Source organism: Arhodomonas sp. AD133 (assembly GCF_051195215.1).
In the GTDB taxonomy this organism is placed as follows: domain Bacteria; phylum Pseudomonadota; class Gammaproteobacteria; order Nitrococcales; family Nitrococcaceae; genus Arhodomonas.
In genome coordinates, this window is the sequence record NZ_JBNAZM010000010.1 from 1 (window position 1) to 111172 (window position 111172).

The window sequence follows — 111172 nt, forward strand, 5'->3', positions numbered from 1 at the left end:
ATCAGGCCCAAACTCCGGCCGCCTGATGGCGCTCTCACCATCGCCCGTTCAGGCTCATCTCTGGATTGGAAAGGACTACCGCATTGGCGAGCTTGTACACCCTGCCGTATGCTCTCAGGCCATCGTTGAAACGGAGGCGAACGGCGTGCGTGAGCTGGTGCTCGGCGGAACGAAATCGGGCAAGAGCCTGTATGCCGAGTCACAGGCACAGGCGAGCGGTGGTGAGGTAGTGTACGTCGCGACCGCACGTGCGAACGACGCGGAGATGGCTGAACGCATCGCCGCCCACCGGGCGCGGCGACCGTCCCATTGGCACACCGTGGAGGCGGGGGATGACCTCGCCGGCGTGCTGCTCGGGGCGGCGGCCGACGACCGCTGTGTGCTCGTGGACTGCCTTACCCTGTGGCTCACCGCGCTCATCGAACGGCCCCGGCACTGGGCACAGGCACGGGAGGATCTGCTCACCGCGTTGCCCGGCCTGCCCGGACGTATCGTTCTGGTCAGCAACGAAGTGGGCGAGGGCGTGGTGCCGCTCGGCGAGCTCACCCGGCGCTTCGTGGACGAGGCGGGCCGTCTGCATCAGGCAATAGCCGCCCGCTGCGAGCGCGTAACGCTGGTCACCGCGGGCCTCCCTTTGACTCTCAAGGAGACGACATGACGCACAGCATCCCTGTGCCGGACGAAGACGCCGCTCAACGGGCACGTGCCCGCCAGGCGCAACTCACCAAGCCACCAGGGGCACTCGGCGAGTTGGAGACGCTCGCGGTGCGGCTCGCCGGTTTGCAGGGGGCGGAGCGCCCGCAGGTCGATCCGGTGCACATCGCGGTCTTCGCCGCCGACCATGGCGTGACGGCGCAGGGGGTTTCCGCGTTTCCGCCGGCGGTGACCGTACAGATGGTCGCCAATTTCGCTGCCGGTGGTGCGGCGATCAATGTGCAGGCGCACCACCTCGGGGCGCGCTTGCAGGTGGTCGACGTGGGCACTGCCACCGATTATGAGGTGCCCGACGGCGTCCGTCTCGCGCGCGCCGGCCGTGGGACCGCGGATTTCACGCATGAGCCCGCGATGTCCGCGGAAGGCTTCGCTCGTGCCGATGCGACCGGGCGGGAGATCGCGCAGGCGGCGGCGGATGAAGGAATGGGCCTGTTCATCGGCGGCGAAATGGGCATAGGCAATACCACGGCCGCTTCGGCGGTGGCCTGCGCGCTGCTCGATGCGGACCCGGAGACCCTGGTGGGGCCGGGCACGGGCCTCGACACGGAAGGCGTCGCCCGCAAGATGGCGGCGGTACGCGCCGGTCTCGACCGCCACACCGCTGCTATCGACGGGCCGGACGAGGCGCTGCGCCGCTTGGGTGGGTTCGAGCTCGTGGCATTGGCCGCGGCAATGGAGGCGGCTGCGGCACGACGGGTGCCCGTACTCGTCGACGGCTTCATCGTCAGTGTCGCGGCGCTGGCGGCGGTCCGGCGCCGCCCGGCGCTGGCGCAGTGGCTGATTTTCGCGCATACGTCCGCGGAGCCCGGCCATGGGCAGGTGCTGGCGGCGCTGCATGCACGGCCGCTGATCAGCCTCGGGCTGCGTCTTGGCGAAGGCAGTGGCGCAGCGACTGCGGTGCCGTTGCTGCGGCTCGCCTGTGCGTTGCACAACGATATGGCTACCTTCGAAGAGGCGGCCGTCGCCAACCGAGGGGGGTGAGGAGGCCCATGCAGCGTATCGATACGGGGCGCGCCCGATTCGTGGATTTCATTCGCCACGGCGTGCCCGTGGGTGGCCGACGCTATCGTGGCCATCGCGACGATCCGCTCTCGGAGCAGGGCTGGCACGAAATGTGGGCGGCCGTGGGCGATGACCCTCCATCATGGTCGCTAATCGTCACCTCGCCGCTTCGGCGCTGTGCCGAGTTCGCCACCGAGCTGGGCGGCTGCTTGGATGTACCGGTGATCACCGAAACGGGGTTCAAGGAAATCAGCTTCGGCGCCTGGGAAGGACGTACGGTGGACGCGATCCTCGCCGAGTCCCCGGAGGAGATCAGCGCATACTGGCATGATCCCGTGGCCAATACACCACCTCGAGGAGAGTCGTTGCCCGATTTCCGCGATCGTGTGGTCGCTGCTTGGGAACGGTTGCTCGAGCGACAAGCGCGGCATGTGCTGGTGGTCGGTCACGGCGGGCTCATCCGGACGCTGGTCGGTCATGTCCTCGGCATGCCGTTGCCCTCGGTGTTGCGGCTGGAGGTGCCCAACGCGGGTATCACCCGTTTGCGGGTGCAGTCGGACGTCAACGGCCGCCCCGCACCGAGCCTGGTGTTCCACGCCCGGCAGGGGCTTTGATGAAGGCGCTGATCACTGCGCTCGCTTTTCTGACCCGCTTGCCCGTCCCGGCTGTGGCGCCCGACGCCCATACCGTCGGGCGCTCACTGCTGTGGTATCCGTTGGTGGGCGCCGGGCTCGGCGCTATCGCGGCGCTCGTTGGCTGGGGGGCCGGGGGGTTGCTGGGCGCGGCGCTGGCGGTGACGGCCTTGGTGCTGCTGTCGGGGGCGCTGCATCTCGATGGCCTGGCCGATACCGCCGATGCCTGGGTAGGCGGTCTGGGGGACGCCGAACGAACGCTCGCCATCATGAAGGATCCCAGCGCCGGTCCGGTGGGCGTGGCTGCCGTCGTGGTGGTGTTGCTGCTGGAACTGGCGGCGGCCGAGACCGTGCTGCGCCAGACGGTTCCCACCGCGCTGGTGGTGGCGGCCATGCTGGGCCGCGCTGCTGCCCCGGCACTGTTTCTGACGACGCCCTACGTCCGTCCGGGCGGTCTCGGCGACGCGATGGCCCGCCACCGCCCTGGCGCGGCGGTCTACGCGGTCCTTCTCGCCACGGCCGCGGCGTCCGTGTTGCTACTCGGGCTCACGGGTCTCGCGGCACTGGTAGCTGCCGCGGTGACCGTTGCCGTCGCCCGCTCGCTGTTTCTGCGGCGCATAGGCGGTATCACGGGTGACACCGTAGGCGCGACCATGGTCGCGACCCAGACACTGTCGCTAGTCGCCGCGGCTTTGACGCTTCGCTGAGCAGAAAGTGAGAAGCTGAAAGCAACAAGTGGAACGGGACAGGATTGCGGGCGCTGGTGGGTTATTGCGGTTTCGGGTTCCGGATTTCGGATTCCGGGTTTGGTATCCCGGGCCAGCGCGCGTCGTGTACGGCAAGGCGATAGCCGCGCGAAACTTGGAACTTCCGACTCGTCAATTGGAACGGCTCACACGAAGACCCAGAGCAGCACTGCACCCAGCACCAGCCGATAGGCGACGAACGGGGTCATGCCTATGCGCTCCAGCAGGGCCAGGAAAGCGCCGATGCAGGCGTAGGCGGCGATAGCGGAGATCGCGGCACCGAGCAGGAGCATGTCCCACGCCGCTGGCGCCGGGGAGAGTGCGAGTTGCATGGCTTTCCAGCCACCGGCCAGGGCGATGGTGGGAATGGCCAGCAGGAACGAGAAGCGCGCGGCAGCGGTGGGGGCGAGCCCGAGGAACAGTCCGGCCGTCATGGTAATGCCGGAGCGGGACGTTCCGGGGATGATGGCAAGAATCTGTGCCAGTCCGATCCACAGCGCGTCGCCCAGGCCAGCCGTTGACTCATCGCGGCGTCCTCGCCAGCCGCGGTGCGCCACCCATAGCAGTATTCCGAACCCGATGTTCGCGGCGGCGATTACCAGCGGTTCACGCAGGTATGCTTCGGCGGAATCCCCCAGGAGCAGCCCGGCGGCGACGATGGGGATCGTCGCGATCACCAGCAGCATCGCCAGCTTCCCGTCGCCCTGGAAGTGCCGGCGTCGGATGCTCGCGAGGGCGTCCGCGCTCAGTCGCACGAGTGTGCCCCGGAAGTAGGTGAGAACGGCGAGCAGAGTGCCCACATGGACGGCGACGTCGAACGCGAGCCCCTGATCGGGCCAGTCGCTGAGTACAGGCACGAGGATCAGATGGGCGGAGCTGGAGATGGGCAGGAATTCCGTGAGGCCTTGGAGAAGTCCCAGGCAAACGGCGTGAAGCCAGTCCATGTGCGCTCCTATGCCGATGGCGGATGGTGTGGATCGCGGCTGAGCTGATAGAGCAGCACAGGCGTGTCGATGCCTCGGATGCGGCGCTGTTCGCCGGCGCCGAAGGCGAGGCCCCGCTCGTCGTCCAAATGGCGTCTTACCGCTTCGGAGACCAGCGCGTGCCCGGCTCCCGCTGCGCCACAGACGCGCGCGGCGATATTAACCGGCGCGCCAATGGCCGTATAGTCGAGATGATCGCCCGTGCCGATATTCCCCACGGTAACCTCGCCAGCATGCACGCCGATACTTACCGGAACCTCTTCGCCAGCGGCGTGTTCGCCGCGTGCGGCGACGGTTTCGAGAATCTCGATGGCGCAGTTGCAGGCCTGGCGCGCCATGCTCGGCCGGTCGAACACGGCCATCAGGCCATCACCACCGAAGGTGTCCACATAGCCGCCGTGCCGGTAGACCGTACCGACCTGGAGGCTGAGGTGACGGTTGACCGTGTCGAAGAGCTGCTCCGGCGGGATGGCGTGGGACAGGGCGGTGAAGCCGCGAATGTCCGTGAATAGGATACAGGCGTTGATCAGCACGGGCTCGCTGCTGCTTCGCGGATGGCGTGCATGCCCCTCAATCAGGCTGCGCAGTCGCGGCGAGACGTAGCGCGCGAGCTCGCTGCGGATGCGTTCGAGCTCACGTCGATAGCGCGCTTTGCTCACCAGTCCGCCGAGCCGGGCCAGCACCACGAGTGGCTCCAGGGGACGTGGCAGGAAATCGTCGCAGCCGGCGGTGAAAGCGCTGCGCAGCAGCCGTGGCTCCGGGCGCTCGGTAAGCAGGAGGATGGGGGTCATGCGATAGAGGCGATCACGGCGCAGCTCGGTGACCAGTGGCAGCAGTGTGTCGGGGGTCTCGGCACACGCCGCGATGACCACGGCATCGGGTTCGCGCGCCGTGAGCCAGTCGCGCGCGGTGACCGCTTCTCCCACCGTAACGGTTCGATAGCCGCCGGCCTCGAGAATACCGGTGAGCTCGGTGGCCGCCTCGTCGCCCACTACCAGGACCAGCCCGGCCTCGTTAGCGGGAGTGCGACGGGTCGCTGCGCTCATGAATGACGCCTGTGGACGTTGAGACGGCCGCTCTGGTCGGCGAACCCGAACCCGCTGAGCGGGTCGGTCAGACCGCGGCCGACGGCAAGGACCTTGAAGCGCTCACCCATTTCGCCGGGCATGAGCAGCGGCTTGGCCTGCTGGGTGGCGGCCGCTGCCGCCTGCGGATCCCGGTTCATCTCGGCCTCCAGAAGCCCGGGGAGCCCGGCGCCCATGAGGAAATTCGCCTGGGTGGTGAAGCCCTGGAGCGCCAGTCCGGCGTTCGTGGCGGCGCGTGCCGCGGCGGTGAAGTCCACTGACGCCGTGATGTCCTGCAGGCCCGGCCACCAGAGAGCGTCGTCATGGGCCCGGTGCCGGTAGTGGCAGAGCAGTGTCCCCATAGCGCGCTGGCGGTGGTAGTACTCGCGGCGGGGATAGCCATAGTCGATGAGCAGCGCCGTGCCGGCATCCAGGCAGTCGGCGAGCGTCTGCAGCCAGCCCGCCAGCGCCGGGCAGTATTCGGAGACATAGCCTGGCGGCAAGGGCGCGTCGAGATCGGCTTCGATTTCCCTTATTGCCATGGTCAGGGTGTCATCCGCGGGAATCAGCCGATACTGGAATTTCTCGCCATCGTGGGCGACGGCCAACTCGTGGATGCCGTCCTCGGTGATCTGGAAACGTCGTACCGGCAGTGCGTCCATGACCTCGTTGGCGAGTACCATGCCGCGAAACGGTTCGTCGGGCAGCTGGTCCAGCCACTCTACGCGCTCGCGTATGTCGGCGGGGAGCTCGGCGATAGCGGTCGCTTGCTCCTGGCGTAACGTGGCGCTCACTTCCAGGATCCGGTAGCGCTGTGGCAGGCGTTGTAATGCTGCCAGCTCGGTGAGCACGTCAGCGGCCATGCGACCGGTGCCAGCACCGAACTCGAGGACATCGCCACCGCCGAGCCGGGTCAGGACCTCCGCGCACTGGTGAGCCAGTGTGCGCGAGAACAGTGTCGAGGCGAGCGGCGCAGTAATGTAGTCGCCGCCGCTGCCGAAGCGTGCCTGTCCGGCGCTGTAGTAGCCGAGCCCTGGTTCGTAGAGCGCCATGGCCATGTATCGGTCGAAGCGCAGGGTGCCGCCCGCCGCGTCTGCGGCGGCGCGGATGCGCGTGGCCAGCGCGGCGCTATGGCGTCTGGCATCGGCGTCGGGGGTGGGGGCGTCCTGGGGCATGTGGGCTCAGTCCAGTTCGATGCGGCGCATGGGCTGGCCGCTGGCGTCGAACGCGGCCCACAACTCGGCATATGGCCGGCCGAGGGTCGGGTGGGGCTCGTCACCGGCGATGTCGGCAAGTGGGCGCAGAACGAATGCACAGTCGACGATCTCGGAACGCGGCAGCCGCACGCGACCGTCGTCGTAGGCGGTGTCTCCCCAGGTGAGGAGGTCCAGATCGAGGGTGCGGGGGCTTATCCCACCATGGCCGCCACGCTCGCGGCCGTGGGCGTCTTCCAGGGCCTTGAACTCGGCGGTGAGCGTGGCGGGGTCAAGGTGCGTGTCGAAGCCGACGACGAGATTGAGAAAATCGGCGCCGTCGAAGCCTACTGCACCAGTCTCGTAAATCGGTGACACCGTGAGGGGGGCGTAACGCGCTCGCAGCGCCACGAGTGCCGAGCGTACGTTGTACTCGCGCTCGACGTTGCTGCCGATGCTGACATAGACGCGGGTCATGGCCGTGGCGCCTCTCCCCGCTCGATACGCACGCCCACGCCGCGGGTACCCGCAACCGCGCCGGGTTTGGTGAGCGTCAGACGCACGCCGGCGACCGGGAACCGGTCGCGTATACGCGTCGCGAGATGTTCGGCGAGTGCCTCCAGCAGGCGGAAGTCAGCGTCCGCAGCGCACTCGCGCAGGCAGTCTGCGACCTCGGCGTAGCTGATGGCGTCGCTGAGCGCATCGCTGGCGGCGGCCGGTGTGGTGTCCACAGCGAGCGCCACGTCAGCGCGCAGGCGCTGGTCGATGTGTCGCTCCCAGTGCCAGGCGCCGATACGCGCAGTGAGCTCCAGGCCTTCTATGAAGACGGTGTCCATGGTGCGGGTCCTGGCGATGACCGCGTCATGATACCGGCGGCCAGGCGGCGTGACCAATTGCCGCCCCGTGATGGTGCATCGTGTCCGTGGCCGCAGGGGGCTGCAAGAGCGATCTCCACGGCGGTAAAGTCGTGCGTCACTCGAGTGCTGGGATGTCTGGTAGCCGCCATGATCGAAGCCGTTTCCATAATACTCGCCTACCTGTTGGGCTCGCTGTCGTCGGCGATCCTGGTGTGCCGGCTCATGGGACTGCCGGACCCCCGGGGCGAGGGCTCCGGGAATCCGGGCGCCACCAATGTCCTGCGGGTGGGGGGGCGTGTCGCCGGGGCGCTGACCCTGGCCGGTGACTTCCTAAAGGGCACGGTGGCCGTGTGCCTTGCCCTGCTCGTTGGTCTTGCGCCTGCAGCGCTTGGAGCGGTGGGCGTGGCGGCGTTTCTGGGTCACCTCTATCCGGTGTTTTTCGGCTTCAAGGGGGGCAAGGGCGTGGCCACGGGGCTGGGCGTGCTGCTTGGCTGGTCGTGGTCGGTGCTAGTGGTCACGGTGGGGACGTGGTTGCTGGTGGCCGCGGTGACCCGCATCTCGTCGCTGTCCGCGTTGGTGGCATTCCTGTTGGCGCCTGTTTACCTCTGGGGGTTCACGGGCGAGCCGGCACTGGCGGTCGCAATGGCTGTCATGACCGCCGTCACCTATTGGCGACACCGGGGAAATATCCGGCGGTTGCTGGCGGGTGAGGAGGCGCGTATCGGCCAGAAGGAGTGAGTCTCACTCCGAGGGCGGCTGCTGCAGACGGCGCTGTAGCCACCGAAGCACACGGCGAACCCTGGGCGAGGCGAGCTCATGCGCGTGTTCGAAGTCGGCCCAGCGATACTCCTGATGCTCGGGGCGGCCGAGCTCGGGATTGATCCCCATGACGACGCGCTGCTGAGTGGTTTCGGCGACGTAGTAACGCGCTACTTTGCCTTGCGCGTAGGGGCCGGTTTCGAAGTAGTCGAGACCCCAGCGGAAATCCAGCTCGGTGATGCCTGTTTCTTCGGCCACTTCGCGGCGGGCGCCTTCCAGGGGCGTTTCGCCTTTCTCCACCTGCCCCTTGGGAAAGTCCCAGTACTGATAGGCGCGGAGCAGCAGCAGGCGCCATGCGGTGTCGTCGTGGCGTACGACAGCGACTCCGGCGGAGAGCACGCGTACGCGACCGCGCCGCCGGCCGCGGCGACGTCGTGTCGGCTGCCCGTCAGATCCCATGGTATGCAGGGCTCAGTGCGTGCACCGCCTCGACCATGGCCGCCGCGTGTTCCGGTGGGATCTGGGGGTGAATGCCGTGGCCCAGGTTGAAGATGTGTCCGCTTCCCTGGCCGTACTCCGCGAGTACGCGTGCAACCTGTTCGCGGATTACCGTCGGCCGGGCATACAGGATGCTGGGGTCGAGGTTGCCTTGCAGGGCGACGCGTTCGCCCACGCGCCGGCGGGCTTCACCCAGATCGATGGTCCAGTCCAGGCCCAGGGCGTCGGCTCCGCATTCGGCCATTCGCTCGAGCCAGAGGCCGCCGCCTTTGGTGAAGAAGGTCACCGGTACGTGACGGCCTTCGCGTTCCCGCACGAGGCCTTCGATGACCCGCTGCGCGTAGGCCAGGGAAAACTCCCGGTAGGCGTCATGGGCGAGGGCGCCGCCCCAGGTATCGAAGATCATCAGGGCCTGGGCGCCGGCCGCGCTCTGGGCGTTGAGGTAGTCGGTCACTGCGTCGGCGACCTTGGCGAGAAGGCGGTGCAGCGCGGCCGGGTCATCGTAGGCGAGTGCCTTGATATGCCGGAAGTCGCGGCTGCCGGCGCCTTCGACCATGTAGGTGGCGAGCGTCCAGGGGCTGCCGCTGAAGCCGATGAGCGGTACACGACCGGCGAGCTCGCGGCGGATCACGGCAACGGCGTCGGTGACGTAGGCGAGCTCGGTGCCCACGTCCGGTACCGGGAGGGCGTCGATGGCCGTGGCGTCGCGTACCGGGCGTTGGAAACGCGGGCCTTCGCCGGGCTCGAAGTACAGTCCGAGGCCCATGGCGTCGGGCACGGTCAGGATGTCCGAGAAGAGAATGGCGGCGTCCAGCGGGAAGCGCTCCAGCGGTTGGAGCGTCACTTCGCAGGCGAGGTCGGCGTCGCGGCAGAGGTTCATGAAGCTGCCGGCCTGCTCTCGCACGCGCCGGTATTCGGGCAGGTAGCGCCCCGCCTGACGCATCATCCACACCGGAGTGCGGTCCACGGGTTGGCGGGCCAGGGCCCGCAGGAGTCGATCGTTGTCGAGTTCGCTCACGATGGGCGTCCGAGCCGGGAGTGTTTTGGTCGGCAGTGTATCACGGTCGAACGCCGTGGCCGGGACCTTTCCTGTATGCGCGATGTTGTTCCGGATCACAAATGCGATGCACTTCTGATCCGGAACGCTAACACTCGCCCGGCCAGCGGATGGTAACGCGGCGTCGGCCCCAGGCACGGGCCGCTGCGACATCCCTGCCCATGTATATATCGATCTTGCGGTGCCAGCGAGAGGGCATGCGGTCGAGTACGCGATAGGTGCCTGACAGGCCTTCTATACGAACTGCAGTACCGCGGTCGAGTCCCTTGGGAATGAGATCGGGGGAGACAGCGATGATGCGCATGCCGGGCTCGAGACGGTCGCCCCAGGCGCCGAGGTTGGGGCGGTCGTCCGTTTGGCCGGGAGTGGAATTGTAGGCGGTCGCGGTGACCGTCTGGCGGCACGCTGCCTGCTCGTGGCCGTTGGCGGTGGCACAGCCGGCGAGGACCGCGGCCGCTATCAGGACACCGGCGAACCGCGGACGCCGCCAACGGGGGTGGGTCGGGCGCTGGGCGCCCGACGTTGGCTCAAACCCCGAGATAGGCCAGGATACCCTTCGCGGCTTCACGGCCTTCCCACACGGCGGTAACCACCAGGTCGGAGCCGCGGACCATGTCGCCTCCGGCGAAGACGTTGGGGTTGCGGGTCTGGTACGGGTACCGGCCGTCCTTGTCGACGACCACGCGGTCGCGATCGTCGACCTCGATCTTGTTGCTGTCGAACCACTCCGCCGGACTCGGACGGAATCCAAAGGCGATGAGCACCCGATCGGCGGGGATGACTTCCTCGGTGCCGGGGACCGGTTCCGGACGGCGGCGGCCACGGTCGTCGGGCGCGCCGAGCTGGGTTTCGATCACCTTCACGCCTTCGACGCGGCCGTCGCCAACGATCTCCACCGGCTGGCGGTTCCACATGAACTTAACGCCTTCTTCCTTGGCGTTGTAGACCTCGCGCCGGGAGCCGGGCATGTTGGATTCGTCCCGGCGGTAGGCGCAGGTCACGCTCTTCGCGCCCTGGCGCAGGGCGGTGCGGTTACAGTCCATGGCGGTGTCGCCGCCGCCTAATACCACGACTCGCTTGCCGCGCATGTCGACGTAGTCCGAGCGGTCCTGCTCGAAGCCCATGAGGCGGTTGATGTTGGAGACGAGGTAGGGAAGCGCTTCGTAGACGCCGTCCTTGTCCTCGCCGGGGAAGCCGCCGCGCATGAACGTGTAAGTCCCCATGCCGAGGAAGACCGCATCGTATTCGTGCTCGAGCTCCTCGTAGCTGACATCGCGGCCCACCTCGATACCGAGTCGGAATTCGACGCCCATGCCTTCCATGATCTGGCGGCGGGTGGCAATGACGTCCTTCTCCAGCTTGAACGGCGGTATGCCGAAAGTGAGCAGGCCGCCGATCTCCGGGTACTTGTCGTAGACCACGGCGTCGACACCGTTGCGCACCAGGATGTCCGCGGCGCCCAGGCCCGCCGGGCCGGCGCCGATGACGGCGACGCGTTTGCCGGTCTTCACCACACCCGATAGGTCCGGCCGCCAGCCCTGCTTGAACGCCTCGTCGGTGATGTAACGTTCCACAGAGCCGATGGTGACCGCGCCGAAGCCGTCATTGAGGGTGCACGCGCCCTCGCAGAGACGATCCTGGGGGCAGACGCGGCCGCAGACCTCGGGCAGGGAGTTCGTCTTGTGGGATAGCTCCGCCGCCTCGAACAGATTGCCTTCGGCGACGAGTTTCAACCAGTTCGGAATGTAATTGTGAACCGGGCACTTCCATTCGCAGTAGGGGTTGCCGCATTCGACGCAGCGGTCCGCCTGCTGTGAGGCGGTCTCCGAGGTGAAATCCCCGTAGATCTCCTTGAACTCGGCCTTGCGGACAGAGGCTGGCTTCTTGTCCGGGTCCTGGCGGGGGACCTCGACGAACTGAAAGTTGTTACCCATAGTCTGTTTCGTCTCTGGGCGCGTGTGGGCGGGAGGCTGAACCTCGCGCCGGCCCGCGCTCAAGTTGGCGATAGTGCCCCGCTTCTGCGCGAAGCGGAACGCGGAGGTTCGTGGCGGCGGTCGGGGAAGGGGCCACGCACTCGCGAATACGCCGTGAACGCATCCGTGTGGGCTCGTCGGCGGCGTCCCTGCCGCTCATCGTCCGCGATTGCGTGTCCCGGCCCCCGGTGACCGCCTCGGGCCTTGCGCTCAGGCGGCGCGGCGCAGCGTGTCGAGCACCTCGTGGATGTCCGCTGCCTTGGGCTTCACCAGCCAGAACCGGCCCACGTAGTCGCGGAAATTCTCGACGATCTCACGGCCCCATTCCGAACCGGTCTCCTCGACGTATTCCGCGATCATGTCCCGCAGGTAGTGGCGGTGCGCCTCCATGGCCTCCGAGCGGATGCGGTGAATGTCAATGAGCTCGTGGTTGTAGCGATCCACGAAGCGGTTCTCCAGATCCAGCACGAATGCGAAGCCGCCGGTCATGCCGGCGCCGAAGTTGAGGCCGGTATCGCCGAGTACGCAGACGACGCCGCCGGTCATGTATTCGCAACCGTGGTCGCCTACACCTTCCACCACCGCGTGGGCGCCGGAGTTGCGCACGGCGAAGCGCTCGCCCGCGGTGCCCGCCGCGAACAGCCGGCCTCCGGTGGCGCCGTAGAGGCAGGTGTTGCCGATGATCGCGCTTTCCTGGCTCTTGAACGCGCTGCCAGCCGGCGGGTGGACGACGAGCTTGCCGCCGGCCATGCCCTTACCGACGTAGTCGTTGGCGTCCCCGGCGAGGTGCATGTGCAGGCCTCCGGCGTTCCACACGCCGAAGCTCTGGCCGGCGGTGCCGGTGAGTCGCAGCACGATCGGATGATCGGCCATACCGAGCGTGCCGTGGCGCTTGGCGATCTCGCCGGAGAGACGTGCGCCGATGGAGCGGTTGTCGTTTCGCACTGCGTAGTGGAATTCGCCGCCGCGTTTCGCCTCGATGGCCGGGAGAGTGTCGCGGACCATTTCCTCGGCGAGCTCGCCCTTGTCGAAGGGCTCGTTGTGAGGTTCGAGGCAATACTGCGGCTTGTCTTCCGCAACTCCACCGTCGGAGAGTATGGGTGCGAGGTCGAGCCGCGCCTGGCGCGCGGTTTCGGGCTCTCGCTGCTCGAGGAGGTCGAGCCGGCCGATGAGCTCCTGCAGCGAACGAACGCCGAGGCTCGCAAGGCGCTCGCGGACTTCCCTCGCGACAAAGATGAAGTAGTTCGCGATGCGCTCGGGCGTGCCCACGAAGTGTTTCAGGCGCAAGACCTTCTGCTGGGTGGCCACACCCGTGGGGCAGTTGTTCAAGTGGCATATGCGCAGGTACTTGCACCCCATGGCCACCATGGGCGCGGTACCGAAGCCGAAGCTCTCGGCGCCGAGGATGGCGGCCTTGATGACATCGAGGCCGGTCTTCAGGCCGCCGTCGGTCTGCAGCCGGACCTTGTCGCGCAGATCGTTGGCGCGCAGGGTCTGATGCGTTTCGGTAAGGCCGAGCTCCCAGGGTGTGCCCGCGTACTTCACCGACGTGAGCGGGCTCGCGCCGGTGCCGCCATCGTAGCCGGCGATGGTGATGAGGTCGGCATAGGCCTTGGCCACACCCGCTGCGACGGTACCCACGCCGGGTTCGGCGACGAGCTTCACCGAGACCAGCGCCTGCGGGTTGACCTGTTTGAGGTCGAAGATGAGCTGCGCCAGATCCTCGATGGAGTAGATGTCATGGTGCGGCGGCGGTGATATCAACGCGACCCCGGGCTTGGAGTAGCGCAGCCGCGCGATCATGTTGTTGACCTTGTGCCCCGGCAGTTGCCCGCCCTCGCCGGGCTTGGCGCCCTGGGCGACCTTGATCTGCAGGACCTCGGCGTTGACCAGATAGTGTGGGGTTACGCCGAATCGTCCGGAGGCAACCTGCTTGATCTTGGACATGCGCTCGGTGCCGTAGCGCGCCGGGTCCTCGCCGCCTTCGCCGGAGTTGGAGCGGCCACCCAGGCGATTCATGGCGATGGCGAGGGCCTCGTGCGCCTCCGGGGAGAGCGCGCCCAGTGACATTCCGGCGGAGTCGAATCGCTTGAGAATCTCGGTCTCGGATTCGACCTCGTCCAGCGGAATCGCCTCCTGGCCGCCTTTCAGCCGCAGCATGTCGCGGAAAGTGGCCACAGGGCGCTGGTTTACGGTCTCGGAGAACTCTCGGTAGCGCTCGTATTCACCGGTGTAGACGGCCTCCTGGAGGGTGCGTACCACGTCCGGGTTGAAAGCGTGGTACTCGCCGCCGTGGACGAACTTGAGCAGCCCGCCCTGGTCGAGGGGCACACTCGCCCGCCAGGCGCGCTCGTGGAGCGCGCGCTGGTCGCTTTCGAGATCGGCGAAGTTCGCGCCCTGGATGCGGCTCACGCTGCCCGGGAAGCAGCGATCCACGACCTCGTCGGCGAAGCCCACGATCTCGAAGAGCTGGGCGCCGCGGTAGCTGGTGATGGTGGAGATCCCCATTTTGGAGAGGATCTTGTAGAGGCCCTTGTTGACGCCCTTGCGGTAGTTCCGCAGCAGATCGGCGAGCGGTGCGCCCTTGATCTGGCCGCTGTGCACCATGTCCTGAATGACATCGTAGGCCATGTAGGGATACACCGCAGTGGCGCCGTAGCCAATGAGCACCGCGCACTCGTGGGAGTTGCGGGCCGTCCCGGTCTCCACCACCAGGTTGGCGTCGCAACGCAGCCCACGGTGGACCAGGTGATAGTGAACGGCGCCGGTGGCGAGCAGTGCGTGCACCGGAATGCGGTCGTTGCCGAGCTGGCGGTCGGAGAGCACCAGTACGACGTGGCCGTCCCGCACGGCCGCCTCGGCCTCGGCACAAATGCGCTCGAGCGCGGAGGCCAGGTCCCCGCCGATGTCGTGGTTGAGCTCGATGACCGCGTGACGGTATTCCTCGCCGGTCTGCGCGAGCAGAGCCGAGAATTTCTCGTCCGAGAGCACCGGCGAGTCCACGACCAGCCGCCGGGCGTGGGCCTCGGATTCCTCGAAGAGATTCTTCTCGCGACCGAAGCAGGTCTCCAGCGACATCACGATCTGCTCGCGCAGTGGGTCGATGGCCGGGTTGGTGACCTGGGCGAACTGCTGGCGGAAGTTGTCGTAGAGCGCGCGCACCTTCTTCGAGAGCACCGGCATGGGCGTATCGTCGCCCATGGAGCCGACGGCCTCCTGGCCGCCTTCGGCCAGCGTCCGCAGGACCATGTCCCGCTCTTCGAAGGTGACGTTGAACTGCTTCTGGTAGACGGCGAGGCTCTGGCCGGAGAGACCCTGGCGCTCACCGTTGCCGTTAAGTTGCGACTTCAGGTTGCGCGCGTGTTGCTGTAGCCACTTCTTGTAGGGCTTGCGGGACTTCAGGCGCTTGTCGATGTCCTCGGGCAGCAGCAGCTCGCCAGTTTCCGTGTCGGCGGCGAGCATCTCGCCGGGACGCAGGCGGCCCTTGGCGAGAACATCTTCCGGGCTGTAGTCCCAGACGCCGACTTCGGAAGCCAGGGTTATATGGCGGTCATTAGTGACCACCCAGCGCGCCGGGCGCAGGCCGTTGCGGTCGAGGGCACAGGCGGCGTGGCGGCCGTCGGTGAGCACGATGCCGGCCGGCCCGTCCCAGGGCTCGATGTGCTGGGAGTGGTACTCGTAGAACGCGCGCAGGTCGGCGTCCATGGTGTCCACGTTCTGCCATGCCGGCGGCATGAGCAGGCGCAGCGCGCGGAAGATGTCCATGCCCCCGGTGATGAGCACGTCCAGCATGTTGTCGAGGCTGGAGGAGTCGGAGCCTTCCAGGTTGACCAGTGGCTGGATGGCCTCGATGTCCGGCAGCAACGGCGTCTCGAACTTGTAGGCGCGCGCCATCGCCCAGTTGCGGTTGCCCTGGATCGTGTTGATCTCGCCGTTGTGGGCGAGGTACCGGAAGGGCTGCGCGAGACGCCATTGCGGCAGCGTGTTGGTGGAGAAACGCTGGTGGAAGACCACCATGGCGGTTTCCAGGCGCGGGTCTTCCAGATCCCGGTAGAATGTCGGCAGATACGCCGGCATTACCAGGCCTTTGTAGGAGAGCACCCGGCCCGAGAGGCTCGGGACGTAGAAGTCCTCGTCGTCGGCAAGAGCCTTCTCGGCGGCACGACGGGCGAAGAACAGCCGCCGTTCGAACTCCAGCTCGTCAATGCCGTCCGGCGCGTTCACGAACAACTGCTCGATGCGCGGCAGCGTTGCCAGCGCCTGTTCGCCACAGGCGGAGGCGTCCGTGGGGACTTCGCGCCAGCCGGCGGCGGTGAGATCGTGTTCGGCAAGCGCGCTCGTTACGGTGTCGCGGGCGTGCGCGGCCCGTGCGTCGTCCTCGGGAGCGAGGAAAACGCAGCCGGCGGCAAAGCGCTCGGCGAGCTCGATGCCCGCCTCCTGCGCGACTGCGCGCAGGAAACCCTCGGGGAGCTTCATCAACAGGCCACAGCCGTCACCGCTTTTGCCGTCGGCGGCCACCGCGCCACGGTGTGTCAGCCGGGCGAGCGCGCCGATCGCGGTTTCCACCAGCCAGTGGCTGGGCTCTCCATCCATGTGGGCGATCAGCCCGAAACCGCAGTTGTCTTTCTCGAATTCCGGGCGATACAGGGTCGCCTTCGTAAAGTCGTGATAGCTCACGGGAGATTGCCTCTGCGTGTTGGGGACGAGGGGGGACGCCGACCCGGCGTGCCCATGCCTGATTGTGGCGGGCTCGATGGGGGCGTGCCCCGCGTTGTCTCCGCGCCGGCGATTGTGCTTGTGGCGACGCCGGCGCCCGTCCGCGATCATCTCAACTCGAGGATCGCTCTCCCGGGCGGGGAACCTCGGAAAATGTTTTGATCATCAGTGCCTTCCAGCACTTTGTCCGGGCTCCCTGCCCATGCCCGATCTGCGGGCAAATGGCTGGGCATGATAGCCAAGGTCAGCGGGCGAGGTAAAGGGTACAACATCGGGCCAGTGCCCCGGAATGTGAGTCCGCCAGCGCGGTTCCCTCAAGCGAGACGCGTTGGATCGTGGAGGCGTTCGTGCTCGGCGATGGCATAGCGGTCGGTCATGCCGGCGATGTAGTCGGCGACGGCACGGGCGCGGCCGCGTTCGCCTCGTTCCGCTTCGAGCGCCTGTGCGCGGCCATGTGCCTGCGGGGGGAGCAGCCTGGGGTCGTGGAACAGGATCTCGAAGAGCTCGACGACGACGCGTTTGGCCTTCGTCGTCATGCGGTGGACGCGATAGTGGCGGTAGAGATTGTGGAAGAGAAAGTGCTTGAGCCCGCGGTGGGCGTGGGCCATGTCGTCGCTGAAAGCGATGAGCGGGGCGTTGCGGGCGCGCACGGCACTGACGTTCTCCGGTTGCTCGATACTCAGGCGTTCACGGCCGGTTCGTACGAGGTCGTCGACTTGCGCGCTGATAAGCTCGCGAACCGTCTGGTAGATCGTGCGCCGGGGCTCCAGCCGGGGATGCGCGTGCCGGACCTCCGCCAGTAGCTCGCCAACGATCGGTACGTCGACGAGGGCGTCGAGCTCGAGCAGACCAGCGCGCAGGCCGTCATCCACGTCGTGACTGTTGTAGGCGATTTCGTCGGCGAGGTTCGTTAGTTGTGCCTCTAGCGATGGTTGCGTGCCGTCGATGAAACGCTGGCCCAAATTACCGAGGCGGCGGGCATGCCGCGGTGCGCAGCGCTTGAGGATGCCTTCGCGGGTCTCGAAAGTCAGGTTGAGGCCGTCGAATTCCGCGTAGCGCTGTTCCAGCGTGTCCACGACCCGCAGCGATTGCAGGTTGTGCTCGAATCCCCCGTGCTCGCGCAGACAGTCGTTGAGCGCTTCCTGGCCCGCGTGGCCGAATGGGGTGTGGCCGAGGTCGTGAGCGAGGGCCAGGGCCTCGACGAGATCCTCGTTTAGCTGGAGGGCTCGGGCGATCGTGCGAGCGATTTGGGCGACTTCCAGGGAGTGGGTGAGCCGCGTGCGGAAAAGATCGCCCTCGTGGTTCAGGAACACCTGCGTCTTGTATTCGAGGCGCCGGAACGCGCCGGAATGGATGATCCGGTCGCGGTCGCGCTGAAACTCGCTGCGCCACGACGGTGGCGCTTCGGGCACCCGGCGTCCGCGTGTTTCCCGCACGGCCCAGGGGGCGAGGTGCTGCCAGCGAAGATCGTCGACCATAGTGGGGCGCGCCTCCGTCGTCCTCCCATCGTGCTGCGGTAACTTCGGTCAGTCTCCGTGGCGGCGCAATCGCTGCGCGTCCCGCCCGCGGGAATGCGGCTCCGGCGCCTAAGCGGCGTCGAGGTAGTGCGCCAGGGTAGTCTCCAAGCTCGCTTCCGCGAAGTTATCCGTCACCACGGCGTTGCCGATGCCTTCGAGAAGCACCAGGCGTAGCCGCCCTTGTTTTGCCTTCTTGTCGACGGCCATCAGGCTTCGGAAACGTTCCGGTGGGATGGCGGGCGGCCTCGTTGGCAGGCCGGTGGCCTCCAGCAGTCCGCGGATTCTCTCGAACGCAGTTTGCGCCATCCAGCCCTGCCGTACGGACATCCACGCCGCCATGCACATGCCCGCGGCGACGGCCTCACCGTGGAGCCACTCGCTGTAGCCGGTAGCGGTTTCGATCGCGTGGCCGAACGTGTGGCCAAGGTTGAGCAGCGCGCGCTGACCCGATTCGCGTTCGTCGGCGGCGACCACACGGGCCTTGTCGCGGCAGGACTGCTCGATGACATGGGCAAGGGCTTCGGGGTTGCGCGCGAGCACGTCGTCGAGATGACGTTCGAGCCACTGAAAGAACGCGTAGTCCTGAATGACGCCGTACTTCACCACTTCGGCCAGGCCCGCACGAAATTCACGGTCGGGCAGGGTGTCGAGGGTGCGCGTGTCCGCGAGCACGAGCCGTGGTTGGTGGAAGGCGCCGATCATGTTCTTGCCCTGTGGGTGGTTCACGCCGGTCTTCCCGCCCACCGAGGAGTCCACCATCGCCAGCAGCGTCGTGGGTACCTGGATGTAGCTCACGCCGCGCTGATAGGTGGCCGCCGCGAAGCCGGTGATGTCGCCGATCACGCCGCCGCCTAGTGCGATCAGGGTGCAGCTGCGGTCGAAGCGCGCCTCGATCAGGTGGTCGTAGATGCGTTCGAGGGTCGCCACGCTCTTGAAACGCTCACCGTCCGGCAGAGTCAGTGTCTCGACGTGCCGCTCGCCCAGGGCATGGAGGAGCCTGTCCAGGTGGAGTGGGGCGACGGTCTCGTTGGTGACTACCAGGACCTGGTCGCCGGCGAGGTGGCGAGGAAGCAGATCGGAGCTCAGGACGTCCGCACCGATGGCGATGGAGTAGCTCCGTTCTGATAGGTCGACTTGGACGGTCCGGGAGACAGGGTTCTCGGTCACGGCGCGATCTCTTCCAGCTTGCGTAGGATCTCGTCAACGACAGCATCCATGGCGTCGTCGTCGGTGTCCACTGTCAGGTCGGCAGTGGCCTCATACAGGGCTGCACGCTCATCCATGAGGGATCGCAGCCGGCCCTTCGGATCGTCGGTGCGCAGCAGCGGCCGGTCGCTGTCGCGTACCCGGGCGAACTGGGTGTCGAGACTTACTCGCAGGTAGACCACTTGACCGCGACTGCCCAGCAGTCGACGGTTGGATTCGGATACGACAGCACCGCCGCCAGTTGCCAGCACGGTGCCCGGACGTTGCGAGAGCTCGGTGAGCAGTTTCGCTTCCCGCTCGCGAAAGCCCGACTCGCCTTCGACGTCGAAGATCCGCGGGATGTCCACGCCTGTACGCGCCTCGAGCTCGTCGTCGCAGTCGATGAATTCCCGCTCCAGTCGCCGTGCCAGTCGCCGGCCGATCGTGCTCTTGCCGGCGCCCATGGGGCCGATGAGAAAGATGGGTGTGTCTTGCCTGTGCATGGGCGTCAAGGATGTGGGTTGTTAAGGCAGGCTGCAACTGTTGGAGCAACACCGGTTGGTGCTGGCAGCGCTGACGGGGCCCATAACGAAAAAGGGGCGCCATGCGCCCCTTCGTGATCGCGATTGTGTCGTTTCAATTAGCGTAGCGAGAGCGACTCTTCGAGAATCTTCGGCGTGACGAAGATCAGCAGCTCGCGGTTGTTGTCGACGGTGGTGCGCTTGCGGAACAGGTGACCCAGCACGGGCAGTTCACCGAAGAACGGGACCCGTGTGACGTCATTGCGCTTGTTACGCTCATACACGCCGCCGAGCACGACCGTCTCACCGTTGTCCACCAGCACTTGAGTGCCCACCGCCTGGGTGTCAATCGCCGGGCCCGCGTCGGTATCCTCGCCGCGGCTGTCCTTCGACACTTCCAGATCCAGAAGGACGCGGTCGTCCGGCGTAATTTGCGGTGTGACGGTCAGCCCGAGAACGGCCTCCTTGAACTGAACGCTCGTGCCTTGCTCGGAGACCGTCTCGTACGGAATCTCCTCGCCTTGCTTAATGAATGCCTCGCGCTGATTGGCGGTGATCACTTTCGGCGAGGAAATGATTTCCCCTCGGCCTTCGTTCTCCATGGCGGAAAGCTCCAGCTGGAGCAGGTAGCTTCCGATTTTGCCAACCGCCAAGCCCAATTGACCGGCAGCGCCGGCGGCAGGCAGGTCGACGATAAGCCCTTCGTTACCGCTGTCCGCCTCAACCTCGAAGGCGGTGGTGCCGCCAAAGTTGGTATCCCCGGGCTTCGTGCCACCGATGACGATGCCCTGATCGCCAAGTTCGCCCTGGCGGCTATAACCGAACTGTACGCCGAGCTCATTAGTGAAGTTGTCGTCGGCGATGACGACCCGGGACTCGATTAGAACCTGCCTAACCGGGATGTCCAGTGTCGAAACCAGCTCTCTAATGGCCGTCAGGTTGGTGGCCGTATCCTGAACGATCAGCGTGTTCGTACGTTCGTCAATGGAGACGCTGCCCCGGTCGGAGAGGAGTGACTGACTGTTCTCCCCTTCGCCGCCACGAATCAGCTTTGCGAGCGTCGCCGCTTTAGCGTAGCTAACCTCGATGAACTCCGAACGCAGCGGCGCTAGTTGCTTCTGCTGCTGGCGGGCTTCAGCCTCGATGCGCTCACGATTCGCGATCTCCTCTGCTGGCGCGATCCAGAGCACGTTGTTGGTTCGCCGCTTGTCCAGTCCTTTCGCCTGCAGGATGATGTCCAGCGCCTGGTCCCAGGGCACGTCATCCAGGCGCAAGGTAATGTTGCCGCTGACGCTGTCGCTGACCACCATGTTGAGGCCTGTGAAGTCGGCGAGAAGCTGCAGGACCGATCGCACCTCGATGTCCTGGAAGTTGAGAGAGAGCTTCTCTCCTGTATAGCGCTTCTTATCGCGCGCCCTCTTTTGGTCTTCTTCCCTGGAGAAGGGCTTGATTTCTATTGTGAACGACTCGTCAGTTTGGTAGGCGATTTGCTCGAATTCGGTGTTCGTCAGAATGGTTACGCGCGTGCCATCGCCCTTCGAGCGAGTCTCGACAGCTGAAACCGGGGTCGCGAAGTCGGTTACATCGAGACGACGAAGGAGGCGCTCAGGGGCCCGGGCGCCAACGAAGTCAGCTACGACCCGGTCGCCTTCGCGTCGCACGTCCACGGGAATACTCGGGTCGCTGAGATCGGTGGTTATGCGTCCGGCGCCGTTCTCGGTGCGCTCGAAGTCGACCTTCTCGATCGCGGCTCCGCTTGGAGCTTTCCCTGTCTTCCGGGTGCTAGAGCCTGACGTCGACGCGGCGCGAGTGCTGCTCTTGGAGGGCTCTGCCTTCATGCCCGGAGCCGCTAGCAGCACACGGATGTTGTTGCCATCGGCGGACACTTCGTAAGGGACCATTGTGGAGAGCCGGATGACTGCGCGAGTGCGGTCTCCGGCTTCCGCCGTAGCCACGCTCTCGACCGCACCTACGCCTATTTCCATACGGCGCCGCTTCATGCGGTTGCTTACCCCCGAGAAGTCCAGCGCCACCCGCGCAGGTTCCATCGTCTTGAAGCTGCTCGGCGATTCGGCGGGCTCGTCCAGCGTGAATGTTACCTGCACCCGGTTGCCGGAAAGGCTTGCGTAGTCCATTGCCGTGAGGTTGGCCGCCAGACTACCGGCAGCAGGCAGACAACTGAGTGCTACGGTGAGGAGCGCGCGACGAACGTGGGCTGACCACGTTGCGCTCTTGGGATTGCGAGAGGCAGCCGCCTGACTGCGGATCGACCTTGGTCTTGTCATTGTGTTGAGCTCCCCAGAAATCAGTCCTTTAGTGCCAGCTCCGCCTGGCGTTCCTTCCAGCCGCCATTGCCTTGCGGTGTGAGCTCGCGCAACTCGATTGCCGTTGGTGTGATGGCGGTGATTCGCCCGTAGTTCTGTCCCAGGTAATTGCCGGACTGCACGCGATGAATCGTCCCATCGGGCGCTTGTACAAGGCCCCACTCCTGGCCATTTCGACCGATCGTGCCCACATAGGTCAGGGCGTCCAGTGGGAAGGCCTCAAGTGCTTCTTTCGGGCGCGCTCGGTCGGGGCTGGGACCCGAGGCAACCTGTTGGGTATCGGGCTCCGGTTCCGCGAAGGACAGCTGTCGGAACGGATTGCGCAGCGGCTGCTCTGGATAGGTGTAGCTTTCAAAGGGCTGCATTTGTGGGATGGGGTCGACGTTTCCACCCGGGCGCTGTTTCACTTGCGCGATATACTGGCGAAGTTCGCTCATGTCGTCTCCACATCCTGAGAGCATCAGGCTGGCGAACGTGAGCAACGAGACCAGGCGAAGGGCGCGCGCTGGGATTCGCGTCATTGCTCACCCTCCTCGTCGAGATACCAGTAGGTGCGAGCGGTGAGCTCCATCGCCAGGATCGGTCCGTTCTCGGAGTCGTTCCTGTTGGCCTCTATGCCGACGTCATGAAGGGTGACGATTCTGGGAAGATTGGCTACACCACTGACGAACTGGGCGAATTCGTGGTAAGTGCCACGAACCCGGATGCTAACCGGAAGCTCGGCATAGAATTCTTGTTGCACTGGCGACTGTGGCTTGAACAGGTCGAATTCGAGGCCGCTGCTAAGCCCGGTCTGCGAGATGTCCACGAGCAATCTTGCCACTTCGGCCCGGCTGGGAAGCTGTCGGAGCATTTCGCCGAACGATTCGCGCATGGTCGCAAGCTGCTCTTTGTAAACCTCGAGATTGGCAGCGCGTTTCTGCTTGGTTTCGAAGTCCTGTCGAAGGCCCTGCTCTTGGGCCTGTGCCTGCTTCAACTGCTGTTGCTGATCCTGCCAGTCGAAATACCAGCCCGCGCCGACGGCGAGCGCGATAACGACTGCGGCCGCAATCGCCTTGGCGCCTGCCGGCCAGCTACCGGGGTCATTGAAGTCGAGGTTTCGGTAGCGCTCAAAGTTCATCCGGCGCCCTCCGACTCGTCCCCATTCTCAGTGGTGTTCGGCGGGGTCTGCTGAACGGTAAGTGTGAAGTCGCTGACCCGGTGTCCGTTTCGGTCCCGGACTTCTATAACGGTGAGGTCCGGATCCTGAAGCCATGGTGAACCTTCCAGGTTCTCCATGTAGCTGGAAACACGAGCATTTGATTCGGCGACGCCCGTTATCGTGATGTCGTCGCCCTTCTCGCGGAGGGTGCTCAGGTATAGCCCTTGGGGGAGAGTGGCGACGAACTGCTGGAACAGGTGGACGATCTGCGGGCGCCCCTGCTGGAGCTCCTGGATCACGTTCATGCGCGCTATCAGCCGTTCCTTGGTTTCTTCCAGCTCGCGGATCTTGACGATTTGCCGGTCGAGTTTGGCGATCTCCTGGCGCAGCAGATCATTGCGGCGTTCCTGGTAGTCGATACGTCCGGCGAGGTGGGTATGTACGGCGAACCAGATGCCGGCGCCAATCGCGGCGGCGATACCGAGCATGACGTAGAACTCGCGCTCGCGCCGCTTCCTGGCCGCTTCCCGCCATGGCAGCAGATTGATCTTGGTGCTCATATCAGTCGAAGCTCCGCATCGCCAGGCCACAGGCGATCAGCATCGCGGGGGCGTCCTCGTTGAGCTCCTCGGCGCGGACACGCGAGGCAGTCGCCATTTCCGCGCACGGGTTCGCGATGCGTGTCGGTATGCCGGCGGCCTCTTCGATCTCGGCGGCTGCACCCGGGACGTTCGCGCAGCCACCGGCGAGCAGCACGGCATCGACGCCGCTGTGCTGACCGGCGCCGTAGAAGAATTGCAGTGATCGGGCGACCTGCTGCGCCATGGCCTCGCGGAACGGTGCCAGGACTTCGGGTTCGTAGTCATCCGGCAGCCCGCCGCGGCGTTTGGCGCGTCCGGCTTCCTCCCAGCTCATGCCGTAGCGGCGCATGATTTCCTCGGTGAGCTGGCGGCCGCCGAAGACCTGGTCGCGCGTGTAGCCGATGCGGTCGTTCTCAAGAACCGTGAGCGTGGACATCGTCGCGCCGATATCCATCACGGCGATGACCTTGTTATCCCCGTTCCCGCGCTCCGGTGCCATGAGGTCGCAGGCGTGCTCGACGGCGAAGCTCTCGACATCGACAACACGTGGCTTGATGCCGGCCGCCTCGAGCACGTCGACGCGCAACTCCACGTTCTCGCTGCGTGAGGCCACCAGCAGCACGTCGATCTCGTCGCCGCTGCCGTGACGAGCAGGACCCAGGACCTGGAAATCGAGGTTGACTTCGGAAAGCGGGAAGGGGACGTACTGCTCGGCCTGAAGCCCGACTTGGGCTTCGATGTCGCTTTCGCTGAGGCCACCGGACAGGGTCAGGACTCGGCTGATGGCGGACGAACCCGGGACGGCCACCGCGGCTTCGCGCAGCTTGGTGCGCGAGCGCTTGACTGCGCTCTGAAGCGCCTTGGTGACGGCGTCCATGTCGGTGATGTTCTTCTCCACCACCGCGTTCTGCGGTAGGGGTTCCACCGCATAACTTTCGACGCGATAGCGGCCGCCCTGCCGACTCAGCTCCACGACCTTGACAGCGGTCGAGCTGATGTCCACCCCCAGCAGTGGCGTTGCCTTCTTCCTGAAGAGTGCCACGGTTTTTCCTTGTTGATTTATCATTTAGAAGAAGTTTATCCGGGCGTCATTCAACCCCAGGGCACAGGCAAGATCAAGACGTGATCGACTAGCTTGTGAACCAGTGGTCGCTTGCTCGCTTCGGCGACGGGCGTGCCCATGCCGATGGTATACTGCCGGGCCGTTGCTGCGGGCTTGTCCTTACCGCCGATCGACGTGGACTTATGAAACGATTGTTGCGCGCGCTCGTGTACGGCCTCGCATCGCTCGCTGCCCTGGGGTTCGTGGCGGTGCTGGCGCTGGCACTGGGCTACTATCTTCTTGCACCGGGGCTGCCGCCCGTCGAGCGGCTGCGTGAGGTCGATTTCCAGGAGCCGTTGCGCGTGTATACCCGCGACCGCCGGCTTATCGCCGAGTTCGGGAGCCAGCGCCGGATCCCTCTGCACTACGAACAGTTCCCCTCGCGCGTGGTGGACGCCTTTATGGCGGCTGAGGACCAGCGTTTCTTCGAGCACCCCGGGGTCGATTATCAGGGTCTGATGCGCGCGGTGTGGTATCTCGTGCGTACAGGTGAGAAAGGGCCGGGCGGTAGCACCATCACGATGCAGGTGGCAAGGAATTTCTTCCTTTCCCCCGAGCAGACGTACATCCGCAAGGCGCGGGAGATCCTGCTCGCCCTGGAGATAGAGCGATTGCTCTCCAAGGAGGAGATCATGGAGCTCTATCTCAACAAGATCTATCTGGGCGAGGGCGCATACGGTGTCGCTGCGGCGGCGCGCATCTATTACGGACGCAGTCTGGATGAGCTCGATCTGGCGCAGACCGCGATGATCGCCGGGCTGCCGAAGGCACCGTCGGCATGGAATCCGGTGGCCAATCCCGGGCGTGCCGTCGAACGCCGCAACTATGTCCTGCGCCGTATGTTCGAGATGGAGATGATCGACAGCGATACCTATGCGCAGGCGCGGCAAGCACCGATTACCGCCGAGGTTCACCGTGTGCGCCCGGAAGTCGATGCCCCGTACGTGGCGGAGACCGTGCGCCAGCGTCTGGTTGCGCGCTTCGGCAAGGAGGTCGTCTACACGGAGGGGTACCGCGTGTACACCACGATCGACGGTGCGCGGCAGAAGGCCGCCAGGGCGGCGTTGCAGCAGGGACTGCATGCTTACGACGAGCGTCACGGCTGGCGTGGCCCCGTGGATCATCTCGACGTCGGTGACGAGCCGGACGCCAGTGCAATGCTGGCGCGCTTGGGCGACTACGAGCAGGTGAGTGGCCTGATCAATGCGGCAGTCGTGAAGGTCGACGACGAAGGTGCCACCTTGCTATCTGTTGCCCGGGGTGAGCCATGGCGCTTGCCGTTTTCGGCCATGCAATGGGCCAAGCCTTTCCGGACGCGGGACGTCGTGGGGCCGGCGCCGGACAGCCCATCGGACGTGTTGTCCGTCGGCGACATCGTGCGTGTACGTGAGACCCCGGATGGCCCGCGGCTGGCGCAGATTCCGGAGCCTCAGGGGGCGCTGGTGTCGTTGTCGCCGCACGATGGCGCGGTCGAGGCGCTGGTCGGGGGCTACGATTTCGGGTTGTCCAATTTCAATCGCGTCCTGCAGGCCGAGCGCCAGCCCGGGTCTGCATTCAAGCCATTCGTTTATTCGGCAGCCCTGGAGAACGGGTTCACGCCGGCGACGATCGTCAACGACGCGCCGGTGGTCTTTCACGATCCATCACTGGAGGCTACCTGGCGGCCCCAGAACTACAGTCAGCGCTTCTTCGGCCCCACGCGATTGCGCAAGGCACTGATTCATTCACGTAATCTCGTATCGATCCGCGTGCTTCGGCGCGTCGGCGTGCAGCCGACGATCGACCATATCGCCGGCTTCGGATTCCAGCGCGACAGTCTCCCCAGGAATCTATCGCTCTCCCTGGGGACGGCGAGCGTGACACCCATGCAGCTTGCGCGGGGATATTCCGTGTTCGCCAATGGCGGCCACCTCGTGGCGCCCTATCTGATCGAGCGGGTGGAGAATGACCTCGGCGAGGTCATATACGAGCCCGTGCATTACCGTGTGTGTGAACCGACGTGTGACGCCAATGACGATGATGTTGCAGCGGGAGCCGCTGGCCTCGACAGCGGAGGCCTCGATCTGCTGCCCGGAGCGGTGTCGCCGGCGTTGGCGGAAACCGCGAGCGTACTGCCCGCGCCGCGCGTGCTCCCGGCCGACAACGCCTGGTTGATGGGCAGTATGTTGCGTGATGTGGTGCGTCATGGCACCGGTCGAAAGGCCATGCAGCTCGGTCGCAACGATCTCGCCGGGAAGACGGGGACGACCAACGATCAGGTGGATGCCTGGTTCTCGGGCTTCAATGGGGAGCTGGTGACGACTGCATGGGTTGGCTTCGACCGCCTGCAGCCGCTCGGTCGTGCCGAGACGGGAGGGCGAGCCGCGCTGCCCATATGGGTGGATTACATGGACGATGCGCTCGATGGTGTGCCGGAGTCGGTTCCGGATCGGCCGGCCGGGCTCGTGAGTGTGCGTATCGATCGCGAGACAGGGTTGCGGAGCGACGGTGACGGCAACAGCATGGTCGAGACGTTCCGGGCCGGTCACGTCCCTGAGCGAGGGGCGGCGGGTGCGAACGGAACCTACGGTAGTGGTGGGGCCGGTGCTGAAGACGGCGGCACCCTGTTCTGAAGGTGTTCCGGCTTCAGGCCACGAGGGGAGGAGAGGCCATGGCGAAGCGTCAGCAAGCGCGCGACGAGCGCATGCGCGAGCGTCTGATCCAGGAGGCCGCGCGGATCATGGCCGAGCAGGGGGTGCGGGATTTCCAGCTTGCCAAGCGCAAGGCGGCTGACCGTCTCGGCGCGCGGGATACGCGCAACCTGCCCCAGAACCGTGAAATTCAGGCGGCGCTTCGTGATTACCAGCGGTTATTCGGTGGCGCCGCTCAAAAGGAGCGCCTGCGTTCCTTGCGTGAGGCCGCGGTCGAGGCGATGGAGTTCTTCGCGGCGTTTCGTCCGCGGCTGGTGGGGGATGTCCTGGATGGCACCGCGGGTGAGTTCTCGGACGTTCACCTGCACGTCTTCGTGGACACACCTGAAGAAGTCGCGCTGTTTCTCATGGAGCACGATATCCCGTTCGATACGGACGAGCGCCGTTTTCGTTTCGGGGACGAGTACGTGTTTCTGCCGGTCTATCGCTTCGTCGCGGGAGATGCCCGTTTCGACCTGAGTGTTTTCGACTTGCGGGGGCTGCGGCAGCCGCCGCACAGTCGTGTTGATGGCCAGCCCATGACGCGTGCTGCCGTCGATGACGTGCGACGTCTTCTGGCGACACCGGTGGCTGATGAGCTCTAAATGGCCCACGTCGAGCAAGCCCGCCCCCGGATGGGGGCGGGCTTGCCCGCATGGTGTGCGCTCGGGGCGCCGGGCGGCCAGCGTTAACGCCGGCGGTGCAGCGGCACGTAGTCTCGCTTGGGAGCACCGGTGTAGAGCTGCCGGGGGCGTCCGATGCGCTGCTCCGGATCGGCCACCATCTCCATCCACTGCGCCACCCAGCCCGGTGTGCGCCCGAGAGCAAAGAGCACCGTGAAGAACTCCGAAGGGATGCCCAGCGCCCGGTAGATGATGCCCGAATAGAAGTCCACGTTCGGGTAGAGCTTGCGTTCGACGAAATAGTCGTCGGCGAGCGCAATCTCCTCCAGCCGCATGGCCAGCTCGAGTTGCGGGTCGTCGCCCATGCCGAGCTCGTCGAGCACGTCGTGGCACGTCTTGCGGATGATCGTCGCGCGCGGATCGTAGTTCTTGTAAACGCGATGGCCGAAGCCCATCAGGCGGAACGGGTCATCCTTGTCCTTCGCCTTGTCGATATAGGTCGGCACGTTCTTCACGTCGCCGATCTGCTCGAGCATGTTCAGCACGGCTTCGTTCGCGCCGCCGTGCGCCGGCCCCCACAGCGCGGCACAGCCGGAGGCGATCGCTGCGAATGGGTTGGTGCCCGTGCTACCCGCCAGCCGCACGGTGGATGTGCTCGCGTTCTGCTCGTGCTCGGCGTGAAGGATGAGCAGCTGATCGAGGGCGCGTTCGGCGACCGGGTTGATCTCGAACTCTTCCGTGGGGCGCGCGAAGAGCATGTTCAACAGGTTGCCGCAGTAGGACAGCCGGTTCTGCGGGTACACGAACGGCTCGCCCATCATGTGCTTGAATGCCGCCGCCGCTATGGTGGGCATCTTCGCGATGATCCGGTGGGCGCAGAGCATGCGGTTTTCCGGGTCGTTGATATCGATCGTGTCGTGATAGAAGGCCGACAGCGATCCGACCACGCCCGTGAGCATCGCCATGGGATGGGCGTCGTAGTGAAACCCATTGAAGAAGTTCTTGAGGCTCTCGTTCACCATCGTGTGCCGGGTGATCGAGTGCTCGAACGTCTCCAGTTCCGTCTGGCTCGGGAGTTCGCCGTTGAGCAGCAGGTACGACACTTCCAGGAAAGAGCTCTGCTCGGCGAGCTGATCGATGGGGTAACCGCGATACAGAAGAATGCCCTGATCGCCGTCGATAAAGGTGATGTCGCTGCGGCAGCTCGCCGTGGACGTGAAGCCGGGGTCGTAGGTGAAGCATCCCGTATCCCGGTAGAGCGTCTTGATATCGATCACGTCCGGACCATGAGTTCCTTCGCGTACGGGGAACTCCACGGTCTTGCCCGTGCTGTTCTCGGTAATCGTGACGGTCTTATCGGACATGGACAGGTCTCCTGGTTGGTCCGGCGCCATAACGGGTGTGATCCGTGGCGCGGGTGCGCGGCCTCCCGGTTCACGCGCCCTGCGCTTGCAGGCACCGGTGTCCCGATGTGATGACGGTTCGCCCGGAGGGCGCCGACACGACTGGAGCGGCTACTGCGGACCGGCTCGTGGGGCTGTGAGCGTTCGGTCCGTGGCACCGTCAGGACAGGGCCGCGGAGATACTATCAATAAACCCAATAGGCGGGAAGGCTAACCGCTACCTCATGTGATGATCGTGTTGCGGGGCAGCACGAGGAAAGCGCCAAAAGACAAGGCTCAATTACAAAGCGTTGCGCTGGCGGGGAAGGTGCAAGTCCGAGTGCCGCCGGCAAGTGTGTGTCGAGCGGATACAAGAAAGGCGCCTCGTGGCGCCTTTCGTTCGTGACCGTGTGGCTTCGTGAGCCGGTACCCGCCTTACTTGTTCTTCGCGAGCCGGCCGTACCGCTTGCGGAACTGGTCGACGCGACCGCCGCTGGAGAGCACGCGCTGCTTACCGGTGAAGAACGGGTGGCTCTTGCTCGAGACCTCCACCTTGACCAGCGGATACTCCTGGCCGTCCTCCCAGGTAATGGTCTCGCTGGTGCGGACCGTGGAGCGCGTCTTGAAGGCGAAATCCGCAGTGGGGTCCTGGAAGATCACCTCGCGGTACTCGGGATGGATATCCTTTTTCATGCTCTCACCTTGGTTGGCCGCCTGGCATCCGGACTGCGACCCGGAGCCGCGTACGTATGGACACGCAAACATACAGGCGAGGCGCTTTCGGCGCAAGTCGCCAACCCAGGGTCAGTGTGCCGCTGAGTGTGTGAGCGTTGCGCGTGAAGGTGGCCTGACTGCCGCAGCGTTTAGCAGGGAGGGGCGAACCTGCGATGGGGCCCCCATTGGTGGTTCCTGGTGATTGACAAGCGGGGTCAGAGGCAGCTGCCTCTGACCCCGCGTCCGCTCTTACGGGCCACTATTGCCCTGACAATCGGTGGCAGTGAGTCCTTCGGTTCGCTCCCCGACCTTACCGACGGCCTTGAATGACGCGCCACCTTGCGATTCCACGGTGAAGGTGAACGTATCTGTCGCGCAGCCCTTCGTGCGGAACTCGACGGTGGCCGAGCCGCTGGAGTTGGTGCGACGCCCGGTCAGCCAAGTCTTGCTCACGATTTGGGCGTTGTCGCCGTCGGCCTCCGCTGTCGCCGTCAAGGGGTCGTTGGCGACGGGCTGACCCGACTCGTCGAATAGCTGGACGCTGATCGTGAACTCGCTGAATTCATTCACGCCGTTGTTGTCGTCGTCAACGTACGTTCGGCTGATGTTGCCAGCGAGCTGGCCCTGTCCGATAGCTCGGATCGTAATCTCGGCGCGCGCTTCTTCTTCTTCGCCCGCCATGAAGGTGAGCGTGATCGGCTCGCCTCCGGTGATCTGGCCGTCGATGTCCACCTCGACCGTCGTGCACCCGTTGGCTCCTGTTACAACCGGCTGGCCGTTGTTCACCTGCACCTGCGCTCCGCCGGTTGTGGACCAGCCGAGCTCCACACTGTTGACCGGCGCATCGTTTGCGTCGACCAGGCAGAGCGTGACGTCGGTCGTGCTGTTCGGTGCCAGCTCCGTATGCGAGCTTGTCAGGCTCAGGGGGCGCATGCTCGCGTAGAACACCGGGGCTGTCGTTTGGGTGCCATCCGCCTCGGCGACCAGCAGCGCACGCTGATTGAGCCGGGTGATCGGGTAATTGATGGTAGTGGAGGCGGTGCCGGAGTCGTCCGTACCGGCGGGCGAAAACACGTTTCCGTACTGTGGGCGGCCGATGACGTAGGGCAGCGTAGCACCGGTATCCACGCTGGATCCCGACTCGTTGTTGAGGGGGAACGTTGATTCGGTGAACAGCGTCGTCTCGTCCATGACATAGTCGACGGGATAGCCACCGATATAGCTGCGGTTCGTGCCTTCCGGATCCGCGGTAATCACCAGATGGTCGTCCGGCAGCACGCTGTCCGTGACGAAGTCTCCGGAAACGCTCTCGAACGTCGTGCCGCCTTCTTCCGCGTCACCGTCCGCGCCCTGAATTCGGAACGTGCCGGTGCTCTGGGGGTATCCGGTCAACGGCGAATCGATGAGCGTAAAGCGGACCTGCGTTCCCGGCGGCACCGGATTGCCGAACCGGTCTGTCGCAATGACGCTGATGACTCGGGAATAGGTGCCATCCTGGAACGCGTCGTCTTCGCCGAGCGGGAGAACGAACGGCTCGTCGACACCATTGGCGCGGATTGCGTCAATGTATGGCCCCGTCAGGGTGAGGCTCGCGACGTTCCCGTCGGAAATGGCGACGGTGATGGTATCGGTCACCGGGTCCTGTAGACCGTCCTCGACGTTGTTGTCCCGGTCACTCGTCAGCTTGATGTCAATGCGCTCGGGCTGGTTGCCGGCGACGACTTCCACGTTGGCTTCGCCGCGAACGGTGCTCGTGGAAACGTTGGTCCCGGATTCGCCATCGGCGCGGAGACGCGCGTGTGGATTGTCGCTGACGATCTCGGCCAGGAGGTTGTCCTGTTGCGGGTCCTCGACGAGCTGGTCCGCCCCGTCGCGAATCGTGGCGGCGAGAACTCCGGTATCGTCGTGTCCCGAACCGGCCGTATAGACCGGGGCGTCCTCGAGCTGGCCGGTTATGGTTGCGGGCATGCGGTCGCTGGCATCGGAGCCGACCGTGATCGCGAGGTCATCGTAGCTCGTTTCTTCGCTGCCGGGGTGGACCGCGGAAGCGCGGATGGTGACCTTGCCGGTCTGCTCCCAGGCGTGGAATATGACCCGGGCTATGCCGCCGCCCGATTCCTCCGACCAGCTCCAGAAGCCTTGAGGAACCTCCGTGCCGTCCGGCAGCTCCTTCGTTTCGCTCAGGTCCGACGGGTAAATGGCGCCAGTGCTGGTCTGCCCGCCCCGTACCGTGAATTGTACCTCGGTGCCGGATGGAATCGGGTCACCATTCTCAAGGGTGATTTCCGCCCAGACGTTGGTCGTGTGCCGATCCGTGTACGGGTATTGGAATTCACCGGTCTGCACGGGCAGCGTCGTCGTATCGGCGTGCAGCTCGATATTCAGGTCGGCCGGAGACAGCGGATTGCTGTCCTCGCCGCCACCACAGGCGGCGAGCAGCGCGCTGCACGCTATTGCCCCCAGGGAAGAGAAGATGCGCTTGTGTCGCATGTGAGTCCGTCCTTATTGTTCGCGGTTCTGGCGTGGGCACTTCCGTGTCGCCGCCCGTGCCGGGCGGCGTAGACCGCGGCCCTTTGGCCGGTCCCCTCGGGTGGGAGAAAGGCGCCCCTCGCGCGGGAATGTAACCCGACGCTGCAATTGGGACCAAGCCGGCAGACGGAAATGTCGACCGGTTGGCATAATGCCGCTTCGAGAGTTGTTGAGTCACCGACCGGGGAGTCTCCTCATGGCCGCCATCGCCAAGCACGTTCATCTGACCGCCGTGGCTGTCACGCTGTTGCTTTTCCTGCTTCGTGGCGGCTGGATGCTGGCCGGCTCGACGATGTTACAGCGGCGTTGGGTACGAGTCCTTCCGCATGTGGTCGATACCGTGCTCCTGTTGAGCGCTTTGTGGCTGGCGGTGGCCGTATGGCGGTACCCCATGGTGGCGCACGGTTGGATTACGGCGAAGCTGGTGGCGCTTGTCGCGTATATCGTGCTCGGGACCGTCGCTTTGAAGCGTGGACGGACCAGGGGCCAGCGCGCCGCCGCTTTCGTCGCGGCGTTACTGGTGTTCGTCTACATCGCGCACACGGCTGTCACCAAAACGCCCTGGCCATTGTGAGCGAGGCGGCGCGGGCGCGTGAGCCAAGGCGCGCAGCGCTTGCCGTCGAGGCAGTGGTGCCTGCGTGAGGCTTCTGCCGCTAATCGTCGCCGCGGGCGACCGAGACCGTGTCGCCATCACCCTCAGGGTCCGGCTGAAGGCGGAACTCGATGGGCTGGCAGCAGATCTGGCAGTCCTCGACATAATGCTGCGCACCACCCGACCAGTCCACGAGTGTGGTGAACGGTTCGCCGCAGTAGGGGCAATGCACGGTGACTTCCTCGATCAAGCCGCGTCCTCCAGAAAGCAGGCGAGCAGGTCGTTGAGGAAGAGCTGGCCTCGTTCGGTTGGCTGAAGCCGCCCCGGCGTGTCAGCCAGGAGGCCGGTGGCGAGGGCGCGCTGGCGGCCGGCGTCGAAGTCGCTGATCGGCAGGCCCGTGTGCGCTTCGGCGAGAGTCTCGTCCACGCCGGCGGGCAGGCGCATGGCGTTCATCATGAACTCCAGCATGCGGTCGCCGGGTGTGACGAGCCGTGTTTCGGCGACCGTCCCCTCGTTGTGTGTCGCCATGTAGCGGCGTGGGTGGCGCATGCGGCTGTAGCGCACGATTTCCCCGTCAGTGCGTGTCAGTTTGCCGTGGGCGCCGGCCCCGATGGCGAGATAGTCGCCGAAGGTCCAGTAGTTCAGGTTGTGGCGGCATTCGTGTCCCGGGCGACTCCAGGCGGAGATCTCGTAGCGACGATAGCCGCCGGCGCGAAGGCGGGCGTGGACCGCTTCCTGTATGGCGAACGCCGCGTCGTCGTCCGGAATGACCGGCGGCTTTTCGGCAAACGCCGTGCCGGGTTCCAGCGTGAGCTGATAGCAGGACAGGTGCGGGGCGTCCAAAGCAATCAGCGCGTCGGCGTCCGCAAGAGCCTCCACGGTGCTCTGTTCGGGCAGAGCGTACATCAGGTCGAGATTGTGGCTGCTGAGCCCCGCGTCGTTGAGCGCCGATGCTGCGGTTCGGGCCTCATCCGGACCGTGTATGCGGCCCAGCCGGCGGAGCTGGTGCTCGTTCAGGCTTTGCACGCCGAGGGAGATGCGGTTGATGCCGGCCTGCCGCAGTGCCGCGAAGCCGCTGTGCTCGGTGGTTCCCGGGTTCGCTTCCAGCGTGATTTCCGCGTCTTCATTCAGGTTCAGACGCTCGCGCAGGCCCGCCAGCAGACGTGCGATCGCCTCCGGTGGGAAGAGGCTCGGCGTGCCGCCGCCGATGAAAATGGTCTCCACGCGGCGTCCGCTGGCGGCCCGTGCCTCGGCCGTGGCATCTCTGAGCAGTGCCTGAATATAGGCGTCCACCGGCAGCTCGCCGCGCAATGCGTGGGAGTTGAAATCGCAGTACGGGCATTTGCGCACGCACCACGGCAGGTGGACGTAGAGGCCGAGGGGCGGCCTTGCGCTCATGGGTGCAGGTGCTCGCCGAGTCCTTCGCGAAGCGCAGCCAGTGCGCGCGCGCGATGGCTGTGGTGGTTCTTGGTGACGGCATCCAGCTCGGCGGCGGTGGCGCCGAGCTCCGGCACGTAGAACAGCGGATCGTAGCCGAAACCATTGTCCCCCCGGGGCGCCTCCAGGATCCGACCGTTCCAGGTGCCCTGGCAGATGAGTGGGGTCGGGTCGGCGGCGTGACGAAGGAACACGACCACGCAGACGAAACGTGCGTGGCGCTCGGTGTCGTCGAGGTCGCAGAGCTCGTCGAGCAGTCGCTGGTTGTTGGTGGCGTCGTTCGAATCGGGGCCGGCAAAACGTGCCGAGTGGATCCCCGGCGCGCCGTCGAGCCCGGCCACCTCCAGTCCGGAATCGTCGGCAATCGCCGGGAGGCTGGTATGCGCGCAGGCGTTGCGAGCCTTGAGAATCGCATTCTCCACGAAGGTCTGGCCGGTTTCCTCGACGCTTGGCACGAAGTAGAACGACTGGGCCGTGAGCGTTACGTCCAGGGGCGACAGCAGCGCTTCGATTTCCCTGGCCTTGCCTTCGTTGTTGCTGGCGAGTACGAGCTTCATGGCGTGCGGCAAAGCGGTAGCGAGCGTTCCTTCGGGAGGTGTTCGGGAGTCTAGTCGTCCAGCGCTTCGCGCTGAGCGTCGATGAGTGTGCCGATACCCTTTTCGGCGAGTCCCACCATGACGTCCAGCTCGTCGCGGCGAAACGCATGACCTTCGGCGGTGCCCTGGATCTCGATCAGGCCGCCGGCTTCATTCATGACCACGTTCATGTCGGTTTCCGCCTCGGAGTCTTCCGCGTAGTCCAGGTCGAGGACCGGTTCGCCCCGGTAAATGCCCACGGAGACCGCTGCGATCTGTCCGATCAGCGGGTTCCGGCGAACCTGGCCGCTGCAGGCGAGACGGCGCATCGCGTCGGCGAGCGCTACATAGCCGCCGGTGATGCTCGCGGTGCGGGTTCCGCCGTCGGCCTGGATAACGTCACAGTCGATGACCACGCGGCGCTCGCCAAGGGCTTCGAGGTCAATGCCCGCGCGCAACGCCCGGCCGATGAGGCGCTGGATCTCGATCGTGCGCCCCTGCTGACGCCCCCGGGCGGCTTCACGGTCATTGCGGGTGCCGGTGGCGCGCGGCAGCATGCCGTACTCCGCAGTCACCCAGCCCTTGCCGGCACCGCGCAGCCATGGTGGCACTCGCTCTTCCACGGAAGCGGTGCAGAGCACCTGGGTGTCGCCGAATTCCACCAGCACGGACCCTTCCGCGTGCCGGGTAAAATGGCGGGTGAAGCGAACGGATCGGCCTTTGTCCGGGGCGCGGCCGCTGGGTCGCTGCATCGTCGATCTCCGTGGGTCAGATTCGGGTAGCCGCTCAGCCTAACATACGGCCGTCCCCGGCGGTTTTTTCGCATTCGCGTTCCGCGTACCATTCATCGTTCATCATATCGAGGGCCGGACCAATGATTCGCAGCATGACCGCCTTCGCGCGGCGCGATGTCGAGGGCGAGTGGGGTAAGCTCAGCTGGGAGCTGCGCTCGGTCAATCATCGTTACCTGGACGTCCATCCGCGATTGCCGGAGGAGCTGCGCTTTCTCGAAGGGGCGCTGCGTGAACGCGTGGCGGGGCGGGTTGGTCGCGGCAAGCTCGAGTGCACCCTGCGCTATCGCCCGGCGGTGGGCGTCGCGGCGACGCTGCAGCTGAACTGGCCGTATGCGGAGCAGGTGATCGAGGCGTGCACCAGGCTTGGCGAACGCCTGCCGGAATCGGCACCGGTTTCGCCGCTGGAGGTGCTGCGCACCCCGGGGGTCATGGCGGAGACCGATCCGGATCTGCAGCCCGTCGCCGAAGCTGCGCTCGGCCTCCTCGACGAGGCCGTCACCGAGCTGGTGCGCATGAGGGAAGGCGAAGGCGCGCGCCTGGCCGAAATCATTCGCGAGCGGGCACGCGAGGTGGCGCGGCTTACCCGTGAGGTGCGCGAGCGGCGCACGGAGGTCAATAGCGAGGTGCGCGAGCGCCTCCAGAAGCGGCTCGACGAGCTCGACGTTACCGCTGATCCGGGGCGTCTGGAACAGGAGCTCGCCTTTATCGCTCAGCGTCTGGACGTGGATGAAGAGCTCGAGCGGCTGCTCGCTCACGTGGCGGAGGTCGAGAAGACCCTCGATCGTGATGACCCGGTAGGCCGCCGGATCGACTTCCTGATGCAGGAGCTCAACCGGGAGGCGAACACCCTCTCCTCGAAGTCGAACGACGCCCGCACCACTCAGGCGGCGGTCGAGATGAAGGTGCTCATCGAGCAGATGCGCGAGCAGGTGCAGAACATAGAGTAGCCATGGCCGGAACACTGTTCATCATCGCGGCGCCTTCCGGCGCCGGCAAGACGAGCCTGGTGCGCGCGCTGCTCGAGGCCGACGAGAGTGTGGTGGTATCGGTCTCGCACACGACCCGCCCCCGGCGCGAAAGCGAGGAGAGCGGCGTGCACTATCACTTCGTCGATGAGGCGACGTTCCTGCGTCTGGTCGAGGAGGAAGCGTTTCTGGAGCATGCGCAGGTCTTCGGCAACCGTTACGGCACCACGCGGGAGGCGGTGGCCCGCGAGCTCGCCGGCGGTCGTGACGTCATCCTGGAGATCGATTGGCAGGGCGCGCGCCAGGTGCGGGCGCTGATGCCGGAGGCGGTGTCGATATTCATTCTGCCGCCCTCCCGGGAAGAGCTCGAACAGCGGTTGCGTGGCCGCGGCCAGGACAGCGATGGCGTGATCGAGGCGCGGATGCATGCCGCCGAGGACGAGATGGTGCATTATGACGAGTTCGACTATCTCGTGATCAATGCCGATTTCGATCGTGCCCTTGCCGATCTGCGTGCGATCGTGCGTGCGGAGCGCCTGCGGCTGCCACGTCAGCAAAGCCGTTATCGTGATGCCATTGCCGCGTTGCTCGGTTCGCGCGCCTGAGGGCTTTCTCGTCCTCCCTGGAGGGCGCTAGAATCGATTTGTCAAGATATCCAACTGGAGGTGCGCTGCATGGCGCGTGTAACCGTCGAGGACTGCCTCGAACACATCGACAACCGCTTCGAGCTCGTACTCACCGCGACGCGCCGGGCGCGGCATATCGCCCGCGGCAAGCAACCGCTGGTGGAGTGGGAGAACGACAAGCCAACAGTGGTCGCGCTGCGCGAGATAGCCGAGCACCGCGTTACCGCGGAGATGCTGGACGCTCAGGAGGCCGAGGCGGCGGTGGAGTCCGCCGAGGCGGAAATCGAGGTGCCCACCGGGGGTGGTTCGGACGACGCCCAGTCGCCCCTTAGCTGACGGGGATGCCGGCGCATATGGCGAGCAGCGGCGACGTAGTAGTCGAGCCGGGCGCGGTGAGCGTGGATCCTGCCGCGCGGGCGGCGGACCTGTGTACGCTGCTGGAGTCCTATCTGTCGCCGGCGCAGGTGCACCGGGTCTACGAAGCCTACTGCTTCGGCGCCGAGGCACACGAAGGCCAGCGGCGGCTGTCGGGAGAGGCCTACATTACCCACCCGCTGGCCGTCGCCAAGGTGCTGGCGGAGATGCGGCTCGATACCGACAGCATCATCGCCGCGATTCTCCATGATGTCATCGAGGATACACCCACCGCCAAGGCGGAGCTCGCCGAGCGGTTCGGCGAAGACGTCGCCACCCTGGTGGACGGTGTCTCCAAGCTCACCCAGATCGATTTCAAGTCGAAGGCCGAGGCCCAGGCGGAGAACTTCCGCAAGATGGTGCTTGCGATGTCCCAGGACATCCGCGTCATCCTGATCAAGCTCGCCGACCGCCTTCACAACATGCGCACCATATGGGTGATGCCCCCGCACAAGCGCTGGCGTATTGCCAGGGAGACGCTGGAAATCTATGCGCCGATCGCCCAGCGCCTGGGAATCAACACCCTGCGCGTGGAGCTCGACGATCTCGGCTTCGCCGCCTTGTACCCGATGCGCTACCGGGTGCTCAAGGAGAAGGTCCGGCGCCAGCGCGGTAATCGCCGCGAGATTATCTCAAAGGTGCGCCACACCCTGGAGGAGCGTCTCGCCGAGGCGGGAATCGAAGCCCACGTGGTCGGGCGCGAGAAGCATCTCTGGAGCATTTACCAGAAGATGCGCAGCAAGCACGCGAGCTTCCAGGACGTCTTCGATGTGCACGGCATTCGCGTGATCGTCGATCAGGTGGATACGTGCTACCGCGTCCTCGGGGTGCTCCACCAGCTCTACAAGCCGTTGCCCGGGCGCATCAAGGATTACATCGCCATCCCCAAGGCGAACGGTTACCAGAGCCTGCATACCACGCTCCTGGGGCCCCGGCGCATCCGCATCGAGGTTCAGATCCGTACCTCGGAGATGGACAAAGTCGCCGAGGCCGGGATCGCCGCGCACTGGCTCTACAAGGAGGCGGAACAGGCCACCAACGTGGCTCAGGCCCGGGCTCGGGAATGGGTGCGCGGGCTGCTGGAAATGCAGCGCAACGCCGGCAATTCCCTGGAGTTCATCGAAAACGTCAAGATCGATCTCCTGCCCGACGAGATCTATGTGTTCACGCCGTCGGGGGAGATCATGGAGCTGCCACGCGGCGCGACGGTGGTGGACTTCGCCTATGCGGTGCACTCCGACATCGGTGACGCCTGCATTGCCGCGATGGTGGATCACCGCCTGACGCCACTGCGTACGCCGCTTGAGACCGGGCAGACGGTGGAGGTGATCACCGCGCCCGTGGCCCGCCCGAATCCAGCGTGGCTGGACTTCGTGGTGACTGCCAAGGCCCGCACTGCCATTCGTCACAGCCTCAAGCGCCTGCGCGGCGCGGAGGCGGTGAGCCTGGGCCGGCGGCTGGTTGAGCAGGCCCTCCAGGCTTTCGAGCTGACCCTCGAGGAGCTGCCGCAGGAGCGCGTCGACGAGGCGCTCGTCTCGCTGGGCAGTGAAAGCCTCGATGCCGTGTTCGAGGGCGTCGGCCTCGGTGAGCGGATGCCATGGCTCGTGGCTCAGCGGCTTTCCGGCATGGGGGGCGAGCAGGGCGAGGCTGTCACCGATCGTGCTGCCGGGCCGCTGACCGTGCGTGGCACCGAGGGCGCCGTGGTGACCTTCGCACGGTGCTGCCGCCCGATCCCGGGCGACCCCATCGTCGGGTTCGCCAGTGCCGGCCGTGGCGTGGTCATCCATCATCGCGATTGCCACAACATCCGTGACTACCGCAATCATCCCGAGAAGTGGCTCGACGTTCAGTGGGACGAGGCCGTGGCCGGCGAGTTCCCGGTGACCCTCGCCGTCGACGTGGTCAACAAGCGTGGTGTCCTCGCCGGCGTCGCCGCCACTGTCTCGGAGCTCGATTCGAACATCGAGGCGGTGGATCAGGAGGAGAAGGAGGGGATGATCGCCACCATCCGGGTGACACTCGCGGTTCGCGACCGTGTCCACCTCGCCCGGATCATGCGTCGCTTGCGGCGCCTGAACGCGGTGCTGCGTATCGTGCGCCGTAAGGGCTGAGTTTGCAGGCGCCCGGAAGGGCGACGCTATTGCCCCGTCGCGCCGGTTCAGCGCACCTCCGTCGACTTCGTAGTTGTGACTCATCAGCAGGAAGGAAGTCATGTCCCGCGAAATCATTCATTCCGACGACGCCCCGCAGGCCATCGGCCCCTACTCCCAGGCCGTGAAGATCGGTGATTCGGTCTACCTATCGGGGCAGATCCCGCTGGACCCGGAAACAATGACGCTGGTCGAAGGGGGCATCGAAGCGCAGACCCGCCGGGTTTTCGACAATCTGCGCGCGGTGTGCCAGGCGGCGGGGGGCGATCTCGCGGACATCGCCAAGCTCAGCATCTACCTCACCGACCTCGGCAATTTCGCCACGGTCAACGAGCTGATGGCCGAATACTTCGCAGAGCCCTATCCCGCACGCGCGGCTATCGGTGTGGCGGCGCTGCCCAAGGGTGCGGACGTGGAGATGGAGGCGATCCTCAGTCTCGCCGGTTGATCGTGGCCACAGTTTTGCCCGCCGGGCGACCGGTCACGGAGCTGCCGCGCGTCGGCGCCCGCCAGGCGGAGCGCCTGGCAAAACTTGGCCTTCGGCAGGTGAGCGATCTTCTGTTCCACCTGCCGTTGCGCTATGAAGACCGAACCCGTGTCGCGCCCCTGGGGGAGCTGCGCCCGGGCGAATCGCGCCTGGTGGAAGGTCGCGTGGAGTACGCGGAAGTCGTGCCGGGGCGCCGTCGACGCCTCGTATGTCGAATTGCCGATGGCACCGGCGCGGTGGAGCTGGTGTTCTTCCACTTCTACCCCAGCCAGGCCAAACGGTTCGCGCGCGGTACGCGGATTCGCGCCTTTGGTGAGGCCCGTAGCGGTCTCGCCATGCTGCAAATGGTGCATCCGGAATGGGAACAGGTCCGCGGCGACGAGCCGGCCCCTGTGGACGAGGGGCTTACCCCCGTGTACCCGACCACCGAGGGGTTGCCGCAGGCGACCCTGCGGCGTCTGGTCGCGCATGCACTGGAGACGTGCGCCGCGAGCGTGCCCGAGTTGCTGCCCGAGTCGCTACGCACCAGTCTCGCACTTCCGGGGTTGCATGAGGCGCTAGCGACCATCCACCGGCCGCCACCGGATGTGGCCGTGCGCGATCTCATCGAAGGGCGTCATCCGGCGGTTCGCCGTCTCGCATTCGAGGAATTGCTGGCTCACCGGCTTAGCCTGCTGCGGCTGCGGCATGAGCATCAGAATGCCATGGCGGCTCCGGCGCTTGCCGGTGACGGGCAGCTACGCGATGCGTTGCTAACGCGCCTGCCTTTCGCACTTACGGGCGCTCAGCAGCGCGTCCTCGGCGAGGTGCTTCGTGACATGGGCGACACGCACGCGATGCTGCGACTGGTGCAGGGGGACGTGGGCTCGGGTAAGACCGTGGTTGCAGCGCTTGCCGCGCTCGCAGCGGTGGAGTGCGGTTGGCAGGCGGCGATCATGGCGCCCACGGAGCTGCTCGCCGAGCAGCATTACCGCGCGTTTCGGGACTGGCTGACAGCACTCGGGGTGGATGTGACCTGGTTGTCCGGCCGGCTTGCGGGTGCCGGCAGGCGCGAAGCACTTCAGCGTCTTGCCGACGGCGACACCGCGGTGGTCGTCGGTACCCATGCCCTGTTCCAGGATGAGGTGGCGTTTCATCGCCTGGGGCTTGCCGTCGTCGACGAACAGCACCGTTTCGGCGTCCACCAGCGCCTGGCGCTACGGGACAAGGGAGCCGGCGGCGAGACGCAGCCGCACCAGCTCATCATGACCGCGACCCCCATCCCGCGCACCCTCGCCATGACCGCGTACGCCGACCTTGACGTGTCGGTCATCGACGAGCTGCCGCCGGGGCGCCAGCCGGTGACGACGGTGGCGATCCCGAACGGCCGCCGGGACGAGATCGTCGAGCGGGTCCGCACAGCCTGTGCCGAGGGCCGCCAGGCGTATTGGGTGTGCACGCTGGTGGAGACGTCCGAAGTGCTGGAGGCGGAGGCCGCGGAGGCCACTGCGGAATACCTTCGTGAGGCGTTGCCCGAGCTCACGATCGGATTGGTCCACGGCCGCGTTGCGGGGGCGGACAAGGAAGCCGTGATGACCGCTTTCGAGCGCGGCGAGGTGGATTTGCTGGTGGCGACGACGGTGATCGAGGTCGGGGTCGATGTCCCCAACGCCTCGCTCATGATTATCGAGAATGCCGAACGGCTCGGCCTCGCTCAGCTCCATCAGCTGCGCGGGCGGGTCGGCCGGGGCACCGCGGCGAGCAGTTGCGTGCTGCTCTATCAGGGGCCGCTGTCCGAGACTGCCCGGGCGCGACTCGGTGTGCTCCGCGAGAGCAACGACGGTTTCCGGATCGCCGAGCGCGACCTTGCCATCCGCGGTCCGGGAGAGTTGCTCGGTACCCGCCAGACCGGTGCCATGCAGTACCGCATCGCCGAGCTTGCCCGCGACGGCGACCTTCTGGACGACGTACGCCGCGAAGCTGCCCGCTTGTACACGGCGGACCGCGAGTGCGCCGATGCCCTCATCCAGCGCTGGGTCGGCGAAGGAGAGCGCTACGCGCAGGCGTGAGGTGACCGGCGAAAAGCGGAAAGCGGCAAGTCGAAAGCTTGGTTAACGCCCTGCCGATCCGCTGCGGGGCTTCTTTCAGCTTTCGCTTTTCACTTGCCGCTTACTGGTACATGTAATGCAAAACGATTCCCACGAACACCACGCCGCCGTACCAGTTGTTGTTCAGGAAGGCGCGGAAGCAGGCGGTGCGCTCGCGCTCGCGAATGAGCCACTGCTGATACGCGAAGAGCATGCTGGCGAGCACGAGGGCGCCGTAGTACACGGTCGACAGACCGGCGGCGATACCAATGCCCGCGAGCACCAGGGTCATGAGGATCTGAAGCAGGGCGATGATCAGCCGGTCCTGGTCGCCGAACAGAATGGCCGTGGACTTGATCCCGATTCGCAGATCATCGTCGCGATCGACCATTGCGTATTCCGTGTCGTAGACCGTTGCCCATAGGACTGCGGCCATGAACACCAGCCAGGTGAGAGGCGGCAGGCTCGCCGTTTGTGCCGCAAAACCCATCGGTATGGCCCAACCGAAAGCCGCTCCGAGGTGTACCTGGGGCAGGTGTGTATGGCGTTTGGCGAACGGGTAGGTCGCTGCGAGCACGACGCCCACCAGTGACAACGCGATGGTCAGGCCATTCATGGTGAGCACGAGCGCGAAGGCGAGCAGGCACAATCCGGTGAACACGGCGAGTGCCTCGTGCTCGGAGATCGCTCCCGTGGCGAGCGGACGGTCGACCGTTCGCTTGACGTGCCCGTCGTAATTGCGGTCCGCGTAGTCGTTGATCACGCAGCCGGCAGCCCGCATGACCAGGACTCCCACCACGAAAACGGCCAGCACCGCCGGTCGCGGCGGGCCCTCGGCGGCAAGCCAGAGCGCCCAGAGCATGGGCCATAGCAGCAGGAAATTACCGATGGGCCGGTCCAGTCGCGCCAGCCGGGCATAGGCCCAGAGTCGATTGCCGAAGCTGCGGGCGGTCATCTCCATGGCGACATCCACTCGAGCAGGGCGGGCAGGAAAACCTCAGTGACCAGAAGCGAACGCTGCCCGGCGTGAAAGACCGAGCGCCGAGCCCAGCGTGGATGGCCGTTGCAGTGCCTGGTGGCCGCGGCGAACAGCCGGTCCGCCGGGGTCAGCGCCGTGACCTCTATGGGGCCGCGTTCCAGAGGGGAGCGGCCGAAGAGAATGCTGGCCAGCGGCGCGCCACCGAGGGCGCGCAGCCGCCGCAATCGCCCGCGGAGCGTGGGCGCGGGCACTATGGTCCGCGCGTAGATCCACGGTGTTGCGCCATCGCACAGCAGTACTTCCCGCATCCAGACCCGGCGTTGCGGACGCAATCCCAGGTGAACCGCCTCATCCCGCCACGGCCTCTCCCAGCGCTCGCCGAGCACGGCGACGCGGAAGCGCTCGTGGCAATGCCGGCGCATCCGCTCGGTGAGCGAGCCAGGGGCGGTGATCCAGGCGCGCAGGGTTGGTGGTGGCGGCGCGCCGGTGGGGGCCCCTGCCGGGCGCCAGTTGCGAGCGCCCAGGCCGCCGATTCCACGCATTCGCTCGGGACTATGGCACATTCGTCGACGATCGTTTGGTCACGCGTTCCATGGGCTGTAGTCGGTCGTTGTCCCGGGTGTTGGTCGCGCCGCCGGCAGTGGCTTGCGGCGGTGCCGATGCCGTTGGGCACGCAATCCGGCGGCCCGGTGTCATCGGGTGCCGGACACTCCGGGTCGGCAAAAGCGGCATTTTCGCACGGCCCCGCCGTGGCGGCCATACGAGGCTCCGTCACCGCGGTGGTTTCGGTCGCGCCCTCGGTCCCTGGGAACGGGGTGTCTTTGCAAGCGCATAGATGTCCACCCGGGCAATGCCGGCCCGCCGAAGCTTCGTGGCGATCGCCGCCGCTGTGGCACCGGTTGTCACCACATCGTCCACCAGCGCCACGTGATCCGGCAGCACGGCAGTCTCGACATGAAATGCGTCGCGTACGTTGCGGCGACGCTCGGCAATACCGTGGCCACGTTGGTGAGGGCCTGCCGTTCGTCTCGACAGGCTTCGATGTCGAATCGTGCCGGGCAGCCGCCGGGCGATCTCGGTGGCCTGATTGAAACCACGTGCGCGAAGCCGGCGTGGATGCAGGGGAACCGGCAGCAGTACCGGTGCAAGCGGTACGCCGGAGGCACGCAGATGCTGGGCGAGCAGGTCGGCGAGTACGCGGCCGGCAGCCAGATCGCCCTCGAGCTTGAAACCACGAATGAGCGCGGCCACGGGGTCCGTGTATGCAAAAGGGGCCACGAGCTGCTGCCACGGCGGTGGCTGACGCAGGCAGCGGCCGCACAGCCTTGGTGCCGTATCGCTGATGGATTCGCCGCACATCGTGCAGGCGTGGCCAAGCCAGGGCAGCGCTTCGCGGCAGTTTTCGCAGATTTCCGGAGTGGCGTCCGGTGATTCGCCGCAGAGCCGGCAAGGCGGCGCAAGCAAGCGGTGCAGGTTGCGTTCGAGCCACTCGTAAACCCGTAATCTCAATCTTTGGTTGACAGCCATCCGTGGCTCCCTACGATAACGCCTGACCCGCACGTTTCGTCACAAGGGGAGAGTCATGTCCAGTACCGAGGCCGCCGCGTCGACCTGGGGCCGTGAAGCGGTGGAAGCGCTCTTCGAGCTACCCTTCGCCGACCTGCTCTATCGTGCACACACCATTCACCGCGAGCACTTCGATGCCAACGAGGTCCAGGTAAGCACCCTGCTCAGCATCAAGACGGGTGGCTGCCCCGAGGACTGCAGCTACTGTCCGCAGAGCGTTCACTACGATACCGGACTGGAACGCGAGAAGCTCCTCGACGAAGACGCTGTAGTGACCGCGGCGCGCCGCGCCAAGGCCGCCGGCGCTACGCGGTTCTGCATGGGAGCCGCCTGGAGGCGGCCCACCGACCGTAATGTGGACAAAGTCGCGCGCCTCGTTCAGGCGGTCAAGGATGAGGGCATGGAGACCTGTGTGACACTCGGCATGCTCGAAGCACACCAGGCGGAGCGCCTGCGCGAAGCGGGACTGGACTATTACAACCACAATGTGGACACCTCGCCGGACTACTATCCGGAAGTGATCACCACGCGCACCTTCCAGGATCGACTGGATACGCTCGCCAACGTGCGCAGCGCCGGCGTGAAGGTCTGTTGCGGCGGTATTATCGGTATGGGCGAGTCGCGGGCGGACCGGGCCGCCATGCTCGCCGAGCTCGCCAATCTGCCCGAGCCGCCCGAAAGCGTGCCGATCAATCAACTCGTGCAGGTGCCCGGTACCCCCTTTCACGGACTCGATCCGGTGGATCCTCTGGAATTCGTGCGCAGCATCGCGGTGTCGCGCATTCTCATGCCGCGCTCGCGTGTACGTCTGTCCGCCGGGCGTGAAGAGATGAGCGACGAGACACAGGCGCTGTGCTTCTTCGCCGGCGCCAACAGCATTTTCTACGGTGACCGTCTGCTCACCACCGACAACCCGGCGAGCGAGGCGGACCGCACACTGTTCGCGCGGCTCGGCCTGCGCTTCTGCGTTGCCGAAGAGCCGGGCGAGGCATGCTCGACCTGAATGCCGAGCTCGCCGCGCGCGAGCGCTCCGGCCTGCGCCGCCGCCAGCGGGTTCTGGCCCCGGCCGGACCGGCTCGGGTGCGTGACGAGCACGGCCGGGTGCTGCGGGTGTTCTGCAGTAACGACTATCTGGGGCTCGCCGGCGACCCGCGCCCCGCGGAGGCGATGGCCCGGGCGGGCAAGCACGGAGCCGGCGCGGGGGCGGCGCACCTGCTCGGCGGCCACCGGCCGGAGCATGCCGAGCTCGAGGCGGCGTGCGCGCGGCTTGCCGGCCGCGATCGGGCGCTCGTGTTCGCAAGCGGCTATGCCGCCAACGTGGCGGTGATCGACGCGCTGACCAGGCGTGGCGATCACGTCCTTCAGGACCGGCTCAACCATGCGTCGCTGATCGACGGGGCGCGCCTCGCCGGGGCGCGCCTGCGCCGCTATCGCCACGGCGACGTCGACCATCTCGCCCGATGCCTTGCACGCGTGCCCGGTGACCGGACGCTGGTAGTGACCGACGGCGTGTTCAGTATGGACGGCGACGTCGCGCCGTTGGCCGCACTCGCCGAGCGCACCGCTGCCCACCGCGCATGGCTCATGGTTGACGATGCCCACGGTTTCGGCGTGCTTGGCGCGGGGGGCGGAGGCAGCGTGGCTGCGGCTGCCCTCGGTGTGGATGCTGTTCCCGTGCTCGTCGGCACGCTGGGCAAGGCGTTCGGCGTCGGCGGTGCTTTCGTCGCCGGCGACGAGGCGTTGATCGAGTTTCTCGTCCAGGCGGCGCGGCCGTGGGTGTATTCCACTGCAATGCCCCCGCCGATGGCCGCGGCTGCGACCGAGGCCGTCGCCATCGCCGAGCGTGAGAGCTGGCGACGGGATCACCTGCAGGCTCTGGTGCGCCGGTTCCGTGCCGGGGCTGGGGCGTTGGGGCTGTCATTGATGCCATCGGAGACGCCCATTCAGCCGCTGGTCATCGGCGACAGCACCGCCGCGCTCGCCGCGAGCGACGCCCTCGAACGTGCGGGTTTTCTGGTCAGCGCCGTGCGCCCGCCGACGGTGCCCCGCGGCAGCGCGCGGCTACGGGTGACGTTGTCGGCGGCGCACGAACCCGGGGACGTGGATGCTCTGCTCGCCGCGCTCGCCGACCTTCCTCTGCCGGAACAGGGCCAATGAGTGGCGAGGCCGTGCGATTCGAGGGTACGGGGTCGCTACTCGTGGTCGTGCACGGTTGGGCGATGGCGCCGGAGGCCTTCGGGGCATGGCGTGAGCGGTTGACTGCGCGGTATCGTGTCGCCTGGGTGACGCTCCCCGGGCATGGGCAGCGGCCCGACACATCCTGGACGCCGGAATCGGCCGCCGATGAAGTGGTCGCGGCACTGCCGGCGCCCGCCGTGTGGCTCGGCTGGTCCCTGGGCGCCCAGATCGCGCTCGCCGCAGCGCAACGCCATCCCGCAGCGGTTCGTGGGCTGTTGCCGGTCGCAGCGACACCCAGTTTCGTCACACGTAGCGACTGGCCGTGCGCCGTGCGTGCGCCGGTACTGCGGCGCATGCGCCGCCGCCTTGCCGAAGCGCCGGCGGCCGTGGCCGAGGCATTCGCCCGCGAGGTGGCCGAGGGGCCCGCTCCGGCTGCCGGGGGCGGCGTCCACGCTCTGGACGACGGCCTGCGATGGCTGGGCGAGCGGGACTGGCGTCCGGTCCTGCAGACGATCGATGTGCCTGCACGCTGGGTGATCGGCAGTGCCGATCCGCTGGTACCTGCCGCCGCCAGCCGCGCCGCGGCGGAAGCCATGCCCGGCGGTGCGTGCCTGGAGCTCGCCGGTGCGGGCCATATGCCGTTCATCCATCACCCTGCCATCGTCGAAGACGCCCTGGCGGAGCTCTTTGCGGAGGATTCATGAGCGAGGCGGATTCCCAGCCCGATAGCGCCGCAGCTCGGCGCGCATTTCAGCGGGCCGCCGCCACCTATGACGACGTGGCCGTTCTGCAGCGTGAGGTCGGTGAGCGCCTGATCGAGCGTTTCGAGCTCATCCGCCTGCAGCCCGAGGCAATATTAGATATTGGTGCGGGCACCGGCCGTACCACCCGTCGATTGATGGATCGCTATCGCCGGGCGCGTTTCAGCGCTCTCGATCCGGCACCCGCGATGCTCGCCACCGCCCGGCGCCGTGCACCCAGATTCCGCCGATTGCGCTGCGTTGCCGGTGTCGCTGAGGCGCTTCCCTTCGCGGACGATAGCTTCGATGCCGTGTTCTCCAACCTGGCGTACCAGTGGGTCAATGATCTGCCGTCGGCCTTCGCCGAGGTGCAGCGCGTGCTGCGACCGGGAGGTGTGTTCATGTTCTCGAGCCTGGGGCCGGATACCCTCACCGAGCTGCGCGAGGCCTGGGCCCGTGCAGACGAACGCACCCATGTGAACCGCTTTGTGGACATGCACGACGTCGGCGACGCGCTGGCGCGGGCACGGCTCGCCGAGCCGGTCATGGATATGGAGTATTTCACGCTGACCTATCCGGACGTGCGCGCGCTCATGCGCGACCTCAAAGCGTTGGGCGCCCACAACGTCACCCGTGGCCGGGCACGGACGTTGACGCCCCCCGGGCGCCTGCGTGCCATGACGAACGCCTATGAGCGTCACCGCGATGCCGATGGCCGTCTGCCGGCGACCTGGGAGGTCGTCTACGGCCACGCGTGGGGGACGGGCAATGTCTTCCGCCCCGGTGAGCGGGCCCTCCCGAAGGCCCATCCGGTGGAGTGATCATGCGCGGGCTGTTCATCACCGGTACCGACACAGAGGTCGGGAAGACGCGTATCGCGGCTGCCATGCTGCGCCGGGCGGCGCAGGCGGGTATGAGCACGGTCGCGATGAAACCGGTGGCCGCGGGCTGCGACCACACGCCCCACGGCTGGCGCAACGCCGACGCGCTCGCGCTGCAGTCGGCCGCCACCGTCACGCTGGATTACGCTACCGTGAATCCCGTCGCGCTGCCCGAGCCGGTCGCCCCGCACCTTGCCGCCCGCGAGGCGGGGCGAGTGCTTTCGCTCGAGGCACTCGTCGCCGCCTACCGGGACCTGCCGCAGGCCGACCTGGCAGTGGTCGAGGGCGCCGGCGGCTGGCGCGTGCCGCTTGGCGATGGCACGACGCTGGCCACCCTGGCGAAGGCCCTGGGGCTCGAAGTCGTGCTGGTCGTCGGGTTGCGTCTGGGGTGTCTCAACCACGCGCAGCTCACGGCCGAGGCGATTCGCGCCGACGGTTGCAGCCTCGCGGGGTGGGTGGCTAACTGTGCTGGTCGGCCGCCGAAACGTGCCGATGCACAGGTCGCGACGCTCCGCGAGGTGCTTCCGGCGCCGTGTCTCGGTGTGGTTCCGCGTTTGAGCGATGCGAGCGCCGACGCTGTGTCGGCCCATCTCACGCTGCCATGACCGCGTTTGTGCAGGCACTCGCGAAGCCGGCACTTGCCCGGTGTCGGTGCGCCAAACAAAATGGCATTCCAGTACTAACCTTTTCGAAAGTATTGCCAGGTCTCAGTGGCCGTGTGCGCCGCTGTGGCAAGGCGCGAGGAGCGTGGTGTCAAGTCTACATGAGCGACGAGCAACGCTGTCCACAGCGGTGCACACGGCCACCCGTAGGGCGTCACTGCGCGGCGCCTCGGCGGCGTTGCGCTCGCTTGACGTGAGCCCCGCCACGCCGGCACTCCCGCGCCTTGCCGAAACACCGCGCAGTGGCGCTGAGACCTGGCAATACTTTCGAAAAGGTTAGTAAGCGGTTTGCGCAGCGACGTGTTTTTTCTAGAATACAGGCCGGCTTCGAGCTCGCCTGCCCGGCCCGCCCTCGGGTACGCCCGCAGAGGTGCTCGTGATGGTCGCCACGCGTCCCGACAACGATGAGGTCGAGTTTCAGTTCGTTCTTCGGCCCCGATTCGGGGGGCGCTGGCGGGAGACGGTTCGCATCTTCACGCTGATCGCCACGGTCACGTTGGCGGTCGCGTTTGGTTTCGCCGCGCTGGGATTCTGGCCCATCCTTCCGTTCGCGGGACTCGAACTGGCAGCGTTGGGTGGCGGACTTTACGCCTCTGGGCGGCGGGCGCTCGATGTGGAAGTCGTGACGGTAGGCGCCTACTGGGTGCGTATCGAGAAAGGGCGGGGGCGGCCTCAGCAAAGCTGGTGTTTCGAGCGTCTTTTCAGCGAGGTTCGACTCGCCGGCCCGGAATACCAGTTGCACCCGCAGCGCCTGGCGATACGCTGTCGCGACGCGCAGGTGGAGCTCGGCAGCTTCCTGGTCGAGGAGGAGCGCGCGGCGCTGGCCCGGGAGCTGCGTCGCTGCATTGGCCCGGTGGCGGGCGACGGTGAACGTCCCGTTGCCTGATGCCAGTCCGATCGGCGACCGGTTTCAATCCATTGGGGAGAAAACGTGGGATGATTCGGAACAAGAGCAAGGCCGTCATCGGCTGGATTCTGGCCGCGGGGCTGCTTGCCGCAGCCGCGCCGGCCTCCGCGGATCTGGCCTTGAATATGCCCCGGGGCGTCACCGAGACCAGCCGCGAGGTCTACGGTCTCCACATGATCATCTTCTGGATCACGGTGGTCATCGGCATCGGCGTGTTCGGTGCGATCTTTTACTCCATCTTCAAACACCGGAAGTCGAAAGGGGCAGTGCCGGCTCAGTTCCACCACAACACCACCATCGAGGTGGTGTGGACGGTCATTCCCCTGGCGATTCTCATCGCCATGGCCGTGCCTGCCACACAGGCGCTGATCAAGATGGAAGACACCGGCGATGCCGAGATGACCATCAAGGTGACCGGCTACCAGTGGAAGTGGGGCTATGAATACATGGACGAGGGCGTGCAATTCTTCAGCACCCTCGATCGCGCCAGTGATCAGGCTCGCCGCAAGGACTCCGGCATCGATCCGGCCTCCGTGGAGAACTACCTCCTCGAGGTCGACAACCGTCTGGTGGTGCCCACCAACACCAAGATCCGCTTCATGATCACTTCCGCCGACGTCATTCACTCCTGGTGGGTGCCGGCGCTCGGCTGGAAGAAGGACGCCATCCCCGGCTACATCAACCAGACCTGGACCCGCATCGACGAGCCCGGCGTGTATCGTGGCCAGTGCGCGGAGCTTTGCGGTCGCGATCACGCCTTCATGCCGGTGGTCATCGAGGCCAAGCGGCCGGAGGAGTTCCAGCAGTGGCTGGCCGAACAGAAGGAAGGCGAGGAGTCGAGCGAGCAAGCCGCCCGCTCCGACTTCGGCGACGACCGGGTCGCCGCACGCTAAGGATTCATCTCTAGGAGGACCCTCCCATGAGTGCGACGACACACGACGCGGCGCATGGCCATCACGAGGAGCAGAGCTTTTTCCAGCGCTGGTTCCTCAGCACCAACCACAAGGACATCGGCACCCTGTACATGCTGTGGTCGCTGCTCGCCTTCTTCATCGGCGGCGCCATGGCCATGATCATCCGGGTCGAGCTCTTCCAGCCGGGCATCCAGGTGGTCGACCCCTACTTCTTCAACCAGATGACCACCATGCACGCGCTGGTGATGATCTTCGGCGCGGTCATGCCGGCTTTCGTGGGGCTCGCCAACTGGATGATCCCCCTGATGGTGGGCGCGCCGGACATGGCGCTGCCGCGCATGAACAACCTGAGCTTCTGGCTGCTGCCGTTCGCTTTCCTCATCCTGCTGTCGACGCTGTTCATGCCCGGCGGCGCGCCGGCCGGCGGCTGGACCATGTATCCGCCGCTGGTGCTGCAGACCGGCCAGGCGTTTCCGTTTCTGATCTTCGCCATCCATATCATGGGCATCAGCTCCATCATGGGGGCAATCAATGTCATCGCCACCGTGCTCAACATGCGCGCGCCGGGCATGACGCTGATGAAGATGCCGCTGTTCGTGTGGACCTGGCTGATCACCGCGTTCCTGCTGATCGCCGTTATGCCGGTGCTCGCCGGTGCAATCACCATGCTGCTCACCGACCAGTACTTCGGCACGACCTTCTTCACCGCCTCCGGTGGCGGCGATCCGGTGCTCTACCAGCATATCTTCTGGTTTTTCGGGCACCCGGAGGTCTACATCATGATCCTGCCGGCGTTCGGTATCGTCTCGCAGATCGTGCCGACCTTCGCGCGCAAGCCGCTGTTCGGCTACGCGTCGATGGTCTACGCCACTGCTTCCATCGCCTTCCTGTCGTTCATCGTCTGGGCGCACCACATGTTCACGGTGGGCATGCCGTTGTCCGGTGAGCTGTTCTTCATGTACGCCACGATGCTGATCGCGGTGCCCACCGGTGTGAAGGTGTTCAACTGGGTGGCCACCATGTGGCGCGGCGCAATGACCTTCGAGACGCCGATGCTGTTCGCCATCGGCTTCATCATCCTGTTCACCATCGGTGGCTTCTCCGGGCTGATGCTCGCGATCGCGCCGGCGGACTTCCAGTATCACGACACCTACTTCGTGGTGGCGCACTTCCACTACGTACTCGTAACCGGCGCCGTGTTCTCCATCATTGCGGCCGTCTACTTCTGGCTGCCGAAGTGGACCGGCGTGATGTACAGCGAACGTCTCGGCAAATGGCACTTCTGGCTGTCGACGATTTTCGTCAACGTGCTGTTCTTCCCGCAGCACTTCCTCGGGCTAGCGGGTATGCCCCGGCGTATTCCCGACTATTCCGTGCAGTTCGCCGACTGGAATATGGTCTCGAGCATCGGCGGTTTCGGCTTCGGTCTGTCTCAGCTGCTGCTCGCCTACATTGTGATTCAGTGCATGCGTGGCAGCGGCGAAAAGGCCACGGATCAGGTCTGGGAAGGTGCCGAGGGTCTCGAGTGGGAAGTGCCCTCGCCGGCGCCGCACCACACCTTCGATACGCCGCCGGATGTCCGGTAAGGCAGGCGACCCGATATCGGGTCGCCTCGTCCCGAGGGGACGCGCATGAGCGACAAGACAACGCAACGCAATCGCTCCCGTGGCGTGCGCCGCACGGCCATCGTGATGGCGCTGATCGCCCTGGCGTTCTACGCCGGCGTTTTTTTCACCCATCTTTGAGCGCCCGGAGAGCGGCTTAACGGAAACGGCCGTTAAAGAGGACGAATTACATGGCTCAAGCACACGGCGGCGGCTACTACGTTCCGCACCACAGCTACTGGCCCCTGGTGACCAGCATCGGGCTGTTCAGCACCGGGCTGGGCGCCGGTGGGTATCTCCAGGGGCTCGGCTGGGGGCCTTACCTCCTGGGCCTCGGCCTGGCGATCATCATCGGCGTGTTCTTCGGCTGGTTCGGCAGCGTGATCCGGGAAGGGCGCGCCGGGCTCTACAATGACCAGGTCGATATATCGTTCCGCTGGGGCATGATCTGGTTCATATTCTCCGAGGTCATGTTCTTCGGGGCCTTCTTCGGCGCGCTGTTCTATGCACGAATGCTCTCCATTCCGTGGCTGAGCGGCGACGACCCGGCCACGAGCAAGTTCCTGTGGGACGCCGTTTCGCTGAACTGGCCGACCGCCGGCCCCGGACTCACCGACCTAGAGTTCGAGCCCATGGGCGCGTGGCCGCTGCCCACGATCAACACCATGCTGCTGCTCGCTTCCGGCGTGACCGTCACGATCGCCCATCACGCCCTGAAGGACCGGGAGCGTGCCAAGCTGGTGCTGTTCATGTGGGCGACCATCGCCCTCGGTACCGTATTCCTGTTTCTGCAGGGCTTCGAGTATTACGAGGCGTGGGCGCACATGAACCTGAAGCTGTCCACGGGCATATACGGCTCCACGTTCTTCATGCTCACCGGGTTTCACGGCCTGCACGTGCTCATGGGCACGATCATGCTCATCGTGATTACCCTGCGCTGCATGAGCGGCCATTTCTCACCGGAGCACCACTTCGGTTATGAGGGCGTGGTGTGGTACTGGCACTTCGTGGACGTGGTTTGGCTCGGCCTGTATATCTTCGTCTACATCATCTAGGTAATGACCGTGCGGGGGCGGTATGCCGCCCCCGCACAGTCACGACAGCGGACTCGGGTTGGGCTGGAGCACGCCGGTGAACAGCCCGAGGAGGATGAGCGCGAACAGCACCACTGACAGGCCGATGCGCACGGTGAGTGCGTTCATGGTGCGTCGGGTTCGGCTACGGTCGTGGACCAGGAACACCAGCCCGGAGCCCAGGCTGACGAGGATGGCGAGCAGCGCCAGCACGATTCCTCCCTTGATCAGGATTTCCATCGTCATCTCCGGTTTGCGTGGTTGCGCCATTGTACGCCACGCGTGTCCGGGGGCCCGGTAAGGCGGATATGCGAGTGGGTGCTCTCGAGTTCCGGCCGACGCTTTGGCCGTCGCTGGCAGTGATCGTTCTGCTTCCAGTGCTGGTTGGGCTGGGTATCTGGCAGCTTGAGCGCGCCGACGACAAGCAGGCGATCCTCGACGCTCGCGCTGCGGCGAACCAGGCGCCGGCGCTCGCGCTCAACGATCGCATGCCGTCGATGAAGGTGGCCATGCATCGCCGGGCGAGCGTGCACGGCCACTTCGACAACGAACGGCAGTTCCTGCTCGACAATCAGGTGAGCAACGGCGTTGCCGGCTATCGTATCCTCACGCCGCTGCGTCTCGCCGGTAGTGATCGCGCGATTCTCGTGGACCGTGGCTGGGTCCCTGCACCGGCGCGCCGCGATCGTCTGCCCGATATCGATGTCGGCGGCGGTGAGCGGCGGTTGACCGGCCGAATCGACGATGGTCCTTCCGTGGGGTTACGCCTCGGTGCCGCTTATGTTGGCGACGGCGGCTGGCCGCGGCGGATTCAGTATCTGGATTATCAGGCTATGGGGAATGCTCTGCCTTATGAGCTCGCGCCCTACTTGCTCGAGACCGGCGAGGCGGCGCAGCAGGTCCAGCCTGCGGGAATGCGTTTCGGCCCGCGCCGGCATTACGGCTATGCCACACAGTGGTTCGCGCTCGCCACGGCTTTGGTGGTGATTTACGTCGGCGTCAATCTCCGCCGCAGGACTATACATGAGTGACAACCGACCTTCCGGCAGGGGCCGCGTGCAGCTGGTCGCGCTCGCGGCGATGTTCTTCGGGCCGGCGCTGCTTGCCTGGGCCATGGTGATCACCGACTGGCGGCCGGCCGGGACCATCAATCACGGCGAGCTCATAGAGCCGCCGGTGCGGCAGGACACCGAGGGGTGGCGCGTGCGCGACGGCGTGGCGCTGACACCGGCGTGGTTCCGGGGTCACTGGAGCTGGCTCGTGCCGGTAGCGGGTGATTGCGGCAAGGCATGCGCGGCACTGCTCGACGAGCTCCGCCGCGTGCGCCTCGCTCTCGACAAGGATGCGGACCGCATACGGGTGGTGCTGCTGCAGCCGCGTTATGCCAGCCCGCCGGCGCCACCCGCCCGGTTCCCCGCCCTGGAGCTCGTGACCGCTCCACCCGGGGCACTCGCCGGGGTCGCGAATGCCGCCGCATCCGCTGGCGAAACCGAGGGTGAGCTGCCCGTGGTGGTCGTCGATTACCTCGGTTTTCGCATGATGGCGTATCCGTCGCCGGTGGATGGCTCCGCGGTGCTCGATGACATGGAGCGGCTGCTCAAGCTCGCCAAGGAGCAGGTGGAGCGGTATCAGCAACTCGAGAAGGGGACGACGCCGGCGGCTGATTGACCGGATTGCCCTCTGTAACGCTTGACGCAGGCTTGTGGACCCATGACGCGATCACCCTGGTTCTTTCGGCTCTCCCTGCTCGCCACAGTGCTCGCGCTGGGCGTGGTCGTGCTGGGCGCCTACGTTCGGTTGTCGGATGCCGGTCTGGGCTGCCCTGACTGGCCCGGGTGCTATGGCCGCATCGGTGTCCCGGAGACGCCGGCGGCGGTGGCCGACGCGAACGCCGCCTACCCGGATCGGCCGGTCGAGGCCGCCAAGGGCTGGAAGGAAATGATCCATCGCTACTTCGCGGGCGCCCTGGGTCTGCTCGTTTTCGCGCTGGCCGTGACCGCATGGCGGCGGCGCCATGTGCCGGGGCAACCCGTGGTGGTACCAGTGCTGCTGGTCGCGGTGATCATTTTCCAGGCCGTGCTCGGTATGTGGACGGTGACCTGGAAGCTCAAACCCTTCATCGTGATGGCCCATCTCCTCGGCGGCCTGACTACGCTGTCGCTTCTCGCGTGGCAGACTCTGCGTGCTTGCCGGGAGGGCGGCGGGGCGGGGTTGTCGCGACGCTGGCAAGCGATACTGTTGGGGGCGCTCCTTCTGGTCGTCGGGCAGGTGGCGCTGGGCGGCTGGACCAGTGCCAACTATGCCGCGCTCGCCTGTAACGAGTTTCCCGCCTGCACTCTGGGCGAGGTGTGGCCGGCGGAAGCCGACTTCGTCCGTGGCTTCGAGCTGTGGCACGGCATCGGGCCCGACTACGAGTACGGCACCCACCTTGCGCGGGAGGCGAAGGTGGCGATTCACCTGGCGCATCGTGCCGGCGCAGTCGTCGTGCTCGTCGTCCTGCTGGCGGTGGCGGCGGGTCTCATCCGGCATGGCCGGACCGTGGGACGGCTCGGTATGGTGCTCGCGGCCGCAGTCGTCGTGCAGTTCCTGTTGGGGGTGGGCAACGTCTGGTTCAGCTTGCCCCTGGCCGTGGCGGTAGCGCACAATGCAGGCGCAGCCATCCTCTTGTTGCTCCTCGTGGGGCTCAATCACGTCGCGCAGCCGAAACGCCAGTCATGAGTCATACTGCTTCCACCGTTTCCAGCGAGGATCTGCCGGTGCACCGCCATCTGATCCAGCACTGGCGGGACTACTACGAGCTGTGCAAACCCGGTGTCGTGGCGCTCATGGTGTTCACTGCGGTCGTGGGGGAGCTGCTTGCGGTGCCGGGCATCGTTCCCTGGCGGGCGCTGACTCTCGGTAACCTGGGGATAGCGCTGGCGGCGGGGTCGGCGGCGGCGGTCAACCACCTCGTCGACCGGGGTATCGATGCGCGCATGGCGCGCACCCGCGGCCGTCCCATGCCCACGGGACACATCCGGTTGCCGCATGCCATCGTCTTCGCCGCGATTCTCGGCGTGAGCGGGCTTGCGATCCTTTACTATTTCGTCAATCCGCTGACCGCGGGGCTCACGTTTGCCTCGCTCATTGGCTATGCGTTCATTTACACGATGTTCCTGAAGCGCGCGACGCCGCAGAACATCGTCATCGGCGGTGCAGCGGGCGCCGCGCCGCCCGTGCTCGGGTGGACCGCGGTGACCGGGACCATCGAACCCCATGCCCTGCTGCTGTTCCTGATCATCTTCGTGTGGACGCCGCCTCACTTCTGGGCCCTCGCCATCCACCGTCGCGAAGAGTACGCGAAGGTTGATATCCCGATGCTGCCCGTCACACACGGCGACCGGTTCACGCGCTGGCACGTGCTGTTCTATACGCTGCTGCTGCTAGCGGTGACAGCGCTCCCGTTCGCGACGGGCATGAGCGGCTGGCTGTACTTCGCGGGGGCGATGGTTCTGGGGGTGGGGTATCTGTACTACGCGGTGGCGATGCTGGTAAGCGACGACCGGTCGCTGCCCATGCGTTCATTCGGTTTTTCCATCATCTACCTGATGGCGTTGTTCGCCGTCCTGTTGCTCGACCGCTACCTGCCGTTCATTCGCGACCTGTTCGTGTAGGCTGCGACGAGAAGGGCCGCAGCGCCATGCCGCGGCCCGGTTACGACATCTGCCGGTCAGAAGTTGAAGCCGACACCCACGCCGTATGCCCAGGCGCCGTCATCGAAGCCTTCGTCCGCGTCGCCAGCATCGTCGAAGAAGAACTGATACTCGGCGCGGCCGACAATGAAGGTACGCGGCAGAACGTAGTATTTCAGGCCCGTCTCGAGCCCGGCGAAGGCGCTGTCGTTGACGCCGTCCCCGTAAATCCCGCCCAGGCTGGCGCCGACGAACGGCCGCAGGGCGGCGCTTCCGAAGTGATAGTCGGCAAAGCCTCGGGTGGCGCCGTTCCATGCGTCATTGGAGATGTCTTCCCCTTCGATGTCGGCGAAGTTGAGGCTCTGGCGGATGCCGACTTCGAGCTCGCGTGACAGGTACCAGCCGAATTCGCCGGAGACGCCTGCGCTGGAATTGTCGAAATCCTGGTCGCTGCTGCCGGTGCCGGAGATGGTGAACTCGCGGTCGCCGGCTTCGGGGCCCACGTCGCCCGGCCCTTGCGCGAACGCAAGGCACGGTACGACGGCGAAGGCGGCGGTGATGAGATATCGATTCATGGGGCGTCCCTCCGTGTTCGCTAACGTTTCCCCAACAAAACCTATAGCAGGGAATTACGTTGCACGATACGTGCCCATCCGGATGTGGCGTGCCCAGGTGCTTGTTTTTGCTTGACGTTTTCGTTCGCCACATACTGTCTGCCACAACTAGGCCGTCACGTTTGTAGCCTGTGCACGACACATGTCGCTGACAAACCCGTCGTTTCGGTGTTAAATGCTGCTTATTTAGCTGCTTACGTTGTGTTGTCGTTAAACAACAGGGGTGCAGAATGTATTGACTGCTATCGGGTGCGGGGTTACGGCTTAGCCGTGTTTGGGAATTAGTCAGCATCGTCCGCATACTCGCGGGACATGACGAGTTTCACGCAACGTCAGGGAGTAGTTATCCGCCATGCGCATCCGTAGTGACAGCATCAACGATGAAGCCCCGATCGACGCTCGCTACGCGTTCGGCGTTCCGGACGCTGAAGCGCACATGGCACTCGGATCCAACCGTAGCCCGCACATCGCGTGGACGGACGTGCCCGAAGGCACCCGCTCAATCGCGGTCATCTGCCATGACCCGGATGCGCCGACCAGCGCCGACGATGTCAACCAGGAAGGTCGGTCCGTCTCGGCGACGTTGCCGCGCACGGACTTCTTCCACTGGGTCCTGGTCGATGTGGATCCCGCCGACGGTGAGCTCGCGGAGGGTAGCCACAGCGACGGCGTGGTCGCCGGGGGAAAGACGGCGGACGCGGCGCCCCAGGGGCGTCCGGGCGTCAACACCTATACCGATTTCCTCGCCGGAAGCGCGGAGCTGGCCGGAACGTACTGGGGGTACGATGGTCCCTGCCCGCCCTGGAACGATGAGATTCCCCACCGCTATATCTTTACCGTGTACGCCCTGGACGTGCCGCGTCTTGAAGTGGACGGGGCGTTCACCGGCGAGGACGTTCGCCAGGCAATCGCCGGCCATGTGCTGGCGGAAGCGTCACTCACCGGCACCTATAGCCTCAATCCCGAGGTGCCGGCCTAGCCGGTTCCGGCAGCCGCGGCGGCCGGCGTGTCGTCGCGGACCGGCACGAGCGCTTCCACGAACCACGCGTGGTCCTGTCGTGTCTGGTCGGCGTAGGCGAACGCCAGTGCCCCGAGCGTGCGCAGAAACGCCTCGCGGCGGTCGCCGCCCGTCGCGCGCGTAACGGCCTGCGCGAACGCTGTGGGGTCGTTGGGGTAGAGGGCGTGGCTGCCGCGCACGTGTTCCCAGGCGAGTACCCGCCCCCACCATGCCGCCATGGCGCGATAGCGTTTGCCCTTGGTGAGCTTGTGGGTGGGGAAGTCGTCCTTGAACGGGGAGCGCTCGCGTACGGAAAACACCCGGCCGTGCATCTGCAACCATCCGAGATACGCATCCGGGTGAGAGGCGATGGCGCGGAAGGCCGAGGCGTGACGCTCACCCTCGTGGGCGAAGGCTTCGGCGTACTCGCGCTGCTCATCGGCGGGCATGACGTTCCAAGCTTCCGGTGTAGTCTGCTCCTTGATGTCGAGGATGACGTCATCATGTTCGCCTTGGCCCGCTCCCTCGATCAGGGCGTAGTATCGTTCGCTGCCGAGCGAACCGGTGCCGGCGCCCACGCGATGTGCAACGTCCTTGATCCGGAAATGGGTTTCCGGCGCGTCCTCGTGGCGGCCCGCCAGGGGACCGCGGTAGCGTTCCAGCGCCGCACGCAGTCGCCGGCGGGTGCCCGGGTCAAGTGCCTCGAGCTTTTTCGATGACGACGTGGCCAGCACGCGGCCCCGGCGTGGGTGCTCGTGGGTCCACTTCGCGAGCATGCGTGCGCGGCTGCGCTTGCGGGCGACCTTCTCGAGGAATTCGTGCAGCTCGCCGTCGGTCGTCTCGATGTCGGCCGTGGGTGGCGTCGCACCGTCCGCGTGATCGCTGACAGCGGCGAGATACGCTTCGGCCAGCGCCACGAGTGCCTTGCGCTGCTTGCCGGCCCCGAAACCCTGGGTACGGCAGTCGAGCACGACGCTGATCGCGAGCCGCCAGAGGTCGTACTGGTAGTCGCCGACGACGCTGTCGTCGAAATCGTCCATGCCATAGATCACGCGGCCGTAGTGGTCGCCGAAGGCGCCAAAGGTGTAGACGTGGGCGTCTCCTTGCAGCCAGGTCACCGTCTCCGGGCGTCCGCCGAACAGTGCGAAACGCCAGTCGCCGTAGAAGTCGCGCCAGTAGAGGTGGTTCGTGCCTCTGAAGAAGCGGTAGGGCGATTCCCCCATGCGCGCGAATTTTTGTCGGCGGGCGGCTTCGTCGAGGCCGTCGTTGGCGTTCTTGATGGCCTCGACGACCTGGTGGCGGCGGTCGTGGCGGATGACCGGTGGCTGCATGATCGTTTCCCGTTCTGCGCTCGTGGGGGCGAGTCGACCGTAACACGCGATCAGCCTCCCCGCGGCAGCGCATCCATGTCGCTCCGGCGGCCAGGTACGGAAGACCACGGCATGCCTCGTGAAGTGTCGAGCCGAATCCATTTGTCGGGACGACGGTAGTTCGCTGCAGCTATAAGCCGTCATAATGCAATTATGCATCGTGACCAGCGAACGGACGGACCGCTACATGGAGCACCTGCCCACCGATCTGCTGCGCACCTTCGTGCTTGTCGCCGACGAGGGGGGCTTCACTCGTGCCGGCGAGCGACTCGGACGTTCCCAGCCCGCTGTGAGTCTGCAGATGAAGCGGCTCGAGGAGCTCGTCGGCGTGCCGCTGCTCTGGCGCGAGGGGCGTGGGCTGCGGCCAACCGCGGCGGGGGAGACGCTGCTGGACTATGCGCGCCGGATTCTTGCGCTCAACCGCGAGGCCATCGCGCGCATGGCGCAACCGGCGCTCGCCGGCAGCATACGCCTGGGCGTGCCGAACGAGTTCGCGAGCTCTTTTCTGCCCGAAATTCTCGGCAAGTTCGCCGAAGCGCACCCCAACGTCACACTCGAAGTGACCTGTGATCTGAGCACCAACCTGCTGAACCGGCGGGAGCGCGGTGAGCTGGACGTGGCCTTCGCGCTACACGCGGACGATACTCCGCTCGCGGCCGGCGAAGGCTGGACCGAGCCACTGGTGTGGGTGACGAGCCCGCGCCACGATCGTCATGTGCGCACGCCGATCCCCCTGGTGGTGGCACCCGAGGGGTGCGTCTACCGCGCGCGCATCCTCGAGCACCTGGAACGGGCCGATGTGCCATGGCGGGTTGCCTACACTTGCGCGAGCTTCGGAGGCATTCGTGCCGGCGTCCTGGCCGGTCTCGGTGTGACCGTGCTGGCCCGCAGCATCGTGCCCGAGGGCATGCACGTGGTCAGCCGCAATCACTGCCTGCCGGCATTGCCGCCGGTACAGGTGCGTCTGCACTACGACCACGACGGGGCACCCGAAACGATCAACGCTCTCGTGGCCCACATGTCCACGAACCTCGAGAGTCGGGTGTGACGATGCATTTGTTAATTTTATGAGTTCATTGAGACTATTGATTTAACAAATTTCCCTCTGCGGCCTAGGGTTAGCGGTCGTGACCATCTTTCATGGCGGCGCAGTTGCCGCTGCAGTATGACGAGGCGACCCATGAACGAGAGGCGCATCCCGCTCAGCGAGCTCGAGGACCACGACGCGTTCGTCTCCCGGCACAACGGTCCCACGGCCGAGGACCGGGCGGCCATGCTTGGAGCGCTCGGGCTACCGGATATCGAGACCCTCATCGACCGTGCGGTGCCCGCTGATATCCGCTTGTCCAAGCCGCTCGCGCTGGACGAGCCAGTCAACGAGGCGGAGGCGCTCACGGAGCTGCGCACGATGGCCGAGCGTAACGTGGTCAAGCGCTCGCTTATTGGTGCAGGCTATGCCGATACGCATACGCCCACCGTCATCCAGCGCAACGTTCTCGAGAACCCGGCCTGGTACACTGCGTACACCCCCTATCAGCCGGAAATCTCCCAGGGGCGGCTTGAGGCACTGCTCAATTTCCAGACCATGGTGAGCGATCTCACGGGCATGGAGATCGCGAATGCCTCGCTGCTCGATGAGGCGACTGCCGCCGCCGAGGCGATGACACTGTGTCATCGTGTCAATCGCCGCAGCAAGAGTGCCACGTTCCTCGTCGATCCGGCCTGTCATCCGCAGACCATCGACGTGCTCAAGGGGCGCGCCGAGCCGCTTGGCATCGAGGTGATCGTCGGCGATCCGGCTACGTTGCTCCCGGAGCAGGCGTGTTTCGGCGTTCTGCTACAGTACCCCGACACGCATGGCGAGATCCGCGACCACCGTTCCACCGTAGCGGCGGCCCACGACGCCGGTGCCATGGCTGTGATGGCCACCGACCTGCTCGCGCTCACGATGCTTACGCCGCCGGGCGAAATGGGTGCGGACGTGGTGGTAGGCAGCGCCCAGCGTTTCGGTGTGCCGCTGTTCTTCGGCGGGCCGCACGCCGCGTTCATCGCGGTGGGCGACAAGCACAAGCGCTCACTGCCCGGGCGGCTGGTCGGTGTGTCCGTGGACGCGCAGGGGAATCCGGCCTACCGCCTGGCGCTGCAGACGCGTGAGCAGCATATCCGCCGCGAGAAGGCGACGAGCAATATCTGCACGGCGCAGGCGCTGCTTGCGGTAATCGCGGCCATGTATGCCGTTTACCACGGCCCCGCGGGGCTGACCCGCATCGCCCGCCGCGTACACCGCTTGACGGGCGTCCTCGCCGCGGGGCTGCAGCAGCTCGGCTGGACGGTGGCCCCGGAGACCTTTTTCGACACCATCACCGTGGAGGCGGGCGCGGATGCGCAGCGGCTGCTCACCGATGCCGAAGCCGCCGGCTATAACCTGCGTCTCCTCGCCGACGGCCGTATCGGCATCTCACTCGATGAGACCACTACCCGCGAGGACGTTGCCGCAGTGCTGGGCGTGTTCGCGGGCGACCGCGCCGTGCCGGAGGTGGCCTCGCTGGATGGTGCGGTTGCCGATGCGCTGCCGGCAGCGCTCGTGCGCGGGAGTGACTTCCTCACGCACCCGGTGTTCAACCGCTATCACTCCGAGACGGAGATGCTGCGCTACCTGCGCCGGCTCTCCGACCAGGACCTGGCGCTGGACCGGGCAATGATACCGCTGGGCTCCTGCACCATGAAGCTCAACGCGACCACGGAGATGATCGCCGTCTCCTGGCAGGCATTCAGCGGAATCCACCCCTTCGCGCCGGCGCATCAGACGGAGGGCTACCGCGAGCTCTTCGCGGACCTGGAGCGAATGCTCTGCGCGGTTACCGGATACGATGCCGTGTCGTTGCAGCCCAATGCCGGTGCCCAGGGTGAGTACGCCGGGTTGCTGGCGATTCGCGGCTACCATGCCGATCGGGGCGAGACCGAGCGTGATGTCTGCCTGATTCCGAGCTCGGCCCACGGCACCAATCCCGCGTCGGCGCAGATGGCCGGCATGCGTGTCGTCGTTGTCCACTGCGACCGCGACGGTAACGTGGACTTGAGCGACCTGCGCGAGAAGGCGGCCGAGCACAGCAAACGCCTCGCCGCGATCATGCTCACCTACCCGTCGACTCACGGGGTGTTCGAGCGCGACGTTCGCGAGGTCTGCCAAGTGGTGCACGAGCACGGCGGGCAGGTGTATATCGACGGCGCGAACCTCAATGCCATGGTCGGGCTGAGCAGTCTCCGGGAAATCGGAGGCGACGTCTCCCACGTCAACCTGCACAAGACGTTCTGCATTCCCCACGGCGGCGGCGGTCCGGGGGTCGGGCCCATCGGCGTGGCCGCCCATCTCGCGCCGTACCTGCCGGGGCACCGCCATCACGACCCCGAGGCGAAGGTGCCGCCGGTGGCTGCCGCGCCCTGGGGCAGCGCGGGCATTCTGCCCATTTCCTGGGCCTACATGCGCCTGATGGGGGCGAGTGGACTCACCGCGGCGACGCAGCTGGCGATTCTGAACGCTAATTACATCGCCGCGCGTCTGCGTGACCATTACCCAGTGCTCTATACCGGCCCGGACGGTCTTGTCGCCCACGAATGCATCGTCGATCTGCGCCCGATCAAGGACGCCACCGGCATCACCGTGGACGACGTGGCCAAGCGCCTGATCGACTACGGTTTCCACGCCCCGACCATGTCCTTCCCGGTTGCGGGCACCCTGATGATCGAGCCCACGGAGAGCGAATCCCGGGCGGAGATCGATCGCTTCTGCGAGGCCATGATCGCCATTCGCGAGGAAATCCGTGAAGTCGAGGCGGGCCGGATGGAGCCCGAAGCGAGCCCGTTGCGCCTCGCGCCGCATACGACGCTCGACCTCGCTGGCGAGTGGGATCGCCGCTACAGCCGTGAGACCGGTGCGTTCCCCGTGCCCGGCCTGCGCCAGACGAAGTACTGGTCGCCGGTGGGGCGTGTGGACAATGTTTACGGTGACCGCCACCTCGTCTGCAGCTGCCCGCCCATGGATGTCTACATGGACGACGAGCACACGAACGGCCGCAAGGGGGCCCAGGCATGACGGCACAGGAGGAGCTCGCGCGCGTCCCGCTGGATGGTCTTCACCGGGAGCTGGGTGCGACCATGGTGGCGTTCGCCGGCTATGCGATGCCGGTTCGTTACCCGCTTGGCATCCTCAAGGAGCACCAGCACACCCGCGAGCGTGCGGGGCTGTTCGACGTCTCCCACATGGGGCAGGTCCGCATTCACGGCGAAGGTGCTGCCGAGGCCCTGGAGGGGCTGACCACCGGCAACCTCGTCGCCCTCAAGCAGGGGCGGCAGCGGTATACCCTGCTGACCAACGATGAGGGTGGCATCCGCGACGATTTCATGGTCTGCAATGCCGGCGATCACCTGTTCATGGTGGTCAATGCCGCCTGCAAGGAAGCGGATATCGCTCACCTCAAGGCACATCTGGAACCGGATTTCCGCGTCGAGGTGCTTGCCGACCGGGCGTTGCTCGCATTGCAGGGGCCGGCTGCGGGTGAGGTGATGGCAGAACTCGCGCCGGATAGCCGTGACATGGTCTTCATGGACGCTCGCAACCTGGCGGTTGACGGTGTCGAGTGCTTCGTCACGCGTTCGGGCTACACGGGTGAGGACGGCTTCGAGATTTCCGTGCCCGCCGGATCCGCCGAAGCGCTGGCACGGCGGCTTCTGGCGTATGACGCCGTGGAGCCGGTGGGGCTCGGGGCCCGTGACTCCTTGCGCCTGGAGGCGGGGTTGTGCCTGTACGGCCACGACATGGACATGGAGACGACCCCGGTGGAGGCAAGTCTCACCTGGGCGATCTCCAAGGTGCGCCGCCCGGGTGGCAAGCGTGAGGGTGGCTACCCAGGCGCCGATGTCATCGCCCGTCAGCTCGAAGAAGGCATCTCGCGCTGCCGGGTCGGTCTGCGACCCGAAGGGCGGGCGCCGGTGCGCGAAGGTGCGGAGTTGCGTGACGGCAATGGTGAGACCATCGGCACGGTCACCAGTGGTGGCTTCGGCCCCAGCGTGGGCGCTCCCGTGGCCATGGGCTACGTCGCGACTGAATTCGCCGAAGAGGGCGCCCGGCTCGTCGCCATCGTCCGCGGGCGTGAAATTCCGGTGGTGGTCGCCAATCCGCCTTTCGTGGAGCCGAACTACCACCGAGGGTGAGCTGAAGGTGGCAAGTCGCAAGTTGAAAGTCGCACGAAGAACAGCCGTGCGACTTACTGGTGCGGGATAGGCTTGGCACTTGCTGTTTTTGGATCTTGGTTTGTTGAGTAGGCCGGTTGCCTCTGGCAACCGGCACCTCCCTGGACCCGACCACGCGGCTCACCGGGTGATGCTGTGCGCACCGTGACCACGTTCGTCGCGTGATTTTTGACTTGAAACTTGTCACTTTCAACGCCCTTGACCCTGTTACACTCCTGTCACAGGCACACAGTGCGGGATCGCAAGTATGAGTGAACTCAAGGGTATTCCCGTCGTCGTCAGTGGTTCCAAGGTCGAAAAGGACCACGGCATTCGGGCCGTGAAGAACGGTGTGAAGGCGAGTCGGCACGCTGCGCCGGTTGCACGCGGTGACAAACCCGACTGGTTGCGGGTGAAGATTCCCACCGGCAGCGCTTATCAGCGCGTAAAGAGCACCGTGCGGGAACACCGCCTCGCTACCGTGTGCGAGGAGTCCATGTGTCCGAATATCGGCGAGTGCTGGGGACATGGCACGGCCACCATCATGCTCATGGGCGATACCTGCACCCGGGCGTGCCGTTTCTGTGCGGTGGATACGGGTAACCCCAAGGGCTGGCTTGACGAGGAAGAGCCCGAGCAGTGCGCGGAAACCGTCGAGCTGATGGATCTCAAGTACATCGTGCTCACCTCGGTGGATCGCGATGACCTCGAGGACGGCGGTGCCGGGCACTACGCGGATTGCATTCGAGCGATCAAGGCACGCACGCCGCAGACCGCGGTCGAGGCGCTTACGCCGGACTTCAAAGGGGTGCACGAATACGTTGAGCGCGTGGTGGATGCGGGGCTGGAGGTTTTCGCGCAGAACGTGGAGACCGTGCGTCGGCTCACGCACCCGGTGCGCGATCCCCGTGCGAGTTATGAGCGAACACTGGATGTCCTCGCCCACGCCAAGCGGCACAACCCGAATGTGCTAACCAAGACGAGTCTGATGGTGGGCCTCGGCGAGACCGACGACGAGATCCGCGAAACCATGGACGATCTCCGCGCGATCGGCGTGGATATCGTCACGTTCGGTCAGTACCTGCGGCCCACGGTGAATCACTTGCCCGTGGAGCGTTACGTGACGCCCGAGCAGTTCGCGCAGTATCGCGAATGGGGGCTCGAAAAGGGCTTTCTCGAAGTCGTGTCGGGGCCGCTGGTGCGTTCGAGCTACCGTGCCGAGCGCGTGCTCGAGAAGAACAATTGCGGCCTGGACGAGGCCGCTGGCGCCTGAACGGGCGCGTCGGTTCGCCTCTTGGTCGCCTTGACGGGTAACCAATTTTCTGTCGGTAAACGTCCGCGAGCATTGGCGGCGGATTTTCTCGTCTGGATGGGGGAATCGACCACCGACGTGGTGTATCCGCGCCGATGGCGCTCGTGGTGAGCGCGTAACGCGTCGCCGTCGACGGGTTCGGTGCGCCGTGAGGCGCATCGAAACCCGGCATTTGGAACTGTCGGTGGGCCGCCGGCGCGGCTTCTTCCCGCCTAAGTCGAAATTCCCGGCAGGTTGTGCAGCGCCTGAGTGATCGCGTCCGCCGGATACTCGTAGTCTTCCAGCTCTCCGGCGAAGTAGCGGTCGTACGCCGCCATGTCGAAGTGACCATGCCCGGAGAGCGTGAACAGGATGGTGCGCTCGCGGCCTTCCTCCCTGGCGCGCAGGGCCTCGTCGATGGCGCCGCGCACCGCATGGTTCGATTCCGGCGCCGGAATGATGCCCTGGGTCCTGGCGAACAGCACCCCCGCCTCGAAGGTGGCCAGCTGCGGCACCGCCACCGCTTCCAGCACTCCTTGATCATAAAGCTGCGACACCAGGGCCGAGTCGCCGTGATAGCGTAGCCCGCCGGCGTGGATACCCGGTGGCATGAAGTCGTGGCCGAGGGTATACATCTTCATGATCGGCGTGAGGCCGGCGCTGTCGCCGTAATCATAGGCATAGTGGCCGCGCGTGAGGGTGGGGCAGGAGTCCGGCTCCACTGCCACCAGGCGGATATCCCGACCCGCTGCCTTGTCCGCGAGGAACGGGAACATGATACCGCCGACGTTGGAGCCGCCGCCGCAGGGTGCCAGCACCACATCCGGGTACGCGCCGGCGATCTCCATCTGGCGCTTCGCTTCCTGGCCAATGACGGTCTGGTGGAGCAGCACGTGGTTGAGTACCGATCCCAGGGCGTAATTCGTGTCCGCGCGCCCGGCGGCTTCTTCCACCGCTTCCGAGATCGCAAGGCCGAGCGAGCCGGGATTGTCCGCATCGGCGGCCAGCGCGTTGCGTCCGGTGTCGGTGTGCGTCGAGGGGCTCGGGATCACCTCGCCGCCCCAGGTCTGCATCATCGAGCGGCGGTGCGGTTTCTGCTCGTAGCTCACCCGCACCATGTAAATGCGCACGTCCAGGTCGAACAGGCTGCCGGCGAGTGCCAGCGAGCTGCCCCACTGGCCGGCTCCGGTTTCCGTGGTCAACCGGGTGATACCCGCTTCGCGGTTGTAATACGCCTGGGCGACCGCGGAGTTGGGCTTGTGCGAGCCGGCCGGCGACACGCCTTCGTACTTGAAGAAAATCTTCGCCGGCGTCTGCAGCGCCGCCTCCAGCCCGTGGGCGCGCATGAGCGGCGCCGGCCGCCACAGTCGCAGCGCCTCACGTACCGGCTCCGGAATCGGTATCCAGCGCTGAGTGCTCGTTTCCTGTTCGATGATGGCCGGGGGGAAGATCGCCGCCATGGCCTCAGGCGGCACTGGTGTTCCGTCGGGGCCGACGTACGGCGCCGGCGGCGTCGGCAGGTCAGCGATGACGTTGTACCAGTGTGTCGGAAGCTCCGATTCCGGCAGCAGGATCTTGGTCTCTTGCACGGTTTCTCCCCCGGTTGGCCGTTTTCCGGAGGATATCAGAGCTCGGTCCGCCGCGGTGCGGCGGCGCCCGGCTTCAACCCAGACGCTGGTGTGGATCGATGTGCTGCGTGGCGTCGCGGGCGTCGTGCAGGGCCCGCAGGTGCCAGATGGCGGGGGCGTCATGCACACGGCGGTAGCCGTCACGGCGCAGGGCCGCTTCGATGGAATCGGCGACGAACTGCGCCCGGACTTCCCGGTCGACCGGCTCCTGCGGCGAGGCACGTTCGGGGTGGCGGCCGTCAGTGCCCGCGTAAGTCTGTACCTGCCACGGACCGTATGGTGACAAGCAGTTCAGGTAGAGCTCGCAGCGCTGCGTCGCCGCCGGGCCTTCGCGTAGCAGCACCGCGTGAAGCCGCAGTGCCGAGGGCGCGGACACCGCCTCAGTCCTTACCGTAGTCGTTGTTGAGCACGGTGAACCACTCGCCGTGCTTGCGGTCGGCTTCCTCGCGCCAGCGCTCGACTTCTTCGCGGCTGTACTCCTCGCGCAGCTCGCTGTCGGTCACAGGGCGCGGGTCGTAATCCGCGTGGTGTTCCTCGCGTCGTGCCATGGTCTGCCTCTGAATGCGTGAGCCTGATGTCAGCGACCGGCTAGGTTACAATTCCGATCCGTGAATTGCGCAATTATAACGTGGTCCGGCTACCCATGACTGCCGAATTCGATGCCGATCTGGATGTACGCGGGTTGAATTGCCCGTTGCCCGTGCTGAAGACGAAGAAGGAGCTGGTACCGCTGGCGCCGGGCACCGTCCTGCGTGTGCGTGCGACGGATCCGCATTCGGTGATCGACTTCACTGCCTTCTGTGACAAGACCGGCCACGATCTCGTGGCGCATCGTGAGGATGAGGGTGTGTATACGTTTTACGTGCGCAAGGCGGGGTAGGGCGGGCCCGTGCGGTGGTTCAGGCGCGCGTGTCGATGAGGCTTCCGAGCGTTTCGTCGGCGGCGCGCACGACGTGTGTCGCGGCCGCAGCCTGGGTTTCGGCAGTCGCGGTTTCCACGAGCGCCGTCTCCATCGTCTCGCTCTCGGCGAGGTTGCCGCTCTGCCGCGCAATGACCTCGGCACTGCGTGTGGCACTGTGCTGTGCCGACTGCAGCCCGCGCAATCCCGCATTGAAGGCGCTGTTGAGATCCATTTCACGCTCCGCCGTCATATCGACCGGTACGTGAATTATAGCGCGAACACGGATGGACGGCCGTACATGCGCTGCTTTTCCGATGGGTGGCGGCCGGATGCGCCACTGCATCGACACGTGACGGCCGCGAATCGCTCCGCGTCGGGGCCATGGCGATGGTAGAATCCGCGGCTTTGTTCGCGAGGGGATGAGCCATGAGTGAAGCACCGCCCCTGGTGGGCGTGATCATGGGCAGCAAGTCCGACTGGGAGACCATGCGTCACGCCGACGAAGTCCTCACCGACTTCGCCATACCCCACGAGTGCCGGATCGTCTCGGCACATCGCACGCCGGAGCTGATGCGCGAGTACGCCGGCGAGGCGGCCGGACGCGGCCTCAAGGCGATCATCGCAGGCGCCGGCGGAGCCGCCCACCTGCCGGGCATGGTGGCGGCGCAGACGACAGTGCCGGTGCTCGGGGTGCCGGTGGAGAGCCGTGCACTGCAGGGCATGGATTCTCTGCTGTCCATTGTGCAGATGCCGGGTGGCGTGCCCACGGCAACCTTCGCGATCGGTCGCGCGGGCGCGCGCAACGCCGCGCTGTTTGCCGTTGCGCTCCTCGCCAACGAGCAGCCGTCGCTGCGGGAAGCGCTGGAGCGCTTTCGCGAGGAGCAGGCGCGCAAGGTGATGGCGGACAAGCTCTGAACCGTGGCGCGGCTCGTCGCCGCGCCGGGCTCGGTCGGGCCGACACAGAGCCGGGGGCGGCGTTTATCCGGGCCGCCGATGACGATGCGAGAGCCATTGAAATGACACGACAGACCGTTCCCATCCTGCCGGGGGCCACTCTCGGTGTGCTCGGCAGCGGCCAGCTGGGGCGCATGTTTGCGATCGCGGCCCGGCGGATGGGCTACCGCGTGCATACCCTATCCCCCGATACGGGCACCCCTACCGGGCAGGTGGCCGATCGTGAATGGGTCGCGGATTATGACGATCTGGATGCCATCGCCGGTTTCGCTCGTGAGGTGGACGCGGTCACGTTCGAGTTCGAGAACGTGCCCGTCGCCGCCGCCGAGTCCGCCGCCCGGTTGCGGCCGGTGCGCCCTCGCGGCGAGGTGTTGCACACCACGCAGAACCGCCTGCGCGAGAAAACGGCGCTGGCGCACCACGGCTTTCCCACCGCCGCGTTCGAGCATGTGCGCGATCGCGGTGCATTGGATGGCGCTCTGGCGCGCATCGGTACGCCGGCAGTGCTCAAGACCGCCGGGTTCGGGTACGACGGCAAGGGTCAGACGGTAATCCGCGAACCGTCCGAAGCCGACGAGGCGTGGCAGTCGATCGGCGCCACCGAGGCCGTCCTCGAGGCCTTCATCGATTTCGAGCGGGAGGTGAGCGTGGTCGCCGCCCGCGGTGCCGACGGCGCATTCGCGCACTACGGGGTGACCGAGAACCGTCATCGCGACCACGTCCTCGATGTTTCCATCCCTGGTGTGCAGCTCCCCGGTAACGGCAGTGAAGAGGCGGTTACCATTGCCCGGGGCATTGTCGAGGCACTGGACGTGGTGGGCGTGCTCTGCGTGGAGTTCTTCGTCACCCGCGACGGCGGCTTGCTCGTCAACGAGCTGGCGCCGCGTCCGCACAACTCGGGCCATTTCAGTTTCGATGCCAGCGTCGTGTCGCAGTTCGAGCAACAGGTGCGCGCTGTCTGCGCATTGCCCCTGGGCAGCACCGGGCTGTTGCGCCCGGCGGCGATGGTGAATCTACTCGGTGACCTGTGGCAGGACGGAGAGCCTGATTGGTCAGCGGCGCTGGACGATCCGCTGGTCAAGCTCCACCTCTACGGCAAGGCGGAGGCGCGCGCGGGCCGGAAAATGGGGCATATCACGGCATTCGGCGACGATGGTGAGGATGCCGCGCGCCGCGCACTCGCCGCGCGTGAGCGGCTGCGGTAACGTCACGCTGCGCGCGTCGTCGCCGAACACGAAGCGCACAAAGGGTTTCACAACGGGCACGAAGAACGCGATGGCTGCGGGCCCGCCTGATGTATTGACTGGCGAGGGCGCCTTTCTCGGTGCCTTGTGTCCCCGGGGGTCTTCATTACGCGCTTCGTGTTTCATCCATATGCCGGGCCTCGAACGTGGCCTGATCCGGTGTTGGCAGGAGTGGGCATCTCCGTATGTGGTTCAAGAATCTGAGCATTTATCGCCTCAACCAGCGCTTCGAGCATTCCGCCGAAGAGCTCGCCGAACGCCTCGCCGAGTTCGCTTTCCAGCCGGTGGGCCGGACCGAGCAGGTCACCCGCGGCTGGGTGGCGCCGTTGCCCGGCGGTGAGACTCTGGTGCACGCCGCAGGCGGGCAATACCTCGTCTGCCTGCAGGAGGAGTCGCGTCTGCTGCCGGCGGCGGTTATTCGGGAGACACTGGACGAACGTGTCGCCGAGCGCGAGGAAGCGGAGTACCGCAAGCTCGGGCGCAAGGAGAAGAACCGCCTCAAGGAGGAGATCACGCTGGAACTTCTCCCGCGGGCGTTCACGCGCTCGAAGCGGCTGTATGCCTGGATCGATACCCGCAACGGTTATCTCGTGGTGGACACGAGCACCTGGCGGCAGGCCGAGGAGCTGACTGAGCTGCTCCGTGCGTGCCTGGGCACGCTGCCGATCCAGCCGATGGCCACGGATTCCAACCCGCAGCCGATCATGACGGACTGGCTGGTGAAGCAAAGCGAGCCGGCGGACGTCGAGCTCGGTGACGAGGCGGTATTCGAGGATCCGCAGAACGAGGGTGCGGAAGTGCGCTGCAAGCGCCTGGATCTGCATTCCGGCGAGATATCGGCGCACATCAAGGCGGGCAAGCTGGTACGCCGCCTCGCGCTTACCTGGGACGAGCGCATGAGCTTCGTGCTCGACGCCGACCTTTCCGTCAAGCGCTTGAAGTTCCTCGATGTCGTCCAGGAGGGCAACGAGGACTACACGCCCGAAAGCGCCGCGGAGCGCTTCGATGCGGACTTTTCCATCATGACCCTGGAGCTGGGGCGTTTTCTGCCGCGTCTCGCCGATCTCTTCGGCGGTGAGGCGCAGCGCGACAACGCCACGGCCGCCACCGGGTAGGTGGGTGCGTGACAAGTTTCAGGTGCCAACTCGGGGATAGCGAGTTGGCGCCCGCGGTGCCGTTTCCGCCCGCCTTGCTACCCGGGGCCGTGAGTCCGGCGGTAGGCGCTCGGTGAAAGCTTGAACCAGCCCTGGAAAGCGCGGCTGAAGCTTCCCGGCGAGGCATAGCCGAGTTCGTAGGCGATTTCGCTGATGGAATGCTCGCCACTGGTCAGCCGTCGCCGGGCGATGTCCCGGCGGGCCTGGTCGACCAGCGCCTGATAGGTGGTGCCGTGGCGGCGCAGGCGGCGGGTGAGCGTCCAGCGACTCATGTGCAATTCCGCGCTCACGGCATTGATGTCGAGCTCACCGCGCTCCAGGGCCGCACGGATACGGGCGACCACGTCCATGACGAACGGGTCACCGAGCCCTTGCCGCAGCATGCCTTCGACTTGCGAGAGCAGGCGTTCGCGTCGGGCCGGTTGATAGTCGTCCCGGGTTGCATCGAGCAGCTCCCGGTCGAAGACGATCGCGTTATGGCCCGCATCGAAGCGCAGATGGCTGGCGAAGAATTGCTCGTGGGCTCTGGTGCGCCGTGGTGGGCGCACCGTGAAGCTCACCTGCCGTGCGCGGAATTCACCCCGGGTGTACTCGCGGAAGATGGCCATCATCGCTGAGAGATTCGCCTCCGCTTGCTGCGCGGTCAGCTTGGTGTTGTCCGCATCCATGGTGTAGCGGAAGGCGGCGGTGGCCGGCCCTTCGACCAGGCTGTAAGTGTCGCGCTCGCCGAGAAAGCAGTGCAGGCGGCAGGCGGTCTCGATGAGCTCACGCAGGCTTCGCGAGGCGAGCAGCAGAGTGTGGAAAGCCCCCATCGCCTGTGGGCCGTGACTGCCGTTGATGGCGATCTGGCAGGCAGGGTCGCCGCTTTGAGCGAACGCCTCGTGGAACAGGGCTACCAGACGATCCTGGGGCAGGCGAGTGTCGGGCCGGTAGAGCTGATGGCGCTCGACGCCCGTGACGCGCGTGACCCGCTCGGGCTCGTGCCCGTTATTGACGAGGTGATCGAAGACCGGACGGGCGAGACAGGCGCCAACCGTCGGCTCTCGTTGCATGAGCGCTCCTCCGCGGCAACCCAAGAGGCTCAAGGTGACCCGGGATGGAAACCCGGCGATGCCGTCGTGTCAAGCGTACGCTGCACCCAATTGTTACGTGACGGTAACGCTACAGCCACTACCCTCACAGTGAGTATCGGGCCGTATCGCCTCGCCCGTGGCGGACGGCACCGCGGATTGCGGTGGATGTCTTACGGGCAGGCAGCTCATCGAGGAGGAGTTGATGATGACCAGGTCGCTGACCAGAAGTGCCAAAGCGCTCGCGGTCGCCGGGGCGCTCGTCGCCGGTGCCGCCCATGCCGGAACCGTGGAGGTGCTCCATTGGTGGACGTCCGGCGGCGAGGCCGCAGCGGTGAACGAGTTGAAGGACATGCTCGAGACCAAGGGTCACGAGTGGGAAGACTTCGCTGTCGCCGGCGGCGGTGGTGAGAGCGCGATGACCGCGCTTAAGTCCCGGGTGATTTCTGGTAACCCGCCGGGTGCTGCCCAGATCAAGGGGCCCGCTATTCAGCAGTGGGGTGATCTCGGCGTGCTCGCCGATCTGAGTGAAGTGGCGTCGACGCAGAGCTGGGACGAGCTGCTGCCGGAAGTGGTTGCCGATGTCATGAAAGTCGACGGCCAGTACGTGGCGGCACCGGTGAACGTCCATCGCATCAACTGGCTGTGGGCGAACCCGGAGGTCTTCGAGAAGGCGGGCGTCGAAATCCCCGGTACCTGGGAGGAGTTCGTCTCTGCTGCGGAAAAGATCCGTGAGGCCGGTTTCACGCCGGTGGCGCAGGGCGGCCAGCCATGGCAGGAATCCACCGTGTTCGAAACGCTGGTCTACGGGGTGGGCGGCGCCGACCTCTACCGGCGGGCGTTCATCGAGCAGTCGCCCGAGGCGCTGTCCGGAGAGCAGATGCAGGAGGCGTTTCGTCGTCTGCGCGTGTTCAAGGGCTTCACCGACCCCAATGCCGCCGGCCGTGACTGGAACCTTGCCACCCGCATGGTGATCGAGGACGAAGCGGCCATGCAGGTCATGGGTGACTGGGCAAAGGGCGAATTCACGAGCGCCGAGCAGAAGCCTGGCGAGGACTACGTCTGCAGCGCGTTCCCCGGTACGGAAGATGCGTTCCTGTTCAATATCGACAGTTTCGTGATGTTCCAGGTCTCCGGCGATGACCGTGCCGCGCAGATGGCGTTGGCCGAAACCATCATGGAGCCCGAGTTCCAGCGCCTGTTCAATACCACCAAGGGGTCCATTCCGGTGCGCACGGACATGTCCATGGATGGCTTCGATGACTGCGCCGTGCAGGCCATGGATACGTTCAAGGCATCCGCCGACAGCGGTTCGCTGCTGCCGAGCATGGCCCACGGTATGGCGGTTTTCCCCGCTACCCAGGGCGCCATCTTCGATACCGTGACGCAGTTCTACAACTCCGAGATGAGTCCCGCGGAGGCCGCGCAGAAGCTCGCCGAGGCGGTGGCCGCGGCTGAGCCGGGACTCTGAGAGCTCGTCATCAGGGGGGTCGGCTCGGCCGGCCCCCACGCTAGGAGAGATCACGCATGTCTCAAACGCCAAGCGGCGGGCGTTGGCTGGAGCGCTGGCTGCCGAAGCTGGTAGTAGCGCCCACGTTCATCGCTTCGCTGGTATTCGTCTACGGCTTCATCGGCTGGACGGCGTGGCTGTCGCTGTCGAAGTCGACGCTCATGCCCAACTACGACTGGGCCGGGCTTACCCAGTACATCCAGCTGTTCAACAACGACCGCTGGTGGGTGGCCGCGCAGAACCTGGGCATCTTCGGCGGGTTGTTCATCGTCTTCTCCATGGCGATCGGGCTCGCGCTGGCCATCTTTCTCGACCAGCGGGTGCGCGCCGAAGGAGCGATCCGCACCATCTATCTCTATCCGATGGCGCTGTCGCTGATCGTCACCGGGGTGGTCTGGCAATGGATGCTCAATCCCGGCCTCGGGTTCGAGCGGGTGGTTCGCGCGCTCGGGTTCGAGGGGTTTCAGTTCGACTGGATCGTCGACCCGCAGATGGCGATCTATACCATCGTGATCGCCGCGGTCTGGCAGTCCTCGGGGTTCGTGATGGCGCTGTTCCTCGCCGGTTTGCGCGGGGTCGACGACGAAGTCTTCAAGGCCGCCCAGGTCGACGGCGCATCGCTGCCCACGGTCTACCGCCGCATCGTGATTCCCTGCCTGCGGCCGGTGTTCTTCAGCGCGTTGGTCATTCTCGCGCACATCGCGATCAAGAGCTTCGATCTCGTGATGGCCATGACCCACGGGGGGCCGGGCTATTCCACCGACTTGCCGGCAACGTTCATGTACACCTTCGCCTACACCCGTGGCCGCCTCGGCGTGGGCGCAGCCAGTGCGATGATGATGCTCTTCGCGGTGCTGGCGATTATCGTGCCGTATCTGTACTCGGAGCTTCGGGGAGGCCGCAATGAGTGATATCCGCGCCCCCGGCAACACCGCCCCCGGCTGGCGCTTCGCGCTGTACGCCCTGCTGGTGTTCGCGGCGTTGTACTACCTGATCCCCCTGTGGATCATGGCCACGACATCGTTCAAGACGCTCGAGGATATCCGCACGGGCGGCCTGCTCGACTGGCCGGCCACGTTCACCCTGGATGCCTGGCGTTACGCCTGGTCGCAGGCACAGATCGGTGCCGGCGCGAGCACCGGGCTCGCAGGGTATTTCTGGAACTCCGTGATGATCACCGTGCCTGCCGTGGCGCTATCCACGGCCATGGGCGCGATCGCCGGTTATGCGCTGACCAAGTGGCGTTTTCGCGGTGCCAACCTGATCTTCGGCATGCTCCTGCTCGGTGCCTTCGTGCCTTATCAGGTCTTCTTGCTGCCGATGTCCCAGGTGCTCGGTCAGCTCGGGATCGCGAGCTCCCTCGCCGGGTTGATTCTGGTGCACACGGTCTACGGACTGGCGTTCACGACGCTGTTCTTCCGTAATTTCTACGTCTCGGTGCCCGACGAGTTGGTGAATGCCGCAAAGATGGACGGGGCCGGGTTCTTCACGACGTTCTGGCGGATCATCCTGCCTCTGTCGGTGCCCATCATCATGGTCACCATCATCTGGCAGTTTACCCAGATCTGGAATGACTTCCTGTTCGGGCTGGTGTTCTCGGGCAGTGACTCGCGGCCCATCACCGTGGCGCTCAACAACCTGGTGAACACCTCCACCGGGGTGAAGCGTTACAACGTGGACATGGCCGCGGCCTTGATCGCTGCGCTGCCCACGCTGGTGGTCTATGTGCTCGCCGGGAAGTATTTCGTGCGCGGTCTGACCGCCGGCGCGGTGAAGGGTTGAGGAGAAAGGTTCAATGGGTTCGCTTACCATCGACAACGTTCGCAAACGCTACGGCCGCACGGAGGTGCTCAAGGGGATCGACATCGACGTCACCGACGGCGAGTTCATCATCCTCGTGGGGCCGTCGGGCTGTGGCAAGTCCACGCTGCTGTCCATGATTGCGGGGCTGGAGACCATCTCTGACGGCGAGGTCCGCATCGACGGCCAGCGGGTGAACGACCGCGGTCCGAAGGATCGCGACATCGCCATGGTGTTCCAGTCGTACGCGCTGTATCCGAACATGAACGTGCGTCAGAACATCGAGTTCGGCCTGGAAATGCGCGGCGTCGCGAAAGACGAGCGCCGCCGCATCGTGGAGCGCGTCGCCGAGACGCTGCAGATGGGCGATTTGCTGGAGCGGCGTCCCGGTCAGCTCTCCGGCGGTCAACGCCAGCGCGTTGCCATGGGCCGGGCGATGGCACGGGAGCCGGCGGTGTTTCTCTTCGACGAGCCGCTGTCGAATCTCGACGCCAAGTTGCGCGTGGAGATGCGCACCGAGATCAAGGAGCTCCACCGTCGTACCGGCACGACCACGGTCTACGTCACCCACGACCAGATCGAGGCCATGACCCTGGGCGATCGTATCGCCGTGATGAAGGACGGCGAAATCCAGCAGCTCGGCACGCCGCAGGAGGTTTACGACGAGCCGGCGAACCGCTTCGTTGCGGGTTTCATGGGCTCGCCGTCGATGAACTTCATCAAGTGCCGCCTGGAGGGGGCGGGCGACGGTGTCACCGCCGTGGCTGAGGCCAACACGGGCCCACTACGGCTGCCGTTGCCCGCTGAACGGTGCAACGGGCTGACCGGCCGTATCGGTGACGAGATCATCCTCGGGTTGCGCCCGGAACAGATCACCGCGCAGGGTGACGCCGATGGGGCGAAGGAGGATGTCCACGTCGCGTCGTGCGAGGTGGAGCTCACCGAGCCGACGGGACCCGATACGCTGCTGTTCTTCCACATCAACGGCGAGCGCGTCGTCGGCCGCACCCGCCCGGAGCACGCGCCCGGTCCCGGCGAGACGCTGCCGTTGGCGTTCAATCTGTCGCGAGCGGTGGTCTTCTGCCCCAATACCGCGGAACGTCTGGCGTAGTGAGTGATGAGTGGCAAGTTGAAAGTCGCGCGGCGGTAACCGCGGCGTCGTTGCCGCTCGCGCCTTGGTACTCGCAACTTGCGACTTGTAACTTGTATCTCCCTGTAGGCTCGTATGCCGCCGTCCATGGCGGCATACGGTCCCGTCGGCGTTCGCCCCGCCTATCCCGATGCGTTGCGGGTTGCTCTACGATGGTACGGACGTTAGGAGCGGTAAGGTGCAGGTTGCGAGTTTCGCGTTCCGGGTTTCGAGTCAGCGTGTGCCGTGTCGATGCGGCACAGCGGTTGCCCGACTTGAAACTTGCTACTTGAAACTTGTTATTCGTTACCAGCGCCCTGGCCATTTCCCACCGCTTTCCCCTCTTCCAGCAACGACTCGAGCTTCGGCCACACGTTCGCGAGCAGCTTCGGCTGGGCGGCGGCGTTGGGGTGGATGCCGTCGTCCTGCATCAGCGTGGGCTTTTCCGCGACGCCGGCCAGGAACTTCGGCACCAGGGGGATGTCTCGGTCTGAGGCGACGTCGCGGAAAACCTGCTGGAAACGCTCCACGAAGGCGGTGCCATAGTTGGAGGGTAGGCGTACGCCTACGAGCAGTACGCGGGCGCCGGCAGTCTGGGCCGCGTCCACCATGGCGTCGAGGTTCCGCCGCGTTTCGGCCAGAGGCAGGCCCCGCAGGCCATCGTTGCCGCCGAGCTCGATGATCACGACATCCGGCTCGTGCTCCTCGAGGACTGCCGGCAGGCGGGCGCGGCCGCCGCGGGTCGTGTCTCCGCTGATACTGGCGTTGATGACGGTCGCGTCGGCACCATTGGCGGTCAGCCGCTGGCGCAGCCGGGCCACCCACGTTTCGTCTTGTGCCAGCCCGTAACCGGCGCTCAGACTGTCGCCCACGATCAGGATCGTGAGCGGCGCGCCGGCGACGGCGGGCAGTGTCAGGATCAGGCACCCGACAAGCAGGAGGATGCGGAGCATGACGGCCAACCCCGATGGCTGTGTACTGGTGGCCGACGGGCTGACAATGCGGTTCACCGCGCCCGAGGGCACTATTACGCTGTTCGAGGACGTCGATCTTAGCATTCCCTATGGTGACGCCGTCGCGGTTCTCGGGGCGTCGGGGTCGGGCAAGTCGACGCTGCTGGGGCTGCTCGCAGGGCTGGACCAGCCCAGTTCCGGGCGCGTGTTGCTCGACGGACACGACCTGTCGAGCCTGGACGAGGACGAGCGCGCGGTCTTGCGAGCCGGGCGCGTCGGTTTCGTTTTTCAGGCATTCCACCTGTTGCCGGGCATGACGGCGCTCGAGAACGTCATGCTTCCCGGCGAGCTCGCGGGCGATGCGGACGTTGCCGGACGTGCCCGCGCGGCGCTGGAAAGGGTCGGTCTCGGTGAGCGTGAGGCGCACTATCCGGCGCAGCTATCCGGCGGTGAGCAACAGCGCGTTGCGCTCGCGCGCGCGTTCGTCGGTCGCCCTCATGTCCTCTTCGCCGATGAGCCGACTGGCAACCTGGATCGGCACACCGGCGAGCGCATCATCGACGCGTTGTTCGAACTCAACCGCGAAGCGGGCACGACGCTGGTACTGGTCACCCATGATCCGGATCTTGCGGCGCGTTGCCGCCGGATCATCCACGTTACCGGCGAAGGGCTGCGCGAGGAAGCGGGAGCGGCGGCATGAAGCTTGGCCTGCGCCTGCTCTGGCGCGACTGGCGCGGCGGTGAGTTGCGGCTGCTGACGCTGGCCGTGGTGGTGGCGGTGGCGGCGGTCACCTCGGTGGCCTGGCTCGCGGAGCGGGTGGGCGCGACGACCGCCGCGCGGGCCGCTGATCTGTTGGCTGCAGAGCGCGCCGTGGAGCGCCCCGACCCCATTCCCGAGGCCTGGCGCCGCCAGGCGCAGAGCCAGGGGTTGTCGACGGCCCTTACGGCGGAATTCCCGAGCGTTGTGGTCACCGGGGAGCGTAGCCAGCTCGTCTCCATCAAGGCGGTCACGCCGGCTTACCCGCTTCGCGGCGACCTGCGCGTGCGCGCCCGGCCGGATGCGCCGGAGCAGGTGACCCGGCAGACGCCCGACCCGGGCAGCGTGTGGGTAGCGCCCCGGCTGCTTCGGCTGCTGGAGCTCTCGGTTGGGGACGACCTTCAGCTCGGCGAGCGCACCTTCCGAATCGATCGTCTGCTCACTCTCGAGCCAGACCGCGGGAGTTTCTTCAACAGTCTCGCTCCACGCGTGCTCATGCCCTATGACGCCCTTGCCGGCACCGGACTCGTCGGGCGCGGCAGCCGTGTACGCTACAAGCTGTTGCTGGCGGGGCCGGACGACGCGCTGGTGGCATTCACGGACACCCTGGTCGCCCGCCACGGCAACGCGGTGGAGGTCGAAACCCCGACCGATGATCGACGCGGGGTCTCCGAGGTTGTCGCCAAGGCGCGCCGCTTCCTGGGGCTCGGTGCGCTGCTGACCGTGATCGTCGCCGGCGTCGCCGTATTGCTCACCGTGCGGCATTATGCCGAGCGTCAGGTGCTCTCCGTGGCGGTGATGCGGGCCGTCGGTGCCACGCGCCGGCAACTGACCACCCTGTTCGTGGCGCGGCTGTTCTGGCTCGGCTTGATCGCCGGTGCCCTGGGGGCGTTGCTCGGCTTCGCCGTGCATGCGGCCATGCTCGCCGTCGTCGCCGATCTCATCGGGCGCGATGTGCCGCCGCCCGGCTGGCGCCCTCTCGCCGTTGGCTGGCTCACCGCGTTCGCGGCGCTGTTCGGATTCGCGCTGCCTACGCTGCTGCGCCTGCGTGATGTCCCGCCCATGCGTGTTCTTCGTCGTGAGGCTGGCAGCGGAGTGCTGCGTGTCGGACTGCCGGTGGCGGCCGCCACGATCGTGATTCTCGCCCTCATGGGGTGGCAGGCCGGCGAGTGGCGGCTCACGCTTTACGTGTTCGGGGCGCTGGCGGTGACGCTGGCGGCCCTCTCCGCGGCTGCGGCGGTCACGGTCGTATCAGTGCGTCGGCTGGCGCGCCGGCGCGGCGGCCGCCTCATGTGGCTCACCGGTTTCAGTCGTCGGCCGTGGACCGCGGTGGTGCAGATCGTGGGCGTCGGCACCGGCTTGATGGCGCTCTTTCTTCTCGCCGTGGTGCGCAACGATCTCCTCGACGCGTGGCGGGACCGCATCCCCGAGGATGCGCCCAATCAGTTCCTGATCAATATCCAGCCTGACGAGCTTCCGGGGGTGCGCGAGCATCTGCGCGAGGCCGGGGTGCGTGCCGGGTTCTCGCCCATGGTAAGGGGCCGGTTGGTGGCCATGAACGGCGAACGCATCGCCGCGCCCGCGTCCGGCGATGAGCGTGGCGAGGCCGGACGCCGGCGAGGACGGCGGGAGTTCAACCTCACCTGGGCGCGCATGCCCCGGCCGGGGAACGAGGTCGTGGCCGGGTCGTGGTGGCCCCGGGACGACGGAGCCGCATCGCCGGGCGAGCTGTCCGTGGAGGAACGCTTTGCCGAACGCTACGGTATCGCGCTCGGCGATGCGCTCACCTTCGAGGTGGCCGGTCAGCGCGTGAGTGCAACGGTCACCAGTCTGCGCAAGGTGGACTGGGACAGTTTCAATGTGAACTTCTTCGTGGTCGCCTCGCCGGGGACGCTGGACGTGCTGCCCCGGACCTGGCTAACGAGCTTCTATCTGCCCGACGGCGAGGATGAACTCATCGTGCGTTTGGTCCGGGAGTACCCCAGTGTCACCGCCATCGACGTGGGAGCGATTCTTCGCACCGTGCGCGCCATCATGGATCAGGGTAGCCGGGTGGTGGAGCTCATGTCCTTGCTCACACTGGTTGCGGGGGTGCTGGTGCTGCTCGCCGCCCTTCAGATCACCGGCGAGCAGCGCCGCTTCGAGAGTGCCCTGTTGCGTGCGCTCGGTGCCACTGGTCGTCACGTGCGTCGACTCGCTCGCTACGAGCTCTGGTTGCTGGGGGCGGTCGCCGGTCTCATCGCCGGCGGCATGGCCACGGCGGCAGGCGTGTTCGTCGCCGAGGGCCTTTTCGATCTGGACTACCCCGTGCGCCCGCTGGCGCTGCTCGGCGGTGCCGTGGTTGGAGTGGCCACCGTTTGGCTGGCCGGGGGCCTCGCGGCCCGGCGCTATTATCGCGTCTCGCCAATGCGGTTGCTGCGGGAAGGGGGGGATTGAGTGGCGGCATCCAACCTGCGGGTTCCGAGTTGAAAGTGCCAAGTCACGGGTGGTAACGGCACCGCGGGGGCGACGCGCTACATTCAAACTGAAACTCTGAGCTTTTCACCAAGGCGTGGCTTCGCCGCGCCGCAACCACTTTGAGAATGTGACGCGAACCCTATATATTGGGCGTGGTCTTCAGCGGATGCCCAACAAATGGGTGTCCGGCGGGGAACACCGGTGAGAATCCGGGGCTGTCGCGCAACGGTGTGGCGATACCATCGCCGAGCCCGAGTACCGCCGAAGACGACGACGGGAGCCTCGCGCCAAGGTTTCCGGTGCTCAGTCATCCGGGTACCCGCGCCGGCTCCTTACCCCTGTAACCAGCGGGAGGAGCCCATGCACACACATCATCTGCCACTGAACGATCCATCCGACGAACCACTTGCCGTGAACCACGGTGGCGCGCAGTCGTTGCGTGCCCTGATTCCGGACAGCTGTCTGACCCCGGCATTGCGCAGTGCGCTGCAGGGGCTCGGTGCCTGCATCGTGCCGTTCCGCTGGCCGGGTATCGATCATCCCGACCTGGCCGGAATTACCGTGCCGCTGCCCGGCACCGGTCCCGAATGGCTCGGCGAGGCGGAATCCGAAAGTCTGATAGCGGCCCTCAAGGATATGGAGCGGTGCGGCCGGGCCCCGGTCTGGGCTCAGGTGATGCTGGCGCAACATCGCGCCGGCACCCTGCTGGACAGTGACGGCACGCTGGAACTCGCCGACGGGCTCAGTGCTCAGGGGCTGATCGCCGCCGTTCTGAGGCTCCCGGGTCACCAAGACGGGGCTTAGTGGCAGTCGCGAGTACAAAGCGCCAAGTTGGAAGCAAAAAGTGCCGCGTGCCGCGCGGCGCTTCCAACTCGCCACTTGCAACTCGGAACTTTCCATTAAGGCGCGGCCCGGCCGCGCCTTTACCGCTCCTCCACCGGAAAGCCTTCCAGATAGCGCGCCCAATCCACGGACGGGTCGCCCACGGCGACGAAGTCGGGGTTGAGGACGGATTCCTTCGTGTTGTAGGTCAGCGGTGTGGCGTCGGTGCGCAGCACGCGACCGCCGGCGGCCTCGACCACGCACTGTGCGGCGCCGGTGTCCCATTCCGAGGTCGGGCCAAAGCGCGGATAGATGTCCGCTTCGCCCTGGGCGACGAGACAGAATTTCAACGAGCTGCCCATGGACGTGGTCTCGAATCCCGGCAGGCGTTCGAGCAGGGCGTCGACCCGTTCGCCGCGGTGGGAGCGGCTGACCACCGCGGTCCAGGGGCCATCGCCGGCGGCTCGCGTGTGGATGGGCGTGCGCTCACCATCGGCTTCCAGCCAGGCACCATCACCGTTGACACCCGTCCAGGTGCGCCCGAGCACCGGCGCGTGGACGACACCAATGGTCGCGCGCCCGTTCTCGATAAGGGCGACGTTGACGGTGAATTCGCCGTTTTTCTTCACGAACTCCTTGGTGCCGTCCAGCGGATCCACCAGCCAGTAGGCGGACCATTCGCGGCGCTGCGCGTAGGGGGTCTGCGCGCCTTCCTCGGATAGCACGGGAAGTCGGGGCTCGAGCGCGGCGAGGCCTTCGCTCAGACAGGTATGGGCGGCGCGATCCGCCTCGGTGAGGGGGGAGTCGTCGTCCTTGGTCTCCACGTCGAAATCGCGGCGGTAGATGTTGAGGATACGTTCGCCGGCCTCGCGGACGAGGGGCAGCAGGCGTTCGGCGAGTTCGCGTCGGGTCGCGTCGTCCAGACTCACTACGGGGTCTCCTCGGTTTCAGTGCGCAGTCGTTCGAGTGCCAGGAAGATGGCGGCGATGCTTCGCGCCTCGGTGAAATCGGGGCGGGCAAGCAGCTCTGTCAGCTCGGCGAGGGGCCAGGGCACCACCTCGATGGGTTCGGGCTCGTCGCCCGGCAGCGGTGCCTCGTAGAGGCCGCGGGCGAGCACGATCTGGGTGCTGTGTGCCATGTAGCCGGGTGCGAGCGTCAGATGGTGGAGTGTCTCCAGTCGTTCGGCGCCGAACCCGGTCTCCTCGCGCAGTTCACGGTTGGCGGCGGCGATGGGGTCTTCGCCGACTTCCACGAGCCCCTTGGGCAAGCCGAGCTCGTAGCGGCCGGTGCCGGCGGCGTATTCGCGGATGAGCACCAGTTCCCGGTCCCCGGTGACCGGTACCACCAGTACCGCGCCGCCGCCCCGCCCGGGGGCGAGGCGCTCGAATACCACCTCGGTGCCGTTGGCGAATCGCAGATCGAGCTGTTCGACGCGAAACAGCCGCGACTGGGCGACGATGGTGGCACTGAGGGTCTCCGGCTTGCGGGCCATGCTGCTCTCCGGTTGCCGCACGCATACGTGAACAGGCTGCTATTGTACAGAACCAGCCCAGGCGGGGATCGGGGCGCCAACGCACTACACTCAGCGTGAGAGAGCACGCAAGGAGCGAGCGATGAATGACCTGCGCGAGCGTATTCTTCGCGCCCACGGCGGTGACGCGGGTTGGCGGAGGCTCAGACGGCTGAGTGCGCGCGTGTCCATGGGGGGCAGCTTGTTCCTGGCGCATATGCAGCCACGCCCCCTACGTGACGCGGAAGTGGTGCTCGAGCCGCAGCGCTTTCGCATGAGCGTGACGCCGTTCACTGGTGACGGCCGCACGGGGGTGTTCGAGCCCCGACGGGTATGGATCCATAGCGACGACGGCACGGTGATCGGCGAGCGTGGGGCGCCGGGCAGTGTGACGCGCTCGTTGCGCCACTGGATGGTGTGGGATGGTCTCGACCTGCTCTACGTACTCGGCCTGTGCACGTGGCAGGCGCTATTGCTGCCGTTGATGCTCTGCCGCTCCGGCGTTGCTGTCGAGCCTGTCGGCACTTGCGAGGGGGACGACGGACGCCTGGAGTGTCTCGATGTTCATCTATCCAGCGATCTCCCGGTTCCCGCGACACACCAGCGATGGTATGCCGACGCCACGGGTTGCCTGCGCCGGGCGGATTACGCGCCGTTGGCCTGGGGGCGAATGGTGCGCGTCGGTCAGTTGCTCGATGCCCACGAGAGTGTGGACGGCGTTTTGCTCGCCAGTCATCAGACCGTGTATCCGTGCTGGCCACGGAGTCAGCTCATGCGCACCACGCGGGTGAGTTGGCTCACCGCGGAGGATGTGGTGCTGGATCATGGCGAGTAGGCGCGCCCGTGCGTCGAAAGCAATCAGCGCCTAACCCATGAGCGCACCCACGTGGGCCGCCGCGCTCGCCGCCAGGGCACGTGGATCGTAACCGCCCTCCAGGGTCGAGACGATGCGCCCGCCGCTGCAGTAGTCCGCGACCGCCGCGAGTTCTTCGGTGGCCCACGCGTAATCCTCCTCGGTGAGTGCCAGCCCGGCGAGGGGGTCCATGGCGTGGGCATCGAAACCCGCCGAGATCAGGATGAGCTCCGGCTCGAAGCGCGAGAGCGCGGTGACGATCTCGTTGTGGAAATGGGTCCGGAAGAGCTCCGAGTCGCAGCCGGCGACCAGGGGCACGTTGTACAGCGACGATTCGCGATTGTCCTGGCGTCGGCCCGTGCCGGGGAATAGCGGGCATTGGTGCGTGGATGCGTAGAGAAAGCCCTCGCGGCCGGCAAGCATGGCTTCGGTGCCGTTGCCGTGGTGCACGTCGAAGTCCACCACGGCGATGCGGTGTAGGCCGTGGGCGGCACGGGCGTGGGCGGCGGCCACCGCGATATTGTTGAACAGGCAGAATCCCATCGCTCGTGCGGGTTCGGCGTGATGCCCCGGTGGCCGGACCGCACAGAACACGCGGTCGGCTTCACGCGAGACCACCGCATCGACGGCCTGACAGGCCGCGCCCGCGGCACGCAGCGCTGCTTCGCCGCTAGCGGGGCTGACCACGGTGTCCGGATCCAGGTTGCGGAGACCTTCTTCGGGAATATCGGCGAGTATACGCTGCACGTACCCCCGCTCGTGGACACGTGCGAGCTGCTCGATAGTGGCCCGCTCGGCCTCGTGGCGCGCCAGCCCGGCAAAGCGTGGGGCCGACAGTGCATTCAGGATGACCCGGAGGCGGTCGGCATTTTCCGGATGGCCCGGCCCCGTGTCGTGGTCGAGGCAGGCCGGGTGGCTGATCAGCCAGGTGGCAACCATGGCGATTCTCTCTCTCCTCGACGGTTCCCCCGTCTGGATCCGGTCGACGGTTTCCAGGCTCACCGCACTGGAAACACCGACGGCACCCTATTGTTCAGGATAGAACCACTGCGTGAACGTCAGGGCGTGGGTCTGCGCCGTACCCGCGGGATGCACGCGCAGCTCCACCCGTAGTCTCTCCGGCGGACTCACCGGCGTGGTGCCGATATAGTAGATCGCCGTGCCTTCCGCCACTTTGCGCATGCGGATGGTACGGCGCTGGCCGACTTCGTTTTCAGCGCTCGCCTCGATCGTCGCTGCCACGGGATCGCCGTTGCGCAGCACGCTCGCGGTCACGAGCGCGCGCCCGCGACTGCGCACCAAATCGTAGGCGCGGGCGACTTCCGGCGTGAGCGTCGCGGTGGCGATAGCGTTGTAGTGAATCTCGTAGTCGCCGAAGCGCCGCAGGCGCTCGGCGTTAGCGGGTAGCGCCACGGCGGTGAGCACAACGACGGCGACGATGCGGAGGACGGCGCGTATCGGCATTTGGCTCTCCCTCGCGGTCTGTGTGCGTACTCCCACCGATTATACGGCCTCTGCCCCGGGCGAGACCGGGGTGCTCATCAAGGCAACGAATTCGTGTTCCGGGGCACTAGCGCCGCCGGAACCGATAGAGCGCGACCTCCGCGAAAAGGTTCGGCAGGATGCCTGCCACTCGCGGACGTCGTAGCTCGTGAGTGAGGACTTCACGCTCGAGCAGGCGGATGCCGCGGCTGTGGCAGAGCTTCTCGAAGTCGTCCAGTGTGCACAGGTGAATGTTGGGCGTCTCGTACCAGGCGTAGGACAACGCGCCGCTTACGGGCATGCGTCCGCGCACCGCCAGATAGTAGCGCAGCCGCCAGTAGCCGAAGTTGGGAAACGTGACGATGCCTTCGCGGCCGACGCTCAGCATCTCGTCCAGCAGGAGATCCGGGCGCCGCACCGATTGCAGCGTCTGGGTCATCACCACGTAGTCGAACGAGTCGGCGTCGAAGTCCGATAGCCCCTGATCCAGGTCGGATTGCAGAACGTTGACGCCGCGCTCGACGCAGTGGCGGATCTTCTCCGGGTCGATCTCCAGTCCGTAGCCGGTGCACCGGCGTGTGGTGTAGAGGTAGTGGAGCAGTGTGCCCTCACCGCAGCCGAGGTCGAGCACGCGGCAGTTGGGCTCGATCCAGTCGGCGACCACCTGCAGGTCTGCACGCAAGCCCGTCATGCCCCGACCTCCCCGGCCACTCGGCTCATGTAGCCGCCGAAAACCGCCAGGTATTGGTCAATGGGCATGAGAAAGGCGTCATGACCGTGATCGGCTTCGATTTCGGCATAGCTCACATCCTTGTTGCCGTCGAGCAGCGCGCGCAAGATTTCGCGGGAGCGGCTCGGCGGGAATCGCCAGTCGCTGGTGAACGAGAGCACCAGGAACTTGGCCTGCACGTGCGCCAGCGCGCGCGAGAGGTCCCCTCCATGAGCGGCGGCCGGATCGAAATAGTCCAACGCCTTGGTCATGAGCAGATACGTGTTGGCATCGAAGCGGTTGATGAACGCACGCCCCTGATAGCGCAGATAGCTCTCGACCTCGAATTCCACGCCGAAGTGGAAGTCATAGTCCGGTTTGCCCTCGCGTAGCTCGCGGCCGAACTTCTCGCGCATGGCTTCATCGGAGAGGTAGGTGATGTGGCCGAGCATGCGCGCGAGCATGAGCCCCCGGCGCGGGATCGTGCCCGCAGCCTGATAGCGCCCTTGGTGGTAGTCCGGGTCGGAGCGAATGGCCTGGCGGGCGACCTCGTTGAAGCCGATGTTCTGCGCCGAGAGTTTTGGGGCGGCGGCGATCACCACCGCGTGGGCGATTCGCTCCGGGAAGTCGATCGTCCACCGTAGTGCTTGCATGCCGCCGAGGCTGCCGCCGACCACCGCCGCCCAGCGGTGAATACCCAGGCGGTCGGCGAGGCGGGCCTGGCTCGCCACCCAGTCGCGCACGGTGACCATGGGGAAATCCGGCCCCCAGGGCTCGCCGGTGGCCGGGTTGACGGTAGCCGGGCCGGTGGAGCCGTGGCAGCCACCGAGGTTGTTGCAGCACACGACGAAGAACCGGTTGGTATCGATGGGCTTGCCCGGCCCGATGCAAGTCTCCCACCAGCCGGGCTTGCGATCCTCGAGCGTCTGGTAACCGGCGGCATGGTGATTACCTGACAGCGCATGGCAGATGAGCACGGCGTTGCTGGCATCGGCATTGAGCTCGCCGTAGGTCTCGTAGACCAGCTCGTAGCCCGGTAGCTCGCGGCCGCACTCGAGGGCCAGCGGCTCGTCGAAGCGTGCGTGGCGCGGTGCCACCAAGCCGACGGAATCGCGCGGGATGGTCTCTGGCATTCGCTGGGAGGCCCTAAGCGTAGACGAGCAGCCGATACTAGCAGACGCGCGGGGCCTTGCAAGACAGCCGCCGCGTTGCCGCGGCGGCGCTCGGGCGGTGAGGCCTCTCGTGGCGTCAGATCAGCGGCGGTGCCACGTGGTTGAGCGGCGGCATCACCAGCATCTTGAGCACCTGCAGCAGAACGATGGCCACCAGCGGCGTCAGGTCCAGGCCGCCGATCATGGGAACGATCTGGCGGATTGGACGCAGCACCGGCTCGGTGAGGCTGTAGAGCAGGGTCTGGGCCGGATGGTAGCGATCCGGCGGCATCACCCACGAGAGCACCGCCTGGATGATGATTGCGATCAGGTAGAGATTGAACAGCAGCGCGAGCAGTTCCGCCGGAGTGCGCACGAACACGTACGCGAGTCTCGGTGTCACGCCGTAGACGAGCATCACCAGCGACAATGACACCGCCTGCAGCAGCACCATGAGCACCACGGCGGAGAGGTCCACGCCGCCCACTCCGGGGATGATTCGCCGAAGCGGTCGCAACACCGGTTGGGTGATGTGCACCAGGAATTGCGATAGGGGGTTGAAGAAGTCCGCCCGCGTCCACTGCAGCAGAAAGCGCAGCATTACCGCCAGGATGTAGAGGCTGAAGGCCGTGTGGATCAGGAATGCGAGCGGATTCCCCAGGTAGTTGCCCATTACTGCTCCCCCAGCATGTCCCCGATTTCCTGCGCCCGTTTCGCCGCCGCCTTCAGTGCGCGGCCGTAGAGCGCGCGTACGTCACCGTCCTCCAGCGTCGAGAGGGCAGCGTCAGTGGTACCGTTCGGAGAGGTGACCCGCTCGCGCAGGCGTGCCGGCGTCTCATCGCTTTCCAGGGCCATGCGTGCAGCGCCGAGCGCCGTCTCGAGCGTGAGCAGCCGGGCCTTCTCCCGCGGTAGGCCGAGATCCACGCCGGCGTCCTCGATCATCTCCATGAGCAGGAAGAAGTATGCCGGACCGCTGCCGGAGACGGCGGTCACCGCATCCATGAGCGCCTCGTCGTCGAGCCACTCGGTCACCCCCACGGCGCGCAGCAGCGATTCCGCGAGGTTCCGCTGCTCCGCGGTCACGTTCGCGTTGGCGTAGAGTGCCGTGGCACCGGTTTGCACCATCGACGGCGTGTTCGGCATGGTGCGCACCACGGCGGCGTCACCGCCGAGCCAGCGACGGATGTCGGGCTCGCGCAGACCCGCGGCGATGGAAATCACCACGCTGCCCTGGGCACGGATGCGCTCGCCGAGGGGCTCGGCGACAGTCTTGACCACCTGGGGTTTGACCGCGAGAACGATGGCCTCGGCGCCGTCCGCCGCCTCCTCGTTGGAGGCGTACGCGCGGATGCCGAAGCGCCCGGTGAGCTCGTCGCGGTGTTTCTCGCTGGGATCGGCGACGCGGATACGATCGGCCGGATACCCGTCGGCCACCAGGCCGCCGATGAGGCTGCGGGCCATATTGCCGCCGCCGATGAAAGTGATGGTGCGGTCGTTCATCTCTACTCGCCTCCCGTCAGTACTGGCGATGGCCGAAGATCGCGGTGCCGACGCGGACCAGGGTCGAGCCCTCGGCGACGGCCGCTTCCAGGTCCGCGGACATGCCCATGGACAGTGTATCCAGCTCGAGGCCGTGTTCGCGTAACGACTCGAGCAGCTCGCGCAGCCGGGCGAACGGCTCACGCTGAGCCTCGAAGCTCTCCGCCGGTGCGGGGATCGCCATGAGCCCCCGCAGATTCAGGCGCGGCAGCTCCGAGATGGTGGCGGCGAGCGCCGGGACCGCCTCCGGCGTGAGCCCGGACTTGCTCGACTCGCCACTGACGTTGACCTGCAGGCAGCAGTCGAGCGGCGGCAGGTGCTCCGGGCGCTGCTCGCTGAGACGACGGGCGATTTTCAGCCGGTCGATCGTGTGCACGACGTCGAACCGCTCGGCGACCGTGCGGGTCTTGTTCGACTGCAGCGGGCCGATGAAGTGCCAGGTGATGGCGAGATCGGCGAGGGCGTCGATCTTCGCCGTGGCGTCCTGGAGGTAGTTTTCGCCGAAGGCCCTCTGGCCGGCGGCGGCCGCCTCGCGAATGGCTTCCGGCGGTTTGGTCTTGCTCACCGCGAGGAGCTCGACGCTTCCGGGTGGGCGCGCAAAGCGTCGCTCGGCGGTGCGAATGCGGTCACGGACTTGCTCGAGGCGCTGGGTGATGGTGTTCATTGTTGCCTGGTTCAGGGTCTATCTGTAGCTTCTGCGCTCAGTCGGAAGTCACAACGAACACCACGGAATGTCTGCTCGGGGGACGGATGGACATCGCAGATCTGCTTGCCTTCGGCGTAAAGAACAACGCCTCTGACCTGCATCTCTCCGCTGGTTTGCCGCCAATGATACGTGTCGACGGCGACGTGCGTCGAATCAACCTGCCCGCCATGGAGCATCAGCAGGTGCACTCGCTGATCTACGACATCATGAACGACAAGCAGCGGCGCGACTACGAGGAATACTACGAGACGGATTTCTCCTTCGAGATAAAAGGGCTCGCGCGCTTCCGCGTCAACGCCTTCAACCACAACCGCGGCGCCGGCGCCGTTTTCCGGACCATCCCCTCGACCGTGCTCACTCTGGATGACCTGGGGGCGCCGGAGGTGTTCAAGCAGATCGCCGACAACCCGCGCGGGCTGGTCCTCGTCACCGGGCCCACCGGTTCCGGCAAGTCCACCACGCTGGCGGCGATGGTGGACTACAAGAACGAGAACTATCACGAGCACATTCTGACCATCGAGGACCCCATCGAGTTCGTCCACGATTCCAAGAAGTGCATCGTCAACCAGCGCGAGGTCCATCGCGACACCCACGGCTTCGCCGAGGCCCTGCGCTCGGCGCTGCGCGAGGACCCGGACGTCGTCCTCGTCGGCGAGCTGCGCGACCTCGAGACCATTCGCCTGGCGTTGACCGCGGCCGAGACGGGTCATCTCGTCTTCGGCACCTTGCACACCAGCTCCGCGGCGAAGACCATCGATCGCATCATCGACGTCTTTCCCGCCGCCGAGAAGGCCATGGTCCGGTCGATGCTCTCCGAGTCCCTGCGCGCAGTGATCTCCCAGAGCCTGCTCAAGCGCGCCGGCGGTGGCCGGATTGCCGCCCATGAGATCATGATCGGCACGCCGGCCATCCGCAACCTGGTGCGCGAGGACAAGGTGGCGCAGATGTACTCCGCCATTCAGACCGGCCAGGGCCAGGGCATGCAGACCCTCGATCAGAACCTCCAGCAGCTCGTGCGCCGGGGGCTCATCTCGCGCGCCGACGCCCGGGCCAAGGCGGTGGCGAAGGAACAGTTCAACTAAATCGATAGCGATTGCCGCGTGCGTCAGCGCGGCATCGACAGGGGTGCGAAGAGGGGCGCGACATGGATTTCAATGCACTGCTCGAACTGATGGTCACCAAGAAGGCCTCGGATCTGTTCATCACCTCCGGGCTCGCCCCGAGCATGAAAGTCTCGGGGCGGATCATGCCGGTGACCAAGACCAAGCTCAGCCCGGAGCAGGCGCAGCAGGTGGTGTTCTCCATCATGAACGAGCGCCAGCGCCGCGAGTTCGAGACCACGCACGAATGCAACTTCGCCATCAGTGCCAAGGGACTCGGCCGGTTTCGCGTGAGCGCGTTCTATCAGCGCAGTAACGTGGGCATGGTGCTGCGCCGCATCGAGACCGAGATCCCCACGGTGGATCAGCTGAGCCTGCCGCCCATTCTCAACGACCTGTCGATGACCAAGCGCGGGCTGATCATCTTCGTCGGCGCCACCGGCACCGGTAAGTCCACCTCGCTGGCGGCCATGATCGGGCACCGTAACGAGCATTCGACCGGGCATATCATCACCATCGAGGACCCCATCGAGTACATGCATGCTCATCGCAGCTGCATCGTGACCCAGCGCGAGGTGGGCATCGACACGGAGTCTTTCGACGTGGCGCTGAAGAACACGCTGCGCCAGGCGCCGGACGTGATCCTCATCGGCGAGATCCGTTCCCGCGAGACCATGGACTACGCCATCGCCTTCGCCGAAACCGGCCACCTGTGCCTCGCCACGCTTCACGCGAACAACGCCAACCAGGCGATGGACCGCATCATCAACTTCTTCCCCTCCGACCGCCGCGATCAGCTGTTCACCGACCTGTCGCTGAACCTCAAGGCGGTGATCGCCCAGCAGCTGCTGCCGTCCCCGGACGGCAAGGCGCGCGTGCCCGCGGTGGAGATTCTCATCGGCACGCCACTGGTCTCGGACAAGATCCACAACGGCGAGGTGCACGAGCTCAAGGACATCATGAAGCGCTCCAACGAGCAGGGCATGCAGACCTTCGACCAGAACCTCTATCAGCTCTACAGCGAGGGCCGGATTACCTATGAGGACGCGCTGCGTTACGCCGACTCGGCCAACGAGGTGCGGTTGATGGCGAAGCTCGGCGATGACGGCCGCCGCCAGAAGATGGAAGAGATGGCCGACAGCATTGGCTTGCAGGTGGATGAGTAGGGCGGATGTTGTCGCTGACCATGTTGGGTCGGGACTGATGCACGGGCGCGGTATCCGGGCGTGGGAGGCCTCTTTGGCGGCCAGTTGAACGACCCAAGTTCAAAGACGAAAGAACATACTAACCTTTGCGAAAGTATTGCCAAGCGGCTGTCCGCTTGCCACTTTGAACTTCCTTGGATGGCAGGTGGCAAGTTGAAAGCGGCAAGCTTCAAGAGGCGGTACCGGGGACGACGCCGCCGCAGCCAGACGCTTTTGACTTTGCACTTTTGATTTTTGCCTGCGCCGCACCCGTAGGCGCGAGGCGCGCCTACGGGTGCGGCGCAGGCATCTCCGCCAGATGGACGCTCGCGAGCAGCCCCTCGAGCTCGTCGAGCCAGGGTTCCAATCGGCCTTCGGGCAGGCATGCCGCCAGGGGCATGGCCTGGCGGTGCACCGCCGGGAGCTCGGCGAGATAGTGCCGCAGCAGGGTGAGGCCCTCGCCCTCGAAACAGCCCGGGCCGCCGGCCATGCTCGCCACCCGGGCGGGGATGCTCGCGTCCTCGAGGGATTTCACGCCGGCGATTGCCTCGGGTGGCAGGCCGGGGAGCAGAAAATGGGATGGGCACAGCCGTGCGGGCACGTCCCGCCAGGCGCCGAGAATCACCAGGACCGGCGGTGGATCCGTGCGCTCGGCAAGGGCGAGCACCGGGCCGATACCGGCACCCTCCGCGAACAGCAGTGGCGCGCTGGGGTAGTGCTGGGGCAGTGCGTCGCCGGTGAGCGGGCCTGTCGTGACCGTCGCGCCCAGCGTGAGCCCGGCGGGCAACCCGCCGGGTGGCAGTAGGCCGCCGGCCCAGCCCTCGCGCGCGCTGGCGTGGGTCAGCGGCAGAAAACAGGTCTGCTCGTCGAAGTCCAGCCGGACGTACTGGCCGAGATCGAAGTCGGTGGGCAATCCGGCGAGTCGCAGCCACCACCAGCCACCGGCGACGCGGTCGAGCCCTGTGACCCGCCGTTGCATGGTCACCGTCCCTCGTCCCCCTGGTGAACCAGGCAGCCACCCACGATGGTGTGAGTGGCCCGGCCGGTGAGCTCCCAGCCGAGGAACGGCGAATTGTGCCCGCGACTGCGCAGGGTTTCCTGACGACACCACCATACGGCGTCCGGATCGAACAGGCATATGTCCGCGGGTGCCCCTTCGGTGAGCCGTCCGCCGGGCAGGCCAAGCATGTCCGCAGGGCCGGTGGTGATCCGCGCCAGTGCGTCGATCAGCGGCAGAACACCCTCTTCGACGAGGCGCAGAGTCAGTGGCAGCAGGGTGTCGATACCGCTGCCACCGGGGGCGGTCGTGGCGAACGGGCCGTCCTTCGCGTCGGCCCCGTGGGGATGGTGTCCGGAGCAGATCACGGCAATCTCGCCCTCGGCGACCGCCGTCCGCAACGCCTGGCGGTCACCGGTGGTGCGCAGCGGCGGGCGCAGGTGGAAGCGCGGGTCGAACCCGGCGGCATCCTGCTCGGCGAGGAACAGCTGGGGCAGCGCCACGTCCGCGCTTACGCGAGCGCCGTCGGCCACGGCCTGGCGCAGGTACGGCAGGCTTGCCGCTGACGATAGCCGGGTGAAGTGCACGCGTGCTTCGCCGTCGGCGGCGAGGGCGAGCGGTCGGGCGAGCCCCGCCGTTTCGGCCGCGACCGGGATGCCGGGCAGCCCCAGGCGGGTCGCCAGGGGGCCTTCGTGAAGGCAGCCCGCTTGCCCCAGTGCCGGGTCCAGGGGGGTGAGCAACACCGGAAGGTCGAATGTCGTGGCGTATTCCAGGGCGCGGCGCAGTACCAGGGTGTCGGCAACAGGGTGGTCGCCGTCGCCCACCGCCGGGCACCCGGCCCCGCGTAGCGCGGCCATTTCGGCGAGCTGTTCGCCGGCGAGTCCGCGCGTGAGCGCGCCCACCGGCAGCACGTTGGCGGCACCCGCCTCGGCGGCGCGCCGGCGGATCAGCTCGGCCACAGGTGGCGTGTCGGTTACCGGTTCGGTGTCGGGCGGGCAGACCAGCGTGGTGATGCCGGCAGCGGCGGCCGCGCGTGCTTCACCGGCGACCGTGGCCCGGTGCTCCGGGCCGGGCCGGCCCAGGCGTGCGCCGACGTCGATGAGCCCGGGGCAGACCACGCGACCGCTGGCCTCGATGATTTCGTCGGGGGTGAAGTCCTCCGGGGCGCTGCCGCGGTGGCTGATCAGACCGTCGGCGATGCACAGATCGGTGACTGCGTCGTGGCCGTCGGCGGGGTCGATGACCCGACCGCCTCGAATCAGGATGCGCTTCATGCCTCCTCCACGCTGGCCTGTGCGCGACTGCCCAGAACCATGGACATGACTGCCATTCGCACGGCGATACCGTTGGTCACCTGTTCCAGGATTACCGAACGTGGTCCGTCGGCGACGGCGCTGTCGATCTCCACGCCGCGATTGATCGGCCCTGGATGCATGACGATGGCGTCCGGCTTGGCGGTGGCCAGGCGCTCCTCGCTCAAACCGTAGTGCTGATAGTACTCGGTCTCGCTCGGCAGTAGTGCGCCCTCCATGCGTTCGCGCTGCAGTCGCAGCATGATCACCACGTCCACATCCTTCAGGCCGCTGGCCAGGTCGTGATGGACGTGCACGCCCAGCCCCTCGATGTCCCTGGGCAGGAGCGTGCGCGGCGCGATCACGCGCACTTCGCCCGCGCCCAGGCCGTTCAACGCGTGAATCTGCGAGCGCGCCACCCGCGAGTGAAGCACGTCGCCGACGATGGCCACCCGCAGGGGCTCGAAAGCGCCCTTGTGGCGGCGGATGGTGAACGCGTCGAGCATGGCCTGGGTAGGGTGCGCGTGACGCCCGTCGCCGGCGTTGAGAACGGCGACCTCCTCGCCCACGTGGTCGGCCACATAGGCGGCGGCGCCGCTTTCGTTGTGGCGTACCACGAACATGTCCGCCTGCATGGCCTCCAGGTTGCGGAGCATGTCCAGCAGGCTTTCGCCCTTGGTAGTGGTGGTGGCGACGTTGACGTTGAGCACGTCCGCCGAGAGGCGTTTGGCCGCCAGCTCGAAGGTGGTGCGCGTACGCGTGCTCGATTCGAAGAACAGGTTGATCACCGTGCGGCCCCGCAGCAGCGGGACCTTTTTCACCGATTTGCCGATCACGCCGGTGAACGACTCGGCGGTGTCGAGGATGCGGGTCAGCAGCTCGCCGGGAACGCCCTCGGTGGTCAGAAAGTGGCGCAGGCGGCCGTCGCTGTCGATCTGTTCGGTCATGAGCGGCGCTTTTCGATGGTGAGGGTGAGCGGGTCCGGGCCCGACAGGTGAACGGCCTCGTCGGCGGCGAGGGAGACGCAGGCGCCGGTCACGTCCGCGGCCACCGGCAGCTCGCGCTCGCCTCGATCGATGAGTACCGCCAGCCGCACCGCGGCGGGACGCCCGAAGTCGAAGAGCTCGTTGAGCGCGGCGCGGACCGTACGCCCCGTGTAGAGCACGTCGTCGACGAGGACGATCACTCGGTCGTCCACGGTGAAGGGCAGCTCCGACGGCCGCACCGTCGGGTGCAGCCCCGCGCGGGAGAAATCGTCCCGGTAGAAGTTGATATCGAGCCGGCCGAGGGGCGTCGCCAGCGCCATGCGACGGTGAAGGTGCTCGGCGAGCCACACACCGCCGGTATGCACACCGACCATCGCGACGCGTTCCGGGGCGACGCCGTCGAGGCGTGCCCGGAGTGCGTGTTCCATGTCCCCGAGCAGGCTCGGGACGTGCGGGAGCTCAGTCATCGTAACCCCTGCTCGCTGAACCAGGTCTCCAGAATGACGGCCGCCGAGACGGCGTCCAGTCGCGACTTGTCGCGGCGGTGGCGCACCGGGCGGCCGGTGGCGGCCAGGCGTTCGCCCGCTTCGTGGGATGATAGCGCCTCGTCCACCGTGTGCACCGGCAGCGCGAAGCGTCCGGCCAGGCGGCGGGCGAAACGCTCCGCCGCCCGCGTGCTCTCCGAGTCGCTGCCGTCGGTGTGCCGCGGCACGCCCACGATCAAGGCCGCAGGGCGCCACTCCTCGATCAGGGCCTCGACGGCCGCCCAATCCGGTGCGCCCTGCTGTGCAGCCAGAGTCGTGAGGGCGTGAGCGCTCGCGGTGATGCGCTCACCGCCGGCAACGCCGATGCGTGCCAGGCCGAAGTCGAACGCGAGGTAGCTGTCGGCGCCCATGGGAGTCAGTGCCGGCTTCGGGCCGGGGGCGCGACGGTGTGGTTGCTGTGGGCACCGTGTCTCATCCGGGCGGCTCCCAGCGGTCGATGGTCTCGTCGACGTCGGTGCGGCTTTCAGGCGTGTCCGGTATCCGACGACAGCAGGCTCAGGTCTACGCCCAGTGACGCGGCGGCCGCGTACCAGCGCTGATCGCTCGGGCGATGAAAGAGGATGTCCAGCGACGCCGGCCCGTTCAACCAGGTGTTCTCCGCCAGTTCGCGTTCCAGCTGACCGGCGCCCCAGCCGGCGTAGCCGAGCGCGAGTAGCCACTCCGCCGGGCCCTCGTCACGGGCGATGGCCTCGAGAATATCCCGCGAGGTGGTCACGCCGAGATCATCGGCGACGGTGAGGCTGGAATCCCAGTCGCCCAGCGGGCGGTGGAGCACGAAGCCGCGCTCGCGTTGAACCGGTCCGCCGGCGTAGACCGGACGGGCGGCCACCTCCGAGTCTTCCAGCGGAATCTCCAGGTGCTCCAGGAGCTCACCGACGGTAATCCCGGAGGGGCGGTTGATCACAATGCCGAGCGCCCCGTCGGTATTGTGCTCGCACAGGTAGGCGACGCTCTGCGAGAAGTTCGGGTCCGCGAGCGTCGGCATCGCGATCAGCAGCTGATTGGTCAGGTTGCTCTCATCACCCATAGCTTCACAGTATCCGCCACGCATTCGGGGGCCCACAAGTCCGGATGGCGCCGTTGACGGCGGCGCCCGTGTGCGTCAGTCGGCACGAAAACGCGTGCCCGGGGCGAACTCCCAGGTGCGCGTGATGACCAGCAGATCCTTGCCTTCCAGCACCTCCGGCGGTACCGGGGCGAACGGGCCGGCAAGGTCGACGATGCGCTGCGCGGCCTGGTTGAGGACGGGGTGGGCCGAGGCGCGAAGCACCTCGACCGCACGCACGTCGCCTTCGGGCGTCAGCGTGACTTCGAGGATAAGCCGCCCCGACAGTCGTTCGCGGCGTGCCTCCCGCGGATAGTTGAGGTTGCCGACGCGCTCGACCTTGTCGATCCAGCTGCGCATGTAGGCCGCCGCGGCATGGGAGCGGGTGCGGGCGTTGATGCGTCGCTTGTCGGGGAAGCGGGCATCGATGCGCTCGCTCGGTGTGGAGAACTCGCTCGCCGAGGCCACACGCCGGCTGGTGTCGATGAGCTCCGCGGCCGAAGGGGCGTCGCGTTGCTCCTTCGAGGGTGCATCGGGGGTTTGTTCCGGCTGGCCGCCGCCGGTGACACTGCGCTGGCGTTCAGGCTCGGGCTCCGGGTGCGGCGCAGGGGCGGCATTGACGCTGTGCCGGCCTTCGCTGACGCCGGGCGTGAGCGCCTTCTGTGGCTTCTCCGGGCGGATCGCTTCCTCGCTGGAGCCGCCGCCGTCCTGATTGGCGCTTGCGAGAAAATCGTAGTCCTCCGGCGCCTTTTCCTGCGGATCGGTCGCCAGGGCGATCTCGATCATGGGCGACGGCGTGCGCGGGTCCGGGAAGCTCCAGGCGAAGCCCACCCCGAGCAGGATCACCGCGTGAACCACCACGGATATCAGCAGCGTGGCGGCCATCGTGCTGTCGCCGGCTATGGTCCTTGGCCTCGGCATCCTTCCACTCATGTCTCGGGCCGGTTCGAAGATCGTGCGTGCACAGGCGTGGCAATGCGTGCCAGCACGGCGCCGGCGATTATACCGTTGACGGCGCCGAAGGCGACCGCCGCGGTCATCAGCCACGGTAACAGATAGAGCAGTGCCGGGTGTGGCACCAATAGCCACCAGGCCAGGAGAAATTGTCCGCCCATATGCGCGCAGGCGGCCAGCACGCTGTAGCCGAGCGGGCCCGTGCGCGGTATCCGGTGGCCGGCGCCCAGCGCGAGTACGGCCGCAGTGGTGCCGGCGGCACTGAGCATGAATCCCGGTGACAGGAAGCTGCCCACCACCAGACTGCCGGCGAGCACGCGCAGCCCGGCGACCCAGGCGGCGGTGCGCCAGCCGTAGCAGCACACCGCGAAGACCGTGATGACGTTGGCGAGCCCCGGCTTGATCCCGGGCACGGGGCTCGGCAGTTGCGCCTCCAGGGCGTGAATGGCCACTGCAAGCGCGGCCAGCGCGGCGATGCGGACGTCTTCCCGGGAGGCAGTGAGGGTGTTGGCCCCGGCGGTCACTGGTTTATGGCGTCGAAGTGTGGTTGCCCGCCGGTGACCTGGACCACGACGCGATTCGGCAGACACACCGCCGTCTCGCCCGGCCGGGTCAGCCAGCCGGCGCGGACACAGAGCTTGCGCCGCCCGGGGGAGTCGGTTACCCGGATGCGTCCCTCGCTTACGGCAATGGCGGTGACGCCGAGCGGCCCGGTCACCTGAAAGCGTTGCGGGGCGGCGAGCTCGACGCGCCTGGCGAGCTCTCCGGTCACCCAGACCTCGGCGCGCTCACCGGTGCCGGCCCGGGGGGCGAGCGTGGCGTGGAGCGTCACGACCAGTGCCACTGCGGCGGCGACGATGATCACGTCCGTCGTGCTTACCATGTGGCCTCCTCGACCAGCGGCGGAGGCGGCGTCTGCTCGAAGCCGATGCGCTCGAGCATGGCGCGGGTGGTGTGAACCCCGCCGTTGTCGTCCACCAGCAACACACGGCGTACGCCGAGGTCACGGGCAACGGTCTGCCATTCCCCGGGGCCGGCGACGAACAGTGCCGTGGCCGCGGCGTCGGCGAGCGCTGCATCGTCGGCGATGACGGTGACCGAGCGCGTGTCGCGGGCCGGCCGGCCACTGGCGGGGTCCAACAGGTGGTGGTACCGGATGCCGTCGTGCTCGAAGTAGCGCTCGTAATCGCCGCTGGTGAAAATCACCTCGCCGGCTTCGAGGGTGGCGGCGGCAAGCAGGCCCTCGCCGCGCGGCGCGCGGATGCCGATGCGCCACGGCCGCTCGGCGGGGCGTCCGAATGCCCCGATGTCACCGCCCATGCTTACCAGCGCCGCCCGGGCGCCGTGCTCGCGCAACAGTGTCAGCGCCCGGTTCACGGCCACGCCCTTGGCGAAGGCACCGAGATCGATCTGGACCGCCGTGCCGTCACTGCGCAGCGTGCCGTCGCCGAGCTCGAGGTCGGCGAGTCTCGGCGAGTCGGCGAGCACCGCGTCGATTGCCGTATCGGGCGGTGGCCGCTTCGGCAGCGCCGTGCCACGGTCAAATCCCCACAGTCGGACCAGGGCCCCGATACCCGGGCTGAATCGCTCGCCGCTCGCCTGCTCCAGGCGCCGGGCGCGGCGGATGAGCTCCGAGAGCGCTGGCGGCACCTCGGTGGTACGGCCGGCGGCGAGTGCCCGGTTGATGCGCGCCAGGCCGTCGCCCTGCCACGGGTGCCATTGCCGGTGCCAGGTCCGCAGTTTCTCGTGGAGCGCTTCGGTGGCCGCACGAGCCCGCGCCTCGTCGAGGCCGTAGAGCGTGACTTCCACCACCGTCCCGAAGGCGTAGAGGCGTTCGCGGTACGGTGGCTGCGGGCTGCAGCCGGCGAGTGCCGCCACGGCGAGCATCAGCACGGCCATGGCCGCGCGGGCAGTCGTGCAACCGTTGCCGGTGGGCGCGGGCTGTGGGGTGACGGCGTTCGCCGTAATCAAATCAACCCCGGCCTTCCAGCTCCCGCGCCAGGACATCGAAGAGCTGACCGGCGATGTTGAGGCCGTAGAGCGCGTCGAGCTCGCGCACGCAGGTGGGGCTGGTGACGTTGATCTCGGTGAGCGCGTCGCCGATGACGTCCAGGCCCGCGAAGTACAGCCCGCGTTCGCGCAATGCCGGCGCCACCTGTTCCACGATCCAGCGGTCGCGCTCGCTGAGCGCGACCCCTTCGCCGCGGCCGCCAGCGGCAATGTTGCCACGGGTCTCACCGCTGGCTGGAATGCGCGCGAGGGCATAGGGGACCGGCTCGCCGTCGATTACGAGGATGCGTTTGTCGCCGGCACTGATCTCCGGAAGGTAGCGCTGCGCCATGACGTAACGCTGCCCGCGCTGGGAGAGCGTCTCGATGATTACCGTGGTATTGGGGTCGCCGTCGTCGACCACGAAGACCGACTCGCCGCCCATGCCGTGCAGGGGCTTGAGTACCGCACGGCCGTGCTCGTGGATGAACGCGCGGATCGGCTCCGCGCGCATGTCCACCAGGGTCGGCGTGCAGCACTGCGGGAAGTGTGCCGTGTAGAGCTTCTCCTGGGCGTCGCGCAGCCCCGCCGGCCGGTTCGCGACGAGCACGCCCGCGCGTTCGGCGATCTCGAGGATGTAGGTCGCGTAGAGGTACTCGCTGTCCACCGGCGGGTCCTTGCGCATGAGCACCAGATCCAGATCCGCGAGCGGGCGCCGCCGGCCGTCGCCGAGCTCGAACCAGCGGTAGTTGTCATCGCGCACGTGCAGGGCGCGCATGTGCGCGAACGCCTCACCGTCGCGCAGCGAGAGGTCGGCAAGCTCCATGTACTGGATTTCCCACCCGCGGCGCTCCGCCTCGAGCAGCATGGCGAGCGTGGTGTCCTTGTATGGCTTGATGGTGGCGATGGGGTCCATCGCCACGCCGAGGCGCACGCTCATGCGGGGTCCTCCACGGCGGCGAGCTCGCGGGCGGCGGCAAGCAGTGCCAGGCGTGCGATCACGCCGTAGGCATAGAAGCGGTTGACGCTGGCGTCGGGAGCGCGGCGCTCGTCGGGGCAGTTGCAACTCTTCGCGAATGCGAGGGACTCGAAGGTCATGCCCGGCGCGTTCAGGTTCTCGTCGTGGCCCTTGCCGTGGTGGACGCGGTAGAAGCCGCCGACGACGAAGTGGTCGATCATGTAGACCACCGGCTCGGCGCTGGAATCCCCCGGGCCCCAGGTCTCGCTGGTGTGCACCCCCTCCTGGATGAGCAGGCGGGAGACGGCGAGCCCCTCCTTGACCGCGCTCATGCGGTTGCGTTGCTTGCGATTGAGCTGGCGGACTTCTTCGCCGCTGTGCGCGGTCATCACGCCCATGCCGTAGGTGCCGGCGTCTGCCTTGATCACGACGAAGGGCTCGCGGTCGACGCCGTGAGCGCGGTAGCGCTCGCGGATCTCGTCGAGCAGCTGTTCCACGTTGTGGGTGAGGCAGTCGTCGCCGTTGCCGCGGTTGCGAAAGTCGACTTCGCCACAATCCCGGTGCAGCGGTGTGATCAGCCATGGATCAATGCCGACGAATTCACAGAATTCTTCGGCCACCTGGCGATACTGGTCGAAATGGTCGCTTTTCCGGCGGTTGCTCCAGCCGAGCTCGAGTGGTGGCATCACCGGTTGTTCCAGCCCTTCGAGGATTGCCGGGCGGCCGCCGGAGAGGTCGTTGTTGAGCACTACCAGGCACGGGTCGAAGTCGGCGACGCCGACGCGGTTGCCGCTACGCACCAGGGGCTCCAGCACGACCTCGTCGCCGTCGGCGGTGGCAACCCGCGTGGGGCCGTCGAGCTCGTCGATCAGCGAGCCGACACGCACATCGTAGCCGGCACGCCGGAAAAGCGCCTCGAGAGTGGCCACGCTCTGCAGGTAGAATCCGTTGCGGGTGTGGTTCTCGGGGACGATCAGCACCGAGCAGGCATCCGGGCAGAAACGCTCCATCGCGGACTGGATGGCCTGCACGCACAGGGGCTCGAATTCCGGGGCGAGGTTGTTGAACCCGGCCGGGAAGAGGTTGGTATCCACTGGCGCGAGCTTGAAGCCGGCATTGCGCAGGTCGACGGAGGCGTAGAATGGCGCGGGGGTGAGCCGCCATTGTTCGCGTAGCCAGCGCTCGATGTGACTGCGGCGTTCCAGCAGCACGCTTTCGAGCTGCTGCAAGGGGCCGTTGAGCGCGGTGGTGAGGTGGGGAACCGCCTCCAGGGGGGTGACTGACATGGCGTGCCTCGTCTGTGGCCCGGATCTGAAACGAAGGATCGCGCTGCGGATTGTACCGCAGTGGTCGAGTGATTAAACTCGGCGGCACAATGGATTTGTCTGCGTCGCGACGGGGCGGCGGCACACCGGAAGACGTCTCGGGGGAGCCGGTGACAGCACAGGAAGACAAGCGGATGACCGGGCTGAAGGTCATGGTCATCGACGACAGCAAAACGATCCGGCGTACGGCCGAAACGCTGCTCAGGAAAGAGGGCTGCGAGGTCATCACCGCCACGGACGGGTTCGAGGCGTTGGCCAAGATCGCCGATCACCGGCCGGAGATCATCTTCATCGATATCATGATGCCCCGGCTGGACGGCTATCAGACGTGCGCGCTCATCAAGAACAACCGCACTTTCCGTGACACGCCCGTGATCATGCTTTCGAGCAAGGACGGTCTGTTCGACCGGGCGCGAGGGCGGATAGTGGGCTCCGAGCAGTACCTCACCAAGCCCTTCACCCGGGATGAGCTGCTCGGTGCGATACGCCGGCACCTGGCACGTGCGGCGTAAAACAGCAATTCGTCGATAACCGGCGCCCCGCGGCGGGGCATAAAGGAATACGAACCGCATTTTCAATTGGGGGGACGCGCAATGACCCGCATTCTCGTGGTGGACGATTCGCCCACCGAGACCCACGTGTTGAAGTCCATGCTCGAGCAGCATGGCTACGAAGTGAGCATCGCTGAGGACGGCGACGAGGGCATGGACAAGGCCCGCCGTGAACGCCCGGACGTCATTCTCATGGACATCGTGATGCCCGGCGTCAACGGCTTCCAGGCAACGCGCAAGCTCACGCGCGACCCGGAGACCTCTTCGATCCCCATCGTGATCATCAGCACCAAGGACCAGGATACCGACCGTATCTGGGCCAAGCGTCAGGGCGCGCTCGATTACATCACCAAGCCGGTCACCGAGGACGAGCTCCTCGGCAAGATCGACGCTGCCCTCAAGGGCTGAGGCGGGCATGGCAGCAGCCGCGCCCTTTGAGCAGCTGCGTCGGCTCGAGCGGCTCGGGCTCGAACACGGTGCCGACCTGCCGGCCCAGGAGGAGGCGCGCAGCCACTGGACGGGGGTCGGTTTCCGTATCGGCGGACGGCACTTCGTCACCCCCATGGAAGAGGTTGCCGAAATACTGCCAGTGCCCGAGCTCTCGCGGGTGCCACACGCCCGCGCCTGGGTGCGCGGCATCGCCAACGTACGCGGCACGCTCCTGCCGGTGATGGACCTCGTCGGCTTCCTCGGCATGGGTGCGGTTTCCGGTACCCGGCTCGTGCGTGTGCTGGTGATCGACCAGGCCGGCGTGAACGCGGGATTGCTCGTCGACGAGGTGCTCGGGATGCGCCATTTCCTCGCCGAGGAGCAGCGGGACGCGGACGCGGCGCTGCAGGAGTCGCTCGGTACACCCGGCGCCTATGTCGACGGCGTCTTCGAACACGCAGGTGCACGCTGGCCGGTGTTCAGTATGGCCGCATTGGCCAAGGATCCGGCCTTTCTCAAGGTCTCGGAGTAGCGCGCCGGCGCCCCGTTGCGCCGGTCATTCTCGTCAGGAGGAATCGTAGCTATGGCTAGGGAGGACAAGCGGCGGCGGTCGACCCGCTTACAACGGGTGGCTGACCTGCTCACCGTGGTGGCGGCCGTCGCTATCATCGCCATGGCCGCCAGCTTTGCTCTGGTGGCCTATTACGGCGACATCGACCAGGCGTACATCACGCGTGCCGACGACGTGCGTGTGCAGTCGCAGAAGATCGCCAAGAACGCCTCCGAGGCGGCGAACGGCAAGACCGACGCCTTCGCCCTGTTGAAGGATGCCCGCGATCAGCTGCAGGCGAACATCGACGTGCTCGTCAACGGCAATCCGGAAACGGGGCTGCCGGCCACCGCCGAATCCTCCGAACAGGCAGCCGACGCGCTGGAGAAGGTGGTCCGGCCCTGGGAAGAGATGCGCAATGGCGTGAACGCAATCCTCGACCGGCGTGACATGGTGGTCCAGGCGAACGTCGTCGCCGAGCGCTTCCGCGTCGCCGTGCCGCGCCTTCAGCAATCGGCGCAGCAGCTCGCCGATCAGCTCTCCGAGGCCGGTGCGAGCACCCGTCAGGTGGTGCTCGCCTCCCGGCTGGATTTGATGGCCGAGCGCATCGGCCGCCACCTGGGCGAGATGGTGCGCGGCGGTGTGGGTAACATCACCGCCGCCCAGCGTCTGGGCAACGCCACCCAGAGTTTCGGCAACATCGTCGAGGCCCTCCAGCAGGGCGGCGAGGAGCTCAATGTGGCCCCCGTTCAGGGGCAGGCGGCCGAGGAGACCCTCGGCGGTATCGCCGAGCAGTTCGGCAACATGTCCTCGAGTGTGCGCGAGCTTCTTGGTCAGTCGCCCGAGCTGTTCCGTGTGCGTGACGCTGCGGACAACATCTTCATCACCTCCGAGCAATTGCTCGCGACCGCCGAGCACCTCATCGGCGTGTACCAGGGGCTCGCGCAGGCACGGCCCGTCAAGCCCTGGCTGCCCTATGTTCTCGGTGCCGTCGCCCTGTTGGCGCTGGTGCTGCGCGGTATCGTCGCCTGGCGGGTGAGCCGCGATGCGGTGGCTCACGCCGAGGCCGAGCGCGAAAGGGTCAACGAGGCCAACCGCCGGAACCAGGAGGCGATCCTCAACCTGCTCGACGAGATCGAGGGCCTCAAGGAGGGTGACCTCACCGCCCACGCATCGGTGGGTGAGGAGATCACCGGTGCCATCGGTGACGCCTTCAACGACGCCATCGACGCGCTTCGCAACCTGGTGACCACCATTAACGAGACCTCGGTACAGGTGTCTTCGGCGGCGCAGCAGACGCAGGCGACGGCCATGCACCTCGCCGAGGCTTCCGACCACCAGGCGCACCAGATCACGGCGGCTTCCGCGGCGGTCAACGAAATGGCCGTGTCCATCGACCAGGTGTCGCAGAACGCCGAGGAGTCGGCGCGCGTCGCGCAGCAGTCGGTGGAACTCGCCACCCGTGGCGCGGAGACGGTGAAGCGCACCATCGAGCAGATGGACAGCATCCGCGAGCAGATCCAGGAGACCTCCAAGCGGATCAAGCGCCTCGGTGAGTCCTCCCAGGAGATCGGTAACATCGTCGAGCTCATCAACGACATTGCCGATCAGACCAACATCCTCGCCCTGAACGCTTCCATCCAGGCGGCGATGGCCGGCGAGTCCGGTCGCGGCTTCGCGGTGGTGGCCGACGAGGTGCAGCGCCTCGCCGAGCGTTCCGGCAACGCCACCAAGCAGATCGAGGCGCTGGTGCGCACGATCCAGACCGACACCAACGAAGCGGTGATCTCCATGGAGCAGAGCACCGCCGGCGTGGTTGCCGGTGCCCGTCAGGCCGAGGAAGCCGGTGACGCACTGCGCGAGATCGAGAACGTCTCCGACCAGCTCGCCGGGCTGATCCAGAGCATCTCGGACGCCTCGCGTCAGCAGGCCAACGCTGCGGCCAACGTCTCCGACACGATGAACGTCATCCAGGAGATCACCTCGCAGACGTCCGCGGGTACCAACGAGACGGCGACGTCCATCGGCAACCTTGCGGACCTGGCCAACGAGCTGCGCGCATCGGTTGCCGGCTTCAAGCTGCCCGACGAGCAGCAGGGCTGACACGCCGGAGCCCGCCGGCGCGATTTGTGGATGCCGCGTCGCCGTCGGGGTGGCCAAGGCGCGGGGAGGGAAACGCAGTGGCGCTGAATGAACCGCGAACAATGCGGCCCGACGGGCCGTCAGTGTCGGCCCCGACAGCGATTGCCCCGGGGCGGGGGGCTCGTGCCGGAGCACGCTCGCGCGCTGATGCCACACCGCGAGCTCAGTGTCCCGACGTGCCCGCAGCGGCATGTGCGGTAGGCGTGGACGGCCTCTAGGGAGACTTCAGTGACCGCTGTCGCAGTACCAACGGATGCATGGCCGGTTTCCGGGGAGCGTGTCGCAGGCGCGCTGCCCCGGCTCGACGACCGGGCGTTCGAGCGCTGGGCGGCGTTGTTGCGGGCGCGTACGGGCATCGACGTGCCCTCGCAGCGGCGAACCTTCCTGGCCGCGGGGCTCGCCGAACGCGTCCATGCGCTGGGGCTGCCGGGGCTCGATGCCTACTACCGTCACCTGACCAGCGGTGCGGCGGGACCGCTGGAATGGAGCCAGCTGGTCGATCGTCTCACCGTCCAGGAGACCCGCTTCTTCCGCGACCCGAGCGCGCTGGCATTCATCCGGCGCCTGGCGCGCGAGGCGTATCGGGGCAGCGAACGGCCGATCCAGGTGTGGAGCGCCGGCTGTGCGACCGGGGAGGAGGCGTATACCCTCGCACTGGTGCTGGACGCGGAGCTCGCCGATGAGGCGCCGTTTGCGGTGACCGGCACCGACATAAGCTTTCGGGCGCTTGCCTTCGCACGCCGCGGGGAGTATTCGGAGCGCCGTCTCGGCGGCATTCCGGAGTCACTGCGAGAGCGTGGCGTGGAGCGCCTGACGGCAGGGCGTTTCCGCATCGCCGCCCCGGTTCGCCGGCGAGCGTGCTTTCTGCAGATGAATCTGCTCTCGGGTGAGGCCGTGCCGTTGCCGGCAATGGATCTCATCTATTGCCAGAATGTGCTCATCTACTTCGATCGCCACCATCGCGAATGTCTGATCGAGCGTCTCGCCGCGCGGCTCCGGCCGGGCGGGACGCTGGTACTCGGTGGTGGCGAGATGGTGCGCTGCGGTGTGCCGGGGCTGCGGCGGGTGAGCGACGACGATGTACTCGCATTCCGTAAGGATGCTTCTGGATGATGCGGGAGAGCACCATGGATTACAGCGTCCTCGGCTGGGTGAGCGGCGAGCTGGATGTGACGCTCGGGCAGGCAGCCGAGGCGCTCGAGGAGTATGCCGACCAGGGCGGCGACGAGACCCGCTTGCAGTTCTGTGTCACGCATCTGCACCAGGTCCTCGGCATACTGCGCATGCTCGAGCTCGAGGGGGCCGTGCTGCTCGCCGAGGAGCAGGAAGCGGTAGCGCAGGCCCTGCTGGATGGCAGCATCGACGACCGCGACACCGCGAGCGAGGCACTGATGCGTGCCATTCTGCGGTTGCGCCGTCACCTCGAGCGTCTGCACGGCGGACAGGATGATGCCCCGGCGCTGCTGTTGCCCCTGATCAACGAACTGCGCGGCGCGCGCGGGGCCGACAGGCTCGCCGAGAGCACGCTTTTCGCCCCCGACCTCAGTCGCGCCGACCAGCGCGTCGATGCACCGGTGCGCGACGGCAACGACCGGCGGGCGGATGTCGCGCCCAAGGCGCGCGCGGCCTACCAGCGCGGCTTGCTGGGATTTCTCCGCGGCAGCCCCAGTGAGGGGCTCGCCCGCATGGTCGCGGCGCTGGATCAGATGGACGCTGCCTCGCCGGACGAGCGCCGCGCGGCACCCTGGTGGGTGGGTGCGGCGCTGGTCGACGCCGTGCGTGCCGGCAGTCTGGCGGAGGCGAGTGACGAGCTGCGGCCGTTGATCGCCCGCCTGGAACGGGAGATGAAGCGGGTTGCGGATCTCGGCCCGGAGGCCGACGTACCCGTCGATGTCCTGCGCAACCTGCTCTACTACGTGAGTGCTGCCGATACGGCGAGCGATCGCATTGAGCCCGTACAGACGGCTTTCGGTCTCAATGAGCTTCGTGATGCCCAGAGCCGGCTCGAAGCCGAGGCCGCCGACGGCGGCCCGGATGCCGAGGCGTTGCGTACCGTGGCCGCAGTTTTGCGCGAGGACGTCGCGAGCATCAAGGATGGCCTCGACCTTCACGTCCGCGCCGGCGCGGACGATCCCGCCAGGCTGCGCGAGGCCGCCGAGGGAATGCGACGCGTGGCCGACACCCTCGCCGTGCTCGGCCTCGAGAGCCCGCGCCGCACATTGCTCGACCATGCCGAGCTGCTGGAGGATGGAACGGCGGACGAGGCGACGGTCATGCAGGGCGCCGAGGCGCTGCTCTATATCGAATCGGAGCTGGACCGTTATGCCCGGGGCGAGAGCAGCGAATCGGACGGTCAGGAGCACAGCGTCTTCGACAGCGAGTACGAGGCGGTCTCCGCACGCGTGATCGAAGAGGCCATCGCGGAGATGGGGCATGTCCGCGAGGCGATCGTACGCACCCTGGAGAGCGACGGAAGTGCGCCGGATCCGGAGATCGCCCGGCGCTTCGAGACCGTCGAAGGAGCGCTTCGCGTCCTCGGCAACGACCGGGTTTCGGCGCTGTTGCACCAGGCGGCGCGCGCGACCGATGCATTGATGAGCCCCGGTCAGCGGGTCGACGAGACCGCGCTGGACGATCTCGCCGATGCCATCACGAGCCTGGAGTATTACCTTGAGGCCCTGCGTGACGGGCGACGCGAGGCCGAGCGGATTCTGGACGTGGCCGATAGCGTGCTCTCCCGCCTGGTGCCACCGGAGGAGCCGGTTGCCGAGCCGCCGGCGGCCGAAGAGGCTGGTGCGGTCGAGCCGGAAGGGCATGACGACGGTGACGCGGGCACTGCCACCGAGCCGGCGCCGGCCGAGGCATCGCCGGAGGCGGTGGCGGATGCGCCGGCCGCCGGGCGTACCCCCGACCCGGCACAGCCCTCGGGCATCGACTTCGCGCGCAAGCGCGGTCGGGTCGATACCGAGGTGGCGGTTCGCGCCGACGAAGTCGATCCCGAGATCCTGGAGGTCTTCGTCGAAGAGGTGGACGAGGTTCTCGCCACCCTTCGCGAAGCTTTCCCGCAGTGGCGGACCGACGCCGACGACCGCGAGGCCTTGCTGACCACGCGGCGTATGTTCCACACCCTCAAGGGCAGTGGACGGCTGGCGGGTGCTTTGCTCCTCGGCGAGCTGGCATGGTCCGTGGAAAATCTGCTCAACCGGGTGCTCGACGGCAGCCGGGAGGCGGATGCCGAGGTGCACGCCATCGTCGCCGAGGCGATCGAGCTCATGCCGCCGCTCACACAGGCCATGACCGACGGTGGCGATGGTCCGGTGAGTGAGGCGCGCTCGCTCATGGAGCGTGCCATCGCCGCGGCCGACCCCGACGCGGGGGCGGTTCGTGCGGGCGCCGATGCGGAAGCGCCTGCTGCCGGGTCAGTCGAGGACACGGCCGATACGCTGTCTGCCGGCGAGGCGCCCGACTCGGTATCGACACCGGAGGCGGGCGATGACGTCGCGGCGACGGCAGCACCCGGGGTGTCGGTCGAC

General features: G+C 66.4%; 110 protein-coding genes and 1 riboswitch (1 of these 111 cut by a window edge). Of the genes, 52 read left to right on the forward strand and 58 right to left on the reverse strand.

The features are described from left to right. The first annotated feature begins 145 nt into the window (after positions 1 to 145). From cobU to cobS, 4 genes are read left to right on the forward strand one after another with little or no spacing between them, the layout of a single operon-like run. A complete protein-coding gene (cobU, locus tag ACPEES_RS08125; protein ID WP_435103065.1) occupies positions 146 to 658 on the forward strand; it encodes a bifunctional adenosylcobinamide kinase/adenosylcobinamide-phosphate guanylyltransferase in 513 nt (170 codons plus the stop codon). Then, a complete protein-coding gene (gene cobT, locus ACPEES_RS08130) occupies positions 655 to 1695 on the forward strand; it encodes a nicotinate-nucleotide--dimethylbenzimidazole phosphoribosyltransferase (protein WP_435102912.1) in 1041 nt (346 codons plus the stop codon). The genes cobU and cobT overlap by 4 nt, the downstream gene beginning before the upstream one ends. A gap of 8 nt (positions 1696 to 1703) precedes the next feature. Continuing rightward, positions 1704 to 2330 carry a histidine phosphatase family protein gene (locus tag ACPEES_RS08135; protein ID WP_435102914.1) on the forward strand — a complete coding sequence of 209 codons (627 nt, stop codon included), beginning with the start codon at positions 1704 to 1706 and terminating at the stop codon, positions 2328 to 2330. Further along, entirely contained in the window at positions 2330 to 3055 is a 726-nt protein-coding gene (gene cobS / locus ACPEES_RS08140) for an adenosylcobinamide-GDP ribazoletransferase (protein WP_435102916.1), read from the forward strand. The genes ACPEES_RS08135 and cobS overlap by 1 nt, the downstream gene beginning before the upstream one ends. A 185-nt stretch (positions 3056 to 3240) precedes the next feature. Here cobS and ACPEES_RS08145 read toward each other — a convergent pair whose 3' ends face one another. Genes ACPEES_RS08145 through folB form a run of 5 tightly spaced genes read right to left on the reverse strand, consistent with a single transcriptional unit; the run spans position 3241 to position 7170 of the window. Then, complete coding sequence (locus ACPEES_RS08145) at positions 3241 to 4038, reverse strand: undecaprenyl-diphosphate phosphatase (RefSeq protein WP_435102918.1); 798 nt, start codon at positions 4036 to 4038, stop codon at positions 3241 to 3243. Positions 4039 to 4046: 8 nt separating this feature from the next. Further along, entirely contained in the window at positions 4047 to 5123 is a 1077-nt protein-coding gene (locus ACPEES_RS08150) for an adenylate/guanylate cyclase domain-containing protein (RefSeq protein WP_435102920.1), read from the reverse strand. Further along, positions 5120 to 6316: a class I SAM-dependent methyltransferase gene (locus ACPEES_RS08155; protein WP_435102922.1), complete on the reverse strand. Its 1197-nt coding sequence runs from the start codon at positions 6314 to 6316 to the stop codon at positions 5120 to 5122. Before ACPEES_RS08155 ends, ACPEES_RS08150 begins: the two co-directional genes overlap by 4 nt. Positions 6317 to 6322: 6 nt before the next feature. Next, positions 6323 to 6811, reverse strand: a complete 489-nt coding sequence (gene folK / locus ACPEES_RS08160) for a 2-amino-4-hydroxy-6-hydroxymethyldihydropteridine diphosphokinase (protein ID WP_435102924.1) — start codon at positions 6809 to 6811, stop codon at positions 6323 to 6325. Beyond that, the gene (gene folB, locus ACPEES_RS08165; protein WP_435102926.1) at positions 6808 to 7170 is read right to left on the reverse strand and encodes a dihydroneopterin aldolase; all 363 of its coding nucleotides are present in this window, start codon (positions 7168 to 7170) and stop codon (positions 6808 to 6810) included. The genes folK and folB overlap by 4 nt, the downstream gene beginning before the upstream one ends. Positions 7171 to 7338: 168 nt before the next feature. On the opposite strand from folB, the gene plsY reads away from it, so the two are divergent. After that, positions 7339 to 7929, forward strand: a complete 591-nt coding sequence (gene plsY, locus ACPEES_RS08170; protein ID WP_435102928.1) for a glycerol-3-phosphate 1-O-acyltransferase PlsY — start codon at positions 7339 to 7341, stop codon at positions 7927 to 7929. A 3-nt stretch (positions 7930 to 7932) separates the two neighbouring features. Here the strand turns inward: plsY and ACPEES_RS08175 are convergent, their stop codons facing one another. The 13 genes from ACPEES_RS08175 to ACPEES_RS08235 all read right to left on the reverse strand — a co-directional run bounded on the left by ACPEES_RS08175 (position 7933) and on the right by ACPEES_RS08235 (position 24505). Continuing rightward, the gene (locus ACPEES_RS08175; RefSeq protein WP_435102930.1) at positions 7933 to 8409 is read right to left on the reverse strand and encodes an NUDIX domain-containing protein; all 477 of its coding nucleotides are present in this window, start codon (positions 8407 to 8409) and stop codon (positions 7933 to 7935) included. Then, positions 8399 to 9469, reverse strand: coding sequence for a uroporphyrinogen decarboxylase (gene hemE / locus ACPEES_RS08180; RefSeq protein WP_435103066.1), 1071 nt, complete (start codon positions 9467 to 9469; stop codon positions 8399 to 8401). The genes ACPEES_RS08175 and hemE overlap by 11 nt, the downstream gene beginning before the upstream one ends. A gap of 124 nt (positions 9470 to 9593) precedes the next feature. Beyond that, entirely contained in the window at positions 9594 to 10073 is a 480-nt protein-coding gene (locus ACPEES_RS08185) for a 3D domain-containing protein (protein WP_435102932.1), read from the reverse strand. After that, positions 10033 to 11439, reverse strand: coding sequence for an FAD-dependent oxidoreductase (locus tag ACPEES_RS08190; RefSeq protein ID WP_435102934.1), 1407 nt, complete (start codon positions 11437 to 11439; stop codon positions 10033 to 10035). Before ACPEES_RS08190 ends, ACPEES_RS08185 begins: the two co-directional genes overlap by 41 nt. Before the next feature lie 249 nt (positions 11440 to 11688). Further along, entirely contained in the window at positions 11689 to 16155 is a 4467-nt protein-coding gene (gene gltB / locus ACPEES_RS08195) for a glutamate synthase large subunit (RefSeq protein ID WP_435102936.1), read from the reverse strand. Between the two features lie 353 nt (positions 16156 to 16508). Beyond that, positions 16509 to 17672 carry a deoxyguanosinetriphosphate triphosphohydrolase gene (locus tag ACPEES_RS08200; RefSeq protein WP_435102937.1) on the reverse strand — a complete coding sequence of 388 codons (1164 nt, stop codon included), beginning with the start codon at positions 17670 to 17672 and terminating at the stop codon, positions 16509 to 16511. Positions 17673 to 17780: 108 nt separating this feature from the next. Next, complete coding sequence (gene aroB / locus ACPEES_RS08205) at positions 17781 to 18878, reverse strand: 3-dehydroquinate synthase (protein WP_435102940.1); 1098 nt, start codon at positions 18876 to 18878, stop codon at positions 17781 to 17783. Beyond that, on the reverse strand, positions 18875 to 19399 hold the full coding sequence (gene aroK / locus ACPEES_RS08210; RefSeq protein ID WP_435102942.1) for a shikimate kinase AroK: 525 nt from the start codon (positions 19397 to 19399) through the stop codon (positions 18875 to 18877). Before aroK ends, aroB begins: the two co-directional genes overlap by 4 nt. A gap of 137 nt (positions 19400 to 19536) precedes the next feature. Further along, the gene (gene pilQ / locus ACPEES_RS08215; RefSeq protein ID WP_435102944.1) at positions 19537 to 21552 is read right to left on the reverse strand and encodes a type IV pilus secretin PilQ; all 2016 of its coding nucleotides are present in this window, start codon (positions 21550 to 21552) and stop codon (positions 19537 to 19539) included. Positions 21553 to 21722: 170 nt separating this feature from the next. Next, positions 21723 to 22178, reverse strand: a complete 456-nt coding sequence (locus tag ACPEES_RS08220; protein WP_435102946.1) for a pilus assembly protein PilP — start codon at positions 22176 to 22178, stop codon at positions 21723 to 21725. An 80-nt stretch (positions 22179 to 22258) separates the two neighbouring features. Further along, on the reverse strand, positions 22259 to 22861 hold the full coding sequence (locus ACPEES_RS08225) for a type 4a pilus biogenesis protein PilO (RefSeq protein ID WP_435102948.1): 603 nt from the start codon (positions 22859 to 22861) through the stop codon (positions 22259 to 22261). Next, on the reverse strand, positions 22858 to 23442 hold the full coding sequence (locus tag ACPEES_RS08230) for a PilN domain-containing protein (protein WP_435102950.1): 585 nt from the start codon (positions 23440 to 23442) through the stop codon (positions 22858 to 22860). Before ACPEES_RS08230 ends, ACPEES_RS08225 begins: the two co-directional genes overlap by 4 nt. A 1-nt stretch (position 23443) precedes the next feature. Beyond that, positions 23444 to 24505, reverse strand: a complete 1062-nt coding sequence (locus tag ACPEES_RS08235; RefSeq protein ID WP_435102952.1) for a pilus assembly protein PilM — start codon at positions 24503 to 24505, stop codon at positions 23444 to 23446. A gap of 203 nt (positions 24506 to 24708) precedes the next feature. Between ACPEES_RS08235 and ACPEES_RS08240 the strand changes: the two genes are divergently transcribed. Then, the gene (locus tag ACPEES_RS08240; RefSeq protein ID WP_435102954.1) at positions 24709 to 27177 is read left to right on the forward strand and encodes a penicillin-binding protein 1A; all 2469 of its coding nucleotides are present in this window, start codon (positions 24709 to 24711) and stop codon (positions 27175 to 27177) included. 38 nt (positions 27178 to 27215) lie between these two features. Further along, positions 27216 to 27839, forward strand: a complete 624-nt coding sequence (locus tag ACPEES_RS08245) for a hypothetical protein (protein ID WP_435102956.1) — start codon at positions 27216 to 27218, stop codon at positions 27837 to 27839. An 83-nt stretch (positions 27840 to 27922) separates the two neighbouring features. On the opposite strand, the gene ACPEES_RS08250 is transcribed toward ACPEES_RS08245, so the two are convergent. The 3 genes from ACPEES_RS08250 to ACPEES_RS08260 form a co-directional block, all read right to left on the reverse strand. Next, positions 27923 to 29221, reverse strand: coding sequence for a citrate synthase (locus ACPEES_RS08250; protein ID WP_435102958.1), 1299 nt, complete (start codon positions 29219 to 29221; stop codon positions 27923 to 27925). Between the two features lie 453 nt (positions 29222 to 29674). Continuing rightward, positions 29675 to 29932 (reverse strand): type B 50S ribosomal protein L31, encoded by a 258-nt coding sequence (locus ACPEES_RS08255; RefSeq protein ID WP_435102960.1) that lies wholly within the window; start codon positions 29930 to 29932, stop codon positions 29675 to 29677. 270 nt (positions 29933 to 30202) lie between these two features. Further along, a complete protein-coding gene (locus tag ACPEES_RS08260) occupies positions 30203 to 32443 on the reverse strand; it encodes a hypothetical protein (RefSeq protein ID WP_435102962.1) in 2241 nt (746 codons plus the stop codon). 235 nt (positions 32444 to 32678) lie between these two features. On the opposite strand from ACPEES_RS08260, the gene ACPEES_RS08265 reads away from it, so the two are divergent. Next, entirely contained in the window at positions 32679 to 33056 is a 378-nt protein-coding gene (locus ACPEES_RS08265) for a SirB2 family protein (RefSeq protein ID WP_435102964.1), read from the forward strand. A 79-nt stretch (positions 33057 to 33135) separates the two neighbouring features. Here the strand turns inward: ACPEES_RS08265 and ACPEES_RS08270 are convergent, their stop codons facing one another. Genes ACPEES_RS08270 through rph form a run of 4 tightly spaced genes read right to left on the reverse strand, consistent with a single transcriptional unit; the run spans position 33136 to position 35838 of the window. Then, positions 33136 to 33324: a CPXCG motif-containing cysteine-rich protein gene (locus ACPEES_RS08270; RefSeq protein ID WP_435102966.1), complete on the reverse strand. Its 189-nt coding sequence runs from the start codon at positions 33322 to 33324 to the stop codon at positions 33136 to 33138. Next, entirely contained in the window at positions 33321 to 34472 is a 1152-nt protein-coding gene (gene hemW / locus ACPEES_RS08275) for a radical SAM family heme chaperone HemW (RefSeq protein ID WP_435102968.1), read from the reverse strand. The genes ACPEES_RS08270 and hemW overlap by 4 nt, the downstream gene beginning before the upstream one ends. Further along, the gene (gene rdgB / locus ACPEES_RS08280; protein WP_435102970.1) at positions 34469 to 35068 is read right to left on the reverse strand and encodes an RdgB/HAM1 family non-canonical purine NTP pyrophosphatase; all 600 of its coding nucleotides are present in this window, start codon (positions 35066 to 35068) and stop codon (positions 34469 to 34471) included. Before rdgB ends, hemW begins: the two co-directional genes overlap by 4 nt. A 50-nt stretch (positions 35069 to 35118) precedes the next feature. After that, complete coding sequence (gene rph / locus ACPEES_RS08285) at positions 35119 to 35838, reverse strand: ribonuclease PH (protein ID WP_435102972.1); 720 nt, start codon at positions 35836 to 35838, stop codon at positions 35119 to 35121. A gap of 122 nt (positions 35839 to 35960) precedes the next feature. Here rph and ACPEES_RS08290 point away from each other — a divergent pair, with 122 nt between their 5' ends. The 6 genes from ACPEES_RS08290 (at position 35961) to recG (ending at position 42570) form a co-directional block, all read left to right on the forward strand. Next, positions 35961 to 36827: a YicC/YloC family endoribonuclease gene (locus ACPEES_RS08290; RefSeq protein ID WP_435102974.1), complete on the forward strand. Its 867-nt coding sequence runs from the start codon at positions 35961 to 35963 to the stop codon at positions 36825 to 36827. A gap of 2 nt (positions 36828 to 36829) precedes the next feature. Beyond that, the gene (gene gmk, locus ACPEES_RS08295) at positions 36830 to 37450 is read left to right on the forward strand and encodes a guanylate kinase (RefSeq protein ID WP_435102976.1); all 621 of its coding nucleotides are present in this window, start codon (positions 36830 to 36832) and stop codon (positions 37448 to 37450) included. A gap of 69 nt (positions 37451 to 37519) precedes the next feature. Further along, positions 37520 to 37807 carry a DNA-directed RNA polymerase subunit omega gene (gene rpoZ / locus ACPEES_RS08300; RefSeq protein WP_435102978.1) on the forward strand — a complete coding sequence of 96 codons (288 nt, stop codon included), beginning with the start codon at positions 37520 to 37522 and terminating at the stop codon, positions 37805 to 37807. 17 nt (positions 37808 to 37824) lie between these two features. Continuing rightward, positions 37825 to 39996 (forward strand): bifunctional GTP diphosphokinase/guanosine-3',5'-bis pyrophosphate 3'-pyrophosphohydrolase, encoded by a 2172-nt coding sequence (gene spoT / locus ACPEES_RS08305; RefSeq protein ID WP_435102980.1) that lies wholly within the window; start codon positions 37825 to 37827, stop codon positions 39994 to 39996. Positions 39997 to 40096: 100 nt separating this feature from the next. Beyond that, positions 40097 to 40483 carry a RidA family protein gene (locus tag ACPEES_RS08310; RefSeq protein ID WP_435102982.1) on the forward strand — a complete coding sequence of 129 codons (387 nt, stop codon included), beginning with the start codon at positions 40097 to 40099 and terminating at the stop codon, positions 40481 to 40483. Positions 40484 to 40485: 2 nt separating this feature from the next. Beyond that, on the forward strand, positions 40486 to 42570 hold the full coding sequence (gene recG / locus ACPEES_RS08315) for an ATP-dependent DNA helicase RecG (protein ID WP_435102984.1): 2085 nt from the start codon (positions 40486 to 40488) through the stop codon (positions 42568 to 42570). A gap of 100 nt (positions 42571 to 42670) precedes the next feature. Here the strand turns inward: recG and ubiA are convergent, their stop codons facing one another. From ubiA to ACPEES_RS08330, 3 genes are all read right to left on the reverse strand, one after another. After that, on the reverse strand, positions 42671 to 43549 hold the full coding sequence (gene ubiA / locus ACPEES_RS08320; protein WP_435102985.1) for a 4-hydroxybenzoate octaprenyltransferase: 879 nt from the start codon (positions 43547 to 43549) through the stop codon (positions 42671 to 42673). Further along, positions 43540 to 44109: a chorismate--pyruvate lyase family protein gene (locus ACPEES_RS08325; RefSeq protein WP_435102986.1), complete on the reverse strand. Its 570-nt coding sequence runs from the start codon at positions 44107 to 44109 to the stop codon at positions 43540 to 43542. The genes ubiA and ACPEES_RS08325 overlap by 10 nt, the downstream gene beginning before the upstream one ends. A 229-nt stretch (positions 44110 to 44338) precedes the next feature. Then, positions 44339 to 45094 carry a ComF family protein gene (locus ACPEES_RS08330; RefSeq protein WP_435102987.1) on the reverse strand — a complete coding sequence of 252 codons (756 nt, stop codon included), beginning with the start codon at positions 45092 to 45094 and terminating at the stop codon, positions 44339 to 44341. Positions 45095 to 45149: 55 nt separating this feature from the next. Between ACPEES_RS08330 and bioB the strand changes: the two genes are divergently transcribed. From bioB to ACPEES_RS08375, 9 genes are all read left to right on the forward strand, one after another. Beyond that, positions 45150 to 46136, forward strand: a complete 987-nt coding sequence (bioB, locus tag ACPEES_RS08335; protein ID WP_435102988.1) for a biotin synthase BioB — start codon at positions 45150 to 45152, stop codon at positions 46134 to 46136. Next, entirely contained in the window at positions 46124 to 47290 is a 1167-nt protein-coding gene (gene bioF / locus ACPEES_RS08340; protein WP_435102989.1) for an 8-amino-7-oxononanoate synthase, read from the forward strand. The genes bioB and bioF overlap by 13 nt, the downstream gene beginning before the upstream one ends. After that, the gene (locus ACPEES_RS08345; protein WP_435102990.1) at positions 47287 to 48015 is read left to right on the forward strand and encodes an alpha/beta fold hydrolase; all 729 of its coding nucleotides are present in this window, start codon (positions 47287 to 47289) and stop codon (positions 48013 to 48015) included. The genes bioF and ACPEES_RS08345 overlap by 4 nt, the downstream gene beginning before the upstream one ends. Then, entirely contained in the window at positions 48012 to 48872 is an 861-nt protein-coding gene (bioC, locus tag ACPEES_RS08350) for a malonyl-ACP O-methyltransferase BioC (RefSeq protein ID WP_435102991.1), read from the forward strand. Before ACPEES_RS08345 ends, bioC begins: the two co-directional genes overlap by 4 nt. Positions 48873 to 48874: 2 nt before the next feature. Continuing rightward, on the forward strand, positions 48875 to 49537 hold the full coding sequence (bioD, locus tag ACPEES_RS08355) for a dethiobiotin synthase (protein WP_435102992.1): 663 nt from the start codon (positions 48875 to 48877) through the stop codon (positions 49535 to 49537). 436 nt (positions 49538 to 49973) lie between these two features. After that, on the forward strand, positions 49974 to 50480 hold the full coding sequence (locus ACPEES_RS08360) for a DUF2244 domain-containing protein (protein ID WP_435102993.1): 507 nt from the start codon (positions 49974 to 49976) through the stop codon (positions 50478 to 50480). A 50-nt stretch (positions 50481 to 50530) separates the two neighbouring features. Next, entirely contained in the window at positions 50531 to 51394 is an 864-nt protein-coding gene (gene coxB, locus ACPEES_RS08365) for a cytochrome c oxidase subunit II (RefSeq protein WP_435102994.1), read from the forward strand. A gap of 26 nt (positions 51395 to 51420) precedes the next feature. Further along, entirely contained in the window at positions 51421 to 53001 is a 1581-nt protein-coding gene (gene ctaD, locus ACPEES_RS08370) for a cytochrome c oxidase subunit I (protein ID WP_435102996.1), read from the forward strand. 209 nt (positions 53002 to 53210) lie between these two features. After that, complete coding sequence (locus tag ACPEES_RS08375) at positions 53211 to 54074, forward strand: cytochrome c oxidase subunit 3 (protein ID WP_435102997.1); 864 nt, start codon at positions 53211 to 53213, stop codon at positions 54072 to 54074. 39 nt (positions 54075 to 54113) lie between these two features. Here the strand turns inward: ACPEES_RS08375 and ACPEES_RS08380 are convergent, their stop codons facing one another. Continuing rightward, the gene (locus ACPEES_RS08380) at positions 54114 to 54332 is read right to left on the reverse strand and encodes a twin transmembrane helix small protein (protein WP_435102998.1); all 219 of its coding nucleotides are present in this window, start codon (positions 54330 to 54332) and stop codon (positions 54114 to 54116) included. A gap of 74 nt (positions 54333 to 54406) precedes the next feature. Between ACPEES_RS08380 and ACPEES_RS08385 the strand changes: the two genes are divergently transcribed. From ACPEES_RS08385 to cyoE, 4 genes are read left to right on the forward strand one after another with little or no spacing between them, the layout of a single operon-like run. Next, positions 54407 to 55123, forward strand: coding sequence for an SURF1 family protein (locus tag ACPEES_RS08385; protein WP_435102999.1), 717 nt, complete (start codon positions 54407 to 54409; stop codon positions 55121 to 55123). Continuing rightward, positions 55116 to 55760 carry a hypothetical protein gene (locus tag ACPEES_RS08390; RefSeq protein ID WP_435103000.1) on the forward strand — a complete coding sequence of 215 codons (645 nt, stop codon included), beginning with the start codon at positions 55116 to 55118 and terminating at the stop codon, positions 55758 to 55760. The genes ACPEES_RS08385 and ACPEES_RS08390 overlap by 8 nt, the downstream gene beginning before the upstream one ends. Before the next feature lie 42 nt (positions 55761 to 55802). Next, complete coding sequence (locus tag ACPEES_RS08395; RefSeq protein WP_435103001.1) at positions 55803 to 56810, forward strand: COX15/CtaA family protein; 1008 nt, start codon at positions 55803 to 55805, stop codon at positions 56808 to 56810. Further along, a complete protein-coding gene (gene cyoE, locus ACPEES_RS08400) occupies positions 56807 to 57745 on the forward strand; it encodes a heme o synthase (protein ID WP_435103002.1) in 939 nt (312 codons plus the stop codon). The genes ACPEES_RS08395 and cyoE overlap by 4 nt, the downstream gene beginning before the upstream one ends. Before the next feature lie 56 nt (positions 57746 to 57801). Here the strand turns inward: cyoE and ACPEES_RS08405 are convergent, their stop codons facing one another. Continuing rightward, entirely contained in the window at positions 57802 to 58338 is a 537-nt protein-coding gene (locus ACPEES_RS08405; protein ID WP_435103003.1) for an OmpA family protein, read from the reverse strand. 391 nt (positions 58339 to 58729) lie between these two features. Between ACPEES_RS08405 and ACPEES_RS08410 the strand changes: the two genes are divergently transcribed. After that, positions 58730 to 59356, forward strand: coding sequence for a YbhB/YbcL family Raf kinase inhibitor-like protein (locus tag ACPEES_RS08410; RefSeq protein WP_435103004.1), 627 nt, complete (start codon positions 58730 to 58732; stop codon positions 59354 to 59356). On the opposite strand, the gene ACPEES_RS08415 is transcribed toward ACPEES_RS08410, so the two are convergent. After that, a complete protein-coding gene (locus ACPEES_RS08415) occupies positions 59353 to 60705 on the reverse strand; it encodes a DUF2252 domain-containing protein (RefSeq protein WP_435103005.1) in 1353 nt (450 codons plus the stop codon). The two genes, ACPEES_RS08410 and ACPEES_RS08415, sit on opposite strands and share 4 nt — an antisense overlap. 199 nt (positions 60706 to 60904) lie before the next feature. Here ACPEES_RS08415 and ACPEES_RS08420 point away from each other — a divergent pair, with 199 nt between their 5' ends. The 4 genes from ACPEES_RS08420 (at position 60905) to lipA (ending at position 67246) form a co-directional block, all read left to right on the forward strand. Then, on the forward strand, positions 60905 to 61792 hold the full coding sequence (locus ACPEES_RS08420) for a LysR substrate-binding domain-containing protein (protein ID WP_435103006.1): 888 nt from the start codon (positions 60905 to 60907) through the stop codon (positions 61790 to 61792). A gap of 132 nt (positions 61793 to 61924) precedes the next feature. Further along, a complete protein-coding gene (gene gcvP / locus ACPEES_RS08425; RefSeq protein ID WP_435103007.1) occupies positions 61925 to 64837 on the forward strand; it encodes an aminomethyl-transferring glycine dehydrogenase in 2913 nt (970 codons plus the stop codon). After that, on the forward strand, positions 64834 to 65955 hold the full coding sequence (gcvT, locus tag ACPEES_RS08430) for a glycine cleavage system aminomethyltransferase GcvT (RefSeq protein ID WP_435103008.1): 1122 nt from the start codon (positions 64834 to 64836) through the stop codon (positions 65953 to 65955). Before gcvP ends, gcvT begins: the two co-directional genes overlap by 4 nt. Before the next feature lie 286 nt (positions 65956 to 66241). After that, the gene (lipA, locus tag ACPEES_RS08435; RefSeq protein ID WP_435103009.1) at positions 66242 to 67246 is read left to right on the forward strand and encodes a lipoyl synthase; all 1005 of its coding nucleotides are present in this window, start codon (positions 66242 to 66244) and stop codon (positions 67244 to 67246) included. A 251-nt stretch (positions 67247 to 67497) separates the two neighbouring features. On the opposite strand, the gene ACPEES_RS08440 is transcribed toward lipA, so the two are convergent. The 3 genes from ACPEES_RS08440 to ACPEES_RS08450 all read right to left on the reverse strand — a co-directional run bounded on the left by ACPEES_RS08440 (position 67498) and on the right by ACPEES_RS08450 (position 69440). After that, a complete protein-coding gene (locus ACPEES_RS08440) occupies positions 67498 to 68853 on the reverse strand; it encodes a TrpB-like pyridoxal phosphate-dependent enzyme (RefSeq protein ID WP_435103010.1) in 1356 nt (451 codons plus the stop codon). A 73-nt stretch (positions 68854 to 68926) separates the two neighbouring features. Beyond that, complete coding sequence (locus ACPEES_RS08445; RefSeq protein ID WP_435103011.1) at positions 68927 to 69268, reverse strand: hypothetical protein; 342 nt, start codon at positions 69266 to 69268, stop codon at positions 68927 to 68929. A gap of 4 nt (positions 69269 to 69272) precedes the next feature. Then, positions 69273 to 69440 (reverse strand): hypothetical protein, encoded by a 168-nt coding sequence (locus tag ACPEES_RS08450; protein WP_435103012.1) that lies wholly within the window; start codon positions 69438 to 69440, stop codon positions 69273 to 69275. A gap of 95 nt (positions 69441 to 69535) precedes the next feature. Between ACPEES_RS08450 and ACPEES_RS08455 the strand changes: the two genes are divergently transcribed. Beyond that, entirely contained in the window at positions 69536 to 69772 is a 237-nt protein-coding gene (locus ACPEES_RS08455; protein WP_435103013.1) for a sulfurtransferase TusA family protein, read from the forward strand. A 19-nt stretch (positions 69773 to 69791) separates the two neighbouring features. Here the strand turns inward: ACPEES_RS08455 and ACPEES_RS08460 are convergent, their stop codons facing one another. Beyond that, positions 69792 to 70025 carry a hypothetical protein gene (locus ACPEES_RS08460; protein WP_435103014.1) on the reverse strand — a complete coding sequence of 78 codons (234 nt, stop codon included), beginning with the start codon at positions 70023 to 70025 and terminating at the stop codon, positions 69792 to 69794. Between the two features lie 194 nt (positions 70026 to 70219). Between ACPEES_RS08460 and purE the strand changes: the two genes are divergently transcribed. From purE to rdgC, 3 genes are all read left to right on the forward strand, one after another. After that, on the forward strand, positions 70220 to 70708 hold the full coding sequence (purE, locus tag ACPEES_RS08465) for a 5-(carboxyamino)imidazole ribonucleotide mutase (RefSeq protein ID WP_435103015.1): 489 nt from the start codon (positions 70220 to 70222) through the stop codon (positions 70706 to 70708). A gap of 101 nt (positions 70709 to 70809) precedes the next feature. Further along, positions 70810 to 71952: a 5-(carboxyamino)imidazole ribonucleotide synthase gene (locus ACPEES_RS08470; RefSeq protein ID WP_435103016.1), complete on the forward strand. Its 1143-nt coding sequence runs from the start codon at positions 70810 to 70812 to the stop codon at positions 71950 to 71952. A gap of 224 nt (positions 71953 to 72176) precedes the next feature. After that, positions 72177 to 73106 carry a recombination-associated protein RdgC gene (gene rdgC / locus ACPEES_RS08475; protein WP_435103017.1) on the forward strand — a complete coding sequence of 310 codons (930 nt, stop codon included), beginning with the start codon at positions 72177 to 72179 and terminating at the stop codon, positions 73104 to 73106. Positions 73107 to 73183: 77 nt separating this feature from the next. Here rdgC and ACPEES_RS08480 read toward each other — a convergent pair whose 3' ends face one another. Continuing rightward, complete coding sequence (locus tag ACPEES_RS08480; protein ID WP_435103018.1) at positions 73184 to 74197, reverse strand: AraC family transcriptional regulator ligand-binding domain-containing protein; 1014 nt, start codon at positions 74195 to 74197, stop codon at positions 73184 to 73186. Between the two features lie 223 nt (positions 74198 to 74420). Here ACPEES_RS08480 and ACPEES_RS08485 point away from each other — a divergent pair, with 223 nt between their 5' ends. From ACPEES_RS08485 to ACPEES_RS08500, 4 genes are read left to right on the forward strand one after another with little or no spacing between them, the layout of a single operon-like run. Next, positions 74421 to 75686: an ABC transporter substrate-binding protein gene (locus tag ACPEES_RS08485; protein WP_435103019.1), complete on the forward strand. Its 1266-nt coding sequence runs from the start codon at positions 74421 to 74423 to the stop codon at positions 75684 to 75686. 56 nt (positions 75687 to 75742) lie between these two features. Next, positions 75743 to 76636, forward strand: coding sequence for a carbohydrate ABC transporter permease (locus tag ACPEES_RS08490; RefSeq protein WP_435103021.1), 894 nt, complete (start codon positions 75743 to 75745; stop codon positions 76634 to 76636). Then, the gene (locus ACPEES_RS08495) at positions 76629 to 77507 is read left to right on the forward strand and encodes a carbohydrate ABC transporter permease (RefSeq protein WP_435103022.1); all 879 of its coding nucleotides are present in this window, start codon (positions 76629 to 76631) and stop codon (positions 77505 to 77507) included. Before ACPEES_RS08490 ends, ACPEES_RS08495 begins: the two co-directional genes overlap by 8 nt. 13 nt (positions 77508 to 77520) lie before the next feature. Further along, the gene (locus ACPEES_RS08500) at positions 77521 to 78636 is read left to right on the forward strand and encodes an ABC transporter ATP-binding protein (protein ID WP_435103023.1); all 1116 of its coding nucleotides are present in this window, start codon (positions 77521 to 77523) and stop codon (positions 78634 to 78636) included. Between the two features lie 317 nt (positions 78637 to 78953). Here the strand turns inward: ACPEES_RS08500 and ACPEES_RS08505 are convergent, their stop codons facing one another. Further along, the gene (locus ACPEES_RS08505) at positions 78954 to 79607 is read right to left on the reverse strand and encodes an arylesterase (protein WP_435103024.1); all 654 of its coding nucleotides are present in this window, start codon (positions 79605 to 79607) and stop codon (positions 78954 to 78956) included. On the opposite strand from ACPEES_RS08505, the gene ACPEES_RS08510 reads away from it, so the two are divergent. The 3 genes from ACPEES_RS08510 (at position 79606) to ACPEES_RS08520 (ending at position 83624) form a co-directional block, all read left to right on the forward strand. Then, complete coding sequence (locus ACPEES_RS08510; protein ID WP_435103025.1) at positions 79606 to 80307, forward strand: ABC transporter ATP-binding protein; 702 nt, start codon at positions 79606 to 79608, stop codon at positions 80305 to 80307. The genes ACPEES_RS08505 and ACPEES_RS08510 overlap by 2 nt on opposite strands. Next, positions 80304 to 82799, forward strand: coding sequence for an ABC transporter permease (locus tag ACPEES_RS08515; protein WP_435103026.1), 2496 nt, complete (start codon positions 80304 to 80306; stop codon positions 82797 to 82799). Before ACPEES_RS08510 ends, ACPEES_RS08515 begins: the two co-directional genes overlap by 4 nt. 164 nt (positions 82800 to 82963) lie before the next feature. Continuing rightward, positions 82964 to 83100: riboswitch (cobalamin riboswitch) on the forward strand. Positions 83101 to 83180: 80 nt separating this feature from the next. Next, the gene (locus ACPEES_RS08520) at positions 83181 to 83624 is read left to right on the forward strand and encodes a hypothetical protein (RefSeq protein WP_435103027.1); all 444 of its coding nucleotides are present in this window, start codon (positions 83181 to 83183) and stop codon (positions 83622 to 83624) included. Positions 83625 to 83743: 119 nt separating this feature from the next. Here ACPEES_RS08520 and cysQ read toward each other — a convergent pair whose 3' ends face one another. Together cysQ and nudE are read right to left on the reverse strand one after the other, a co-directional pair. Then, entirely contained in the window at positions 83744 to 84571 is an 828-nt protein-coding gene (gene cysQ / locus ACPEES_RS08525; RefSeq protein WP_435103028.1) for a 3'(2'),5'-bisphosphate nucleotidase CysQ, read from the reverse strand. After that, positions 84571 to 85134 (reverse strand): ADP compounds hydrolase NudE, encoded by a 564-nt coding sequence (gene nudE, locus ACPEES_RS08530; protein WP_435103029.1) that lies wholly within the window; start codon positions 85132 to 85134, stop codon positions 84571 to 84573. Before nudE ends, cysQ begins: the two co-directional genes overlap by 1 nt. A gap of 121 nt (positions 85135 to 85255) precedes the next feature. Here nudE and ACPEES_RS08535 point away from each other — a divergent pair, with 121 nt between their 5' ends. After that, positions 85256 to 85987: a hypothetical protein gene (locus tag ACPEES_RS08535; protein WP_435103030.1), complete on the forward strand. Its 732-nt coding sequence runs from the start codon at positions 85256 to 85258 to the stop codon at positions 85985 to 85987. Positions 85988 to 86017: 30 nt separating this feature from the next. On the opposite strand, the gene ACPEES_RS08540 is transcribed toward ACPEES_RS08535, so the two are convergent. From ACPEES_RS08540 to ACPEES_RS08570, 7 genes are all read right to left on the reverse strand, one after another. Continuing rightward, positions 86018 to 86944 carry a histone deacetylase family protein gene (locus ACPEES_RS08540; RefSeq protein ID WP_435103031.1) on the reverse strand — a complete coding sequence of 309 codons (927 nt, stop codon included), beginning with the start codon at positions 86942 to 86944 and terminating at the stop codon, positions 86018 to 86020. Between the two features lie 87 nt (positions 86945 to 87031). Next, on the reverse strand, positions 87032 to 87469 hold the full coding sequence (locus tag ACPEES_RS08545; protein WP_435103032.1) for a DUF4426 domain-containing protein: 438 nt from the start codon (positions 87467 to 87469) through the stop codon (positions 87032 to 87034). A gap of 106 nt (positions 87470 to 87575) precedes the next feature. Next, a complete protein-coding gene (metW, locus tag ACPEES_RS08550) occupies positions 87576 to 88178 on the reverse strand; it encodes a methionine biosynthesis protein MetW (protein WP_435103033.1) in 603 nt (200 codons plus the stop codon). After that, entirely contained in the window at positions 88175 to 89329 is a 1155-nt protein-coding gene (metX, locus tag ACPEES_RS08555) for a homoserine O-succinyltransferase MetX (RefSeq protein ID WP_435103034.1), read from the reverse strand. Before metX ends, metW begins: the two co-directional genes overlap by 4 nt. Positions 89330 to 89444: 115 nt before the next feature. Beyond that, positions 89445 to 90020 (reverse strand): YggT family protein, encoded by a 576-nt coding sequence (locus tag ACPEES_RS08560; protein ID WP_435103035.1) that lies wholly within the window; start codon positions 90018 to 90020, stop codon positions 89445 to 89447. Continuing rightward, positions 90020 to 90847 carry a pyrroline-5-carboxylate reductase gene (proC, locus tag ACPEES_RS08565; RefSeq protein ID WP_435103036.1) on the reverse strand — a complete coding sequence of 276 codons (828 nt, stop codon included), beginning with the start codon at positions 90845 to 90847 and terminating at the stop codon, positions 90020 to 90022. Before proC ends, ACPEES_RS08560 begins: the two co-directional genes overlap by 1 nt. A gap of 16 nt (positions 90848 to 90863) precedes the next feature. Beyond that, positions 90864 to 91550 (reverse strand): YggS family pyridoxal phosphate-dependent enzyme, encoded by a 687-nt coding sequence (locus ACPEES_RS08570; RefSeq protein ID WP_435103037.1) that lies wholly within the window; start codon positions 91548 to 91550, stop codon positions 90864 to 90866. An 86-nt stretch (positions 91551 to 91636) separates the two neighbouring features. Between ACPEES_RS08570 and ACPEES_RS08575 the strand changes: the two genes are divergently transcribed. Then, positions 91637 to 92674, forward strand: a complete 1038-nt coding sequence (locus tag ACPEES_RS08575; RefSeq protein WP_435103038.1) for a type IV pilus twitching motility protein PilT — start codon at positions 91637 to 91639, stop codon at positions 92672 to 92674. 62 nt (positions 92675 to 92736) lie between these two features. Continuing rightward, positions 92737 to 93858 carry a PilT/PilU family type 4a pilus ATPase gene (locus ACPEES_RS08580; RefSeq protein WP_435103039.1) on the forward strand — a complete coding sequence of 374 codons (1122 nt, stop codon included), beginning with the start codon at positions 92737 to 92739 and terminating at the stop codon, positions 93856 to 93858. A 307-nt stretch (positions 93859 to 94165) separates the two neighbouring features. Here the strand turns inward: ACPEES_RS08580 and ACPEES_RS08585 are convergent, their stop codons facing one another. From ACPEES_RS08585 to gshA, 12 genes are all read right to left on the reverse strand, one after another. Continuing rightward, complete coding sequence (locus ACPEES_RS08585; RefSeq protein WP_435103040.1) at positions 94166 to 94855, reverse strand: hypothetical protein; 690 nt, start codon at positions 94853 to 94855, stop codon at positions 94166 to 94168. A 2-nt stretch (positions 94856 to 94857) separates the two neighbouring features. Further along, entirely contained in the window at positions 94858 to 96147 is a 1290-nt protein-coding gene (locus ACPEES_RS08590; protein WP_435103041.1) for a dihydroorotase, read from the reverse strand. Beyond that, positions 96144 to 97112 (reverse strand): aspartate carbamoyltransferase catalytic subunit, encoded by a 969-nt coding sequence (locus tag ACPEES_RS08595; protein ID WP_435103042.1) that lies wholly within the window; start codon positions 97110 to 97112, stop codon positions 96144 to 96146. Before ACPEES_RS08595 ends, ACPEES_RS08590 begins: the two co-directional genes overlap by 4 nt. Then, complete coding sequence (gene pyrR, locus ACPEES_RS08600) at positions 97109 to 97618, reverse strand: bifunctional pyr operon transcriptional regulator/uracil phosphoribosyltransferase PyrR (RefSeq protein WP_435103043.1); 510 nt, start codon at positions 97616 to 97618, stop codon at positions 97109 to 97111. Before pyrR ends, ACPEES_RS08595 begins: the two co-directional genes overlap by 4 nt. Then, on the reverse strand, positions 97615 to 98046 hold the full coding sequence (gene ruvX, locus ACPEES_RS08605; RefSeq protein WP_435103044.1) for a Holliday junction resolvase RuvX: 432 nt from the start codon (positions 98044 to 98046) through the stop codon (positions 97615 to 97617). The genes pyrR and ruvX overlap by 4 nt, the downstream gene beginning before the upstream one ends. 113 nt (positions 98047 to 98159) lie before the next feature. Then, complete coding sequence (locus ACPEES_RS08610; protein WP_435103045.1) at positions 98160 to 98723, reverse strand: YqgE/AlgH family protein; 564 nt, start codon at positions 98721 to 98723, stop codon at positions 98160 to 98162. A 75-nt stretch (positions 98724 to 98798) separates the two neighbouring features. Continuing rightward, positions 98799 to 99662 (reverse strand): energy transducer TonB family protein, encoded by an 864-nt coding sequence (locus tag ACPEES_RS08615; RefSeq protein WP_435103046.1) that lies wholly within the window; start codon positions 99660 to 99662, stop codon positions 98799 to 98801. Positions 99663 to 99670: 8 nt separating this feature from the next. Further along, the gene (locus ACPEES_RS08620; protein WP_435103047.1) at positions 99671 to 100219 is read right to left on the reverse strand and encodes a Gx transporter family protein; all 549 of its coding nucleotides are present in this window, start codon (positions 100217 to 100219) and stop codon (positions 99671 to 99673) included. Then, on the reverse strand, positions 100216 to 100578 hold the full coding sequence (locus ACPEES_RS08625) for a NusG domain II-containing protein (RefSeq protein ID WP_435103048.1): 363 nt from the start codon (positions 100576 to 100578) through the stop codon (positions 100216 to 100218). The genes ACPEES_RS08620 and ACPEES_RS08625 overlap by 4 nt, the downstream gene beginning before the upstream one ends. Next, on the reverse strand, positions 100572 to 101666 hold the full coding sequence (locus ACPEES_RS08630; protein ID WP_435103049.1) for an FAD:protein FMN transferase: 1095 nt from the start codon (positions 101664 to 101666) through the stop codon (positions 100572 to 100574). Before ACPEES_RS08630 ends, ACPEES_RS08625 begins: the two co-directional genes overlap by 7 nt. Before the next feature lies 1 nt (position 101667). After that, complete coding sequence (gene gshB, locus ACPEES_RS08635; RefSeq protein WP_435103050.1) at positions 101668 to 102624, reverse strand: glutathione synthase; 957 nt, start codon at positions 102622 to 102624, stop codon at positions 101668 to 101670. After that, positions 102621 to 103928 (reverse strand): glutamate--cysteine ligase, encoded by a 1308-nt coding sequence (gene gshA / locus ACPEES_RS08640; RefSeq protein ID WP_435103051.1) that lies wholly within the window; start codon positions 103926 to 103928, stop codon positions 102621 to 102623. Before gshA ends, gshB begins: the two co-directional genes overlap by 4 nt. Before the next feature lie 173 nt (positions 103929 to 104101). On the opposite strand from gshA, the gene pilG reads away from it, so the two are divergent. The 6 genes from pilG to ACPEES_RS08670 all read left to right on the forward strand — a co-directional run. Continuing rightward, positions 104102 to 104479, forward strand: coding sequence for a twitching motility response regulator PilG (gene pilG, locus ACPEES_RS08645; RefSeq protein WP_435103052.1), 378 nt, complete (start codon positions 104102 to 104104; stop codon positions 104477 to 104479). An 81-nt stretch (positions 104480 to 104560) separates the two neighbouring features. Then, complete coding sequence (locus ACPEES_RS08650; RefSeq protein ID WP_435103053.1) at positions 104561 to 104926, forward strand: response regulator; 366 nt, start codon at positions 104561 to 104563, stop codon at positions 104924 to 104926. Between the two features lie 7 nt (positions 104927 to 104933). Further along, positions 104934 to 105479 (forward strand): chemotaxis protein CheW, encoded by a 546-nt coding sequence (locus tag ACPEES_RS08655; RefSeq protein WP_435103054.1) that lies wholly within the window; start codon positions 104934 to 104936, stop codon positions 105477 to 105479. 51 nt (positions 105480 to 105530) lie between these two features. Next, on the forward strand, positions 105531 to 107600 hold the full coding sequence (locus tag ACPEES_RS08660) for a methyl-accepting chemotaxis protein (RefSeq protein ID WP_435103055.1): 2070 nt from the start codon (positions 105531 to 105533) through the stop codon (positions 107598 to 107600). Between the two features lie 267 nt (positions 107601 to 107867). Then, positions 107868 to 108752, forward strand: a complete 885-nt coding sequence (locus tag ACPEES_RS08665) for a CheR family methyltransferase (protein WP_435103056.1) — start codon at positions 107868 to 107870, stop codon at positions 108750 to 108752. Between the two features lie 14 nt (positions 108753 to 108766). After that, positions 108767 to 111172, forward strand: partial view of an Hpt domain-containing protein gene (locus ACPEES_RS08670; RefSeq protein WP_435103057.1) — the 5' portion only. Its footprint extends 3621 nt past the window's final position; 2406 of the gene's 6027 nt are visible here — the first part of the coding sequence; its start codon is at positions 108767 to 108769; the stop codon falls past the right edge of the window.

Bases quoted from the DNA above. Each gene is read 5' to 3' on its own strand.
- ACPEES_RS08230 (WP_435102950.1), bottom strand. From the start codon at position 23,442: ATGAGCACCAAGATCAATCTGCTGCCATGGCGGGAAGCGGCCAGGAAG.
- ACPEES_RS08615 (WP_435103046.1), bottom strand. From the start codon at position 99,662: ATGCCGAGGCCAAGGACCATAGCCGGCGACAGCACGATGGCCGCCACG.
- rpoZ (WP_435102978.1), top strand. From the start codon at position 37,520: ATGGCGCGTGTAACCGTCGAGGACTGCCTCGAACACATCGACAACCGC.
- ACPEES_RS08450 (WP_435103012.1), bottom strand. From the start codon at position 69,440: ATGGCACGACGCGAGGAACACCACGCGGATTACGACCCGCGCCCTGTG.
- plsY (WP_435102928.1), top strand. From the start codon at position 7,339: ATGATCGAAGCCGTTTCCATAATACTCGCCTACCTGTTGGGCTCGCTG.
- ACPEES_RS08250 (WP_435102958.1), bottom strand. From the start codon at position 29,221: ATGTCCGATAAGACCGTCACGATTACCGAGAACAGCACGGGCAAGACC.
- ACPEES_RS08575 (WP_435103038.1), top strand. From the start codon at position 91,637: ATGGACATCGCAGATCTGCTTGCCTTCGGCGTAAAGAACAACGCCTCT.
- pilG (WP_435103052.1), top strand. From the start codon at position 104,102: ATGACCGGGCTGAAGGTCATGGTCATCGACGACAGCAAAACGATCCGG.
- folB (WP_435102926.1), bottom strand. From the start codon at position 7,170: ATGGACACCGTCTTCATAGAAGGCCTGGAGCTCACTGCGCGTATCGGC.
- ACPEES_RS08595 (WP_435103042.1), bottom strand. From the start codon at position 97,112: ATGACCGAACAGATCGACAGCGACGGCCGCCTGCGCCACTTTCTGACC.
- ACPEES_RS08310 (WP_435102982.1), top strand. From the start codon at position 40,097: ATGTCCCGCGAAATCATTCATTCCGACGACGCCCCGCAGGCCATCGGC.
- ACPEES_RS08150 (WP_435102920.1), bottom strand. From the start codon at position 5,123: ATGAGCGCAGCGACCCGTCGCACTCCCGCTAACGAGGCCGGGCTGGTC.
- ACPEES_RS08495 (WP_435103022.1), top strand. From the start codon at position 76,629: ATGAGTGATATCCGCGCCCCCGGCAACACCGCCCCCGGCTGGCGCTTC.
- ACPEES_RS08255 (WP_435102960.1), bottom strand. From the start codon at position 29,932: ATGAAAAAGGATATCCATCCCGAGTACCGCGAGGTGATCTTCCAGGAC.
- ACPEES_RS08570 (WP_435103037.1), bottom strand. From the start codon at position 91,550: ATGAACACCATCACCCAGCGCCTCGAGCAAGTCCGTGACCGCATTCGC.
- gcvP (WP_435103007.1), top strand. From the start codon at position 61,925: ATGAACGAGAGGCGCATCCCGCTCAGCGAGCTCGAGGACCACGACGCG.
- ACPEES_RS08545 (WP_435103032.1), bottom strand. From the start codon at position 87,469: ATGCCGATACGCGCCGTCCTCCGCATCGTCGCCGTCGTTGTGCTCACC.
- gshA (WP_435103051.1), bottom strand. From the start codon at position 103,928: ATGTCAGTCACCCCCCTGGAGGCGGTTCCCCACCTCACCACCGCGCTC.
- folK (WP_435102924.1), bottom strand. From the start codon at position 6,811: ATGACCCGCGTCTATGTCAGCATCGGCAGCAACGTCGAGCGCGAGTAC.
- bioF (WP_435102989.1), top strand. From the start codon at position 46,124: ATGCTCGACCTGAATGCCGAGCTCGCCGCGCGCGAGCGCTCCGGCCTG.
- ACPEES_RS08585 (WP_435103040.1), bottom strand. From the start codon at position 94,855: ATGCAACGGCGGGTCACAGGGCTCGACCGCGTCGCCGGTGGCTGGTGG.
- rdgC (WP_435103017.1), top strand. From the start codon at position 72,177: ATGTGGTTCAAGAATCTGAGCATTTATCGCCTCAACCAGCGCTTCGAG.
- ACPEES_RS08510 (WP_435103025.1), top strand. From the start codon at position 79,606: ATGACGGCCAACCCCGATGGCTGTGTACTGGTGGCCGACGGGCTGACA.
- purE (WP_435103015.1), top strand. From the start codon at position 70,220: ATGAGTGAAGCACCGCCCCTGGTGGGCGTGATCATGGGCAGCAAGTCC.
- ACPEES_RS08175 (WP_435102930.1), bottom strand. From the start codon at position 8,409: ATGGGATCTGACGGGCAGCCGACACGACGTCGCCGCGGCCGGCGGCGC.
- ACPEES_RS08590 (WP_435103041.1), bottom strand. From the start codon at position 96,147: ATGAAGCGCATCCTGATTCGAGGCGGTCGGGTCATCGACCCCGCCGAC.
- cobS (WP_435102916.1), top strand. From the start codon at position 2,330: ATGAAGGCGCTGATCACTGCGCTCGCTTTTCTGACCCGCTTGCCCGTC.
- ACPEES_RS08345 (WP_435102990.1), top strand. From the start codon at position 47,287: ATGAGTGGCGAGGCCGTGCGATTCGAGGGTACGGGGTCGCTACTCGTG.
- ACPEES_RS08650 (WP_435103053.1), top strand. From the start codon at position 104,561: ATGACCCGCATTCTCGTGGTGGACGATTCGCCCACCGAGACCCACGTG.
- pilQ (WP_435102944.1), bottom strand. From the start codon at position 21,552: ATGGACTACGCAAGCCTTTCCGGCAACCGGGTGCAGGTAACATTCACG.
- ACPEES_RS08520 (WP_435103027.1), top strand. From the start codon at position 83,181: ATGCACACACATCATCTGCCACTGAACGATCCATCCGACGAACCACTT.
- ACPEES_RS08410 (WP_435103004.1), top strand. From the start codon at position 58,730: ATGCGCATCCGTAGTGACAGCATCAACGATGAAGCCCCGATCGACGCT.
- ACPEES_RS08330 (WP_435102987.1), bottom strand. From the start codon at position 45,094: ATGGCTGTCAACCAAAGATTGAGATTACGGGTTTACGAGTGGCTCGAA.
- ACPEES_RS08655 (WP_435103054.1), top strand. From the start codon at position 104,934: ATGGCAGCAGCCGCGCCCTTTGAGCAGCTGCGTCGGCTCGAGCGGCTC.
- cyoE (WP_435103002.1), top strand. From the start codon at position 56,807: ATGAGTCATACTGCTTCCACCGTTTCCAGCGAGGATCTGCCGGTGCAC.
- ACPEES_RS08660 (WP_435103055.1), top strand. From the start codon at position 105,531: ATGGCTAGGGAGGACAAGCGGCGGCGGTCGACCCGCTTACAACGGGTG.
- ACPEES_RS08540 (WP_435103031.1), bottom strand. From the start codon at position 86,944: ATGGTTGCCACCTGGCTGATCAGCCACCCGGCCTGCCTCGACCACGAC.
- ACPEES_RS08455 (WP_435103013.1), top strand. From the start codon at position 69,536: ATGACTGCCGAATTCGATGCCGATCTGGATGTACGCGGGTTGAATTGC.
- lipA (WP_435103009.1), top strand. From the start codon at position 66,242: ATGAGTGAACTCAAGGGTATTCCCGTCGTCGTCAGTGGTTCCAAGGTC.
- ACPEES_RS08610 (WP_435103045.1), bottom strand. From the start codon at position 98,723: ATGGGTGATGAGAGCAACCTGACCAATCAGCTGCTGATCGCGATGCCG.
- ACPEES_RS08245 (WP_435102956.1), top strand. From the start codon at position 27,216: ATGGCGAAGCGTCAGCAAGCGCGCGACGAGCGCATGCGCGAGCGTCTG.
- ubiA (WP_435102985.1), bottom strand. From the start codon at position 43,549: ATGGAGATGACCGCCCGCAGCTTCGGCAATCGACTCTGGGCCTATGCC.
- ACPEES_RS08360 (WP_435102993.1), top strand. From the start codon at position 49,974: ATGGTCGCCACGCGTCCCGACAACGATGAGGTCGAGTTTCAGTTCGTT.
- ctaD (WP_435102996.1), top strand. From the start codon at position 51,421: ATGAGTGCGACGACACACGACGCGGCGCATGGCCATCACGAGGAGCAG.
- spoT (WP_435102980.1), top strand. From the start codon at position 37,825: ATGGCGAGCAGCGGCGACGTAGTAGTCGAGCCGGGCGCGGTGAGCGTG.
- ACPEES_RS08460 (WP_435103014.1), bottom strand. From the start codon at position 70,025: ATGGATCTCAACAGCGCCTTCAATGCGGGATTGCGCGGGCTGCAGTCG.
- ACPEES_RS08325 (WP_435102986.1), bottom strand. From the start codon at position 44,109: ATGCGTGGAATCGGCGGCCTGGGCGCTCGCAACTGGCGCCCGGCAGGG.
- ACPEES_RS08290 (WP_435102974.1), top strand. From the start codon at position 35,961: ATGATTCGCAGCATGACCGCCTTCGCGCGGCGCGATGTCGAGGGCGAG.
- ACPEES_RS08500 (WP_435103023.1), top strand. From the start codon at position 77,521: ATGGGTTCGCTTACCATCGACAACGTTCGCAAACGCTACGGCCGCACG.
- ACPEES_RS08265 (WP_435102964.1), top strand. From the start codon at position 32,679: ATGGCCGCCATCGCCAAGCACGTTCATCTGACCGCCGTGGCTGTCACG.
- ACPEES_RS08395 (WP_435103001.1), top strand. From the start codon at position 55,803: ATGACGCGATCACCCTGGTTCTTTCGGCTCTCCCTGCTCGCCACAGTG.
- metW (WP_435103033.1), bottom strand. From the start codon at position 88,178: ATGACGGGCTTGCGTGCAGACCTGCAGGTGGTCGCCGACTGGATCGAG.
- cobT (WP_435102912.1), top strand. From the start codon at position 655: ATGACGCACAGCATCCCTGTGCCGGACGAAGACGCCGCTCAACGGGCA.
- ACPEES_RS08200 (WP_435102937.1), bottom strand. From the start codon at position 17,672: ATGGTCGACGATCTTCGCTGGCAGCACCTCGCCCCCTGGGCCGTGCGG.
- gmk (WP_435102976.1), top strand. From the start codon at position 36,830: ATGGCCGGAACACTGTTCATCATCGCGGCGCCTTCCGGCGCCGGCAAG.
- pyrR (WP_435103043.1), bottom strand. From the start codon at position 97,618: ATGACTGAGCTCCCGCACGTCCCGAGCCTGCTCGGGGACATGGAACAC.
- aroK (WP_435102942.1), bottom strand. From the start codon at position 19,399: ATGCACAGGCAAGACACACCCATCTTTCTCATCGGCCCCATGGGCGCC.
- ACPEES_RS08415 (WP_435103005.1), bottom strand. From the start codon at position 60,705: ATGCAGCCACCGGTCATCCGCCACGACCGCCGCCACCAGGTCGTCGAG.
- ACPEES_RS08155 (WP_435102922.1), bottom strand. From the start codon at position 6,316: ATGCCCCAGGACGCCCCCACCCCCGACGCCGATGCCAGACGCCATAGC.
- gshB (WP_435103050.1), bottom strand. From the start codon at position 102,624: ATGAGCGTGCGCCTCGGCGTGGCGATGGACCCCATCGCCACCATCAAG.
- metX (WP_435103034.1), bottom strand. From the start codon at position 89,329: ATGCCAGAGACCATCCCGCGCGATTCCGTCGGCTTGGTGGCACCGCGC.
- gcvT (WP_435103008.1), top strand. From the start codon at position 64,834: ATGACGGCACAGGAGGAGCTCGCGCGCGTCCCGCTGGATGGTCTTCAC.
- bioD (WP_435102992.1), top strand. From the start codon at position 48,875: ATGCGCGGGCTGTTCATCACCGGTACCGACACAGAGGTCGGGAAGACG.
- ACPEES_RS08580 (WP_435103039.1), top strand. From the start codon at position 92,737: ATGGATTTCAATGCACTGCTCGAACTGATGGTCACCAAGAAGGCCTCG.
- proC (WP_435103036.1), bottom strand. From the start codon at position 90,847: ATGAACGACCGCACCATCACTTTCATCGGCGGCGGCAATATGGCCCGC.
- ACPEES_RS08470 (WP_435103016.1), top strand. From the start codon at position 70,810: ATGACACGACAGACCGTTCCCATCCTGCCGGGGGCCACTCTCGGTGTG.
- hemW (WP_435102968.1), bottom strand. From the start codon at position 34,472: ATGAGCGCAAGGCCGCCCCTCGGCCTCTACGTCCACCTGCCGTGGTGC.
- ACPEES_RS08625 (WP_435103048.1), bottom strand. From the start codon at position 100,578: ATGGTAAGCACGACGGACGTGATCATCGTCGCCGCCGCAGTGGCACTG.
- ruvX (WP_435103044.1), bottom strand. From the start codon at position 98,046: ATGGGCGCCGACAGCTACCTCGCGTTCGACTTCGGCCTGGCACGCATC.
- bioB (WP_435102988.1), top strand. From the start codon at position 45,150: ATGTCCAGTACCGAGGCCGCCGCGTCGACCTGGGGCCGTGAAGCGGTG.
- ACPEES_RS08135 (WP_435102914.1), top strand. From the start codon at position 1,704: ATGCAGCGTATCGATACGGGGCGCGCCCGATTCGTGGATTTCATTCGC.
- nudE (WP_435103029.1), bottom strand. From the start codon at position 85,134: ATGGCCCGCAAGCCGGAGACCCTCAGTGCCACCATCGTCGCCCAGTCG.
- ACPEES_RS08505 (WP_435103024.1), bottom strand. From the start codon at position 79,607: ATGCTCCGCATCCTCCTGCTTGTCGGGTGCCTGATCCTGACACTGCCC.
- rdgB (WP_435102970.1), bottom strand. From the start codon at position 35,068: ATGAAGCTCGTACTCGCCAGCAACAACGAAGGCAAGGCCAGGGAAATC.
- ACPEES_RS08390 (WP_435103000.1), top strand. From the start codon at position 55,116: ATGAGTGACAACCGACCTTCCGGCAGGGGCCGCGTGCAGCTGGTCGCG.
- ACPEES_RS08480 (WP_435103018.1), bottom strand. From the start codon at position 74,197: ATGCAACGAGAGCCGACGGTTGGCGCCTGTCTCGCCCGTCCGGTCTTC.
- ACPEES_RS08225 (WP_435102948.1), bottom strand. From the start codon at position 22,861: ATGAACTTTGAGCGCTACCGAAACCTCGACTTCAATGACCCCGGTAGC.
- ACPEES_RS08535 (WP_435103030.1), top strand. From the start codon at position 85,256: ATGAATGACCTGCGCGAGCGTATTCTTCGCGCCCACGGCGGTGACGCG.
- ACPEES_RS08485 (WP_435103019.1), top strand. From the start codon at position 74,421: ATGATGACCAGGTCGCTGACCAGAAGTGCCAAAGCGCTCGCGGTCGCC.
- ACPEES_RS08220 (WP_435102946.1), bottom strand. From the start codon at position 22,178: ATGAGCGAACTTCGCCAGTATATCGCGCAAGTGAAACAGCGCCCGGGT.
- ACPEES_RS08560 (WP_435103035.1), bottom strand. From the start codon at position 90,020: ATGGGCAACTACCTGGGGAATCCGCTCGCATTCCTGATCCACACGGCC.
- coxB (WP_435102994.1), top strand. From the start codon at position 50,531: ATGATTCGGAACAAGAGCAAGGCCGTCATCGGCTGGATTCTGGCCGCG.
- ACPEES_RS08240 (WP_435102954.1), top strand. From the start codon at position 24,709: ATGAAACGATTGTTGCGCGCGCTCGTGTACGGCCTCGCATCGCTCGCT.
- ACPEES_RS08375 (WP_435102997.1), top strand. From the start codon at position 53,211: ATGGCTCAAGCACACGGCGGCGGCTACTACGTTCCGCACCACAGCTAC.
- ACPEES_RS08515 (WP_435103026.1), top strand. From the start codon at position 80,304: ATGAAGCTTGGCCTGCGCCTGCTCTGGCGCGACTGGCGCGGCGGTGAG.
- bioC (WP_435102991.1), top strand. From the start codon at position 48,012: ATGAGCGAGGCGGATTCCCAGCCCGATAGCGCCGCAGCTCGGCGCGCA.
- rph (WP_435102972.1), bottom strand. From the start codon at position 35,838: ATGCAGCGACCCAGCGGCCGCGCCCCGGACAAAGGCCGATCCGTTCGC.
- ACPEES_RS08490 (WP_435103021.1), top strand. From the start codon at position 75,743: ATGTCTCAAACGCCAAGCGGCGGGCGTTGGCTGGAGCGCTGGCTGCCG.
- ACPEES_RS08405 (WP_435103003.1), bottom strand. From the start codon at position 58,338: ATGAATCGATATCTCATCACCGCCGCCTTCGCCGTCGTACCGTGCCTT.
- ACPEES_RS08190 (WP_435102934.1), bottom strand. From the start codon at position 11,439: ATGGGTAACAACTTTCAGTTCGTCGAGGTCCCCCGCCAGGACCCGGAC.
- ACPEES_RS08145 (WP_435102918.1), bottom strand. From the start codon at position 4,038: ATGGACTGGCTTCACGCCGTTTGCCTGGGACTTCTCCAAGGCCTCACG.
- ACPEES_RS08380 (WP_435102998.1), bottom strand. From the start codon at position 54,332: ATGGAAATCCTGATCAAGGGAGGAATCGTGCTGGCGCTGCTCGCCATC.
- ACPEES_RS08260 (WP_435102962.1), bottom strand. From the start codon at position 32,443: ATGCGACACAAGCGCATCTTCTCTTCCCTGGGGGCAATAGCGTGCAGC.